This window comes from Streptomyces sp. NPDC053426 (assembly GCF_055585405.1).
In genome coordinates this window covers 226,844-342,186 of record NZ_JBVJKE010000005.1, presented here as the reverse complement: position 1 = coordinate 342,186, position 115,343 = coordinate 226,844, and the positions used below count along the sequence as shown (strand labels likewise).

The following is a 115,343-nucleotide window of genomic DNA, read 5'->3' as shown; positions in this document are numbered from 1 at the left end:
GCGCGGCGGGACCGTGCTGGCGACGTTCCTCTCCGGCCGCGTCGACGAGCACGACCGGGCCTTCCTCACCGACGTGCCCGGACCGCTCGCCCCGCTGATGGGCATCCGGATCGACGAATGGGACGCGCGCCAGGCAGAGATCGTCAACCCCGTCCACCTGGGCGACCTCACCGCCGACGCCCGACTGGTCTTCGAGATCGTGCGGCCGTGCGGCGCCGAACCGGTCGGCACGTACGGCGCCGACTTCTACGCCGGGACCCCGGCCGTCACCCGCCACCGCGTCGGCGAGGGCGAGGCCTGGTACGTCGCCACCGCCCTCGACCAGCCGGGCGTCGACCACGTGGTCCGCCGGATCCTCGCCCGCCACGACCTCGTCGGCCCCTACGCCGGCCACACCGCCGTCGAGACCGCGACCCGCGTCGCCCCCGACGGCACCCGTCTGCTCTTCCTCCTCAACCACGCACCGGAACCGGCCCGCTTGACGGCCCACGCCCCCGCCGTCGACCTGCTCACCGGCAAACACACCGAGCGGGACGAGCCGTTCACCCTCGACCCGCTCGGCGTGGCGGTCCTGCGCCTTCAGTGAATGGTCCGCCCCCGCTCGTCCGGCACCCCGGACTTGCGCAGGAAGTAGCTGTTGACCTGGTCGCGCCACTCACGGGCGCTGCGCAGCTGCTCCTCGAACCGCTCGGCCACCCGCGCGTGCCGGGCGGGCTCCACCAGGTCCGCGAGGCCCGCCCACACCCGGCGGGCCTCCTCGGCCTCCTCGACGCCCTCGAAGTGCGTGTCGTAGATGTGCTGGATCACCGTCTTCCCGCTGTGCAGCACATGGCCGTACGGCACGTGGTGGAAGAACAGCAGCAGTTCGTCGGGGCAGGTCTCCGGCGACTCGTACACCTCGGCCCACGGCTTGGCGTACTGACCGGCGTACCCGGTGCCGGTCGCCGTGGTGCGGTCCACGCCGATGCCGTCACGGTCGGCGAAGTGGTAGGTGCCCCAGGGGCTGTACTCGTAGCCGTCGACGCTCGGCCCGTAGTGGTGTCCCGGCTGCACCATGAAGCCCACCCCGAGCGGCGCGGTGTACTTCTCGTACGTCGACCAGGAACCGTCGAGCACCGCGTGCAGCCCGTCGGCCAGCCGCTCCTCCGCCCCCGGATGGGTCAGCGCGATCCACTCGCCGAGGACGGCCCGCGGATCAGCCGCCGGGTCCCAGGCCAGCCGCCCGAAGGCGTAGAGGTTGGCCTGCGCGAGGGGATGACCGGTCCAGAACGGGTCGTCGCCGGCGTTCGACACGGCCACGAGACCGTCCGCCAGCCGCCCGGCGCTCACCTCGCCGTCCGGCCGGAACCGCAGCGCCTCGCTCCACATCGGACCCAGCCAGCACGCGTGCCGCTGCTGCCCGGTGTACTCCTGCGTGACCTGGAGCTCCACCGCGAGCCGGGTGTCCGGCATGGCGCCGATCAGCGGGGAGACCGGCTCGCGCACCTGGAAGTCCATCGGCCCGTGCTTGACCTGGAGCACCGCGTTCGCCGCGAACTCCCCGTCCAGCGGGGTGAAATGGTCGTACGCGGCCCGCGCCCGGTCGGTGCTCCGGTCCCGCCAGTCCTGGTGGTGGTCGTAGACGAAGGCCCGCCAGTGCACCGTGCCGCCGTACGGCTCGAGGGCGGCGGCCAGCGTGTTCGCGCCGTCGGCGTGCGAGCGGCCGTACGCGAACGGGCCGGGCTGCCCCTCCGAGTCGGCCTTGACGACGTACCCGCCGAAGTCGCCGATCTGCTCGTACACTCGGCGGGTCGCCTCCGCCCACCAGCCGCGCACCGCCTCGTCCAGCGGGTCGGCGGTGGACAGCCCGCCCAGCACCATCGGCGCGGCGAAGGTGACCGACAGGTGGGTGCGGATGCCGTACGGCCGCAACACGTCGGCGATCGCGGCCACTTCACCGATCCGGTCGGTGAGCAGACGCGCCTCGGTCGCGTGCACGTTGACGTTGTTGACGGCGACGGCGTTGATCCCGCACGCCGCGAGCAGCCTGCCGTACGCCCGCACCCGGCCGAGGTCCCCGCGCGCCCGTCCGTCCGCCCAGAACAGCGAACCGCCCGCGTAGCCGCGCTCCACCTGGCCCATGACCGGGTGCACGGCCACGTTGTCCCAGTGGTCCAGCATGCGCGAGGCGTACGCCGGACGGTGCTCCTCGCGGGCCCGCTCACCGGCGAAGGCGTCCTCTCCGAGCCGTACCACGTGGAACAGGCCGTACAGCAGCCCGCGTCCGCCGGACGCGGTGACGGTCGTGGTGCCGTCCCGGCGCGTGAACGCGAAACCCTCGTCGCCGAGATCGTCGTCGGCCAGTTCGAGCACCAGCTCGGCGTCCTCGCCGCCGCCCCGCACCACCCGCCCGCCGAACCGCGCGCAGGCGTCGGCCAGTTCGCCGTACACCGTCTCCACCAAAGGCCCGGCGTCGGCGGCGCGTATCAGCGAACGCCGGCTGCCGACCGCCCGGAACGCGCCCGACGGCAGCCAGGCCGCGTCGAAGTCCCCCGAGTACGTCATGTCCGTGCTCTCCCCTTGCCGTGGAAGCGCCACCCGGAGAGCACCGGGGGCGGTCCCCATTCTGGTGCACCAGTGACCTGAGAGGTACCCGTTGGCCTGCGGAAATCCATGAAGAAGGCGGGCCCGGACAAGGTCCGGACCCGCCATGTGAGCGCCGGTCGGCTCAGCTCAGCAGTTCCACCTCCGTCAGCGTCGCCTCACCGGTCAGCACCAGCCGGTAGTGGCCGTAGGCCTTCGGCCGGTCGACCGAGAAGGCGCGGGTCTGGCGGTCCCAGCGGAAGGTCTCGCCCGTCCGCTGGTCGAGGTCCGTCCACGTCGTGCCGTCGGCCGAGCCCTGGAGCACCCAGCCCGTGGGCGCCTCGGCGTGGTCCGAGGAGGTCAGCGTGTACTGCACCGCCTCGGTGTCCCCGGTGACGGGCAGTTCCACGGTGGACACCGTGGCGCCGGTCGCCGACGTGTCGTCGAACAGGGCGCCCTCGCCCTTCAGCGCGTCCTTGCGGGGCGTGGGCACCTCGTCGTCCTCCGTGATCGACACGGGCGCCGCGTTCTCGCCCGTGCCCCACGACGACGGACGCGGGCCCATGCCGAACTCCAGGACGCCGCCCTTCGAGATCACCGAGTGCGGCAGCGAAGTGGAGTTCCAGCGCTTGCCGTTGACCTTCAGGCCCTGCACGTAGACGTTCCGCGCGCTGTTCCCCGGCGCCTTGACGACCAGCTCGCGGCCGTTCTCCAGGTGCACGGTGACCTTCTTGAACAGCGGGGAGCCGATGGCGTACTCGCCGCTGCCCATCACCAGCGGGTAGAAGCCGAGCGAGGAGAAGAGGTACCAGGCCGACTGCTCGCCGTTGTCCTCGTCGCCGTGGTAGCCCTGGCCGATCTCGCTGCCGGTGTAGAGGCGGGACAGCACCTCGCGCACGTTCTTCTGCGTCTTCCAGGGCTGCCCGGCCGCGTCGTACATGTACAGGGCGTGGTGGGCGACCTGGTTGGAGTGGCCGTACATGCCCATCCGGACGTCCCGCGCCTCGGTCATCTCGTGGATGACACCGCCGTAGGAGCCCTTGAACTCGGGGGAGGCCGTCTCGGGGGTGGAGAGGTACTCGTCGAGCTTGTCGCCGAGACCGTCCCGGCCGCCGTACAGGTTGGCCAGACCGCGGCTGTCCTGCGGGGCGGTGAAGGCGTAGCCCCAGCCGTTGGTCTCGGTGTAGTCGTGACCCCACACGCGCGGGTCGTACTTCGAGGACTCGACCCGCCAGTCGCCCCCGGCGTCGCGGCCCTGGAAGAAGCCGGCCTCGGAGTCGAACAGGTTGACGTAGTCCTGGGCGCGGTCGAGGAAGTACGCCGACTCCTCCTTGTAGCGCTTCTCGCCCGTCTTCTCGTAGAGCGCCTCGCCCATCTTCGCGATGCCGTAGTCGTTGAGGTAGCCCTCCAGCGCCCAGGACAGGCCCTCGTGGGTGTCGGTGCTGGTGTAGCCGAGGAACGGCGAGGTGGCCATGCCCTTGCGGCCCACACCGGAGGACGGCGGCACGACGGTGGCGTTCTTCACCGCCGCGTCGTACGCGGCCTCCGCGTCGAAGTCGACGCCCTTGACGTACGCGTCCGCGAACGCGACGTCCGAGGAGGTGCCGGTCATCAGGTCGGCGTAACCGGGGGAGGACCAGCGCGAGGTCCAGCCGCCGTCCTTGTAGTGCTGCACGAACCCGTCGACCAGCTCACCGGCCTTGGACGGGGTCAGGAAGGAGTACGCGGGCCAGGTGGTCCGGTAGGTGTCCCAGAAGCCGTTGTTGACGTACACCTTGCCGTCGACGATCCTCGCGCCGGTGTGCGTCGGGGTGTCGGGCCCTTCCGCCTTGGAGAAGGGAGAGGCGTACTTGTACGTGCCGTCCACCTTCTCGTGTCCCGAGTTCGGGTACAGGTACAGCCGGTAGAGGCTGGAGTACAGCGTGGTCAGCTGGTCCGGGGTGGCGCCCTCGACCTCGACCTTGCCGAGGATCCGGTCCCACTGGCGCTGGGCGTCCCGCTTGACCTTGTCGAAGGAGGCGCGCTTCGGCAGCTCCTGGCGCAGGTTGTCCTTCGCCTGGTCGATACTGATCAGCGAGGTGGCCAGGCGCAGCGTCACCGTGCGGTCCTTGCCGGCGTCGAAGCGCAGGTGGCCCTTGAGGCCGCTGGAGTCACCGCCGGTGACCTCGCTGTCGAACTCGCCGTAGACGAACAGCCGGGTCGCTCCCGTGGACCCGCCGGACTTGACGTCCGAGTAGCCGGTGAAGGTGCCGTTGTCCTTGTCGAGGGTCAGACCGCCCCGGTCCGGGACGTTCTCGTCGCCGGCGTTGTCGAACAGCACGCTCGCGTCGTCGCCCGGGAAGGTGAAGCGCATCATCGCCGCGTGGTCCGTCGGCGTCATCTCGGCCTTCAGGCCGTTCTCGAACCGCACCCCGTAGTAGTACGGCCGCGCGGTCTCGTTCTCGTGGCGGAAGGCCAGCTCGCGCGCCTCACGGCCGAGGTCCGGGGTGCCGGAGGCGGCCGAGGGCATCACCTGGAAGGTCTGCCGGTCGCCCATCCAGGGGCTGGGCTCGTGGCTCGCGCTGAACGCCTGGATCGTCGGGAGGTTGTCGTCGTTGTTGCCGCTCGCGTAGTCGTACAGCCAGCTCGTCGACCTGGCATTGGTGACCGGGGTCCAGAAGTTGAACCCGTGCGGCACGGCCGTCGCGGGGAAGTTGTTGCCGCGCGAGAAGCCGCCGCTGGAGTTGGTGCCCCGGGTGGTCAGCGCGTAGTCGGACAGATGGGCCTTGGGCCGCTCGGGCCGCACCTGCTTCAGCTCCACGTCGTCCAGCCAGCCGCGGAACTTCGCCGGGCCCTCGGGGGAGTCGTACGCCACCAGGATCCGGTCGACGGTCTTTCCGGCGGCGACCGAACCGATCGCCGAGCGCACGCTGTTCCACTGGTTGACGTACAGCACCTTGGAGTCGCCCTGGCCGCGCGGCGTCAGCGGGAAGCCGTGCTGGTCCGTCGCCCGGAGGTCGCTGAGATAGGTGCCGTCGGTGAAGGCCAGGTCGACGGAGACGTTCGTGGCGTCGTAGTCGAGGTCCCGGTCCGCCATCGACGGGAAGACCTTGTACGACAGCTCCGTGCGGCGGTCGACCCTCACATCGACGTCGAAGACCTTGTTGTACGAGTACGCCCGGCCCTCCGTGGTGTGCCGGCCGGCGTATCTGAGGGCCCGCTTCCCGGTGAAGCCGGCGTCCGCCTTGGCCGTCGGCGAGCCGGCCGGGCCGCTGTCGACGAGCGAGAGCATGTCCTTCGGTATCGGGTCGGCGATGCCGGTGGAGAGCTGGACCTCGGCGAGCTGGAGGGCGTCGTCCGCCCCCTTGTTCTTGGTGAACTCCAGCCGCCAGTGCGAGAATTCGGCCGCCTCGGCGAGGTCGTACGTCTTGGTCTGGAACCGCTCCTCGAAGGACTGTCCGGAGCGGGTGTCCAGGGTCTGCCAGTTCTCGCCGTCCGTCGAACCCTTCAGCGTCCAGTCCACGGGGTCGCGCTCGTCGTGGTCGTTGGCCGAGGTGAGGGCGTACTCGACGATCTTCTTCGGCTCGTTCAGGTCGAACTCGATCCAGCCGGTCGGCGCGAAGGTCAGCCACTTGGTGGCGGACTCGCCGTCGAAGAGGTTCCCCTTCACCTCCTTGCCGCCGGTGTTCTCCCCGCTGGCACGTACCTCCGTGACGTGCTCGGTGACATTGCCCGGGATGCCGGAGGTGAACCCGCCGTCCACACCCGAGGCGCGCTTCTCGCCGTCCCGTGTGGTGTCGACGGTGTTCTGCCAGTCCGGGGCGGGCTCCCCGGCCTCGAACGACGACGCGAACTCACGGTCCGCCTTCGGCGGCGCCTGGGGCAGCGCCACCGCGACGCCCTGTGAACCCGCGGCCAAAGCGAAGGCGGTCGCCGCGACGACCGCCGTTCCCCATCTGTGCCGAACCCTGCTGTGCATGCGTGAGTACCCTCCCTGCGCCGGACAACGTTGTCAATGAGATGCGCAAGGTCTAGTAGTGGGTCAAGTGGCCTGTGGTGTCAAGGGGGTTGAATGCGGCATTCCAGTCCAACGGCAGTGATTCTTCCGCCGGAGAACGTGTCGGAGGCCGATATTTCCGCGAGGTCTCAACTCGGAAAAGACCGGAGGTGAACCTTGCATTCGATCTTGATCCATCGGCGGGAAGTGGACTATACCTGTCGGCACTCCGGGGCGTCTTCACCGCACCCGACCCTGTACGGCCGCACTTCCTGCACGACCCAGCTTGACCCGAACGCGGTGCCGGGGAGGATCCGGTTCACCGCCTGAGTCCTGGAGAAGGCGAGGACTTGAGCATGGGATCCACTTCCGCCGAGAGCAACGGCACCGGTTCTGTCGGGAACAACGGCACCGGTTCCGCCGGGAACACCGGCAACGGTGACAACAGCACGTCCGGCGTGGGGCGCCGCGCACTGATCAAGCGGTCCGCCGCACTCGGCCTGGTTTCCGTACCGGCGATGAGCTTCCTGTCCGCGTGTGCCAGCGGAGGCGGAAGCGACAACTCCGGAGACAACAAGGGCGAGACGTCCGAATCCAACCCGTTCGGAGTCAAGAAAGGCAGCAAACTCGACGTCGTCATCTTCAAGGGCGGTTACGGCGACGACTACGCCAAGGCGTGGGAGGCAGCGTTCAAGAAGGAGTGGGGAGTCACCTCCGTCCACACCGGAACGCAGGAGATCACGGGCAAACTCCAGCCCCGGTTCAACGCGGGCAACCCGCCGGACATCGTCGACGACGCCGGCGCCCAGCAGATCCCGATCGACGTGCTGTACAAGAACGGCCAGCTCCTCGACCTCGCCGAAGTGCTGGACGCCCCCTCGGTCGACGACCCGGACAAGAAGGTCCGCGACACCCTCATCCCCGGCACGCTCGACGCCGGGATGCAGGAGGGCAAGGTCGTCGCCCTCAACTACATCTACACGGTGTGGGGTCTGTGGTACTCCGGCAAGCTCTTCCAGGAGAAGGGCTGGGAGGCGCCCAAGACCTGGGACGACTTCCTCGCCATCTGCAAGGACGCCAAGTCCCAGGGCATCGGCGGCCTCGCCCACCAGGGCAAGTACCCGTACTACATCAACGTCGCCATCATGGACCTGATCGCCAAGAAGGGCGGCCTGGACGCCATGAAGGCGATCGACAACCTCGACCCCGAGGCGTTCGTCGGCTCCGACGCCGCGCAGGAGGCCATCGAGGCGATCTACGAGGTCGTCGAGAAGGGCTATCTGATGCCCGGTACGAACGGCCTCACCCACAACGAGTCGCAGACCCGCTGGAACCAGTACAAGGCCGCCTTCATCACCAGCGGCTCCTGGCTCGAGAACGAGCAGCTCAAGACGACACCGGACGACTTCGACATGAAGTTCCTGCCGATGCCGCTGCTGCCGGACAGCGCGCTGCCGTTCGAGGCGATCCGGGCCGGCTCCGGTGAGCCCTTCATCATCCCCGCCAAGGCCAAGAACCTCCCCGCGGCCAAGGAGTTCATGCGCAGGATGCTCTCCAAGGAGTGGTCGACCCTGTTCGCCAAGGAGGCGAACTCGCTGACCATCCTCAAGGACGGCGTCGACCCGGGCGTCCAGCTCCGGCCGGGCACCCAGTCCACGGTCGAGGCGTCCAAGGCGGCCGGCGACAACACCTTCCGCTTCCTGTACACCGAGTGGTACAGCGAGATGGGCACCGCCATCGAGAACGCCTCCAACGAGCTGATGGCCAAGCGCATCCAGCCCAAGGAATGGCTCAAGCGCGCCCAGGCCGCGGTCGACAAGCAGGCCAAGGACCCTGCCTCGAAGCAGAACCGCCGCGACTGATCTCGCTCGACCGACCGCATTCCGGGCCGGGAACCCTCCCCGCCGCGTGCACGGCCGGTGAGAATGACCGACCGTTGCACGACCGGGGAGGATTCCCGGCCCGGAACGGCCACACCCAGGGGCAGGAACGCCATGCGCAAAGGGCAGCACCGGTTCGTCGCGGGATTTCTCCTCTTTCCCGTGGCGCTCTATCTGATCTTCGTGATCTGGCCGTACATCCAGACGATCGGTTATTCACTGACCGACTGGAAGGGCCAGTCGCAGACCTTCAGTTTCGTCGGACTGGACAACTACACGAAGTTGCTCCAGGACGACATCTTCATGGGAGCCATCTGGCACAACATCCTGTTCCTGGTGTTCATCCCGGTGATCACCATTCTGCTCGCGCTGTTCTTCGCCTTCATGGTGAACGCGGGCGGACGCGGACGTTCCGGAGGCGTATCGGGAGTCGCCGGATCCAAGTACTACCGGGTCATCTATTTCTTCCCGCAGGTGTTGTCCCTGGCCATCATGGCGGTGCTCTTCGGAGCGGTGTACCGCAGTGACGGCGGCGGCATGCTCAACGGCGTCCTGATCGAACTCGGACTGGTCGACAAGAACAATCCGGTGGAATGGCTCAACGAGCCGAACTTCGTGCTGTGGGCGCTCATCGCGGTGGTCGTCTGGCACGGCGTCGGCTTCTATCTGGTGCTGTTCTCCGCCGCCATGCAGTCCATTCCGCGGGACGTCTACGAGGCCGCGCTGATCGACGGCGCCGGCCGCGCCCAGTCCTTCTTCCGCATCACCCTGCCGCTGCTGTGGGACTCCGTGCAGACCGCCTGGGTCTACCTCGGCATCGCGGCGATGGACATGTTCATCCTGGTCTCCACGATGACCGCCGGGGACTACGGCGGCGGGCCCGACCACCACAGCGAGGTCATGTCGACCGTGATGATGCGGAACTTCCTGCTGTACGGCCGGAGCGGCTACGCCTGCGCCATGGGCGTGGTCATGCTGGTCCTCACCCTGATCGTGTCCGTGGTCATGCTGCGCGCCACCCGTCGCGAGCGCATCGAGTTCTGAGGCGGAGTAACGACGATGAGCGCACCCCTCAAGGAAACCGCCCCCACCGGGGGCCCCACCCCGCCCCCGCCGCCGGTGGGCAAGGGCACCGTCCGCCCCGGCGACCGGCGCGGCGAAGGCGTCGTGCTGAACGTCTTCTCGCACGGCTTCCTCGTCGTGTGGGCGGTGCTGATCGTGCTGCCGCTGCTGTGGCTGGTGCTGAGCTCCTTCAAGACCGACACGCAGATCGGCGGCTCCGCCTTCGGCTGGCCGCAGAACTGGGACCTCGGCGTGTTCTCCCGCGCCTGGGAGAAGGGCATCGGGGACTACTTCCTCAACACCGTCGTCGTGCTGGTCTTCTCCGTGCCGCTGACGATGCTGCTCGGCTCCATGGCCGCGTACGTGCTGGCCAGGTACGAGTTCTGGGGCAACCGGTTCCTGTACTACTTCTTCGTCGCGGGCGCGATGTTCCCCGTGTTCCTCGCCCTGGTGCCGCTGTTCTTCATGGTCAAACGGCTCGACATGCTGAACAGCTACCAGGGGCTGATCCTGGTGTACGTCGCCTACTCGATGCCGTTCACGGTGTTCTTCATGCACGCCTTCTTCCGGACGCTGCCCACGGCCGTCTTCGAGGCGGCGATCCTCGACGGCGCCTCGCACACCCGGACCTTCTTCCAGGTGATGCTGCCGATGGCCAAGCCCGGTCTGCTGAGCGTCGGCATCTTCAACACGCTGGGCCAGTGGAACCAGTACATCCTGCCGACGGTGCTGATGCAGCCGCAGAGCGGTGACGATCCGGAACGCTACGTGCTGACCCAGGGACTGATCCAGCTCCAGCAGCAGCAGGGCTACGCCTCGGACCTCCCCGTGCTCTTCGCGGGCGTGACGATCGCCATGGTGCCCATGCTGGTGGTCTACCTGTCCTTCCAGCGCCAGGTGCAGGCAGGGCTCACCTCCGCGACCCTGAAGTGACCCACTGGTACAGCCTTGAAGTGACGCACCGGAACGCCTCGTGCACGCGCCGCTCCCGCCCCTGGGAGCGGCGCGTGTCCTTGTGTCCGTGCACCCGGAAACGGTTCAACCTCTTGACGGGAGGCAACCCGAACGGCTCATCTTAGAGTTCACTAGTTGGACATGAGAGGGGCCTCACCGAAGCGGCCCCCGCGCGCAGGAGGTCGTCGTGGAGACTCCGGGGTCGCAGTCGTCGCTGCACCGAGCCAACCTGGAGCGGGTCGTCCGAGCAGTACGTCTTGCGGGATCCCTCACCCAGGCCGAGATCGCGAGGACGACCGGTTTGTCCGCGGCCACGGTCTCCAACATCGTCCGGGAGCTGAAGGACGGCGGAACGGTCGAGGTCACGCCCACCTCGGCGGGCGGGCGCCGGGCGCGCAGCGTCTCGCTGAGCGGGGACGCCGGCATCGTGATCGGGGTCGACTTCGGCCACACCCATTTGCGGGTCGCGGTCGGGAACCTCGCCCATCAGGTGCTGGCCGAGGAGTCCGAGCCGCTGGATGTGGACGCCTCCGCGACGCAGGGCCTCGACCGGGCGGAGCAACTGGTCAAACGGCTGATCGAGGCGACCGGGGTGGACCCGTCCAAGGTCGCGGGGGTGGGCCTCGGCGTGCCGGGGCCGATCGACGTGGAGTCCGGGACCCTGGGCTCGACCGCGATCCTGCCCGGCTGGACCGGTGCCAGGCCCGCCGAGGAGCTGCGGGGGCGGCTCGGCGTACCGGTGCACGTGGACAACGACGCCAACCTCGGCGCCCTCGGCGAGATGGTCTGGGGCAGCGGCCGGGGCGTGCGCGACCTGGCGTACATCAAGGTCGCCAGCGGTGTCGGCGCCGGTCTGGTGATCAACGGGAAGATCTATCGCGGCCCGGGCGGCACCGCGGGCGAAATCGGACATATTACACTCGATGAATCCGGACCCGTCTGCCGCTGCGGCAACCGCGGCTGCCTGGAGACCTTCACGGCCGCGCGCTATGTGCTCCCGCTGCTCCAGCCCAGTCACGGCACCGACCTCACGATGGAGGGCGTCGTGCGGCTGGCGCGGGACGGGGACCCTGGCTGCCGTCGGGTGATCGCCGACGTCGGCCGCCACATCGGCAGTGGAGTCGCCAATCTCTGCAACCTGCTGAACCCGAGCCGGGTGGTGCTCGGCGGTGATCTCGCCGAGGCCGGTGAGCTGGTGCTCGGGCCGATCCGGGAGTCCGTCGGCCGCTATGCGATCCCCAGTGCGGCACGTCAACTGTCCGTTCTCCCCGGGGCACTTGGAGGCCGTGCGGAGGTGCTCGGAGCGCTCGCCCTCGCACTGAGCGAGATGGGCGATTCGACCCTTTTGGACGGCACCGCGACCGGGTCGCTCGCCGCGGCCACCCCTGCCTTCACTTAGAGAACGGATGGCACCGTTGCCATCTCGTTAAGGATTTACTTCTTGACGTCGCACGTGTGGCCGAGTTGACTTCCAGCCACCTCGGCCGCAACGACGCGGCCTCGTCAGGGAGGTTTGTAGAAGTGAACACGCGTATGCGTCGTGCTGCCTTTGCCGTCGCCGCCGGTGCGATGGCCGTCTCGCTCGCCGCTTGTGGCAGCGCCGCCGAGTCCGGCGACAAGAGCGACTCCGGTGACTCCGCCGCCAAGGGCGACGACATCAAGGTCGCCCTGCTCCTGCCGGAGAACCAGACCGCGCGGTACGAGAAGCTCGACAGGCCCTTGATCGAGAAGAAGGTCAAGGAGCTCACGAACAACAAGGGCGAGGTTGTCTACAACAACGCCAAGCAGGACGCCAGCCTGCAGAACCAGCAGGTCGAGACGATGATCACCAACAAGGTGGACGTGATCATCCTCGACGCGGTGGACTCCAAGGCCATCGCCGGCTCGGTGAAGAAGGCCAAGGACGCCGGCATCCCGGTCGTGGCCTACGACCGCCTCGCCGAGGGTCCGATCGACGCCTACACCTCGTTCGACAACGTGACCGTCGGCAAGACCCAGGGCGAGGCCCTGCTGGAGGCGCTGGGCGACAAGGCCAAGGACGGCCAGATCGTCATGATGAACGGGTCCGCCACCGACCCGAACGCCGCCATGTTCAAGGAAGGCGCGCACTCCGTCCTCGACGGCAAGGTGAAGATCGGCCGCGAGTACGACACCAAGGAGTGGAAGCCGGAGAACGCCAACTCCAACATGCAGGCGGCCATCTCGGCCCTCGGCAAGGACAAGATCGTCGGCGTCTACTCCGCCAACGACGGCATGGCGGGCGGCATCATCACCGCCCTGAAGCGCGCCGGCATCGACAACCTCCCGGTCACCGGCCAGGACGCCGAGCTCGCGGGTGTGCAGCGCATCGTCACCGGTGAGCAGTACATGAGCGTCTACAAGCCGTACCCGCAGGAGGCCGACGTGGCCGCGGAGATGGCCGTGCTGCTGGCCCAGGGCAAGTCGCTCGACTCCATCGCCAAGGAGAAGGTCGACAGCCCCACCGCCAAGGGCATCCCGTCCGTGATCGTCCCGGTCGTCTCGCTGACCAAGGACAACATCAACGACACCGTGATCAAGGACGGCATCTACACCGTCCAGGAGATCTGCACGGACAAGTACAAGGCCGCCTGCGACAAGATCGGCCTCAAGTAAGCAGTCCCCAACTCCCGTGATGCCTCGGGGAGTCCGTGACCCGGACTCCCCGCACGGGACCGACTGCCACGCGCTCCGCCGGCGCCCCGCACACATCAGCCCCGCAAGCTACGCGGGGCGCCGGACGGAACACCCCCCTCAGAAACTTCTGCACAACCTCCCGCCGGGTCAGGCGGCGAAGGAGATGGTTCACGTGTCCGCTACGCCCGTGCTGGCGTTGCGCGGGGTCTCCAAGCGTTTCGGTGCCGTCCAGGCGCTCACCGACGTAGAGCTTGAGGTCCACGCCGGTGAGGTGGTCGCCCTGGTGGGCGACAACGGCGCCGGAAAGTCCACGCTGGTCAAGACGATCGCCGGCGTGCATCCCATCGATGAGGGATCCATCGAGTGGGACGGCAAGGCCGTCCAGATCAACAAGCCGCACGACGCCCAGAACCTGGGCATCGCGACGGTCTACCAGGACCTCGCGCTGTGCGACAACATCGATGTCGTCGGCAACCTCTACCTGGGCCGGGAGATCCGCAGGCGCGGAGTCCTGGACGAGGTGGAGATGGAGCGCCGCTCCCGCGAGCTCCTCGACACCCTGTCGATCCGCATCCCCAGTGTCCGCATCCCGATCGCCTCCCTCTCCGGCGGTCAGCGCCAGGTCGTGGCCATCGCCCGGTCCATGCTCGGCGAGCCCAAGCTGGTGATCCTGGACGAGCCCACCGCCGCCCTCGGCGTCGAGCAGACCGCGCAGGTCCTCGACCTCGTCGAGCGGCTGCGCGAGCGCGGCCACGCCGTCATCCTCATCAGCCACAACATGGCCGATGTGAAGGCCGTGGCGGACAAGGTCGCCGTCCTGCGCCTCGGGCGCAACAACGGCGTCTTCGAGGTCAAGTCGACCTCGCAGGAAGAGATCATCTCCGCCATCACGGGCGCCACGGACAACGCCGTGACCCGTCGTGCGGCGCGCACCAATGGGGAGATCAAGAAGTGAGCACCGAAAAGACCTCCACCCCCACCGAGGACCACGCCGTGGAGAACCCCGAGGCGGCGTCCGCGGCGGTCACCGCTGTCGACCCCCGGCTGCTGGTGCGCGAACAGGGCTTCGCGGGCTACCTCAACGAGTTCAAGCGGAAGATGAAGGCCGGTGACCTCGGCTCCATCCCCGTCGTGGTCGGCCTGCTGATCATCTGGGCCATCTTCACCAGCCTGAACTCCAACTTCCTCACCGCCGGCAACTTCTCCGACATGTCCGTCGCCATGGTCGGCACGGGCATGATCGCCGTCGGTATCGTCTTCGTCCTGCTGCTCGGCGAGATCGACCTGTCGGTCGGCTCGGTCAGCGGTGTCGCGGGCGCGGCGTTCGCGGTCATGAACGTCACCCACGGGATGAACGAGGTGCTGGCCCTGGTGCTGGCGATCCTCAGCGGCACGGCGGCCGGCGCCATCCACGGCTTCATCTTCGCCCGCATCGGCGTCCCGGCCTTCGCCGTGACACTGGCCGGACTGCTGTTCTGGCAGGGCTTCATGCTGCAGATCCTGGGCGCCAACGGCACGATCAACCTCGACTCCGACGGCCTCGTCGTCAAGCTGACCAGCTACTACTTCAGCGATGTGGCCGCCGCGTACGGCCTGGCGATCGTCGTGACCGTGGGCTACTTCCTCACCGCGTTCTTCGACAACCGCCGCCGCGAGGCCGCCGGTGTGCCGTCCCGCCCGCTGAACGAGCTCATCGTGCGGACCGTACTGCTCGCGATCCTGGCCTTCGCCGCCGCGATCGTCTTCAACCAGTACAAGGGCCTGCCGCTGGCCGTGGTGATCTTCCTGGCGTTCCTGGTGCTCACGGACTTCGTGCTGCGCCGCACCGCGTACGGCCGCAAGGTCTTCGCGCTCGGCGGCAGCGTCGAGGCGTCCCGCCGTGCCGGCATCAACGTCGAGATGGTCCGCATCTCGGTCTTCGCGATCGCCGGTACGTTCGCCGCGATCGGCGGCCTGTTCGTCGCGTCGAAGATCGCCTCCGCCAACCAGGGCGCGGGTACCGGTGAGTTCCTGATGAACGTCATCGCCGCGGCGGTCATCGGTGGTACGTCGCTCTTCGGCGGTCGTGGCCGCACGTGGGACGCGCTGCTCGGTGTGATGGTGATCATCTCGATCACGTACGGGCTGGCGCTCGAGGGTATCGCCTCGCCGGTCCAGTACATGATCACCGGCGGTGTGCTGCTCGCGACCGTCGTCATCGACGCGGTCACCCGTAAGACGCAGAAGACCGCGGGGCGCGCGTAGTGTTTCGACTGCCGGTCAGCTGTGGTTGACCGCGCCCCTGGGTGCGTTGCTGTGGCCCGGTGCCTCACAGGCGCCGGGCCACGGTCGTGTCGTAGGACTCGCACATCCGGGGTACTGCTGATCGGGTGACGTACGACGCACCGCCCGGAGTCGTTCCCGCCGGGCGGAACATTAGACTCGACCCGCCCGGCAACAGCTCGATCAGCTCTACTGCAAGGAGGCACGGGTGCCGCTGCTGACCCGCATCAGGGGACCGCGCGATCTGGACCGGCTCAGCCTGGAGGAGCTCGACCGGCTGGCCGGGGAGATCCGGACCTTCCTCGTCGACGCGGTCTCCAAGACCGGCGGCCACCTCGGCCCCAACCTCGGTGTGGTGGAGCTCACCATCGCCCTGCACCGGGTCTTCGAGTCGCCCAAGGACAAGGTGCTCTGGGACACCGGCCACCAGTCCTACGTCCACAAGCTGCTGACCGGCCGGCAGGACTTCTCCAGGCTGAAGATGAAGGGCGGCCTGTCCGGCTACCCCTCGCAGGCCGAGTCCGAGCACGACGTCATCGAGAACAGCCACGCCTCCACCGTGCTCGGCTGGGCCGACGGCATCGCCAAGGCCAACCAGATCAAGAAGCGCGACAGCCACGTCGTCGCGGTCATCGGTGACGGCGCGCTGACAGGCGGCATGGCCTGGGAGGCGCTGAACAACATCGCCGACGCCAAGGACCGCCCGCTGGTCATCGTCGTCAACGACAACGAGCGCTCCTACTCGCCCACCATCGGCGGCCTCGCCAACCACCTGGCGACCCTGCGCACCACCGACGGCTACGAGCGCTTCCTGACCCGCACCAAGGACCTCCTGGAGCGCACCCCGGTCGTCGGCAAGCCCCTCTTCGACACGCTGCACGGCGCCAAGAAGGGCCTGAAGGACTTCATCGCCCCGCAGGGCATGTTCGAGGACCTCGGCCTGAAGTACGTCGGACCCATCGACGGCCACGACATCGAGGCCCTGGAGTCCGCCCTGGCCCGCGCCAAGCGGTTCGGCGGCCCGGTGATCGTGCACTGCCTCACCGAGAAGGGCCGCGGCTACCAGCCCGCCCTCCAGGACGAGGCCGACCGCTTCCACGCCGTCGGCAAGATCCACCCCGACACGGGCCTGCCGATCGCCAGCTCCGGCGCCGACTGGACGAGTGTCTTCGGCGAGGAGATGGTCAAGCTCGGCGAGGAGCGCGAGGACGTCGTCGCCATCACCGCGGCCATGCTCCAGCCGGTCGGCCTCGACAAGTTCGCCAAGCGCTTCCCCGAGCGGGTCTACGACGTCGGCATCGCCGAGCAGCACGGCGCCGTCTCCGCGGCCGGCCTCGCCCACGCCGGGGTGCACCCCGTCTTCGCCGTGTACGCCACCTTCCTCAACCGCGCCTTCGACCAGGTGCTCATGGACGTGGCCCTGCACAAGTGCGGCGTGACGTTCGTGCTCGACCGGGCCGGTGTCACCGGCACCGACGGCGCCTCCCACAACGGCATGTGGGACATGTCGATCCTCCAGGTCGTCCCCGGGCTGCGGCTCGCCGCCCCGCGCGACGCCGACCAGGTGCGCGCCCAGCTGCGCGAGGCCGTCGCCGTGGAGGACGCCCCCACCGTGGTGCGCTTCTCCAAGGGCGCCGTCGGCCCCGCCGTACCCGCCGTGGGCCGCGTCGGCGGCATGGACGTCCTGCGCGAGCCCGGCACCGACGCCCCCGACGTGCTGCTGGTCTCCGTGGGCGCCCTCGCGCCGATGTGCCTGGAGATCGCCGCCCTGCTCGACCGGCAGGGCATCTCCGCCACCGTCGTCGACCCGCGCTGGGTCAAGCCCGTCGACGAGGCCATGGCCCCGCTCGCCGAGAAGCACCGCGTGGTCGTCACCGTCGAGGACAACTCGCGCGTCGGCGGCGTCGGCTCCGCGATCGCCCAGGCCCTGCGCGACGCCGGCGTGGACGTGCCGCTGCGCGACTTCGGCATCCCGCCGCGCTTCCTCGACCACGCCTCGCGCGCCGAGGTCATGGCCGAGATCGGACTGACCGCCCCCGACATCGCCCGCCAGGTCACCGGCCTGGTGGCGAAGCTCGACGGACGGTACGAGCGCTCCGCCGCCGACGCGGTCGACTCGGTGGAGCCGGCCCGCGACTGACCCGCCGCCAGGCGTCGCCCGGATGGGCCGCCCGTGCCCTTGTGAAAAGTGGCGCGGGCGGCCCGTTTGCGTGAGGGTGCCCGTACCGGGGCATACGACCTACGCCCCCTCTCGATCATGTCGAGGACGCCAAGCGTGGGAGGTACCCGTGACCAGCCCTCTCTTCCGGACGAAGAACGTCGAGCAGTCCATCCGGGACACCGAGGAACCCGAGCACGCGCTCAAGAAATCCCTGTCCGCGCTGGACCTGACCGTCTTCGGCGTCGGTGTCATCATCGGCACCGGCATCTTCGTCCTCACCGGTACGGTCGCCAAGAACAACGCCGGACCCGCGGTGGCCCTGGCCTTCACGGTGGCCGGTGTCGTCTGTGCGCTCGCCGCGCTCTGCTACGCCGAGTTCGCCTCCACCGTCCCGGTGGCGGGCTCCGCCTATACGTTCTCCTACGCCTCTCTGGGCGAGCTGCCGGCCTGGATCATCGGCTGGGACCTGGTCCTGGAGTTCGCGCTCGGCACGGCGGTGGTGGCCGTCGGCTGGTCCGGCTACATCCAGTCGCTCATGGGCAACGCGGGCTGGGAGATGCCCGCGGCGCTGGGCAGCCGCGAGGGCTCCGACGTCTTCGGGTTCGACATCCTCGCCGCCGTCCTGGTGCTGGTGCTCACCGGCATCCTCGTCCTCGGCATGAAGCTGTCCGCCCGCGTCACCTCGATCGTCGTCGCCGTCAAGGTGACCGTGGTCCTCGTGGTGATCATCGCGGGGGCCTTCTTCATCACCGCCGACAACTACGACCCGTTCATCCCGGACTCCAAGCCCGTGCCCCCCGGCGAGAGCCTCGAAGCCCCGCTCATCCAGCTCATGTTCGGCTGGGCCCCGGCCAACTTCGGTGTGATGGGCATCTTCACCGCCGCCTCGGTGGTGTTCTTCGCCTTCATCGGCTTCGACATCGTCGCCACGGCCGCCGAGGAGACCCGCAACCCCCAGCGCGACATGCCCCGCGGCATCCTCGGCTCCCTGTTCATCTGCACCGTGCTGTACGTCCTGGTGTCGATCGTCGTCACCGGTATGCAGCACTACAGCGAGCTGTCCGTGGACGCCCCGCTGGCGGACGCCTTCAAGGCCACCGGGCATCCCTGGTTCGCGGGCTTCATCAGCTTCGGCGCCGCCGTCGGCCTGACGACCGTCTGCATGATCCTGCTGCTCGGCCAGACCCGTGTCTTCTTCGCGATGAGCCGCGACGGACTGCTGCCCCGGTTCTTCTCCCGGGTCCACCCCCGGTTCAAGACCCCGCACCGGCCGACGATCCTGCTCGGCGTCGTCATCGCGGTCCTCGCCGGCTTCACCCCGCTGAACGAACTGGCCGCGCTGGTGAACATCGGCACCCTGTTCGCCTTCGTGATCGTCGCGATCAGCGTGATCATCCTCCGCAGGACCCGGCCCGACCTGCACCGGTCGTTCCGCACCCCCTGGGTGCCGGTCCTGCCGATCGTGTCGGTCGCCGCGTCCCTGTGGCTGATGCTGAACCTGCCCGCCGAGACCTGGGTCCGCTTCGGCGTCTGGATGGCGATCGGCATCGTCGTCTACTTCCTCTACAGCCGCACCCACAGCCGCATGGCCCCGGGCCACGACGAGGACCCGGCCGCCTCCGCCCCGCCCGCCCCACCGTCCCGCTGAACCGGCGGGGCCCGCCGTCATGCCTCGGCCAGGGCGAGGACGACGTCGTGCCCGCCGAAGCCGAAGGAGTGGCTGACGGCGATACGGACGTCCTGCCGACGGGGCTCCTCGGTCACGCAGTCGATGTCGAACCCCGGTGCCGGGGCGTCCAGGTCCAGTTGCCCCGGCGTGAGCTCGGGCCGGATCCCGTCCTCGGGGACGCGGAAGGAGCCGGTCAGGACGGAACGGACGGCGTCGTAGGTGTCCGGCACGGTGTCTCCTCGCCGTCGTTCGGGGCGGACGGGGTGAGCCGGGTGAGCTCCGCGATACCGGCGTCGAACCCGACCGGCGGCTCGAAGCCCAGGTCGCGGCGGGCGGCGGTGAGGTCGAACCAGTGCGGATGCAGCAGTTCCGCGACCAGGAAGCGGCTCAGGGCGTGGGTGCGGGAACTGCGGACCGCGCGCAGCAGCGCGTCGCCGGCCGCGGCACCGGCGGTGGCGAGCCGGGGCGGTACGGCGCACCAGCGGGCGTCGACGCCGGCGGCCCGCAGGAAGTGCCCGGTGAGCTCGCGCAGGGGACGCGGGTCGTCCTGGCCGACGAAGTAGGCGCGGCCGCCCACCGCCCGAGGCGACCGCCGCAGCCGGTCCAGGGCGAGCAGATGGGCGTGGGCGGCGGTACGGACGTGGGTGGTGTCGACGAGGTTGCCGCCGTCACCGGGCATCGGCAGCCGGCCGGCCCGCACGGCACGCGTGAGGGCGGGTGCGAAATGGGGGTCGCCCGGCCCCCAGATGATGTGCGGGCGCAGCGAGACGGTGGCCAGCTCCGGACCGTGCGCGGCCAGCACCAGGGCCTCGGCGCGGGCCTTGGTCGCGGGGTAGGCGGCCAGGTGACGGGGGACGGGGGGAAGGCTCTCGGTGACGCCTTCCACACCGCCGGGCCGGAAGACGACACTGGCGGTCGAGGTGTAGAGGAGCGTGCCCACCCCGTGGGCGCGGCACTGCTCGATCACATGGCGGGTGCCGACGACATTGGTGACCCAGTAGGGCCGCGGCGGGCCGCTGACACCGGCCAGGGCGGCGTTGTGGACGACGGCGTCGCACCCGGCGACGGCACGGGAGACCGCGGCGGCGTCGGCGAGGTCCCCCAGGTGCTGGTGGACGCCCAGCCGCTCCAGCGCGCCGCTGGGGCGGCGGCCCAGGGAGGAGACGGTGTCGCCGCGCGCTTTCAGCTGCCGGCAGATCTCCAGGCCGAGGAAGCCGCTCCCGCCGGTGACCAGTACCTTCATCGGACCCTCCCGCGCAGGCGCTTCGCGGCCCAGCCGGCCAGCCGCATGCGGTCGATCTTGGAGTTGTGCCGGGGGTCGGTGGGAAAGGCCGTACGGATCAGCAGGGCGCCGACGCGGTGCCCGTCCGGATGGTCCTTCAGGACGGTGCGTACGGCCGCCAGGGCGGCGGCGCGCGGGGTGGACGGCAGGGGCTCCACGCACAGCACGGGCAGTTGGCACACGGCCGTGCCGACGCCGACCAGGGCGGTGCGCCGGATGCCGGGGGCGGTGTCCGCCGCGGCCTCGATGTCCTCGGTGGTCAGGGTGAAGCCGGTGCCGGTGACCAGGTGGGCCTTGCGGCCGAGGAACCACAGCCGGCCCTCGTCGTCGAGCCGGCCGAGGTCCCCGGTGCGGTGCAGCACGCCGTGGCCGGTGTCGCTCTTGGTGGCGGCGTCGGCGTCGGGGCGCGCGTGGTAGGCGGGGCTGACGGTGGGACCGGTGACGGCGATCTCGCCGAGTCCGGTGGCGTCGGCGTCCAGGATCCGGGCGCGGATGCCGGGCAGCGGCCGGCCCAGGCAGGTGCCGGCGTGCCCGGCGGGCGGCGCGGTGCGCGAGGCCCGCAGGTCGTGGTCGGCGATCGCGGAGACGGGCAGGCACTCCGTGGCGCCGTAGACGCTGAGGATCTCGGCGTCGTCCGGCACGGCCTCGCGCAGGGCGTCGGCGAGGCGGACGCGCAGCGGGGCTCCGAAGGACAGGACCTGCCGGACCGAGGGCAGGGTGACGCCGTGGCGGGCGCAGTGACGGGCGATCAGGGTGAGCACGGCGGGGGAGGCCAGGACGATGCTCGCCCGGTGTTCCAGGATCGGCCCGACGAGTTCCTCCGGCGGTGTGCGGGCCGGGGCCAGGTGGTTCACCGCCGGGGCGACGGTGGTCACGCCGAGCAGCGGGCCGAGCAGCGCGACCGGCAGGAATCCGGCGAGCAGTACGTCGTCGGGCCGGGGGGCCATCAGCGCGGTCAGCGCGTCGAGCTGCCCGGCCAGGGTGGTGTGGCGGTACTCGGCGCCCTTGGGCCGTCCGGTGGAGCCGGACGTGAAGGCGATGAGGGCCGGCTCGTCGCCGTCGGGCTCCCGCACCCGCGAGGCCGGGACGTCACCGGCCGGCACGCGGGTGGCCAGCCGCCGTCCCAGGAGGAGCGGCGCGGGACCGGTGACCAGGGGGATCCGGACGTGGGGGCGGCCCCACCCCAGGGCCCGGCGCCCGAGGTGGGCCAGCGGCTCCCCGACGAAGACGTCCGGGGCGACGTCCCGCAGGCAGCGGCCGACCTCGGCGCGCGGTTCGATCAGGACGGGGACGGCGCCGACGAGGCCGAGGGCGTACGAGACGGCGGTGAGGTCGTGGGCGTCGCGGGTCATCACGACGGCCTTGTGACCGGGCCGTACGCCCGCCTCGCGCAGGGCCCGCGCGAGGTGGTGGCAGCGCCGCACCAGCTCGCCGCGGCCGGTCGTCCGGGAGGTCCCCCTACGGCATTCGACGAGGGCGACGGCGTCGGGCCCGTCGGTCAGGCGTGCGGCGATGCCGGGAACGGTGGCGGTCATGGTGCCCCCTGGAGGAAGTCACGGACGCGGTCGCCCAGTTCGGCGCCGGCGTCCTCCATCACGAAGTGCCCGGCGTCGGGGAAGCGGTGGACGGCGGCGTGGGGGTGGCGGCGGACCCACTCCTGAAGCAGGGCCGGGGTGAAGACGGGATCGCGCATGCCCCAGCCGACGAGCAGCGGCAGCTCCGACAGGCCGGCCCCGCCGCCGGGAGGTTCGAGCAGCCGCCACGCCGGGTCCGCGGGGTCGCGGGGGATCGCCCGGACGGCGTCGGTGACCGCCCGGCGCTCCGCGCGGCGGGCACAGGGCCGCAGATAGGCCCGTCGCTCGGCGGTGAGCAGCGGGCGGTGGACCCCGGCGCGCACGGCGACGCGGGCGAACGCGTTGGTGGCGTGGACGAGTTCGGCGACCGTCCGGTGGTCACGGATCCACCGCAGGTAGAACGGCAGCCGGAAGCCGTCCGGGAAGGGGAAGGCCACGGTGTTGCAGAAGACCAGCCGGGCCACCACGCCCGGGTTCCGCAGGGCCCAGGCGGCACCGAGCGGGCCGCCCCAGTCGTGCAGGACGAACGTCCAGCCCCGCTCGGGCAGCCCCGCGTCCCGCACCAGATGGCGGTAGAGGCCGTCCAGGCTTTCCAGTTGGGCCTCGTAGGGGTCGGGAACCCCGTCCGCGGGCCGCAGATGCCGGGACAGCCCGAAGCCCGGCAGGTCCGGTGCCAGGCAGCGGGCGTGCGGGGAGAGCCGGTGCAGCAGCCCCCGCCAGACGTAGCTCCACGACGGGTTGCCGTGCAGGAACAGCACCGGCTGCCCGGAGCCGAGATCGAGATAGTGCTGCCCGGTGACCGGCACGCGCCGCCAGTGCCGGGGCGCGGGGTAGCCCGGCATCAGCCGCTCCAGCGTGGCGGGATCCGGTACGGGGGCGGGGGCCGGGGTGTCCACGGCTCGGGCGGTCACCACCGTACGAGAGCCAGGCCGAAGCTGAAACCGCTGGCCAGGCCGATCATCGCCACCAGGTCCCCGCTCTCGATGCGGTCGGCCTCCCGCGCCTTGACCAGTTGCAGGGGGAGGGAGGCCGCCGCGCAGTTCCCGTGCTCGGCCACCGCGGGCAGGCAGCGGTCCTCGGGGAGGGAGAACAGGTCGATCACCTCGCGGTACTGCGGCATGGCGATCTGGTGGAAGGCGATGAAGGCGTAGGCGCCGGAACGTGCCGCCTCGAGTCCCTCCCCGGCGGTGTCCAGGATCCGGGGGAGCACGTCGAGCGCGGCCTGGCGCAGGTCCCCGTTCAGCCGCAGGGTGGTGTGGTCGTCGTGGACGGAGAGGTGGTGCATGCTCCCCCCGCCGGACACGGTGCAGGCGTTCCAGGCGGCGGAGTTGCTGACGAACCGCTGGACCAGGATGCCGGGATCGCCGTCACCCGCGGGGCCGGCGGTGAGCACCATCGCGGCGCCGGCGTCGGAGGTGGTGTAACCGGGCAGGGCCCTGAGCAGGTCCTCCCGGTCGGGGACGTGCCAGCGGGTGGCCAGGGTGGAGGGTTCGCCGCAGGCGATGAGGACCGTGCGGTAGCGGCCGGTCTCGATGAACGACGCGGCCACCTCCATGGCGTTGAGGAAGCTGTTGCAGGCGTTCTTGACGTCGAACACCGGGCACGAGGCGCCCAGTTTGGCGGCCACGAGGTGGGACGTGGCGGGTTCGACCAGGTCCTGCGAGGTCGAGGCGAACAGCAGCAGACCGATGTCGCCGATCTTCAGCCCCGACTCGTCGAGCGCCGCGCGGGCGGCCGTCACGGCGAGGTCGGAGGCGTCCTCGCCGGCCTCGTGCACATGGACCCCGCGCACCCCGGTGAGATCCTCCAGCAGGCCGGGCGGCGGAGCGTAGCCACCCGTCCCGGCGATCTTGACGCGGATCTCGTCCAAGGTCCGGTAGCGGGACGGAAGATGAGCGGAGACGGCGGCGATACGGGCACGGATGGCTTCGGGCACCGCGCCACCGTAGCCGCTGCCGGACCGGAATGACGTATACGCAGGCATGCCCACCCCAACGAGTGATATGTGGTGGATTTTCCCGCTCGTCGTCCCCCTCGATCCGCTTCAATCCGCACGAGGGCCAGTAATCGGCGTGAAGGGGCGGGGACTTGGCGATGCAGCAGCTTGAACGGGCCGTGGCGGTGGTGGGCGTGGGCTGCCGGCTCCCCGGAGGCATCACCGACCTGGACGGCCTGTGGTCCGTGCTGCGCGACGGACGGGACGTGGTCGGCGAGATGCCCGCCGACCGGCTGCCCCGCGACCGTACGGTCGACCCCGGGACCGTGCGCCCCGGCCGCAGCTACACCGCCGCCGGCGGCTTCCTCGACGACGTCGCCTCGTTCGACGCCGCCTACTTCGGCATGTCCCCCGCGGAGGCCCGGCACATCGACCCGCAGCAGCGGCTGCTGCTGGAGATGACCGCCGAGGCACTGGACGACGCCGCCATCCCCGCCGAATCGCTGGCCGGGTCGGACACCTGCGTGTACGTGGGCGTCTCGGACCCCGGCTACGGCGTGAACCTGTCGATGATGCAGGACCACACGAGTCCGCACACCATGCCCGGCGCCACCCTGTCCATCACGGCGAACCGGATGTCGTACGCCTTCGACCTGCGCGGGCCGAGCATGGCCGTCGACACGGCCTGCTCCTCCGCCCTGGTCGCCCTGGACCGGGCCTGCCGCACCCTGCGCGAGGGCACCGGCCGCGTCGCCCTGGCCGGCGGTGTCAACGTGCTGTCGAATCCCTACTCCTTCGCCGGGTTCTCCTACGCGGGCATGCTGTCGCGGCGCGGGCACTGCGCGGCGTTCTCCGCCGACGCCGACGGGTTCGTCCGCGCGGAGGGCGGCGCGGTGCTCGTCCTCAAGCGCCTCGCGGACGCGGTGGCGGACGGCGACCGCGTCCACGCCGTACTGGCCGCCACCGGCAACAACACCGACGGCCGCAGCACCGGCATGATCGTCCCCAGCGCCGAGACGCAGGAGGCGCTGCTGCACACGGTCTACGCGGAGGCCGGGATCGACGCCGACGACCTGGTCTACGTCGAGGCCCACGGCACCGGCACCCAGATCGGCGACCCGGCGGAGGCCGAGGCCATCGGCCGGGCGCTGGGCCGGAGCCGGCGCGGCGGCCCGCTGCCGATCGGCTCGGTGAAGTCGAACCTCGGCCACCTGGAGCCCGCCTCCGGGATGGCCGGCCTGCTCAAGGCGATCCTGGTGCTGCGCCACCGACTGGTGCCGGCGTCCCTGTACGCCCTTCCCCTCAACCCCCGGATCGACTTCGACGGCCTGGGACTGGCCCCCGCCGTCGAACCCGTCCCGCTGGAGGTGGGGGAGCGGGCCGCCGTGGGAGTGAGCGCCTTCGGCTTCGGCGGGGCCAACGCCCACGCCGTCGTCACCCCGCCGCCCCCCGCCCGCGAGCCCGGGCCGGACCCGGTGCCGGACGGGCGCCCGCTGCCGCTGGTCGTCTCCGCGCGGTCCCCCGAGGCGCTGAAGCGGATGACCGCCCGCATGGCGGAGCGGCTGCGGGACACGGAGCCCGGCGAGTTCTACGACCTGGCCCACACCAGCACCGTACGGCGCACCGCGCACCCGCACCGCGCCGCCGTACTGGCCACCGGCCCGCGGGACGCCGCCCGGCAGCTCGACCGGCTGACGGCCGCGGAGCCCGCCCGCGGGGCCGTCGTGCGCACGGGCGAGCGGGACGGGACCGCGTTCGTGTTCTCCGGCAACGCCTCCCAGTGGCCGGGCATGGCCGCCGACCTGCTGGAGGGCGAACCGGCCTTCCGCCGGGCCGTCGAGGAGGCCGACGCGGCCCTGGCCCCCCACCTCGGCTGGTCGGTGGCCAAGGAACTGGCCCACCCCTCCCCCCGGAAGTGGCAGCGCACGGAGGTCGCCCAGCCCGCCCTGTTCGCCGTCCAGACCGGCCTGACCGGACTGCTCGCCTCGCACGGCGTGCGACCGCGGGCCGTGGCGGGACACAGCGTCGGCGAGGTCGCCGCCGCCCACGCCGCCGGGATCCTCACCCTCGAACAGGCGGCACTGGTGATCGCCGTACGCAGCCGCACCCAGGGCGCCACGGCCGGCCGGGGCCGGATGGCCGCCGTCGGCCTGCCCGAGGAGCGGGCACGCGAGGAACTGCTCCGCCACGACGGCGCCCTGGAGATCGCGGGCATCAACAGCGAGAGCGACGTGACCGTCGCCGGGAACGCCGACGCACTCGCCGCCTGGGGCGCCGAACTGACCGGCCGCGGCGTCTTCTTCCGCGAACTGGACCTGGACTACGCCTTCCACAGCCGGGCCATGGACCCCATCAGGGAACCACTGCTCGACGCCCTCGACGGACTCGAACCCGCCCCCGCCCGCATCCCGTTCGTCTCCACCGTCACCGGCACCGGGCTGAACGGGCCGGAACTCGACGCCGCGTACTGGTGGCACAACGTCCGCGAGCCCGTCCGGTTCGCCGAGGCGGCCGGCCTGCTCGCCGCCGAACACGCGGGCGCCCTGGCCGAGATCGGCCCGCACCCGGTGCTGCGCCCCTACCTGCGCCGCACCGGCGCCACCTGCGTCGCCACCCTGCACCGCGACGGGGACGGCCCCCGCGAGACCGCGGCGGCCGTCGCCGCCCTGCTCGCCGCCGACACCTCCACCGACTGGCGGCACCACTTCCCCCGGCCGGGCCGGGTGGTCGACCTGCCCGCCTACGCCTGGCAGCACGAGAGGTACTGGCACGGCACCGCGCACGACCGGGTCGCGGGCACCAGCGGCAGCGGTCTGCTGGACCATCCGCTGGTGGGCGAGCGGATGCCCGCCCCGCACCCCGTGTGGCACGGCACCGTCGAACCGCAACTGGTGCCCTGGCTGGGCGACCACAGGATCGGGGACGACGTCCTCATGCCGGCCGCCGCCTACGTGGAGATGGCCCTGAGCGCCGGCCGCCGGGCCCTGGACCGCCCGGTCGAGGTACGGCACCTGGAGATCGGCCGCCCGCTGTCCGTGCCGTGGCCGGACCCGACACCGGTCGCCCTGCAGACCGCGGTCACCCCCGACGACGGCGCCGTCACCATCAGCGTCCGCGAGGAACACGGAGGGGAGTGCCGACCCGTCGTGCGCGCCCAGGTCCGCACCCTGCTCGGCACGGCGCCGGACCCGCTCGACCTCACCGCGCTCCGGGCCCGCTGCGACCGGAGCGTCGACGGCCCCGACTTCTACCGGACGTGCCACGGCATCGGCCTGAACTGCGGACCGGACTTCCAGCTCATCGACCGTGTCGACGTCGGCGACGAGGAGGTGCTGGTCACCTACCGGCTGGCGCACACCGCCGACGCCTACACCGCCCACCCGGTCCTGCTCGACGCGCCGCTGCAGGCCACCGTGGCCCTCGCCGGGACGGAGGCGGATTCCGCCGCGTTCCTGCCGACCGTCTTCGGATCCGTACGCGTGTGGCGCACCCCCGCGCCCACCGGCGTCGTCCACCTGCGCCGGCGCAGCCGCGGCGCCAACGAGATGTGCTGGGACATCACCTACGCCGACGCCGACGGCACGGTCACCGCCGAGATCGACGGCTGCCGCACCCGCCGCGGCCACCTGACCGAGCGCACCCCGCTGACCGTCCAGCGCACCGTGCTCCGGGCCGCCCCCCACCCGGGAACCCCCGCCCCGCCCTCCCCGCTCCCCGCGCCCGCCGAAATCGCGCGCGCGGCCGAGCCGCGGATCGCCGCCGCCCGCGCCGCCCTGGACGACAGCGGCCACCACCGGTTCACCGCCGCCGCCGAACGGGCCGGCGCCCACCGCTGGGCCGAGACACTGCACGGCCTCCTCGCCGACCCCGCGGCCCCGTTCTCGATGGGCGACCTGGTGGCCGGAGGCCTGCAACCCCGGCACCGGCGGGCGGTGCGGCTGATGCTGCCCCTGCTGGCCGAGCAGGGCCTCGCCCGGACGACCGGACGGACCTGGCAACTGACCGGCGCGGAGACCCGCGCCGAGGCGCTGCTGCGCGGCCTGGTGGAGGACCACCCCCCGTACGGCGCCGAGACGCTGCTCCTCAACCGGCAGCTGCGCCGGCTGCCCGACGTGGTGCGGGGACGCGTCGACGCACGCGAGCTCCTGCCGGCCGGGGACAGCGCGCACGAGCAGCTCCACGAGACCGGCCCGGCCCACCGCTTCGCCCACCGCGCCGTGCAGGCACTGCTCGGCGACATCGTCGGCCGCTGGCCCGCCGACCGTCCGCTGCGCGTCCTGGAAGTCGGCGCGGCCACCACCGCCCTGACCGCCGCGGCCCTGCCCGTGCTGCCCGCCGACCGGACCCGCTACACCTGCGCCGCCCCCACCGGCAGCGGCCTCACCCGCGCCGAACACCGCTTCGCCGCCTACGACTTCGTCGACCACCGCACCCTGGACCCGGACGCCGACCTGATCGGTCAGGGCCTGCCCCGGTCCGGTTTCGACCTCGTCCTCGCGGGCGACGCCCTGCACGCCACCACCGACCTGGCCGCGACCCTGCGCCGGCTGCACACCCTGCTGGCCCCCGGCGGACACCTGCTGGCCACCGAACCGCACCACGTCCGGCTCCAGGCCCTGCTCTCCGGCACGCTGGACGACTTCTGGGAGCGCGGCGACCACACCCTGCGCCCGGCGTCCCGCATCCTCCCCCGCGACCAGTGGGCACCGCTGCTGCGGCGGTGCGGCTTCTCCGGTGTGGCGCAGACCGGGCCCGAGGACCGGTCCGTCCTCCTCGCGGCGGCGGACCACGACGGCGGACCGGGCCAGGACGGGGGGCCAGGTCACGACCACGGACCGGCCCACGACCACGGACCGAACGCCGAGCCACCGCCGGCGGTTCCCGGTGCCGTCTGGGTGGTCGCCGTCGAGGACGACACCGAGACGGCGACCGCACGGGCACTGGCCGCCCTCCTCGGGAAGGCCACCGTCGTCGTCGCCCCCGACCGGGCGGCCGCCTGGAGCGAGGCCCTGCCCACGGACACCGATCCGCGCGTCGTCCTGCTGCTCGCCGAGCCGGGTCCGTATGACACCGTCGCACGGACCACCCGCCGGGCGGCCCTCCTGCGCTCCCTGGCCACCGCCTGCGACGGCCTGAAGGGCACCGCCGGCCCCCGGGTGTGGCTCGCCACCCGCCCGACCGGCCTCTTCCCGGCCCCGGAGCAGCCCTCCCACCCGGTCGACGCGGCCGTCTGGGCGGCCTGCCGCACCCTCGCCAACGAGCGCCCCGACCTGTCCCTGCGACGCCTCTCCTGCCACCGCACCGGTGACACCAACACCGACGCCCGCCGCCTGGCCGGCGAACTCCTCGCCCCCGTCGCCGACGACCCGAACGCCCAGGAGGACGAGATCGTCCTGACCGCCCGGGGCCGGTTCGTCCCCAGGCAGGTCCAGCACCCGGCGGACGAACCCCCCGGCGTCCCCGCCGGCGCGCCGTACATCCTGGAAGCCCGCGACCCCGGCCTGCGCCGGCGGCTGATCTGGCGGCAGACGGACCTCCCCGCACCCGGACCGGGCGAGGTGGCCCTCGAGATGCGGGCCGTGGCCCTCAACTACCGCGATCCCATGAGGGCCAACGGCCTGCTGCCGCCCGAGGCGGTGGAGAACAGCCCGATCGGCCGCGGACTGGGCACCGACGGCGCCGGCGTCGTACGCGCCGTGGGGGAGGGCGTACGGGACCTGAAGCCCGGCGACCGGGTCTGCGGCCTCGTGCCCGCCGCCCTCGCCTCCCACGCGACGACCCCCGCCTCCGCCGTCGTCCGCATCCCCGACGGACTGGGCTTCACGGAAGCGGCGACCTTCCCCGTCGCCTTCCTGACCGTCCACCAGACCCTCGTCAACCAGGCCCGTCTCGGCCCCGGGGAGACCGTGCTCGTCCACGGCGGAGCCGGGGCGGTGGGCCTGGCCGTCCTGCAGTGCGCCCGCCGTCAGGGCGCCCGCGTCATCGCCACCGCCGGCACGGAGACCAAACGGGACCTGCTGCGCACCCTCGGCGCCGAGCACGTACTCGACTCACGCAGCCTGGACTTCGTCCCCCGCGTACGGGAACTGACCGGCGGCCGGGGCGTGGACGTCGTGGTGAACTCCCTCAGCGGCGAGGCCATCGCCCAGGGCCTCGGCCTCCTGAGCCCCAACGGCCGCTTCGTCGAGCTCGGCAAGAAGGACATCTTCCTCAACAACCCGATCACACTGCGCCCCTTCGACCGCAGCCTCACCTTCATCGGCTTCAACCTCGACGCCGTCATCGACTCCCCGGAACTCGGCTCCCTGCTCCTCACGGACTTCGAGGCGGAGGCCACCTCCGGCACCTACCGCCCCCTGCCCCACACGGTCCACCCCGCCGCACGCGTCGAGGAGGCCTTCCACCTCCTGCAGCACTCCCGGCACACCGGCAAGGTCGTCGTCACCTTCGACCCCCTCGACGAACCCGTCCCCGTGGAACCCGCGCCCGGCACCCTCCGCCTCGACGGCGAGGGCACCTACCTGATCACCGGCGGACTGAGCGGACTCGGCGCCGCCACCGCCCGCCTGCTGGCCGACCGCGGGGCCCGGCACCTGGCCCTGCTCTCCCGCGGCGGACCCGACGCCCCCGACGCGCCCGCCCTCCTCCAGGAACTCGCCGACCGCGGCGCGCACGCCACCGCCCACGCCGCCGACGTCACCGACGAGACCGCGCTGCGCCGGGTCCTCGACGCCGTCGACGCCACCGGACACCCCCTGCGCGGCGTCGTCCACGCGGCGATGCACATGGACGACGCGGTGCTGGCCGACCTCACCGACGACCGGTTCGCCGCCGTACTGGCGCCCAAGGCGGGCGGCGCGGCCCTCCTGGACCGCCTCACCGCCGACCGCGACCTGGACCTGTTCCTCACCTACTCCTCCGTCTCCGCCGGCATCGGCAACCCGGGCCAGGCCGCCTACGCGGCGGCCAACGCCTACCTGGAGGCCCTCACCCGGGCCCGGCGCGGCGCCGGCCGGCCGGGTACGGCACTGGCCTGGGGGCCGGTCGGCGAGACCGGCTACGTCGCCCGCAGCGGCATGGGCCCCGCCATGACCGGACGCGGCCTCGAACTGCTCACCCCCGCCGAGGTCCTCGCCACCGCCGACCGCCTCCTGGCCGCCGGCACCGACGTCGCCGGAGCGGGCCGCTACCGCTGGGGAGCCGCACGCCACCTGCTGCCCGCCCTGGCCACCCCCCGCCTCGCCCCGCTGGCCCCGTCCTCCTCCACGGCCTCCCCGGACGCCCGCAACGAACTCCTGAGCACACTGGCGGACCTCCCGGCGGACGAGGCGGTGCGCAAGATCACCGAGACGATCACCCGGCTCCTCGCGGGCGTCCTGCAGACCGACCCGGCCGACCTGGACCCCACGCGCAACGTCACCGACTTCGGACTGGACTCGCTGCTGGGCATGCAGTTCCTGGTCCAGGCGAGGGACCTGTTCGACATCCGCCTCGGCCCGGCCGACCTGGCCACCGGGCGCACCCTGGCCCACTTCGCCCGCCTGATCCACCAGCGGCTGGAGCTGAACGCCGACGCGTAGCGGGCACCGGGCGTCGCCGGTCTCAGCGGGGCACGGACCGCGGACCGGCGACCTCCGCGCCCACGGCGGTCACCCTGCGGCGCAGCTCGCGGTCGGCCGTGACGACCAGGACCGGGCGGTCCCCCGCCCCGGCCGCCAGCGCGACCATGTGATCGTCACCACTGCCCGGAGCGGACTCCACCCGAACGCCCGACACCGACTCCACCCCGCGCGCCGCCCCCTCGACCACCAGCACGATCTCCACCGGACCGGAACGACCGGGCAGACCGTCCGCGGCCAGCCGGTCGCGCAGCCGCTCCGCGGCCCCCCGCCGGTCCCGCCACCACCCGTCGGGCACCGACCCGACGACGTTCGCGGCGTCGACGATCACGAGCAGGGCGGCGGTGTCATCCATACCGCCAGCCTCCCACGCGCGGCCCGCCCGCCCCGCCGCACGCGGGCGGAGCCGGTCGTGGGGATCCGGTGACCGACGACGACGCGGCAGACGGGTGTCGGGTCCGCCCACGCCGCACGAACCGGTTTGCGTAAGGTGAACCGGTGAACGGCGACTGGCTCCTCCGCGGCCGCGACGGCCGCCTCACCGTCTACCTGCCGTCGGACGACGCCGTCCTGTGCCGCGCGGAACTCGCCCCCGGCGGCCCCTGGGAGACACCCCGCAGGGTCGGCGGCGACCAGAGACTCCGTCCGGGACCCGCCGTCGGACAGGGCGCCGACGGCTACGCCCACCTGGTCGCCTGGCGGCCCACCGGGTCCGACGGGTCGGGCCTGGTGCACTCCACCCACTTCCGCCCCCGCCTCGCCCCGCTGGACTGGACCCCCGTCGGCCACCCCGACAAGAAGGGCGACCGCACCGGCACACCCGCCGTCGCCGTCGACGACCGGGGCCGCGCGCACGTCTTCGTCCGGAACGAGGGCGGCGGGGTGAGCCTGCTCGCGCAGAAGGAGAAGGGCGGCTGGAACCCGTGGCAGGACCTCGGGGGAGAGGGCGTCCAGGAGCGACTCGCGGCCGTGACGGGGGAGTCGGGCCTGGTCGAGCTGTACGCGGCCGTCCCGGGCGGGATCGCGCACTGGCGCCAGGAGGAGCCCGGCGGGCAGCCCGTGCGGTCGGAGGACACCGGCGCCTTCGCACGTCCGGGCACCCTCCGCGCGCTGGCCACCTCCGCGGAACACACCACCCTCTACTTCACCGGCGAACGCGGGGAGGTGTGCGCCTGGCGCCCCGGGTCCGAGCCGGTGCCCCTCGTCACCGCGGCCGGCCCCGGCCCCGTATCGGCCGTGCGCTGCGACGTCGAGGGCCACGACTGCACGGTGCTCGCCCAGCGCTCCGCGAGCGGCCGCGTCGCGTTCGCCGCCTACCCCACCGAGCGGGAGCGGGCCGGTGCCTGGTGGACCGAGTCCGGCCCCCGGCTTCCCCCCGACGCGGAGGTGGCCGTGGCCCTGGACGAACACGACGAGATCGTCGCGGCCACCCTCATCCCGTCCACCGGCACCCTCCTGCTCACCGGCCGCAAGGACGAGCCGGGGCTGGCGCTGCGGGCGTGGCGGGAGGTCTGAGGACGGCCCGGCATCCGAGCCGACGGGACGGAGCCCGGGGAACAGATGAACGATCGACATATGATGTGCCGAGTTTCAGGGTTCCCGTGTCTGCGATGCGGCGGGCTTCAGGAAGGTTCACCAGGCGATGCGGAGAAAGCCGGCAGGCCCCATGGGCGCCTCCGTCAAGGACGGGCGCACCGCTGAGCAGTACCGGGGGGTCGCGTCCGGAGCGGCCCGAGGAGACTGGCTCACCCGGGGCAAGGACGGCCGGCTGACGCTGTACGCCCCCACCGACGGCGGCCTGCTGCGCTGGACGGAGACCACCGTCGGCGGCCCGGAGTGGAGCGGTCCGCACTTCGTGCCGGTGGCCGGGCTGACACATCTGACGGTGGTCCAGGGAGCCAACACCTACGTCCACTTCCTCGGCCGCAGGGAGCGCACCGGCGCCGACGGCAAACGGAACGTGGACATCGTGCACGCCGTCCAGTACCAGACCGGACTCGCCTTCAGCGACTGGCGGTCCCTCGGCAACCCGCACAAGGAACCGGAACAGTCCGGTCCGCCCGCCGCGCCGGTCGGGGCGGTCGCCCAGGACGGCACCGTGCACGTGTTCCTGCGGGGTGCGCACGGCGGCCTCATGCTGCGGCGCGAGGCCCCGAACGGCAAGTGGCGGGCGTGGGAGGACCTGCGCGGCGGCGGTATCGACGCCCGGCCCGCGGCGGTCGCGCTCGCCGACGGACGGATCGAGGTCTGCGCCGCCGCCGAGACGGGCGCGCTCGTCTGGCGTCAGTCCGAGCCCGGCGGCGACTTCGCGGGTCCCCGTGGTTTCTCGCTGCGACCCGCACCGGGCACGGTCGCGGCCCTGGAGACCGGTCCCGGACGGGCCACGTTCTTCTGGACGGACGCCGAGAGCGGCGGCGCGGCGGCCTGGCGGGCGGGCGACTGGCCCGTGGCCCTGGGCGGCACTCCCGCCGAGCGGCCGTACGCGGTCCTCCGCACGTCGCTGGACGGCTACGACTGTGTCGTCCTCGCCTACCGTGACCAGGACGGCGCGGCCGTGCTCGGCATGGGCGGCACCGAGAACGAGGCCGCCGGATTCTGGTGGTACGCGCTGGCCGAGTCCTGCCAGGGCGCTCCGGCCCTGGGCCGGGACGGGCGGGGCCGCGTGGTGATGGCGCTGATCGGCACCGACGGCAGGCCCAGGGTCGCCCGTCAGGAGGACGGCGACGGTCTCGCTCTCACGCGGTGGGACACCCTCGGGAGCTGAGCGGCCGTCGCCGTCCCGGCGCCGTGCCGGGGGTCAGCCGCCCGTCGCCGGCGACTTCTTCGCGGACTCGGGGATCTCCGTGTCGGAGCGGATCGCCTCCCACAGCTGATCGACCTGGGGATGTGCGGCCACCACCCGGTTCGGGTCGATCTTGTCGTACGCCACCGGAAGCATGATCGTTTCCATGGATGCCGGATCGACCCCGTTCATGCTGCGCGCGAAGTCGGCCAGGCTGGTCAGTGAGGCCAGTTCGGAGTCGGTGGTCAGCGCCGAGGTCAGGGTGTCGGCGATCTTGTACGTCTTGGTGGGGCTGCCGAACAGGTCCTGCCGCTTCACCTCGCTCAGCAGGGCGATCATGAACTGCTGCTGGAGTCCTATGCGGCCCAGGTCGCTGCCGTCACCGACGCCGTGCCGGGTCCGCACGAACGCCAGGGAATCGGTGCCGTCCAGCTTGTGGGTTCCGGCGCTCAGGTCCAGGCCGCTGGAGGTGTCCTTGATGGGCTCGTCGATGGTGACGGTCACGCCGCCGATCGCGTCGACCAGCCCCTTGAAACCGGCGAAGTCGATCTCCATGTAGTGGTCCATGCGGACGCCGGACATCTTCTCCACGGTCTTGACCACACAGGCCGGGCCGGCCGTCGAGTACACGGAGTTGAACATGACGCGCTCGGCCTCCGGGAAGGTGGAGCCGTCCTCCTTGGCGCACTCCGGGCGGGTGACGAGCGTGTCGCGCGGGATGCTCACGGCGACGGCCTGCCGGCGCCCTTCGGGGATGTGCACCACCAGCGCGGTGTCCGACCGGGCGCCCGACACCTTGCCGGTGCCCAGCTCGGCGTTCGCGCCGGCGCGCGAGTCCGAGCCGAGGATCAGCAGGTTCTGTCCGGAGGTCGGCAGTTTCTCCGGACGGTCGTCGCCGAGGGCCTTGTCCAGGTCGACCCCGTCGATGTTGCCGTTCAGATCGCTGTAGAGCCAGTATCCCGTGCCTCCCGCCGCGAGCAGGACGGCCAGGAGCGACAGAAGGACGATGCGCCCCCAGCGGCGACGGGGACGCTGCGACCGGCGGCGTCCGCCGCCGGTCTCCGGCCGCGCACGCCGCGACTCCGTGGTGGCGCTGTGCGTCATGATGTTCGGTTCCTCTCCTCACGGGCTCCGCGTGGCGGAGTGGCAGGGCCCGGGTGGGGGGAGAACCGGTCCACTGAGGCGATCACGTCAGTGGGAGAACTATAGGCAGCGGTTCATGGCTCAGTCCCGTTCGGGTGGCGATAGCACGGCAGAGCGATGAATGCCACATGAATGAACCTTGACCACCTTTATGGGTGGCTTAAGATGTGTGGGACCTGTGGCCGGTGTGGAGGGGGGCTTTCGCGAGGCCGGGGGTGCTGATGGGGCATGGCGGCAGGGGGTCGCCGTGCGCCGCGTATGGGGGTGGAGCGTCCAGAGTGGACCGCTGATGTCCTGATGGGCGAAATGTCTTGGTAGGAGTACGAGTTGGTGGTTCATCCGCGCCTGAGCGTTGTCGTGCCCTTTCAGGACGTCGAGGCCTATCTCGCCGAATGCCTGGAGTCCATCGCGCGCCAGTCGTTCCGTGATTTCGAGGTCGTCCTCGTCGACGACGGCTCCACCGACGGATCGGTGCGGATCGCGGCCGACTTCTGCGCGGCCGACCGCCGCTTCCGCCTGGTCCGCCAGCACGCCCACGGGCCGGGGCACGCGCGCAACACCGGACTGCGCAACACCCACCCCGCGGCGGAGTTCCTCGCCTTCGTGGACGGCGACGACGTCATCCCCGAGTACGCCTACGAACTCCTGGTGCGCACCCTCGAGGAATCCGAGGCGGATTTCGTCTCGGGCAACGTGCAGATGATGAACTCCACCAAGAAGTGGCAGTCACCGCTGCACAAGGGCCCGATGCAGAAGAACCGGCGCGGCACGCACATCACGAAGTTCGAGGCGCTGATCTACGACCGCACCGTCTGGAACAAGCTCTTCCGGCGCTCCTTCTGGGACCACCACTCCATCAGGTTCCCCGAAGGCGTGATGTACGAGGACTCGTGGGTCAACATGTACGCCCACTTCAGCGCCGCCAAGGTCGACGTCATCACGGACGTCGTCTACTTCTGGCGCCGCCGGGAGGGCGGAGCGGCACCTTCCATCACCCAGCGCCACTCCGAACTGTCGAACCTGCGCGACCGCGTCGCGGCCGTGCAGTCCGTGAGCCGCTTCCTCGGCGACCAGGACTTCCAGGAGTACGCGGACAGCAAGCGGAAGTACGATCTCGCGTGCCTGAAGTCCGACCTCATGCTCCACCTGAAGGTGCTCCCGGACGCCGACGAGGAGTACCAGCACTCCTTCATGCAGTGGGCCAACGAGTTCCTCGACGAGACCGACCTCACCATCATCGACGAGCTGCCCGCGGACGCCCGCGTCAAGTGGCTGCTGGTGCGTGAGCGGCGCCTGGCCGAACTCCTCGAAGTCGTCGAGTTCGAGCGTCGTGGCGGTCCCATGCCCGTGCAGCGGCGGTTCCGGCGCTACCTCAACTACCCCTACCTCGGTGACCGGGAGGTGGGCCTCGACAAGAAGGCCTACCGGCTGGACAAGGAACTCTCCCTGCACGGCTCGCTGTCCGGTGCCCGGTGGGGCTCCCAGTCCGACATGCTCATCCTCACCGGAACCGCCTACGTCCGGTTCATCAACGTGCACAAGAAGCACATGTCGGTGAAGGCGATCGCCCTGCGGAACAAGAAGCAGGGCCGCATGACGATCACCACGGCGAAGACCGTCTATGCGCCGCAGGCCACCGAGGACTCGAAGCAGAATCGTTATTGCTATGACTGGGCCGGCTTCGAGGCGCGGATCGACACCACGCGCCTCAAGCGCAAGAACCAGTGGGTCGAGGGCACCTGGGACGTGGCCGCCGGTGTCCTCAGCCGCGGACTGTTCCGCTACCGGGGCATCGACCGGGGCGGCGCGGGCAGCGCAGCCAACCCGCCCTACCGGTACGTCGACAAGAACACACGTATCCTCCCGGTCTTCCTGCAGGGCAAGCTCAAGCTGCGCGTCGAGATCGTGCGCTGCCGTATCACCCGGCACCGTCTCGTCGGTGACCAGCTGGAGCTGCGCGGCGTCTACCTCGGCCCCAAGGTGCCGGAATGGGGCAAACTCCGCGTCACCAGCATGAGCGGAGCCGGGCGGCACGACGCGCGTGTCCACTTCACGCCCGGCGGCGACGGATGGTGCACGTTCTCCGCCAAACTGCCCCTGAGCAGCCTCGTGCCGAAGTCCCGCGCCCACGCCGGGACGGACGCGGACGTCCCGCAGTCCTGGGGCATGGGCAGCAACGGGTGGAAGACGACCTTCCACGTCGAGGGCCGCAAGATGACCATGTACCCCGTCATGGCGGAGGAGACGGCGGACGGGCACTACCGCATGCCGACGTCACTGCAGACCCGGGAGGGCGACCGCGAGGTCGTCGTCCACCGCAACGGATCCGGCTATCTCGTGCTCTTCGAACGCGCGACCCTCCCCACCGCGACCCGGTGCGCGTGGCGGGAGGACGGCTCGCTGGAGATCCAGGGACGGTACCTGGCCGCGGACCGGCTGACCCAGGAGGAGTACCGGTCCGCTCATCTGGTGGTCCGTTCGCGTGCGCACGGCGCGGAACGTTCCGTACCCCTGGTCTGGGACGGCTACGAGTTCCGCTGTGTACTGGCCCCCGCCGCCATGCGGACCCTGGCCGGGGACATCCCGCTCGCGGCCGGACGATGGGATTTCTTCCTGCGCCGCCAGGACCTCTCCGCCGTGGCGCGCGAGGACCGCCTCGAAGACCTGATGGTGAAGATCGAGCAGGACCACATCGAGGCGTTCCCGCAGGAGTACGAGAGGAACGAACGCCGCTACGAGATGCAGGCCGAGGCCTACGACCGGCTGTCGCTCCTCGTTCACTCGGCGATGCCCGATCACGCCCGCGGCCCCTACCGGCAGAAGCTGCTGCGCACCAAGGCCTACCCCGCGGCCCGCCGGGAGCCGGTGCGCGACGCCGTGCTCTTCGACGCTTTCAAGGGCACCCAGTACTCCGACAGCCCCCGCGCCCTGCACGAGGAACTCGTGCGCCGTCGTGTCGGCCTCGAACACCTGTGGGTGGTACGCGACGACCAGGTCCAGGTGCCGCCCACGGCGACGCCCGTCCGCATGTGGTCACCGGAGTGGTACGAGGCCCTCGCCACCAGCCGGTACGTCGTCGCCAACAACCACCTCCCGGACTGGTTCAAGAAACGGGACGGTCAGGTCGTCGTGCAGACGTGGCACGGCACACCGCTGAAGAAGATCGGCCACGACATCGAGTCCATCCACTTCGCCGACCAGCGCTATCTGGAACGCGTCGAGAAGGAGGTGCAGAACTGGGACATGCTGGTGTCCCCCAACAGTTTCTCCACCCCGATCCTCAAGCGTGCCTTCGGCTTCCCCGGCGAGATGGTGGAGAGCGGCTACCCGCGCAACGACATCCTGCGCCGGCCCGGCATGGAAGCCCGGGAGCAGCAGATCCGCCGCAGGATCGGACTGCCGGAGGGCAAGCGGGTGGTGCTGTACGCGCCGACCTGGCGCGACGACCAGTTCTACGCGCCCGGCAAGTACAAGCTGGACTTCCGTATCGACCTGGAGGCCGCGCGTGCGCGGCTCGGGTCCGACCACGTCCTCATGGTGCGCCGCCACCCCAATGTCGTGGACCCGGTGCCGGGCGCCGGCGACGGATTCGTCTTCGACGTCTCCGACTACCCGGACATGGCCGACCTCTCGCTGATCACCGACGTGATGATCACCGACTACTCCTCCCTGATGTTCGACTACGTCAACACCGGGCGGCCCATCCTGTTCTTCACGTACGACCTGGACCACTACCGCGACACCCTGCGCGGGTTCTACTTCGACTTCGAGGGCAGCGCCCCGGGCCCCCTTCTCTACACGTCCGAGGAGCTGGTGACGGCCATCCGCGACATCGACCGGATCCAGGACCTCTACGCCGAGCGGTACCAGTGGTTCCAGCGCGAGTTCTGCGACCTGGACGACGGTTACGCCGCCGCGCGGCTCGCCGACCGGATGCTGGTCGCGGGCGGAGACCTCGAGCCCGGACAGGCACACGCACCGGCCGTCGGAACCGTCGACACCCGGCACGCGGGAAGGCCGATGACCCCCGTCCAATGGGGCACGTCGCAGTGGTTCACCGGCCAACACGCGCCCGCGGGGCTGGTCGGCGCCGTACCCGCCCAGCCCTCTGCGGCACAGGCTTTCGAAGAAGTGATCATGTGATGACGATGGCTTCGCCGGGTGGCCGGCCGTCGGTGTGCCCGGCCGTGCCGGACGGCCCAGGCATCCGATGACCCGCCCCCCGCTCATTCCCCCCGGTACGGCCTCAGCCGGTGCGGGTGTCCACCCGGATCAGCAGGGCCAGGTGGTCGGAGACACCGGTGTCGCGCACCCGGCACTCGAGTACGGGCAATCCGGTGAAAAGGTAGTCCAGCTTGTGCCGCGAAACATGCGTCGCCCGCGCGGGTCCGGGCCTGTCGGACTCCTGGTCGCACTCCCGGTGCACGCGATAAGGCCGGTCCGGCCACACCCAGGAGTCGGGGTTGTCCTCCCCCGGCGGATCCACGTTCAGGTCTCCGCCGTAGACGGTCCGCCGCTCGGGCACCGCGCTCACCAACGCGTTCAGTTGGTCGTCGCGGAGCTCCTGGCCACGGTCGGCCCGGCCGCTCCGGGGCGGACTGAGATGGGCGGCGCACACCCTGATGTCCCGCGCTGCGACCGACACGCAGAGGATGCCGCGCCGCACGCCGGCCGAGGGCTGTCGCGAAGGCACCGTGCGCACGGCGGAGAGGGGATACGCCGAGAGTACGGCACGACCGGCGGGGCCCGCCGTGCCGCATCGCACCGTGCCCGTACGCCCGGCGCGGTCGCTCCATGTGTAGGGGCGAAACGCGATGTACCAGGACGGGCCCAGGTTTCCGCGTACCGCTTCCACATCCGTGGCGCAGGCTTCCTGCAGCAGGATCACCTCCGCCCCGGAACGGGTGGCGAGACGTTCCAGTTCCCGCTTCTTCGCGGCACGGCTCCCGGTGCCCGCGCAGTTCCACTCCCGTACACCACACATGTTCCAGGTCGCTGTGATCAGCGTCTGAGGCGAGGTGGAGGAGCGGGAAGGGCCCGCCGTCTGCACGACGGCCACCGTGCTCACGATCCCCAGCAGTGCCGCCGAGGCAGCCAGGTACCGGCCCTTACGACGCCTGCGTTCGGAGGACGGGGACGGGGAGACGGTGTGCGGCATCCCTACATGATCTCCGATCGGAAAGTGGCACCGCACCATGTCTGATGCAGCAGCGAAGGGACGACCGACGGTCCAGGGGATCGACACCTCCGGTCCCTGCCCCGTCGAGTATCGGTTCGCCCACGCGAGGAACGGCAATCGGCACCTGACCGTCGTCTTCGCCAATATCTTCGCGCCGGACGACTACGGGTGGGCCACCGGTGTCTTCAACAGCCTTCGGTCGAACATCCTCTGGATCCGTGACCTGTTCGACGGCCAGAACACCTACTACCTGTGCAAGGGGATGGACTTCTCCGTTGAGAGATCCGTCATCGGGCTCATCTCGAAGGTCATGACGTCCCTTGGACTGTCGCCTGGCGACGTCACACTGTGGGGGAGCTCGAAGGGCGGCAGCGCGGCCCTCTACTTCGGGTTGAGATACGGGTTCAGGAACATCGTGGCCAGTGTTCCCCAGCTCCGGATCGGCACGTTCGTGCGCGACGTCTATCCCCAGGTCGGCCGCCACATGCTGGGCGAGACGATGCCGGACGACAACGTCGGAGTACTCGACGCGGTTCTGCCCGACCTGCTCACGTCCGGGGTGAACCCCGAGGCCAACATCTACATGGTGTCCTCGCCGCAGGACGAGCAGTACAGCACCCAGGTGGAGCCGTTCCTGGGGCTGCTGCAGCGCTACCGCAACTTCAACTTCGTTTTCAGCGAATCCCCCTTCATCACCGGGCACGGAAAGGTGACCCAGCGCAACACGCCCCCTCTGCTGGGCATCGCCTACCTGCTCGTCGAGGGCATCGCCCCACGTCTGGGCCTCACCCGTCATGGGTACGAGGAGCCGGACGCCGACAAGTCGGGTATCGAGGCCTATCTCAAGTCGACGTCCGTGGTGCAGGAGTCGTTCGCCGCACCGGTCGTCACCCTGCCCGAAGCGCGGGCTGTGCTGCCGCCCGAAGCGGTCCGCTTCGCGGGCTACGCGCCCGGAGCGGTCCGCGTGAGCATCTGGCAGAACGGCAAGTACCTGGCGTCGGCTCCGGTCGGCGCCGACGGCGGCTGGGTGTGGGACCGGGGCAGCCAGTGGAACACGGGCGAGCACATGGTCAGGCTCTTCGCCGTCGACCCCAACGGCTACCAGTCCGAGCGCACCGACGTCCGGTTCACCGTCGCACGGTACGTCACGGTGCGGACGTGACCGGAGCCGAGCCGCCCGCGACGTCGTGTCCCTCCCGGTGACGAGTGCCATGGCCGACGCGGCACCCGCAGGGTACTGAGCACGCGACCTGCCACGGGAGGTACCTGCCGCCCGCCTTTCGAGACACAACAGAGAGTGGAGTCCCCATATGTCAAAAGCACCCCCGAAGGGGCGGCAGCTGCTCACGGGTATCGAAGCATCCGGGACCTTTCCGGTCGAGTACCGCTTCACCCACGCGCAGAAGGGCAACCGCCATCTGGTCGTCGTCTTCGCGAACTTCGCCGCGCCCGGCGACTACGGCTGGTCCAACGGCGTATTCGACAAGCTTCGGGCGAACATTCTCTGGATCCGCGACAAGTTCGAGGACAACCGGAGCTACTACCTGTGCAAGGAGATGGACTTCTCCTTGGAACAGTCCGTCGTCACCCTCATATCCAAGGTGATGAACGCTCTCGACCTGACCCCGGATTCCGTCACTCTGTGGGGCAGTTCGAAGGGCGGCAGCGCGGCCCTCTACTTCGGTCTGAAGTACGGCTTCCGCAACATCGTCGCCATCGCGCCGCAGTTCTCGGTCGGTACGTACGTCCGGGACCTGCATCCGGGCGTCGCCCGGTTCATGCTCGGTGAGGGCGTGCCCGAGCAGAACGTGCGGATCGTGGACGCGCTCATCCCGGACCTGCTGCGCGCGGGGGCGAACCGCGCAGCCAACATCTACCTAGTGTCCGCGGCTCAGGACGACCAGTATCCAACTCAGGTGGAACCCTTCCTGGGGCTCTTTCAGCACTACGAGAACTTCAACCTCATCTTCAGCGACTCCCCGCACATCGCCGACCACACCCAGGTGGCGGGGCGCAACGTTCCTGTCCTGATGGGCATCGCCAACTTCCTGATCGATGGGATCGCGCCGCGCCTGGGGCACGTGCGCAACGGGTATGAGGAACCCGACCGTGACCGGCAGGCCATCACGTCGTATCTCTCCTCCACATCGGTGGTGAGGGGCCCAGAGTTCCCACCGCCCGTGATCACCGCGCCGGCCTTCCAGGAGGAGGTGCGCAGGGACGCCGTACGGTTGACGGGCCACGCCCGCGGTGCCGTCCGTGTGATCGTCTGGGAGCACGGCAAGTACCTGGGACAGACGGACGTCGATGCCGACGGCAACTGGTCCTGGGAGCTGGGAAGGTCCTGGAGCACGGGCAGGCATCCGGTGAAGGTGTACGCGGTGGACGCGGCGGGCTATCAAACCGAGCGGACCGAGGTGAACTTCACGGCGGTCGAAGCACCCGCCGGGGGAACCGTTCCGCCCGTGTCCGGAATGGTGGGCACGGACTGGGGCTCCGGGATGTCGACGGTCGGGCAGAGCGCCGGAGCACCGGTGGTGCTGGAACCGGTGGCCCACGAGCAGGTGATGGACTCCAGGGTCGTGTTCACCGGGTCCGCCACGGACGCCGCTCAGGTCGGGTTCCGGGAGAACGGTGTGCTCCTGGGCGGCGTCGCGGTCGGCTCGAACGGCATCTGGTCGTGGGAGTCGGGCTGGCCCTGGAGTCCGGGCACGCACGTCATCGACGTCTTCGCCGTGCACGCCTCGGGAGCGGAGTCCCCGGTCACGCAGCTTCCCTTCACCGTTATGGACGTCGCGTCCATGGGGGCGAGAGACGCCTACTACGGTGGAACCCACTGAAGGAACGAAGGAGGGTCTCCGCCGACGGCGGAGACCCTCCTTCACATGGAGGTCCGGTCAGGCATCACGCCGGAACCGAGGCCACCCCGGCCTCCGGGAACCGCTTCCCGTTCACCCGCTCGGAGATGCCCTCGCGGTCCAGGTACGGTGTGATGCCGCCCAGGTGGAAGGGCCAGCCGGCGCCGGTGATCAGGCAGAGGTCGATGTCCTGGGCCTCGGCGACGACGCCCTCGTCGAGCATCAGGCCGATCTCCTGGGCCACCGCGTCCAGGACGCGGGCGCGGACCTGTTCCTCGGTGAGGACGGTGTCGCCCTGCTTCAGCAGCGCGGCGACCTCCGGGTCCAGTTCGGGCTTGCCGCTGTCGTAGACGTAGAAGCCGCGCTTGCCCGCCTCGACGACCGCCTTGAGGTTCGGGGAGACGGTGAAGCGGTCCGGGAACGCCTTGTTGAGCGTCTCGGAGACGTGCAGGCCGATCGCGGGGCCGACCAGCTCGAGGAGGACCAGCGGGGACATCGGCAGGCCGAGCGGCTCGACCGCCTTCTCGGCGACCTCGACCGGCGTGCCCTCGTCGATGACGTTCTGGATCTCGCCCATGAAGCGGGTCAGGATGCGGTTGACCACGAACGCCGGGGCGTCCTTGACCAGCACCGCGGTCTTCTTCAGCTTCTTGGCGACGCCGAACGCCGTGGCCAGCGCCGCGTCGTCGGTCCGCTCGCCGCGGACGATCTCCAGCAGCGGCAGGACCGCGACCGGGTCGAAGAAGTGGGCGGTCATGGTTCTGGAGCAGGGTAGGCGCATCGCCGAGGCACCCGTCCAGGAGGATGGGACCTGGCGGGCGACCCACGCTCTCGACTGGCGGCCCGGCACCTACGAGGTCGGGTCCGTCGCGGTGTTCAGCGCCGTCCACTCGGCCGCTGTCCCCTTGACCTTGCGCGTCCACGGCATCCCCGAGGGCAAGTGGCTGCACACGCCGCCGTCGTCCCGGGAACCCTGCTCCGACGCGTGCGACCGCTGCCCGGCGATGCCCGCCTGGTGACGTACGGCACGGGCCGACCTGGTGACCGGTGTAGGGATGTGAGGGATCATCACCAGGAAGATCTTCACCTGACAACCACGATCGGGGAGAACGCATGACAGTGGGACGAAGAGTGTTCCTCGGTGCCTTCACCGCGGGCGCCGTCACCGTCGCCACCGGATCGGAGGCGGCGGCCGCCGCCGAGGACGCGTACACGCCGTACACCTCGCCGGCCTCGTTCTGGGGCGACTCGCCGACCGAGCACGTGGTCACCATCAACTACAAGGCCACGACCGGCGACCGTGCGGCGCTGAACGTGACATCGGTCAACCCGGTGTCGTCCGCGATGTACATCACCGGCCGTGAGCAGGGCCAGCGCGGCACCCTGAAGATCGCGCACGTCGGTTATGCCGACGGGTCGGACCCCGGGGCCTCCGGCCTCTCGATCGACCTCAAGACCCAGGGCACCGCCGCCCAGGGCATCTTCGTCACCGCGACCGACGGACCGACCAAGGGCGCCCTGATCGTCCTGCGGAACAACCCGGGCGTGGACGACTTCGTCGTCAAGGGCAACGGTCTGACAGGTATCAACGTCAGTCGCGGAGACGCCCCCCAGTCCCAGCTCCACGTGGTCCAGGGGGCCAACGCCGAGTCGGCCATCCTCGCCGAGGGCGCGCTGCGGCTCGCGGACGTCGACTCGGTCCCCACCAACGCGCCCGCCTCCGCCGGCGGCGGCTCCCTCTACGCCCAGGACGGCAAGCTGTTCTGGAAGGGCGGCGACGGTACGCCCACCCGACTGGCGTGAGGAACGAGAACATGCAACTGACCCCCGAGCAACTCGTCTCCGAGTTCCACGACGCCGTCATGGAGCTGTACTTCGCCCGCAAGCGCATCGCCGCCCTGGAGGCGGAGAACGCCGAGCTGAGGGCGCGGCTCGAAGCGGCCGAGAAGACCGGCGCATGACGAAGGGGGCCTCCGCACATCGCGGAGGCCCCCTTCAGTCGCGTACGACCGTCACGCCGGAACCGAGGCCACGCCCGCCTCCAGGAACCGCTTCCCGTTCACCCGCTCGGAGATGCCCTCGCGGTCCAGGTACGGTGTGATGCCGCCCAGGTGGAAGGGCCAGCCGGCGCCGGTGATCAGGCAGAGGTCGATGTCCTGGGCCTCGGCGACGACGCCCTCGTCGAGCATCAGGCCGATCTCCTGGGCCACCGCGTCCAGGACGCGGGCGCGGACCTGTTCCTCGGTGAGGACGGTGTCGCCCTGCTTCAGCAGCGCGGCGACCTCCGGGTCCAGTTCGGGCTTGCCGCTGTCGTAGACGTAGAAGCCGCGCTTGCCCGCCTCGACGACCGCCTTGAGGTTCGGGGAGACGGTGAAGCGGTCCGGGAACGCCTTGTTGAGCGTCTCGGAGACGTGCAGGCCGATCGCGGGGCCGACCAGCTCGAGGAGGACCAGCGGGGACATCGGCAGGCCGAGCGGCTCGACCGCCTTCTCGGCGACCTCGACCGGCGTGCCCTCGTCGATGACGTTCTGGATCTCGCCCATGAAGCGGGTCAGGATGCGGTTGACCACGAACGCCGGGGCGTCCTTGACCAGCACCGCGGTCTTCTTCAGCTTCTTGGCGACGCCGAACGCCGTGGCCAGCGCCGCGTCGTCGGTCCGCTCGCCGCGGACGATCTCCAGCAGCGGCAGGATCGCGACCGGGTTGAAGAAGTGGAAGCCGACGACCCGCTCGGGGTGCTTCAGCTTCGACGCCATCTCCGTCACGGAGAGGGACGAGGTGTTCGTCGCGAGGATCGCGTGCGCCGGGGCGACCGCCTCGACCTCCGCGAAGACCGTCTGCTTGACGCCCATCTCCTCGAACACGGCCTCGATGATGAAGTCCGCGTCCGCGAAGCCCTCGGCCTTGTCCAGGACGCCGGAGACCAGGGCCTTCAGCCTGTTCGCCTTGTCCTGGTTGACACGGCCCTTGCCGAGCAGCTTGTCGATCTCGGCGTGGACGTAGCCCACACCCTTGTCGACGCGCTCCTGGTCGATGTCGGTCAGGACGACCGGCACCTCCAGGCGGCGCAGGAAGAGCAGCGCGAGCTGGGAGGCCATCAGACCGGCGCCGACGACGCCCACCTTGGTGACCGGGCGGGCCAGCGACTTGTCCGGGGCGCCCGCCGGGCGCTTGCCGCGCTTCTGCACCAGGTTGAAGGCGTAGATGCCGGAGCGCAGTTCGCCGCCCATGATGAGGTCGGCGAGTGCCTGGTCCTCGGCGTCGTAGCCCTTCTGGAGGTCGCCGTCCTTGGCGGCGGCGATGATGTCCAGGGCGCGGTAGGCGGCCGGGGCGGCGCCGTGCACCTTGGAGTCGGCGATGAACCGGCCGCGCGCGACGGCCTGGTCCCAGGCCTCACCGCGGTCGATCACCGGACGCTCGACGACGATCTCGCCCTTGAGGACGGCCGCCGTCCAGATCAGCGACTGCTCCAGGAAGTCCGCGCCCTCGAAGATCGCGTCCGCGATGCCGAGTTCGTGGACCTGCGCGCCCTTGAGCTGCTTGTTCTGGTTGAGGCTGTTCTCGATGATGACCGAGACGGCCTTGTCGGCGCCGATCAGGTTCGGCAGCAGGGCGCAGCCGCCCCAGCCGGGGACCAGGCCGAGGAAGACCTCGGGGAGCGAGAACGCCGGGATGGCCGCCGAGACCGTGCGGTAGGTGCAGTGCAGGCCGACCTCGACGCCGCCGCCCATCGCCGCGCCGTTGTAGTACGCGAACGTCGGCACGGCCAGCTTCGACAGCCGCTTGAAGACGTCGTGGCCGCCCTTGCCGATGGCGAGCGCGTCCTCGTGCCGCTTCAGCAGCTCGACGCCCTTGAGGTCGGCGCCGACCGCGAAGATGAACGGCTTGCCGGTGACACCGACGCCGACGATCTCGCCGTCCGCGGCCTCCTTCTCGACCTGGTCGACGGCGGCGTTGAGGTTCGCCAGCGACTGGGGGCCGAAGGTGGTCGGCTTGGTGTGGTCGAGCCCGTTGTCCAGGGTGATGAGCGCGAAGCGCCCGGCGCCCAGGGGGAGTTCGAAGTGGCGTACGTGGGCCGTGGTGACGACCTCGCCGGGGAACAGCTCGGCCGCGCCCTTCAACAGCTCTGCGGTGGTGCTCACTTGTCCCCCTCGAAGTGCGGGTTCTCCCAGATGACCGTCGCGCCCATGCCGAAGCCGACGCACATGGTGGTCAGGCCGTAGCGGACGTTCGGCTGTTCCTCGAACTGGCGGGCCAGCTGCGTCATCAGACGGACGCCGGAGGAGGCCAGCGGGTGGCCGAAGGCGATGGCGCCGCCGTACTGGTTGACGCGCTCGTCGTCGTCGGCGATGCCGTAGTGGTCCAGGAAGGCGAGGACCTGGACGGCGAAGGCCTCGTTGATCTCGAACAGGCCGATGTCGGAGATGGACAGGCCGGCCTGGGCCAGGGCCTTCTCCGTGGCCGGGATCGGGCCGTAGCCCATGACCTCGGGCTCCACACCCGCGAAGGAGTAGGAGACCAGGCGCATCTTGACCGGCAGGTCGTTCTCGCGGGCGAAGTCCTCGCTCGCGATGAGGGAGGCGGTGGCGCCGTCGTTGAGACCGGCCGCGTTGCCGGCGGTGACCCGGCCGTGGACGCGGAACGGGGTCTTCAGACCGGCCAGGTTCTCCAGGGTGGTGCCCGGGCGCATCGGCTCGTCGGCGGTGACCAGGCCCCAGCCGGTCTCGCCGGCCTCTGCGTTGGTGCGGCGCACCGAGACCGGGACCAGGTCGGCCTGGATCTTGCCGTCGGCGTACGCCTTGGCGGCCTTCTCCTGGGAGCGGACCGCGTACTCGTCGGCGCGCCGCTTGGTGATCTGCGGGTAGCGGTCGTGCAGGTTCTCCGCGGTCATGCCCATGAACAGGGCGGACTCGTCGACCAGCTTCTCGGAGACGAAGCGGGGGTTGGGGTCCACGCCCTCACCCATCGGGTGGCGGCCCATGTGCTCGACGCCGCCCGCGATGGCGACGTCGTACGCGCCGAAGGCGACGGAGCCGGCCACCGTGGTGACGGCGGTCAGGGCGCCGGCGCACATGCGGTCGATGGAGTAGCCCGGGACCGAGGTGGGCAGGCCCGCGAGGATGCCGGCCGTGCGGCCGATGGTCAGGCCCTGGTCGCCGATCTGCGTGGTCGCGGCGATGGCGACCTCGTCGATCTTCTTCGGGTCGAGGCCGGGGTTGCGGCGCAGCAGCTCCCGGATCGCCTTCACGACGAGGTCGTCGGCGCGGGTCTCGTGGTAGATGCCCTTCGGGCCCGCCTTGCCGAACGGGGTACGGACGCCGTCGACGAAGACGACGTCCCTGACGGTACGAGGCACGATGGCTCTCCTCCAGGGTGCGGGACGCTGAGCGCTTGCTTACGGGTCATGCTACTTGTGGGTAACGTGACTGCACAGTCCCGTCGGCTGGAGCGGTGAACATCACACGTCCGGCGGCGTCCGGTGAGGGGTTCTCGCCCCCGCCGCCCTTACCCGTCCCCTCCCGGGGGCGCTGCCCCCGGACCCCCGCTCCTCAAACGCCGGAGGGGCTGACATCCAGCCCCTCCGGCGTTTGAGGAGCGGGGTCTGGGGCGGAGCCCCAGGTTCGGGACGGGAAGGGGCGGCGGGGGCGAATCACGGTGGGGCCGTGGAGCCCCGAGGGGTCAGCACAGGGGTCGGCACGGGGTGAGACCCCGGCCCCTCCCCGCCGATGACGCCGAACAGGGTTCGAGCCACCTCCGCACCGAACCCGTGCACATCATGGCTCATCGCCGACAGCGTCGGATGCGTCAGCCGGCACAGCTGCGAGTCGTCCCACGCCAGCAGCGACACGTCGTCCGGCACCCGCAGCCCCATCTCCGCCGCCACCGACAGCCCCGCCACCGCCATGATGTCGTTGTCGTACACGATCGCCGTCGGCCTCTCCGCCGGCGCGGCGGTCAGCAGCGAGCGGGTCGCCCGCGCGCCCGCGTCCCCGGAGAAGTCCGTCGCCACCTGCCACGCCCGCGTGGCCGGCTCCAGCGCCCCGACCGCCTCGTCGAACGCCGTCGTGCGGATCGAGGTGTGCCCGAGTGCCGCCGCGCCGCCCACCCGGGCGATCCGCCGGTGCCCGAGCGCCGCCAGATACCGCACCGCCTCGGTCACGGCCGTGGCGTCGTCCGTCCATACGGAGGTCAGCCCGCCGGTCAGCGACGGGTGCCCGACGGCCACCGCCGGCAGCCCCAGCCGCTCGGCCACCGCCGGGCGCGGGTCGTCGGCGCGGAAGTCCACCAGGATCGACCCGCCGATCTGCCGGCCCCTCCACCACGACTCCATCAGCCCGACCTCCTCGTCCGGGCTGCGCACCAGCCGCAGCAGCAGCGAGCAGGACCGCTCGACCAGGATGCTCTCCACCCCGGAGATGAACTCCATGTAGAACGGCTCCAAGCCGAGCAGCCGGGCGGGCCGGCACACCGCGAGACCCACCACGTCCACCCGCGACCCGGCCAGGGTGCGCGCGGTCGAACTCGGCGCCCACCCCAGTTCCCGCGCCGCCCGGAAGATCCGGTCGCGGGTCGCCTCCGACAGGCCGGGTTTCTGGTTGAAGGCGAGGGACACGGCCCCCTTGGACACGCCGGCGCGCGCGGCGACGTCCTTGATGGTGACGCGGGGGAGCGGCGTTGCCGTCATCGAGTGGGCTCCACGCAGTACAGGGCGGAACGGGCGGTGTCCGGGTCCGGAGTCTTCCAGCCCCGCACCCCGATCGTCACCTCTTCCCCGGGCAGCAGGGTCACCAGCCCCCGGTCGGCCACCGCCTCCGGGTCCAGCCGGTCGGCCTGGAGCAGCAGGTCCCGTACGAGGGTGCGGGCCGTGACCGTGATCCCGTCCGGCGCGAGGGCGACCTCGAACTCCGGACGCGGGTACGGGATCTCCTGGTCCGGCACGGGGAAGTGCAGCGCCCTCACCGTGCCCGCGTCGGCGACCAGGAACTCCTCCGGACCGACCGGAACCAGACCGGCCGGGACCCCGGTCACCGCCACCGTCCGCCCCTCGGCGGCCAGCACCGGGACCGCCTCCCCGATCACCGTGCCGTCCACGGACATCCGGCGCAGCCGCAGCGTGCCGTGCCAGATCTCGGCGGACTGGTTGACCGCCGCCACCACCAGACCGCCACCGTCCCCGTCCGCCCGCACGGTCAGCAGCCGGTCCGCGTACAGCCGCCGCAGCTCGTGGTAGAGCGGTTTCTCCCGTCCGTCCCCGTCGATCGCGGCCCACGAGGTCACCGGCCAGCAGTCGTTGAGCTGCCACACCACCGTGCCCGCGCACACCGGCCAGTGCGAGCGCCAGTGCTCGATGCCGGCGGCGATCGCACGCGCCTGGTTGACCTGCGTCAGATAGTGCCAGCGGTCGAAGTCCCCCTCGGGCACGGCGAAATGGCGGGCCAGACCGCGCTCCAGCTTGCCGTTGCCGTCGTCCGCCTTCTGGTGGTGCAGCATGCCGGGGGAGTCCGGCGCGAGCTCCTCCCCGGGCAGCGCCCGCCGCAGCGTGGCGTACGCGGGCGGCGCCTGCCAGCCGAACTCGGCCACGAAGCGCGGCACGTGGAGGCGGTAGTCGGCGTAGTCGGTGCGGTTCCACACCTCCCAGGAGTGGTGCGTGCCGTGCGCCGGGTCGTTGGGGTGGTGCAGCCAGGAACCGGACCAGGGGCTGCCCGCCGTGTACGGCCGTGTCGGGTCCGACTCGGCCACCACGCGCGGCAGTACGCCCAGGTAGTAGCCCTCGCCCCAGGAGTCACCGGCCAGCCCCGGCTCCCAGTCCCAGTCCCTGAACCCCCACAGGTTCTCGTTGTTGCCGTTCCACAGCACCAGCGAGGGGTGCGGCATCAGCCGTACGACGTTCTCCCGCGCCTCCGCCTCCACCTCCCCGCGCAGCGGCTGCTCCTCGGGGTAGGCCGCGCACGCGAACGGGAAGTCCTGCCAGACCAGCAGCCCCAGCTCGTCGCAGGCGTCGTAGAAGTCCTCGCTCTCGTAGATCCCGCCGCCCCAGACGCGGACCAGGTCGACGCCCGCGCCGGCCGCCTGCTCCAGCCGCCGCCGGTAGCGCTCACGGGTGATCCGGGACGGGAAGACGTCGTCCGGGATCCAGTTGACGCCCCGCGCGAACAGCCGCTCCCCGTTGACGACCAGGGTGAACCCGGTGCCGTGGGCGTCGGCCGAGGTGTCCAGCCCCACCGTCCGGAACCCGATCCGGCGCCGCCACGAGTCCAGCGCGCCCTCGCCGTGCAACAGTGTCAACTCGACGTCGTACAGCGGCTGTTCGCCGTACCCGCGAGGCCACCACAGTCGTGCGTCCGGCACCCGCAGCCGTACGGTCCCCCGCGTCCCGTCGATCTCCGCGCGGGCGCGTACGCCGCCGACGCTCGCCTCCACGGTGAGCGGTGCCCCGGTCCGGGAGCGCTCCACGTCGACCGCCAGCTCGACCTGCCCCGTGCCGTCCTCGACGGTCACCAGCGGGCGCACCCGGGCGATCCGGGCCGTCGACCAGTGCTCCAGCCGCACCGGCCGCCAGATCCCGGCCGTCACCAGCGTCGGCCCCCAGTCCCAGCCGAACGAGCAGGCCATCTTGCGCAGGTACTGGTAGGGCTCGGCGTACGCTCCCGGCCGCTCGCCCAGCGCGCCGCGCACCGCCTCGGCCTCGGCGTACGCGGAGGCGAACCGCACCGTCAGCCGCCCGCTCAGCCCCGTCACGTCGAAACGGTACGAGCGGTGCATGTTCCGCGTCCGGCCCAGCGGCCGGCCGTCGAGCAGGACCTCGGCGACGGTGTCGAGACCGTCGAAGACCAGGTCCGTCCGCTCGTGCGCGCCCGTCCCGGCGGTCAGCTCCGTCTCGTACGTCCACTCCCGCCGGCCCACCCACGCCACCTCGGCCTCGTTCCGGCCGAGGAACGGGTCGGGTATCAGCCCGGCCGCCAGCAGATCGGTGTGCACACACCCCGGCACCGAGGCGGGGAGGCCGTCCCCCGTGCCGTCCGGGTGCCGCAGGATCCATCCGTCGGTGAGCGGGGCGACCTGACGCATGCACACTCCTAAATCGGTCTACGCAAGCTCAGCGAAATGTTTCGTCGTTGATGGCGCAATCGTGACTTTACCGGTTCAGTGAGTGGCTGCCAGAGTGCCGAATCAGCCAACCCACTCGTGCTCGTCCGCCCCGTGAACGGAGCTGGTGCACATGAACCGCCGCAAGGTATTCGCCGGATCGATCGCCGTCCTCGCCCTCCTGGCCTCAGCCTGTACGGGCACGGGGGGCTCCTCCGAGGGCGCGGACGCCAAGGCTCCCGACGACCCGTCCGAGGTCGAGGGCTCCATCACGGTCCTCACCCACCGGACCGACCTGGTGCAGGACGGGACGATGAAGAAGTACGCGGCCGAGTTCAACAAGACCTACCCCGGTGTGAAGGTCGAGTTCGACGGCCTCACCGACTACGAGGGCGAGGTCAAGATCCGTATGAACACGGAGAACTACGGCGACGTCCTCATGATCCCGGCGGTCATCGAGAAGAAGGACTACCCGAAGTTCTTCGCCTCCCTCGGCACCAAGGCCGAACGCAGCGCCAAGTACCGCTTCACCGACTACTCCACCGTCGACGGCAAGGTCTACGGCCAGAGCCCCGTCGGTGTCGTCCCCGGCTTCATCTACAACAAGAAGGTGTGGAGCGAGGCCGGCGTCACCGACTGGCCCACCACCCCCGCCGAGTTCCTCGACGACCTGAAGGCGATCAGGTCGAAGACCGACGCGGTGCCGTACTACACCAACTTCAAGGACATGTGGCCGCTGACCCAGTGGACCAACGTCAACGGCTCCGTCGGCTGCGACACGAACGCCACCACGAAGCTCGCCGAGGGCGACCCGTGGGCCGAGGGCGCCGACCTGCGCGTGGGCGACACCCTGCTCCACGACATCGTCAGCGGCGGACTCGCGGAGAAGGACCCGACCACCACCAACTGGGAAGGGTCCAAGCCCAAGCTGGCCAAGGGCGAGATCGCCACCATGTGGCTCGGCTCCTGGGCCGTCGTCCAGATGCAGGACGCCGCGAAGCAGGCCGGCACCGACCCCGCCGACATCGGCTTCATGCCCTTCCCCGCCCAGCGGGACGGCGCCTTCTGCGCGGTGACCTCCCCGGACTACCAGCAGGCCGTCAACGTCAACTCCGACCACAAGGAAGCCGCCCGCGCCTGGATCGACTGGTTCACCGACGAGTCCGGCTACGCGGCGGCCAACTTCGCCCTGTCCCCGCTGAAGGACGCCCCGCTGCCCGACATCCTCCAGCCGTACGAGGAGAAGGGCGTCAAGATCATCGACCTCGACGACAGCAAGGGCGGTGAGGTGAAGACCATCGACAACCAGTCCGAGGTCGGCATCTACAAGCCCGACTACCGCCAGGAACTCGTCGACCTCGCCCGCGGCGCCCGCGAGGGCGACCTCGACGACTTCCTCGGCGACCTCGGCGAGCGGTGGGCCGAGGCGCGGAACTCACTGGGGTCCTGATGACGGACACCACCCGCAAGGCGGCGCGGCCGGACGTCCCGGCCGCGCCCGCCGGGCCGAAGCGGGCCGCGCCGGCCCCGCGCCGCACCCGGCTGTCGCGCCGCCTCACCCCGTGGCTCTTCCTGATCGTCCCGCTGGCCCTGCTGCTGACCTTCACCTACGCGCCGATCGCCAACATGCTCGCGTACAGCTTCACCGACTGGGACGGCGTCAGCCCGGAGCTGAACTGGACCGGCACCGAGAACTACACCGAACTCCTCACCCGCTCCGAGCTGTTCGAGGTCTTCTTCGTCAGCGGCTACTACCTCGTCGCCTCCGTGGTGCAGATCGTCCTCGCCCTCTACTTCGCCACGGTCCTCAGCTTCGACGTCCGCTTCCGGAACTTCTTCAAGGGCGTGCTGTTCTTCCCGTACCTGATCAACGGGGTGGCGATCGGCTTCGTCTTCCTCTACTTCTTCCAGGACGGCGGCACCCTCGACTCCGTACTGAGTCTGTTCGGCGTCGGGACCGACCACGCCTGGCTGGGCACGCCGTTCTCCGCGAACACCTCGCTCGCCGGCGTCTCCGTCTGGCGCTACCTGGGCCTGAACTTCGTGCTCTTCCTCGGCGCCATCCAGTCCATCCCGGGCGAGCTGTACGAGGCGGCCGAGATCGACGGAGCCAGTCGCTGGCACCAGTTCCGGTACATCATCGCGCCCGGCATCAAGCCCATCCTGGGCCTCAGCGTGATCCTCTCCGTCTCCGGCTCGCTCTCGGTCTTCGAGATCCCGTACATCATGACCGGCGGCGCCACCGGCACCGAGACCTTCGTGATCCAGACCGTGAAGCTGGCCTTCCAGTTCAACAAGACGGGCCTCGCCTCGGCCGCCGCCGTCGTCCTGCTGCTGATCGTCCTGGCGGTCACCTGGGTGCAGCGGCGCATCGTCCCCGACGAGAAGGTGGACCTGGTATGACCCGCCGCACCGTGGCCCGCGCCCTCGTGTACCTGTCCCTGATCCTCGCCACGCTCGTCGTGCTGCTGCCGCTCACCGTGGTCTTCCTGACCTCGCTGAAGTCCTCGAAGGAGATGGCGAACGGCAGCGGAGCGCTGGCCCTGCCCGACGACCCGCTGAATTTCGACAACTACGTGACGGCGTTCCGGGACGGCCAGATGCTGTCCGCGTTCGGCAACACGGCGATCATCCTGGTCGTCGCCGTCGGCGGCACGATCCTCATCGGCTCGATGACGGCGTACGCGATCGACCGCTTCCACTTCCGCTTCAGGAAGCTGGTCGTCGCCCTGTTCCTGCTCGCCGCGCTGGTACCCGGGGTGACCACCCAGGTGGCGACCTTCCAGATCGTCAACAGCATCGGCATGTTCGACAGCCTGTGGGCGCCGATCGCGCTCTACATGGGCACGGACATCGTGTCGATCTACATCTTCCTGCAGTTCATCCGCTCCATCCCGGTCTCCCTGGACGAGGCGGCCCGCCTGGACGGCGCCAACGCCTTCGCGATCTACCGCAAGGTGATCTTCCCGCTGCTCAAACCGGCGATCGCGACGGTCGTGATCGTGAAGGGGATCAACGTCTACAACGACTTCTACATCCCCTTCCTCTACATGCCCTCCGAAGATCTTGGCGTGATCTCGACGTCCCTGTTCCGCTTCAAGGGCCCCTTCGGCGCCCACTGGGAAACCATCTCGGCGGGCACGGTCCTGGTCATCCTCCCCACCCTGCTGGTCTTCCTCTTCCTCCAGCGCTTCATCTACAACGGCTTCATGAGGGGGGCGACGAAGTAGACATACCTGAGCCGTACGACGAAACCCGCCGTACGGCGACTAGGCACCCGCCGAAGCCAGCGCGGCCACCAGCACAGGCGTGACCTGCTCGACCTGCCACGCGCGCGCCCCGTAACCCGCCAGCGCCGAGGCGACGGACTGCCCATCGGCAGGCTTCGGCGGCTCCCAGCAAACCCTCCGCACCGTATCCGGCGTGATCAGGTTCTCGGGCGGCATCCCCAGCCGCTCGGCCAGCGCGCTGACCCCCGCCCGCGCCGCGGACAGCCGTGCCGCCGCCGCCGGGTCCTTGTCGGCCCAGGCGCGCGGCGGCGGGGGGCCGGTCACCGGCTGGCCGGGCTGGGGCAGCCGGTCCTCGCCCAGCGCCTTCGCCCGGTCGACGGCCGCCTGCCACTGCTCCAGCTGGCGCCGCCCCACGCGCTGCCCGAACCCGTTGAGCGCGGCGAGGGCGTGGAGGTTGGCCGGGAGGGCGAGCGCGGCCTCCACGATCGCCGCGTCCGAGAGCACCTTGCCGGGGGAGACGTCCCGGCGCTGTGCGATCCGGTCGCGGGTCTGCCACAGTTCCCGTACGACGGCCATCTGCCGGCGCCGGCGCACCTTGTGCATGCCGGAGGTGCGCCGCCAGGGGTCCTTGCGGGGCTCGGGCGGCGGTGCCGAGGCGATCGCGTCGAACTCCTGCCGGGCCCAGTCCAGCTTGCCCTGCCGGTCCAGCTCCTTCTCCAGCGCGTCGCGCAGGTCGACCAGGAGCTCGACGTCGAGGGCGGCGTAGCGCAGCCAGGGTTCGGGGAGCGGGCGGGTGGACCAGTCGACGGCGGAGTGGCCCTTCTCCAGGACGAAACCGAGCACGTTCTCGACCATCGCGCCCAGCCCGACGCGGGGGAACCCGGCGAGGCGGCCGGCCAGCTCGGTGTCGAAGAGGCGGGTGGGCACCATGCCTATCTCGCGGAGGCAGGGCAGGTCCTGGGTGGCGGCGTGCAGCACCCACTCGACGCCGGACAGCGCCTCGCCGAGCCCGGACAGGTCGGGGCAGGCGACGGGGTCGATCAGCGCGGTGCCGGCGCCCTCGCGGCGCAGCTGGACGAGGTAGGCGCGCTGGCCGTAGCGGTAGCCGGAGGCGCGCTCGGCGTCCACGGCGACGGGGCCGCTGCCCGCGGCGAAGGCGGCGATCACCTCGGCGAGGGCGGCCTCGTCCGCGATCACGGGCGGAATGCCCTCGCGCGGTTCGAGCAAGGGGATCGGCGCCTCCGTAGCAGAAGATCCGCCGTCGTCCGGAGGGGCGCCTCCGGTGGTGCGCAGTGAACGGTCTGCTGCGGTGTCGTGGGCGTCGGTCACCTGTCAAGGGTATCCGTGCCGTGAAGGCGCCCGTCGACGGTCGTGTTCCGTGACGGGCGCCGGTGGGTCGTATTCCGGTCAGGTGGGTGAAAGATCGTGTTCGTGTGCCCGTGGGCGGGGCGGGTGGGGCGGGGACGGTCAGTGGATGATGCCGGTGCGCAGGGCCACCGCCACCATGCCGGCGCGGTCGCCCGTGCCGAGCTTGCGGGCGATGCGGGCGAGGTGGCTCTTGACGGTCAGTGCGGACAGGCCCATGGAGACGCCGATCGCCTTGTTCGACTGGCCCTCCGCCACCAGCCGCAGCACCTCGACCTCGCGGCCGGACAGTTCCCGGTAGCCGCCCGGGTGGCTCGGGGCACCCGGGGGGCGGCGGTGCAGGCGGGCGGCGGCGGCGCCGATGGGGGCGGCACCGGGGCGGGTGGGGAGCCCGAGGTTGGTGCGGGTGCCGGTGACGACGTAACCCTTCACTCCGCCGGCCAGCGCGTTGCGTACGGCGCCGATGTCGTCGGCGGCGGAGAGGGCGAGGCCGTTGGGCCAGCCGGCGGCGCGGGTCTCGGAGAGGAGGGTGAGGCCGGAACCGTCCGGCAGATGGACTTCGGCGACGCAGATGTCGCGGGGGTTGCCGATGCGGGGACGAGCCTCCGCGACGGACGAGGCCTCGATGACATCGCGCACACCGAGCGCCCACAGATGGCGGGTGACGGTGGAACGGACGCGCGGGTCGGCCACGACCACCATGGCGGTCGGCTTGTTCGGGCGGTAGGCGACCAGGCTTGCGGGCTGCTCGAGGAGAACGGACACCAGGCCTCCTGGGTGCGGGACGGGGCCGGCTCGTGGGGGTGCAGTGGGGACGAACCGTGCTTTCAAGGTCACAGTCGTCTTCGGCAATAAACCTGGTGTCCTTTAACGAATGATCACGAAGTGATGAGTAACAATCCGAGCAATTCGGACGCACGAGCGATCATTCGAAGACCGAACGGTTTCGATCCGCGTCGCAACGCTTCCGAAAGTGGTCGTGTCGACAAAGAGATGGGCGATGGTGGGCGCCGGGAGCCCCGAGCGGGAGGTTCAGCGCGACTGCGGCCCCCTCCGCTGCGGCAGCGTCACCACGGACGCGTCCCCGGCGGCGGCCGGCGGCAGCCCCGCGACCTGCGCCAGCAGATCGGACCACGCCACCAGATGGGCGGCCGTGTCCGGGGCCCCGCCCAGGCCCTCACGGGGCGTCCAGGAGGCCCGGATCTCGATCTGCGAGGCGGCGGGCCGCGCGGACAGCCCGCCGAAGTAGTGGGAACTCGCCCGCGTCACCGTGCCGCTCGGCTCGCCGTACGTCAGTCCGCGCGCCGCCAGCGCACCGGTCAGCCAGGACCAGCACACGTCCGGCAGCAGCGGGTCCGCCGCCATCTCCGGCTCCAGTTCCGCGCGCACCAGCGTCACCAGACGGAAGGTGCCCCGCCAGGCGTCGTGCCCGGCCGGATCGTGCAGCAGCACCAGCCGGCCGTCGGCCAGATCCTCCTCGCCGTCGACGACCGCCGCCTCCAGCGCGTACGCGTACGGGGCGAGCCGCTTCGGGGCGGGCACGGGATCCACCTCGATCTGGGCCCGCAGCCGCGCGCCGCGCAGCGCCTCGACAGCGGCCCGGAAGGGCAGCGGGGGCGCACCCCCCGTACCCCCCGCACCCCCCTGTCCGGAGTCCCCTCCGGTCTCCTTCCGTCCGTCCATTCCGCCAGCGCCGTCCGACAGTCGTCCCTGAGCCGCAGCCATGCGGGGAAGATTAAGCGGAACGGGCCCCCGGCGCAGGGAGGGACACCCGCGCCGCCCGGCGGTGTCCGGATCCCGCCGGGCGGGCCCTGGGGTCAGGGCGCGCCGGCGGGGCGTGCGAGACTGGCCGGTGTGAGTGCCAACGCAGGCCCGACGGGCCAGACGCCGACCGCGACCCCCGATCCCGTCAGGAACGACGCGGTCCAGGAATCCGCCTTCCTCAAGGCGTGCCGGCGCGAGCCCGTGCCGCACACGCCGGTGTGGTTCATGCGGCAGGCCGGGCGCTCACTGCCGGAGTACCGCAAGGTCCGCGAGGGCATCGGGATGCTCGACTCCTGCATGCGCCCCGACCTGGTCACCGAGATCACGCTCCAGCCGGTGCGCCGCCACCACGTCGACGCGGCGATCTACTTCAGCGACATCGTCGTACCCCTCAAGGCCATCGGCCTCGACCTCGACATCAAGCCCGGCATCGGCCCGGTCGTCGAGCAGCCCGTGCGCACCCGCGCCGACCTCGCCCGGCTGCGCGACCTCACCCCCGAGGACGTCTCCTACGTCACCGAGGCGATCGGCATGCTGACCCGCGAGCTCGGGTCCACCCCGCTCATCGGCTTCGCGGGCGCCCCGTTCACCCTCGCGAGCTACCTCGTCGAGGGCGGCCCGTCCCGTACGTACGAGAACGCCAAGGCGATGATGTACGGCGACCCGGAGCTCTGGGCCGACCTGCTCGACCGCCTCGCCGACATCACGGCCGCGTTCCTGAAGGTCCAGATCGCGGCCGGCGCCTCGGCCGTCCAGCTCTTCGACTCCTGGGCCGGCGCGCTCGCCCCCGCCGACTACCGGCGCTCGGTGCTGCCCGCCTCGGCGAAGGTGTTCGACGCGGTGGCCGGCCACGGCGTCCCGCGCATCCACTTCGGCGTGGGCACCGGCGAGCTGCTGGGGCTCATGGGCGAGGCCGGCGCGGACGTCGTCGGCGTCGACTGGCGCGTCCCGATGGACGAGGCCGCCCGCCGCGTCGGCCCCGGCAAGGCACTCCAGGGCAACCTGGACCCGACCGTGCTGTTCGCCGGCCGGGAGGCCGTCGAGACGAAGGCGCGGGAGGTCCTGGACACGGCCACCGGCCTGGAGGGCCACATCTTCAACCTCGGCCACGGCGTCATGCCGTCCACCGACCCGGACGCCCTGACCCGCCTCGTGGAGTACGTCCACACGCAGACCGCGCGCTGAACCCACCGCGTACGCGCCGCACGCGCGTCGGAACCCGGGGGCGGGGTACTGGGCACACGATGCCCGCCACGTTCGCTCCCGGGTACCGGCAGGTGGAGGCCCCATGAGGCTCGACATGTTCGACCCCGCCCCGATCGGCGTGGTCGCCACCCAGGGGCCGGAGCACCGGCTCGCGTACATGAACGCCGTCTACCGGGACACCTTCGGCGACCGTCCGCTGGGCCGGACGATCCGCGACGCCTTCCCCGACCTCGCGCAGTCCGGCTACTTCGACATCTTCGACCGGGTCTTCGCCACGGGCACGGCCGAGGTGCTCACCGCCGTACCCGTCGACCTGGCCTACCCGGGATCGGCGGACGGCGCAACCCGCTACTTCTCGTTCAGCATCTCCCGCGCCACGATGAGCGACGGCCGGCTCGGCGTGCTCGGCGTGATCGTCGAGGTCACCGAGCAGGTGACCGGCGAGGAACGGATCCGCGTCCTGTCCGAGGAGCGCCGCCGCGCGCTGCAGCGCTACCGCAGCCTGGTGAACGCGAGCTCCCAGATCGTGTGGGTGACCGGCCCCAAGGGCGGGGTGACCGAGCCGAGTCCCGGCTGGCAGCGGGTGACCGGGCAGAGCTGGGAGGAGTTCCGCGGCGACGGATGGATCGACGCCCTCCACCCCGACGACCGCGCCGCCACCGTCGAGTCGTGGCAACGGGCGCTGGACGAGCAGGCGCCCCGCTGGACCCACACCTACCGGCTGCGGCTGGCCGCCGGCGGCTACCGTCACTTCGCCGTCGACGCCGCACCGGTGTGCGACGGGGACACGGTGATCGAGTGGATGGGCACCTGCGCGGACGTCGAGCAGGAGTGGCAGGAGTCCCGCCGTGAGGAACTGCTGGCGCGGGCCGCCACCGCCACGGCCGGCATCGTACGGCTGGACGAGATGTTCACCGCCCTCGCCGAGGTGATCGTGCCGGACATCGCCGACGGCTGCACCGTCCACCTCCTCCCGCACGCCCTGCACCGGCTGCCCGGCACCCCGCTGACCGCGCAGCGCATCACCGCGACCACCTGCGAGGGCCTGCCCGACCTGCCCCCGCACCGCGAGGAACACCTGCGGCCCGGCAGCCCGCTCGCCCGCGCCGCCGACCGGCGCAGCCCGCTCCACGCCGTCTTCCCGCCCGGCGAACCCCCGCCGGAGATCGCCCCGCCCGACGGCGAACCCTGGCTGGCCGAGGGGGTCAACAGCGTCGTGGTGTTCCCCGTCGTCGTCGGCGGCACCACCGCCGCCCTGGTCACCGTCTCCACCAGCGGCGACCGCCCTCCCCTCGGCCGGACCGAGATCGGCCTGCTGCAGACCCTCCTGGAACGCGCCCACACCCCCCTCAGCAACGCCCTGGAGTACCAGCGCACCCGGCAGGTGGCGCTGGCCCTCCAGCGCAGCCTGCTCACCGATCCGCCGGACGTGCCCGGCCTCGACATTGCCGTCCGCTACCGGCCCAGCACCGCGGCCGCCGAGGTCGGCGGCGACTGGTACGACTCGTTCGTGCTGCGCGACGGCGCCACCGTCCTCACCATCGGCGACGTCTCCGGCCACGACCTGCCCGCCGCCGTCACCATGAGCCAGCTGCGCAACATGCTCCGCGGACTCACCCTGGACCGCCAGGAACCGACCGGCACGATCCTGCGCCGGCTGGACATCGCCGTGCAGACCCTCTCCCTGGAGTTCACCGCCACCTGCGTCCTGGCCCGCGTCGAACGCCCGGCCCCCGGCCGTTTCCAGCTCAACTACTCCGTGGCGGGACACCCGCCGCCCCTGCTGGTCGGGGCGGACGGCACCGCGCGCTTCCTGACCGGCGCCCGCTCCCCGATGCTCGGACTCGACCCCCGGCCCGAGTACGCCAGCGCCGTGGAGCCGCTGCTGCCCGGCTCGACCCTGCTGCTGTACACCGACGGACTGGTGGAGCGCCGCGAGGAGGACCTGACCGTCGGCCTGGAGCGGCTGCGGCTGCACGCCTCGACCGCCGTCGGACACCCGCTGGAGGCCTTCTGCGACGCACTGCTCGCCGACCAGCTCACCGTGGACAACGACGACGACGTGGCCCTGCTGGCCCTGCGCCTGCCCCCGGCCCCCGCGGACGACCGCGGGACAGCCGGCCGGTAGGGGCGGGCTACCGGCCCGGCCGCGCCCGCCGCCCGAAGACGACGCCGCGTGGCTCGGGCGGCGGGGGAGTGCCCCGGCGCAGCGGCCAGGCGAGCAGCATGCCGGCCACGAAGCCGACGACGTGCGCCACGTACGCCACCGTCCCGGCGTCGGTGACGCCCCGGCCGGACGAGTACACCGCCTGGAGCACGAACCACATGCCCAGCACGGTCCAGGCGGGCAGCCGCAGCGGCAGGAAGATCAGGAACGGTACGAGCACCCACACGCGCGCCTTCGGATACAGCACCAGGTAGGCGCCCAGCACCCCGGCGACGGCCCCGGAGGCGCCGATCAGGGGCTCGCCCGAGTCGGCGTTCAGCAGGGCGAAACCGTACGAGGCCGCGTAACCGCAGACGGCGTAGAAGAGCAGGAAGCGGACGTGGCCCATGCGGTCCTCGACGTTGTTGCCGAAGATCCACAGGAACAGCATGTTGCCCAGCAGGTGCAGCCAGCCGCCGTGCAGGAACATCGCCGTCAGGACGCTCAGCTCCGGTGACTTGTCGTAGCCCGGCGCACCGATCACGCATCCCGGACCCTGCGGGCCCACCCCGGTGTCGCCCGTGGGCACCAGGTTCGGCATCCGGTGGTGGATCAGCTCCCGCGGCACCACCGCGTACCGGTCCAGGAACGCCTGGAGGTGACACAGGTCGGCCAGGTCGCTCCCGCCGGCCAGGGAACCGGCGACACCGGGCGTGAGGACGACGAAGACGACGAAGTTGGCGGCGAGCAGCGCGTACGTCACCCAGGGGGTGCGCCGCGCGGGGTTCACGTCATGGACGGGGATGACCACATCCCCCTTGTGCCCGGGCGGCGGCCGGTGAACCCGCGGCGCCGCTGAACACCGCCGTCCGGTCGTACGTATGACTCGTCAACCGTCCGCGGCGCGGGGAAGGGGCCGCTGGGCCGACGTGAGGAAACTGGCGATGAACGACCGAGTGACTCCCGCGATGCACGCGCTGCCCGACGGCGAGGCCGAGCTCACGCTCGTGGTGCGCCTTCCGTGGGAGGACGTCGCCCGGCTGGGTCAGGAGGCGGGGCGGCTCGCCTCGCAGATGCGGCGGCCGGTCACACTGGACGAGGCGGTGAGCCACCGGTTGCGTTCCGCGAAGGCTGCTGCGCATGCGAGGCCGGCGGGGGAGCCGGCGCCGTCGGTGCCGTCGAGTGCCTCGGTGTCCTCATTGCCGTCCCGGCCGCCGGCCGAGCAGGCGCGGCAGGCGATCGAGAGGATCAATGGGACGGGGTGAGGCCTGGTGGAAGGCGCCGTAAGGGGTGCGGTTGCGTTGCGAAGTGCCGGCCGTGTGGCTTGTCGCGCAGTTCCCCGCGCCCCTGGAGGGGCGCTCACCGTACCCCCTCTACACAGTTGCCCTGATTTTCGCCGACGCCTTTCTGGCCGCCACCAGGATCGGGTCCCAGACCGGGGAGAACGGTGGGGCGTAGCCCAGGTCCAGGGCTGTCATCTGGTCGACCGTCATGCCGGCCGTCAGGGCCACCGCCGCGATGTCCACGCGTTTGCCCGCGCCCTCGTGGCCGACGATCTGGACGCCCAGGAGGCGGCCGGTGCGCAGTTCGGCGAGCATCTTCACCGTCATGGGGGAGGCGTTCGGGTAGTAGCCCGCGCGGCTGGTCGACTCGATGGTGACCGCCTCGAAGCGCAGGCCCGCGCGGTGGGCGTCCTTCTCCCGCAGCCCGGTGCGCGCGATCTCCAGGTCGCACACCTTGCTGACCGCCGTACCGACCACGCCGGGGAAGGTGGCGTAGCCGCCGCCGACGTTGGCGCCGATGATCTGGCCGTGCTTGTTGGCGTGCGTGCCCAGCGGGATGTGCCGCTGCTGTCCGGAGACCAGGTCGAGGACCTCCACGCAGTCGCCGCCGGCCCAGACGTTCTCGTGCCCGCGCACCCGCATCGACCGGTCGGTGAGCAGTCCGCCGTGTTCCCCCAGGGGGAGTCCGGCGGCCCGTGCCAGGGTGGTCTCCGGGCGTACCCCGATGCCGAGCACGACGACGTCCGCCGGGTACTCGGCGTCCTCGGTGGCGACCGCGCGCACCCTGCCGTCGTCCCCGGTGAGCAGCTTGGTGACCGCGGCGTCGTTCACCATGGTGATGCCCAGGCCCTCCATGGCCCGGTGCACCAGGCGCCCCATGTCGGGGTCGAGGGTCGCCATGGGCTCCCTGCCGCGGTTGACGACCGTCACCTCGTAGCCACGGTTGATCATCGCCTCGGCCATTTCCACGCCGATGTAACCCGCCCCGACGACCACCGCGCGCCCGTGCCGGAGGAGCGCGCCGGTGTCGAGACCGCGAACGCGCGGAGGCCCGAAGGGCTGAGCACGATCGGGGTCTCGACGCCGGCTTTGGCGCTCCGGAGGCACGGAATCAATGGGTCCGCGCGTGCGGGACAGCGTGTCGAGGAGGGCCTGTCCGTCGTCGAGGGTCTGCACGCCGTGCACCCCGGGGGCGTCCATGCCGGGCAGCTCCGGACGGATCGGCCGCGCGCCGGTCGCGATCACCAGTTTGTCGTACGACGTCCAGGACTCGGCGCCGGAGTCGACGTCCCGCGCGCGTACCCGCCCCCGGTCGAGGTCGAGTTCCGTGACCTCGGTGCGCAGCCGCAGATCGATGTCCCGCGCGCGGTGCTCCTCGGCGGTGCGCGCGATCAGCCGGTCCCGGTCGGGGACGTCACCGCCCACCCAGTAGGGGATGCCGCACGCCGAGAAGGAGGTGAAGTGGCCGCGTTCGAACGCCACGATCTCCAGCTCGTCCGGCCCCTTCAGCCGGCGGGCCTGTGACGCCGCGGACATCCCCGCGGCGTCACCGCCGATCACCACCAGGCGTTCCCTCGCACCGCGCGCATCGCTCATGTTCATGTGAACACGCTACGGGGGCAGGGGATTTCAGGCCCGTTCGAGGGGGTGTCAGTCCTTCCCCTCCTCGTCCGGCACCGGCCGGGCCGCCGGCAGCGGGCCGAGGGCGGTCGGCACGGGTGCCGGCTCCGGCCGCCGCGGCAGCCGGGGGCGTACGACCTTCCGCCACAGCAGGACCAGCAGCACCGCCACCGCCGCGAACGGCAGTACCGCGCCGATCGCCACCGCCAGCCAGCGCAGCATCGTCACGAACGCGTCCCAGCCGCCCGCGAGGGCGTCCACGAACCCCGGGTCGTCGTCCTTCTTCTCCGCCTCCTCCACCGGCGTCTCGGACAGGGACAGGGTGATGGTGGCCAGGCTCGTACGGTCCTTCAGGGACGCCTGCTGGGCGAGCAGGGCCTCCAGGTCGGCCTGGCGGCTGCTCAGCTCGCCCTCCAGGGTGACCACGTCACTGAGCTTTGTGGCCCGGTCCATCAGCTCGCGGATACGGGCCACGCTGGCCCGCTGGGTCGTGATCCGGCTCTCCACGTCGACGACCTGGTCGGTGACGTCCTGCGCCTTCGCGCTGCGTTCGAGGAGCTTGCCGGTGCCCTCCAGGTCGGCGAGGACCTCGTCGTACTCCCCGACGGGCACGCGCAGCACCACGCGTGTGTGCTCGTGGCCCTCCTCGTCCCGGTCGGTGGTCTCGTCGCCGATGTAGCCGCCCGCGTTCTCGGTCGTCGTCCGGGCCTCGTCCAGCGCCTTCGGGACGTCCTCGACCCGCACGGTCAGGGAGGCGGTGCGGATGATGTGGTTCGCGGTGGTCTTCGGCGGCGCGGTCGCCCGCGCGCCGTCCGCCGAGCCGCCGGGGGCGCCCTGCTTCGCGTCCTCCTGCGCGGCCTGGCCTTCCGCCCGCCCTTCCGCCGGCGCGGCGGCGGCCTTGTCGGCGGCCCCGGCCGCGCCGGAGTCGTCGCCCGCGCCGCTGCACCCGCTGACGGCGAGGGCAGCCGCCAGCAGGACCCCGGCCAGGGCGTGGGCGGGGCGTAGGGATCGTCGTGTGCGCATATGGGGCTCCCCCGGTGTCGTGACGACTGACGTTCCTTCGACGCGGGAGGGGCGCGGAACGTTGGCGCCGGACGGTCCCGATGCGGTCACGGTAGGGACTCGACAGGGCCACATGGCCCTGGTGGGAGTGCCGGTGGCGTTTGAGAGGGTGGAGCCATGAGCGGATCACATGCGGGCTCCGGGCGGCACGTCGTCGTCGTCGGAGCCGGAATCGCCGGGCTGGCCGCCGCCCACCGGCTGCGGGAGCACGGGGCGCGGGTCACCGTGCTGGAGGCCTCGGAGCGGGTCGGCGGCAAGCTGCTGCCGGGGGAGATCGCGGGCGTGCGCGTCGACCTCGGCGCCGAGTCGTTGCTGGCCCGCCGCCCCGAGGCGGTGGGTCTCGCCCGCGCGGTGGGCCTCGCCGACCGGCTCCAGCCGCCGGCCACCGCCACCGCCTCGCTGTGGACCCGGGACGCCCTGCGCCCCATGCCCAAGGGCCACGTCATGGGCGTGCCCGGCACCGCCGAGGCCCTCGCCGGCGTCCTGTCCGACGAGGGGCTGGCCCGGATCGGGCGCGACGCCGACCTGCCCCGCACCGAGGTCGGCGACGACGTGGCCGTCGGCGAGTACGTGGCGGCGCGCGTCGGCCGCGAGGTCGTCGACCGCCTGGTGGAGCCCCTGCTCGGCGGGGTGTACGCCGGTGACGCGTACCGCATCTCGATGCGCTCGGCGGTCCCGCAGCTCTTCGAGGCCGCCCGGACCCACACCTCCCTCACCGAGGCGGTCCGCGGGATCCAGGCGAAGTCCGCCGCCTCGGCGGGGACCGGCCCCGTCTTCATGGGCATCGCGGGCGGGGTGGGCACCCTCCCGCTCGCGGTCGCCGACGCGCTGCGGGCGGACGGCGTGGAGATCCTCACCGGCACGCCGGTCACGGAGCTGCGCCGCGAACCGGAGGACGGCTGGCGGGTCGTCGCCGGGGACCGGGCGCTGCACGCCGACGCGGTCGTCGTCGCCGTCCCCGCCCCGGCCGCCGCCGGCCTGCTGCGCGCCGAGGCGCCCGGCGCCGCCGCCGAACTCGCCGGCGTCGAGTACGCCTCCATGGCGCTGATCACCCTCGCCTACCGCCGCGCGGAGACCGGTCTGCCCGAGGGCAGCGGATTCCTGGTGCCGCCGGTCGACGGCCGCACCATCAAGGCGTCCACCTTCGCCTCCGCCAAATGGGGCTGGATCGCCGAGGAGAACCCGGACCTGGTCGTCCTGCGCACCTCCGTGGGCCGCCACGGCGAGACGGAGATCCTCCGCCGTGACGACGCCGGCCTCGTGGAGGTCTCCCGGCACGACCTGAAGGCCGCCGTCGGCCTGGACGCCGCCCCGGTCGCCACCCGCGTCACCCGTTGGGACGACGGCCTGCCCCAGTACCCTGTCGGGCACCACGCGCGCGTGGCCCGCGTCCGCGAGCACCTCGCCGGGCTCGCCGGCCTCGCCGTGTGCGGCGCGGCCTACGACGGCGTCGGCGTCCCCGCGTGCATCGCGAGCGCGTACGCCGCCGCCGACCAGATCCACGGTGACCTGCACGGTGTGCAGGAGCTCACCGCCCACCCGGTGCAGAGCCTCCACGGAGGAGCAGGAGAATAAGGGACATGAGTGACGACGCCACCACCCCCGCCCCCGACCGGATCCCGAACAAGGGCAAGCTGGCCAAGGACCTCAACGAGGTCATCCGCTACACCCTCTGGTCCGTCTTCAAGCTGAAGGACGTCCTGCCGGAGGACCGCGCCGGGTACGCCGACGAGGTCCAGGAGCTGTTCGACCAGCTCGCCGCCAAGGACGTCACGATCCGCGGCACCTACGACCTGTCGGGCCTGCGCGCGGACGCCGACCTCATGATCTGGTGGCACGCCGAGACCGCCGACCGGCTCCAGGAGGCGTACAACCTGTTCCGCCGCACCAGGCTGGGCCGCGCCCTCGAGCCGGTCTGGTCGAACATGGCGCTGCACCGGCCCGCCGAGTTCAACCGGTCGCACATCCCGGCGTTCCTCGCCGACGAGACGCCCCGCGACTACGTGAGCGTCTACCCCTTCGTGCGCTCCTACGACTGGTACCTGCTGCCCGACGAGGACCGCCGGCGCATGCTCGCCGACCACGGCAAGATGGCCCGCGGCTACCCCGACGTGCGCGCCAACACGGTCGCCTCGTTCTCCCTGGGCGACTACGAGTGGATCCTCGCCTTCGAGGCCGACGAGCTGGACCGGATCGTCGACCTCATGCGCCACCTGCGCGGCTCGGAGGCCCGGATGCACGTCCGCGAGGAGGTCCCGTTCTTCACGGGCCGCCGCAAGGACGTCGCGGAACTGGTCGCGGGCCTGGCCTGATCAGACGGCGGGCCGGGCCGCTGCGGCCTCCCGGTCCGCCGACGCCGGCGCCGGTTTCGGTTCCGGGTGCGGTGCGCAGGAGGCGCGCCGCCCCGGCACCCGGCCGGTGAGCAGATACGCCTCCAGGTGGCCGTGCACGCAGGCGTTGGCCCCGCCCGCGAGGCCGTGGCTGCCGGCGTCCCGCTCGGTCACCAGCGCCGACCCCGCCAGCCGCCGGTGCAGCTCCAGGGCCCCGTCGTACGGGGTGGCCGCGTCCCGCTCCGCCGCCAGGATCAGCGTCGGCGGCAGCTCACCGCTCCCCGCGCGCACGTCCAGCGGCCGCTGCCGGGGCGCCCGCCAGTAGGCGCACGGCAGGTTGGTCCACACATTGCCCCAGGTCTCGAAGGGCGCCCGGCGCGCGAGCCGGGTGTTGTCCCGGTCCCACACCGCCCAGTCCGTGGGCCAGGGCGCGTCGTTGCACTCCACGGCGAGGTACACCGCCCGCGCGTTCTCCGCCTCCGCCGCCGCCTCCGGATACTCCTGCGCCTGCTCGACCAGCGGCCCGGGATCGCCCTTCAGATACGCCGACAGCGCCTGCGCCCGGTGCGGCCAGTGGTCGTCGTAGTAGCCGGCCTTCAGGAACGCCGCCTGCAACTGTCCGGGCCCGACCTTCCCGCCCGCCGGTTCCTTCGCCAGCCGCGCGCGGGCCTTGTCGTAACTGCCCTGCACCTCGCGCGCCGTGTCCCCCAGCCCGTACACGTCGTCGTGCCGGGCGGCCCAGGCCCGGAAGTCCGCCCAGCGGTCCTCGAACGCCGCCGACTGGTCGAGGTTGTTGCGGTACCAGATCCGCTCCGGGTCCGGGTTCACCGCCGAGTCGAACACCATCCGCCGTACGTGCGAGGGGAACAGCGTGGCGTACAGCGCCCCGAGGTACGTGCCGTACGACGAGCCCAGGAACGTCAGCCGGTTCTCGCCGAGCGCGGCGCGCAGGACGTCCAGGTCGCGGGCGTTGTTGAGCGAGTTGTAGTACCGCAGGGAGTCGCCGTTCCGTTCGGCGCACCCCTTCGCGTACGCCTTGGCCCGCGCGACGCGCTCCCGTTTGTACGCCGCCGTGGGGTGGACGGGCGCCTTCGAGGGGCCCTCGAAGAACGTCCCCGGGTCCGTGCAGGACAGCGGGGCCGAACGGCCCACCCCGCGCGGGGCGTAGCCGACGAGGTCGTACGCCGCCGCGAGGCGCTTCCACTCGGGCAGCGCGCCCATCATCGGGAAGTACACGCCGGTGGCGCCCGGCCCGCCCGGGTTGTGGACCAGGGACCCCTGCCTGCGCACCTCGCGCTTGCCGTCGCCGGGGTCCTTCCCGGTGGCCCGGGCGCGGCTGACGGTGAGTTCGATCTGCTTCCCGTCCGGGTGGGCGTAGTCGAGCGGGACGCGGACCGTACCGCACCGGACGGTGCCGGGGAGCCCCTGTTCGGCGGGGCAGGCGCCGAAGTCGATGCCCTCCGCCGCGGCCCGCGCGGCGGCCGTCGCGGTGCCGCGCAGTCCGGCGTCGGTGGTTCCCGCGCCGGCCGGGGCGGCGGCCAGGGTGGTGAGCAGCAAGGACCCGGCGGCCACATGGACGGCGGCGGCGGTTCTCATCGACGAACGATCCCTTCGGTGTACAACAGCGACAAAAGGGATGTTTCGCTCGGTGTTGGCGTGAGGCAAGCACCGCCCGCCGGGGTGTCGGCGTCAATGCCCTTCGCGGGGCCCCCGGTGCGCGAAGGCCGCGCGCAGTTCCGGCTCGCCCACCGCGCGGATGCCGTGCACCGCGACGGACGTGAGATACGTACGGTCGTCGTCGGCGCCGCGGGACAGCTCGCCCAGCAGACGCCGACCGGCCGGGGAGGCCCAGGGCGAGTACGGGTGGACCTCGAACCGCGCGACGGCCAGACAGCCCAGCGTGAAGACCAGCGGCAGCGCGAACCACAGCGCCACCAGGTGGCGCGGCATGTCCGACGGGACGGGCATGAGCAGGGCGGCCACCCCCAGCCCCGCCACGGCCGGCACGGCGAGCCGCACCTGCCGTACCCCCTCCGCGACGGTCGTGCCGGCGCCGTCGGGCACCGCCAGCCCGGCGCCGACCAGCCGCTCGGCGATCTTGCGCACGGCGTCCGCGGTCGCCGCGGCGGCCCGCACCGGCGCGAGGGGCGACTGTCCTTGAGGCCCTATCGCCCCTATCACCGACCGCTCCATCTCGTCCCGCCCGCGCGGATCGACCACCGTCGCCCAGCCGGTGTGCGCGAGCAGCAGCCGCCGCTGACGGGCCATCGCGACGAGCGTGACGTCGGCGACCCGCCCGGGACCACCGGACAGGAACGCGGCCTCGTACAGCGTCAGATCGCGTCCCGCCCCCGCGCCGGAGTCGGCCACGGCGGCGCCGCGCACGGCGGCCAGACACAGCCGCAGGCACGCCACACCGGCGACGGCCCAGGCCAGGAGCAGAAGAGGGACCCAGAACATGAGTCGTTTGTAAGCGCGCGGTCGCGACAACACCATGCCTTGTTCACGATCCGGGACGGAGCGTTGTCGGTATGTGACGTTCCGCTTGGATTGTCGGGCGCCGGCGGTCAGCGCCGCAGCAGCACCCGCCGGGTGGCCCGCGCCAGCCGCACCGCCGGCCTGCGCGAACGCGGCCTCGACCCCGACCGCTCCAGCCACCACTCCAGCAACTCGCGCCGCGCCGACGCGTCCTCGGGCCGCCCGGCCAGCACATGCTCGGCGAAGTCCAGCGCGTCCCGCCGGTAGCCGTCGGTCATCGGCCGCGTCCGCGCGTACGCGAGGAAGGCGGCCCGGTACCCGTCCCCGAGGATCACCGGCAGCTCGGGCGCGACCTTGGCGACGACATCGGCCCGCTTGGCGGCGAGCGCCCGCGCCTGCACCCCCATCCGCACCCGGTCGAACCCCTCCGGCACGGGCGCCTGGGCGACCAGCGCGGACAGCACCGCGGTCTGGGCGAGCGCGAGCCGCTCCCGGGCGGCCCCGAGGGAGCCCTGCCGCGGCCCGGGCCGGACACCCACGACCGCCGCCGCGCCCACGCCCGCGTCCCGGCGCTCCGCCCCCTCCTCGACCGCCCGCCGGATCGCGCCCAACTCCCGCTCCATCTCCTCCGCTTCCGGGAAGTTCTCGTCCCGCTCCAGCAGCACACCGGGAGGGGCGACCCGGGAGGCGAGGTCGGTGAGCACGTCGAGCACCGGCTGCGGCACGGGATGGGCGTGGCTGTCGTGCCACACGCCGTCCCGCTCGAACCCGCCCGCGACATGGACGTACGCGATGGCCTCCAGGGGCAGTTCGGCGAGCGCCTTGGCCGGGTCCTCGCCCCGGTTGACGTGGTTGGTGTGCAGGTTGGCGACGTCGATGAGGAGCCGTACGCCGGTCCGGTCGGCCAGCTCGTACAGGAACTGCCCCTCGGTCATCTCCTCGCCGGGCCAGGAGATCAGCGCGGCGATGTTCTCCACGGCGAGCGGCACGGGCAGCGCGTCCTGGGCGATACGGACGTTCTCGCACAGCACGTCGAGGGCGTCACGGGTGCGCGGCACGGGCAGCAGGTGCCCGGCCTCGATCGGCGACGACGCGGTCAGCGCCCCGCCCGCCCGGACGAACGCGATGTGCTCGGTGACGAGCGGCGACCGCAGCGTCCCGGCCCGCTCGGCGAGGGCGGCCAGCCGCCCCTCGTCGGGCCGCTCGGCCCCGCCCAGCCCCAGCGAGACCCCGTGCGGTACGACGGTCACCCCCCGCTCACGCAACCGCGTCAGCGACTCGGGCAGATGCCCGGGACACACGTTCTCGGCCACGACCTCGACCCAGTCGATCCCCGGCATGCCCTCGACGGCCTCCGCGATCTCCGGCCGCCACCCGATCCCCGTCCCCAGTCGCACCATCGTCCCCTCCTCCACCGGCGTGTCCGGCCCCCCGTAGGTGAGAGGGATATGGCCCCTCGCCGCACCTCCGAACCGTGCCCCGGCGCCTTTCAGAGCAATATTTGAGCTTCGGAGGGGTGAGCGAAGGGCGGACGCATGGCTTCGTCGCCGTTTCATCTGAGTCCTTTCGTTTCCCCCCTCGCTTTCAGGCGGAGAGGAAACGAGACCCCTGTGAGTCAGGGCATTGAGCGGGTTTACGCCGTCAGGGCGGAAAATCGTGCCCTGATCGGCAGTTTTGGTCATCACTGGTAGCTGCGCTAGTTTGTAAGCGTGACCACGACGTGCGTGAGGCGGGCGTTCAAGTACCGCTTCCATCCGACCGATGCGCAGGCGGCCGAGCTGTCGCGCACGTTCGGCTGCGTCCGCAAGGTCTACAACCTGGCACTGGCTGCCCGCACCGAGGCGTGGGCGCGGCGGGAGCGGGTCAACTACAACCAGACGTCGGCGATGCTGACGGCCTGGAAGAAAACCGAGGAACTCGCCTACCTGAACGAGGTGTCCTCGGTGCCGCTCCAGCAGTGCCTGCGCCACTTGCAGGCGGCGTTCACCCACTTCTTCGGCAAACAAGCGAAGTACCCGCGGTTCAAGTCGAGGAAGAAGTCCCGCAAGTCGGCCGAGTACACCACCAGCGGCTTCCGTTACCGGAACGGGCATCTGACGCTGGCGAAGATGGCGCAGCCGCTGGACATCGTGTGGTCCCGGCCGCTGCCGCAGGGGGTGCAGCCGTCCACGGTGACCGTCTCACAGGACCCGGCCGGGCGCTGGTTCGTGTCCCTGCTGTGCGACGACCCCACCGTCCAGCCCCTCCCGGCCACCGATACGGCGGTCGGCATCGACGTCGGCCTGGACCACCTGCTGACCCTCTCCACCGGGGAGAAGATCACCAACCCCCGGCACGAGCGCAAGGACCGTGCCCGCCTCGCAAAGGCCCAACGGGAGCTGTCGCGGAAGGCGAAAGGCTCGGCGAACCGGGCCAAGGCCCGACGCAAGGTCGTCCGCATTCATGCCCGCATCGCCGACCGCAGGCGCGACCTGCTGCACAAGCTGACCACCCGACTCGTGCGTGAAAACCAAACGCTCGTGATCGAGGACCTGACCGTGCGCAGCATGGTCAAGAACCGGAACCTGGCCCGCGCCATCAGCGATGCCGCGTGGTTCCAGTTCCGCAGCATGCTGGAGTACAAGGCCGCCTGGTACGGGCGGGAAGTGATCGCGGTCGACCGCTTCTTCCCCTCCTCCAGGCTCTGCTCCGCCTGCGGCGCCCTGCAAGGCAGGATGCCGCTGCAGGTCCGCACCTGGGCCTGTTGCTGCGGCGCGACCCACGACCGGGACGTGAACGCAGCCGAGAACCTGCTGGCCGTCGGACTGACGGTGTCAGCCTGTGGAGCCGGTGTAAGACCCCAACGGAGAACTCCGGGCGGGCAGTCGGCAGTGAAGCAGGAAACCCCACGGCGCGAGCCGTAGGAATCCCCCTTCAACAGGAGGAGGAAGAGGTCAACCCGTCCAGCAGGCCCCAGGCCGCGTCCTGCATTCCGATGACCGGGCGGAGGAAGTGCGAGGAGACGATGGTGCCTTCGCACTCGTCGGGGGCGAAGTCGTAGTTGCGCAGCAGGGTGCCGCCCGCGCCGACCTGGGTGCAGCCCGAGAAGAACGGTCGCAGGGAGGCGAGGGTGAGGAAGGTCTCCCCGCCCGGCCGGTCGAGTCGACGGGCGAGCCGCTCCAGGACCGGGACCAGCTCCGGCATGTGTGTCCCGAACAGCTCCCGGGCACGTTCCGCGCCCTCCGCCGTCCGGCTCTCCTCGGTCATCCACCCCTCCGCACGCGGCCACATGGCCTGCACGTGGCCGGCCCAGCGGTCGTCGCCGCCGTCGCCGACGTCGATGGCGCGGAAGGTCTTGTGCGGCCGGCTCATTCCAGTGGCTCCCTTGCGGACCTCGGGCGAAGTAGTGGCAACTTACCTAATTTCACCGGCAGTTCCCTGCTCCGTAGTGCGGACGCCGCCTCCGCCCCCTCCACCTGCTCGACTCTGTCCCGGGCCGGACCCGCCGGGTGGCTCGGCATGTGTCAGGATGCGGTGAACTGACGTTCGGGGGATGCGTTCAGCGGGGGACGACGTGAAACAAGGGGAGCGGACGGTGTCCGGGCCGGTGGTCGCCGCCGGGGTCGTCGGGGCGCTGGCCGTCGCCGCCCTCGTGCTGCGGCCCGCCGAAGGGCTGCTGCACCCCGGCAGGGGGCCGCTCGGCCACTGGGGCTTCGTCGCGATCGTGGCGTCCGTCGCCTGGACGGCCGGAGCCATGCTGGCCGTCGATCGCCTTCGCCACCGGATCGGCGCCGGCCGCACCGTGCTGCCACCGGGCGAGGAGCGGCTGCGGGAGGCGGCCGTGCCGCTGCTGTTCACCGGGGCCGGTGTCATCGGCGTCCTGGCCCTGGTCCTGCACCGGTTCGACCACGACAGCGCACCGCCCGGCACCACCACCCCGCCGGAGCACCTCCCGCCGCCCTCCCCGCCACCGGGCCTCGACAGGCCGCAGTCCGAGGGGGATCCGGGACACGGCCTGTCCCTGCCGCCGTACCTCCTGCTCGGCCTGCTGGCCGCGGTCGTCGTCGTGGTCGTCACGGTGGCCGTCGTACGGCGACTGCGACGGCACGGGCTGACGGTGCCGCGGCGCCCCGGCCCCGCGGGCGCCCCGGCGGAGGACGACGACGCGCGGCTGCTGCTGTCCGCCGTGCACTCGGGCCGCCGCGCCCTGGCCGACACCGGTGACGCCCGGGCGGCCGTCATCGCCTGCTACGCCGCGATGGAGGACGCCCTCGTCGCGTCCGGCGTGCAGCGGCGCGCCTCCGACAGTCCCTCCGACCTGCTCACCCGCGCCGCCGGCGCCGGCCTCGCCCCGACTCCGGCCGCACCGCGTCTCACCGCGCTGTTCCGCGAGGCCCGTTACTCCTCGCACCCGATGGACGGCTCGCACCGTGAGGCCGCGGCCGACGCCCTGGAGGAGATCGCCTCGCTGCTCCAGGACCGGGAGGCCGGACGGTGAGCCGGCCCGTGGAGAGGACTTCGGGGCGGGACGTGCTCACACCGCGCCGGCTCGGGCTGCTCGGCGGCGCGGTCGCCGGCTCCGGTGTCCTGCTCGTCCTGCTCCTCGACGGACTCCGGGCGGCCGGCGCCGTGGTGACCGTGCTCGTCGTCACGGCGCTGCTCCTCGCCCGGTACGTCGCCGGGGCGGGCGCCTTCGACTCCGGACGGCGGGACGAGGTGCGGCTGTTGGGGACACGGGCGCCGGGCATGGGGGAGTGGCGACGGAACGTGGGGACCGCCACGGGACCCGACGGCGCCCTCTACTACCGCGCGGTGCTCCGGCCCGAACTGCGCCGCCTGTACGCCGCCGTACTCGCCGAGCACCACCATGTCTCGCTCGACCACCAGCCCCGGCGCGCCGCCGAGTTGATCGGGCCCGAGCTGTGGCCGTGGCTGGGGCACGAGACGCCCCGGACCGGGCCCGACGGCGATGTCCCCCTGGACGTGCTGCGCCGTCTCGTCGACCGGCTCGAGGCGCTGGGCGCACCCCGCACACGTACCCCCCGTACTCGTAAGGAAGAGACCACGTGACGAGTTCCTCCACGCCTCGGCCCCGCACCGCCGGGGAGGTCGGCGAGCAGGCCGGTGCCGTACTGCGCGAGATCGGGCGTGCCGTCGTCGGCAAGTCGGACGCCCTCGAACTGGTGATGCTGGCCGTGCTGGCCGGCGGGCACGTCCTCGTCGAGGACCTGCCGGGGCTCGGCAAGACACTCCTCGCGCGGTCCTTCGCCACCACGCTCGGCCTGGACTTCCGCCGGATCCAGTTCACGCCCGACCTGCTGCCGTCGGACGTCACCGGAACGCCGCTGTACGACCGGCGCACCGGCGAGATGGCGTTCCACCCCGGCCCGGTCTTCACCCACCTCCTGCTCGCCGACGAGATCAACCGGACGCCGCCCAAGACACAGGCCGCGCTGCTGGAGGCGATGGCCGAGTCGCAGGTGACGGTGGACGGCGAGACCCGGCCGCTCGCCGACCCGTTCCTGGTGATCGCCACCGCCAACCCGGTGGAGTACGAGGGCACTTACTCGCTGCCCGAGGCCCAGCTCGACCGGTTCCAGCTGCGCGTGCGGATGGGGTACCTGGCCGCCTCGGAGGAGCTGGCGATGCTGCGGGCCCGGATCGACCGGGCCGCGCCCGAGGCCGTGCTCGAAAGGCTCGCGGGGCCGGACGACGTCGTGGCGTGGCGGGCCGTCGTGGAGCGCGTGGAGATCGACGACGACCTGCTGGAGTACGCCGTCGCACTCGTCGGCGCGACCCGCGACCACCCCCAGATCAGCATCGGAGCCTCGCCGCGCGGCGGTCTCGCCCTGGTGCAGCTCGCGCGCGCACGCGCCGTGCTGGACGGACGGGACTACGTCGTCCCGGAGGACGTCAAGAACCTCGCGGTGCCCGCGCTGGCCCACCGGGTGTCGTTGCGGCCGGAGTTGTGGGTGCGCGAGATGTCCACGGACGACGTGCTGCGGGAGATCGTCGACAGCGTCGGCACGCCGTCCACGCGGCGTACGGCCGCCCTGCCGTCGTGATTCCGCCCGCGCCCGTGACCCCGCCGGCGTCCTCGCCCGCGCCGCGGCCGAGCGCCGCGGTGGTCCGCGCCCTGGAGGGGCGCAGCGGTCCGGCGCAGCCACCGCCCCCGCCGCCCGGCGGGCCGCGCCCCGGCGAGCGGACCCTGCGCCTGCTGACCGTCGCCGTCGTCGCCCTGTCCGCCGCCCTGCTCACCGGCCGGGCGTGGCTGTTCGCGCTCGCGGCGGCACCGCTGGTACTGCTCGCGCTCGCGCTGCCACGCGCGTACGTCCGTCGTATCGAGACGTCGGCCACCGTCGAACCGGAACGCTGCTTCGAGGGCGACACCGTCACTCTCCGCGTCTCGGTGGCTCACGACGGCGGCGCCGTACGCCTCGACCCCGGCGTCACCCTCGGCCCGGGCCTGCGGCTCGACGAGGTCGTGATCGGCCCGTCCACGGTGACGCTGCGCCACACCGCGCTGCGCTGGGGACGCTGGTCGCTCGGCCCGGTGGACCTCGACGTGTACGACGCCGGGGGCACCGTGCGCCGCACCGTGCGGGTCGGGGCGGCCGAGGTGTCCGTGTTCCCGCACGCCGCGCGGGCCCGGTTCACCCCGATCCCGGTACGGCTGCCGCAGCGACTCGGCGAGCACGCCTCCCCGCAGGCCGGAGAGGGCGTCGAGGTCATCGGGGTGGGACCGTGGGTGCCCGGGGAACGGCAGCGGCGCATCCACTGGCCGTCGACGACCCGGCGCGGGTCCGTGCAACTGCACCGGTTCGCGGCCGAGCGGGCCGCCGACACGGTGATGCTGCTCGACGCGTTCGGGGACGTCGTCGACCCGGTGACCGGGGTGTCGTCCCTGGACGAGACGGTGCGGGCCGCCGCCGGACTCGCCCGCGCCTATCTGCGCACCCACGACCGGGTGGGGGTCGTCTCGACCGGGGGCACCACGCGGTGGCTGGCGCCGGGGACCGGGGACGCGGCGTTCTACCGCATCGTCGAGAGCGTCCTCGACGTCCGCAAGGACCGGCGGTTCGACGGACCCGGGCTCGAGCGGGTGCCGCCGCCCGCGCTGCCGCAGGGGGCTCTGGTGTACGTGTTCACTCCGCTGAGCGACGCGCGGGTGCTGAAGGTGCTGCGGGATCTCCAGGGGCGGGGGCGCCGACCGGTCGTCGTGGAGATCCCGAGCGGGGACCCGCAGGTCGAACCCGGTGACGCGGCGGGCGAGTTGGGGCTGCGGTTGTGGCACGCGGACCGGGACGCGATGCGGTTCGCCCTGCGGGACAGCGGGGTGCCGGTGCTGCGGCACGTCGTGGGCGAGCCGTTGGACCTGGCGTTGGCGCCGTTGCTGTCGGGGCGGATCGGGGGACGGGGGTGAGCGCGCCGACGCCGCCCGACGCGCGGGTGGCCTTGTGGGAGTACGCGCGGTACTGGGCCGGGACCGTGCCGGTGCGGGTGCTCGGGGTGGCGGCCGTCGTGATGGCGTGGCGGCCGTGGGTGACGGTGGGCGGGGCGCGCGGGGCGGTGCTGTTCGGATGCGCGGTCGCCTTCGCGGTGTGGGCGGCACCGGCGGTGGACCGGCGGCCGTCGCTGGAGTCGGTGCTCTGGACCCACGTTCTGCTGCGGCACCGGACGACCGTGCTGGCGAGCGGGGTCGTGGTGATCGCGGCGTCCGGGGATCCGGCGTGGTGGGAGGCGGCCGGTGTGGTGGGGCTGTCGGTCGCGTACCTGGTGACGAGCGAGACCTGGCCGTGGAGACGGGGGCGCGGGGCCGCACGGGTGTGGGGGGAAGCCGCCGCGGCGTGTGCGGGGGCCGGGATCGTGCTGGCCGCCGCGGCGGCTCCGGTGGCCGGGCCGGAGTCCGGGGCGGGACGGGTGGTCGCGGCCGCCGTGGTGGTGGGGACGCTGGTGGTCGGCGGTGGGGTGATGGGTGCCCGGTGGTGGGGCGGGAGAGACCAGGCGGGCAGGTGAGGCCGGAGGCGGGCGCGCGGTCCCGCCCACGGGTTCGCCACAGCCCGGGACGCGCCTTCCCGACCGCTGCCGCCACCACTACCGCACGGAGCGGTACGACCGGCCTCCCCGGCCCGCGGGGGCGCCGGCCAGGGATGTCGGTCCGGCCGGACGGCGGGGACCCCGCGCGTGCGCGCTGACACCTCGGCGCGACAGGCCGGCCCCGCTCATCCCCACCGTGTCACCGCAACGCCGGATGGTCCGCCACCACCGTGCAGGATCCCGGGGCGATCTCCGTGAAGCCCGCGTCGCGGACCGTGGGGAGGCCGCCGGCCGTCAGGGCGGGCCAGCGGGACGGGTCGGCGGTGCGCACCGCCAGGGGGAAGCCGGTGGCCTGCCAGGCGGCGCGGGCCTCGTCGGTGAGTTCCCACCAGGCCAGTTGGGCGGCGTGGCCCGCCTGGGCCATGGCCTTGCCGGCCGACATGCCGAGGGTGGGGTTCAGCCAGAGGACGGGGGTCGCCGGGTCCGCCGGGGGCACGGGGTCGTGGTCGTCGAGGTCGGTGCCGGAGACCTGGAGGCGGGCCAGGTCCTTGGGCCAGCCGTCCAGGGGGACGGGCGGGAAGACGCGGACCTCCGCCGACTTGCCGGTGACCGTGATCCCCGGGAGGGCCTCCGCGCGGCGCCACTCCGCGCCGCGCGCCCGGCGCACCACCTTGCGGATGCGGGCGTCCTGCCAGTCGCGCATCGCCCGCGCCCACTCGCCCTCGCCGGCCGAGCGCTCGTCGGTCAGCATCACCAGCACCGCGCGGGCCGCCGTCTCCAGGGCGTCCGTACGGGCCGGGGGCGCCGCCCGCTCGATGCGGACCACCAGGGGCAGGACGAACTGGGGTGCCTCGTCGCGGGCGCCCGGGTCGGGGCGGAAGGGGCTGTCGGCGGCAGGGGTTCGGTTATCGCTCACGGGGCCAGTGTGCCAACCCGCGCGGGAGTGCCGTCAGCCCGAGCAGGACGTGCGTTCCGCCTCGCGCCATTCGCAGACCGGGCAGAGCGTGATGCCCTTGTACGACTCCGGGTACTCCGTCGGCTCCTGGCACAGCACGCATGCCGCGTACGGCGGGCCGTCGGCCCTGGGCGGCCGGGTGACGTCGATCAGGCAGTAGTCGTTGTCGGTGTCACTCATGGTTCAAGGGTAGGCCGCCCGGCCCGGCCGTTCGCCGCCGCGATCAGTTCGGAGACCTTCACGAAGCGGTAGCCCTGGCGGCGCAGCTCCGGGACGATCCTCCGTACCGCCCGTTCCGTCGTCGGGGCCGCGCTGCGGGTGCAGTGCAGGACGACCACCGAGCCGGGGCGTACGCCCTCCAGCACCTGCTCGGCCACCGCCTCCGCGTCCGTGGCGAACGCGTCGCCGCCGACCACGTCCCACTGCACGGCCGTCACCCCGGCCGGGGTCAGCTCCTTGAGCGCCGTACGGTCGTAGCAGCCGCCGGGAAAGCGGAAGTACGGCTTCGGATCGGGCACGCCCACCTTCCGGAACACCGCGTACGCCCGTTCCACGTCCGTCCGCATCCGGTCGGCGGAGACGGTCGGCAGGCCGTAGCAGTCACCGGTGAACGCGTAGTGGCTGTAGGAGTGGTTGGCGACCTCGAAGAGCGGGTCCCGGCCGATGGAGCGGGCCTGGGCCGGGTACTCCTCGGCCCAGCGGCCCGTCATGAACACCGTGGCCGGCACCTTCAGCGCGCGCAGGGTGGCGATGAGCCGGGGGTGGTCGAAGTGCTCGCCCGCCGCCGCCCTCGGCCCCTGGTCGGCGGTCATGTCGGCGTCGAAGGTGAGGGCGACCGTCCGGTCACCGGTGCGCGGGCCGTTGCGGAAGACCGGGGTCACGCCGGACGGGCCCGGGGCGAGCGTGGGAGGGGCCGACGGGGACGGGGAGGGGGACGCGGAGGGTGCGGGGCGGGGCGCCTGCTGCGGGGCGGGGCGGGCGGTGGCGCAGGCGGCGAGCGCGGTGGCCAGGACGCATACGGCGGCTGCTCGACGTACGAGAGTGATCACCATATGACAATATGAGCAGCTTTACGGCATTCCTTTCGTCATGCCTGAAAGTCCGCCCGGTGTCACCCAGTCGGGCGCGATACGTCCCCCCGGCTCCCCGCGCTCCCCGCGCTCCCCCCGCTCCCCGCGTCACCGCGGGCAGTCGTGCCTCCCCCAGTGCCTCAAGGGCCTGGGAGGTGCCCCCAGCGGCACGGGTGGGCGGTGGGGGTACCTCCCGCTCATGGGGGTCCCTCCCGCTCGAGCGAAGCCGAGAGTGGGGGGAGGAGCCGAGAGTGGGGGAGGCACCCCGCAAGCGCCGGGCAGCGCGAACACCCCCCGCCCCGCACCAGCACCCCTCAGATGTCGCGCCGCTCCAGCGGCCGCGTCGCCGGCCCCTGGACGACCTTGCCGTCGGTGTCGAAGCGGGACCCGTGACAGGGGCACTCCCAGGCGCGCTCGGCGGCGTTGAAGTCCACCAGGCAGCCCAGGTGGGTGCACCGCGCGGAGACGGCGTGCAGGGCGCCGTCGTCGTCACGGTAGACCGCGAGCCGGCCGCCCCCCGCACGGACCACGGCACCCTCGCCCGGCGGCAGCGCCTCCGCCGGCGGGGCCGGGCGCAGCCGGTCGCCGACGAAGTGCTTGGCCACCTGCGCCTGGTGCTTGAGGAAGGACGGCGCCTCCCGCACGGCGGAGGCCAGCCGGCGCGGGTCGTACAGCTCGCTCCACGCGCACTCCTCGCCGGTGATCCGCGCGGTGAGCAGCAGGCCCGCCATCATGCCGCCGCTCAGGCCCCAGCCGCCGAAACCGGTGGCGACGTAGGTGTGCCGGGCGCCCGGGTGCAGCGGGCCGACGAGCGGCACGGTGTCGGTGGGATCGTTGTCCTGCGTGGCCCAGGAGTGGGTGAGCTCCACGCCGGGGAAGTGCGTGCGGGCCCACGCGGAGAGGCGGTCGAAGAGGGCCCGCGGGTCGCCCGTGCCCGGCGTGAAGTGCTCACCGGTGACCACCAGGAAGCGGCGGGTGCCGTCCTCCCCGTAGGGAGCGGTGCGCACCGAGCGGGTGTTCTCCTCCGGGGTGATGTACATCCCGCCCGGGTCCTGACCGGCCGGGAGCGGCCCGGCGACGACCAGTTCGCGGCGCGGGGAGAGGCGGGTGAACAGCAGCGCCCGGTCGAAGACCGGGTAGTGGGTGGCGACCACGACGTCCCGGGCCGTCACCGTCGCCCCGGTCGCCGTCGACAGCCGGCACGGCGTGCCCTCCTCCAGGCCGAGGACGGTGGTCTCCTCGTGGATGCGCCCGCCGTGCGCGACGATGTCGTCCGCGAGGGCCAGCAGGTACTTGCGCGGATGGAACTGCACCTGGTCCGTCACCTCGACGGCGCCCGCCACCGGGAACGGCAGACCGGTCTCCGTCACGAAGGAGGCCGGCAGGCCCGCCTCCCGCGCCGCCTCGGCCTCCGCGCGCAGCTCCTCCACCCGGCCCGCGTCACGGACGTAGGTGTACGCGCTGCGGCGCTCCCACTCGCAGTCGATGCCGAGTTCCTCCACGACCCGGGCGGTGTGCTCGATCGCCTCGGACTGCGAACGGGCGTACAGCCGCGCGCCCTCGCTGCCCCGGGTGCGGCGCAGCTTGTCGTAGACCAGCGTGTGCAGGGCGGTGACCTTGGCCGTGGTGTGCCCGGTGACGCCGGCCGCGACCCGCCCGGCCTCCAGCACCGCGACGCTCTTCCCCGCCCGCGCCAGCTCCCGGGCCGTGCACAGGCCGGCGACGCCCGCGCCGATCACGGCCACGTCGACGTCGAGGTCCCCGGTCAGTGCGGGGTGCCGGCCGCCCGGTGCGGTCTGGAGCCAGTACGAGCCGCCTGCCTGCTGTTTCTCCGTCATGCGGCGCCGGGTACCCCGGCGCGGCCGGTTCACTGTCGGGCCGGTTCTCTTGCGGGGCGGCCGGCACGGGACTAACGTACAACCAAATGGTTGTAGATGGGATCGACGAGACCGGCGGGGCCGACGAAACCGTGGACCGGCTGTTCCACGCCCTGGCCGACGCGACGCGGCGCGACATACTCCGTCGCTGTGTCCGGGGTGAGCTGTCCGTGTCACGTCTGGCCGCGGCGTACCCGATGAGCTTCGCCGCGGTGCAGAAACACGTCACGGTGCTGGAGAGGGCCGGTCTGGTCACCAAGGAGCGACGCGGACGGGAGCAGCTCGTGCGCACCGATCCCGATGCGGTGGGCCGGGCGCGGCAGGCCCTGGACGAACTGGAGTCGGCCTGGCGGGCGCGGGTGGACCGGATGTCCGGTCTGCTGACGGAGGACGCTGCCGGGACCAGTGGCTCCGGGACCCCGGCCCACGACGAGAACACGGACGAGAACACGACGGAAGGACCGGACAGATGACTGTCACCAGCGTGGACAAGGACGTCGACCGTCTGACGCTCACCCTCACCGCCGACTTCACCGCTCCCGTGGAGCGGGTGTGGCGGCTGTGGGCCGACCCGCGGCTGCTGGAGCGCTGGTGGGGCCCGCCGAGCTACCCGGCGACCTTCGAGGAGCACGACCTGACGCCCGGCGGCGGCATGAGGTACTACATGACCGGCCCGGAGGGCGAGAAGTACGGCGGCTGGTGGCGGGTCTCCTCGGTCACGCCGCCGACCGCCCTCGAGTTCACCGACGGCTTCTCCGACCAGGAGGGCAAGCCGAACCCCGAGATGCCGACCACCTCGGTACGGATGACGCTCACCGCGCTCGAGGGCGGCACCCGGATGGAACTGCGGTCCGTCTTCGACACCCGTGAGCAGATGGAGCAACTGGCCGAGATGGGCATGGTGGAGGGGATGAGCCAGGCCGTCGGCCAGATGGACGCGCTCGTCGCGGGCTGAACCCCGCGCCGGGGCGGAGGGCGGACCGCCCTCCGCCCCGGTCGTGAGCGGCTACCCGCGCCACGGCCCCGTCACGGCGAACGTCGTGCCGGGCGTGTAGCAGTTGACGTACATCGTGCGGCCGTCCGGGGAGAAGGCGACCCCGGCGAACTCGCCCCACTCCGGATCCTCGGCCGTCCCGATGTTCTGGCGTCCGCGCGCCATCGCGTAGACCTCGCCGCGCCGCGTGACGCCGTAGACGTGCTGGGCGCCTCCGCCGTCCTCGCACACCATCAGGCCGCCGCTGGGCGCGAGGCAGATGTTGTCCGGCGACTCGCCGGGGAGCCGCACGTCGGTGTCCGGGCCGAAGACGATCACCAGGGTGAGGCGGCGCCGGTCCGGGTCGTAGCGCCAGATCTGGCCGTAGTGGTCGGCCGCCGACCCCTCGGCGCTGCGGGCGAAGGATGACACGAAGTAGACCGAGCGCCCGCCCCAGTAGCAGCCCTCCAGCTTCTGCGCGTGGGTGATGCCCCGCGGACCGAAGTCCTGGTGACGGATGGGGGTTTCGGCGGCCCCCGGGTCCGGTACGTCCACCCACTCGATGTGGTCGAAGCGGGCACCGATGTCCTGGATCGAGGACAGGTCGGGCACCCCGGGCACCCGCATCGCCTGGAGCCGGCCGCCCGCGCGCAGCGAACCGGTGCCGCCGAGGGGCTTCTCCGGCAGGAAGCGGTAGAAGAGGCCGAAGGGCCGTTCGAAGGCGTCCTCGGTCTCGTAGACCACGCCCCGCCTCGGGTCCACGGCGACCGCCTCGTGCTGGAAGCGGCCCATCGCGGTCAGCGGTACGGCGCCCGTGCGGCGCGGGTCGGCGCCGTCGACCTCGAAGATGTAGCCGTGGTCCTTGGTGTAGCCGCCCGTGCCGGCCTTGTCCTCGGTCTCCTCGCAGGTCAGCCAGGTGTTCCAGGGGGTCGGTCCGCCCGCGCAGTTCACCGCCGTACCGGCGATCGCGACCCGTTCCGACAGCACCCGGCCGTGGCGGTCCAGGGTGAGCGCCGTGCAGCCGCCCTTGCCCTCCGGGTCGTAGGTCAGGCCGTCGATCACCGGGACGGGGACCCTGCCGTTGGCGCGGTTCTCGTGGTTGCGGACCAGGTGGGTGCGGCCGTGGCGGCCGGCGAAGGCGGCCATGCCGTCGTGGTTGGAGGGGACCGGGCCCTCGCCGGAGCGCAGCGGGTCGCCCTCGCGGGAGAGGACCTCGTAGCGGAAGCCCTCCGGCAGGTCGAGCAGCCCGTCGGGGTCGGGGACCAGGGGGCCGTAGCCGTTGTGACCGAGGTTCTGAGCGGCGGCGGTGCCGGTGAAGAGTTCGGAGAGGGCGCCGGTGAAGGCGATGCCGATGCCGAGGGCGCCGGAACGGGCGAGCATCTGACGTCGTGTCGCGGGGGAGCCGGTGGTGGACCCGGTTTCTGGCATGGGGAAACCTTCCTGCTGGCGGACAGGAACTGTGACCCAGCCGTGTCTATCACCTGGCGCGGGTCACGGGAACCACGCGCGTAGCACGTGTCACGGCGCGGGGCGGGGACCGTCGGGCTCCGGGCGGGTCACCGCCGGGCGGTCCGGTGCGGGCCGGGGCTGTTGGGCGCGTTCGAGGAAGCGGAGGAGTTCGACCGGGAAGGGCAGGACGAGGGTGGAGTTCTTCTCGGCGGCGACGGCGACGACGGTCTGCAGCAGACGGAGCTGGAGGGCGGAGGGGGTCTCCGCCATCTCCTGGGCGGCCTCGGCGAGTTTCCTGGACGCCTGGAGTTCGGCGTCGGCGTTGATGACGCGGGCCCGGCGTTCGCGGTCGGCCTCGGCCTGGCGGGCCATGGAGCGCTTCATCGTGTCGGGCAGGGAGACGTCCTTGATCTCGACGCGGTCGATCTGCACGCCCCAGCCGATCGCGGGGCTGTCGATCATCAGCTCCAGGCCCTGGTTCAGCTTCTCGCGGTTGGACAGCAGGTCGTCGAGGTCGCTCTTGCCGATGATCGACCGCAGTGAGGTCTGGGCCATCTGGGAGACGGCGAAGCGGTAGTCCTCGACGTTGATGACGGCCGCCGGCGCGTCGACGACCTTGAAGTAGACGACCGCGTCGACCCGGACGGTGACGTTGTCGCGGGTGATGCCCTCCTGGGCGGGGATGGGCATCGTGACGATCTGGAGGTTGACCTTGCGCAGGCGGTCCACGCCGGGGACGACGAGGGTGAAGCCGGGTGGGCGTGTGGTGCCGTGCAGGCGGCCCAGGCGGAAGACGACTCCGCGTTCGTACTGTTTGACCACTCGGGCTGCCGCGAGGAGGTAGGCGGTGGCGGCTGCGGCGGTGCCCGCGGCTGCGGTGAGCAGTTCCTCGACCATGGTGACCTCCCGTTCAGAGGTCTGGTGTGCTTGCTTTCGTCCGCTGCTGCAACGATATGCCCGGTGGTCGGTGCGGGGCCATGCCGGGGGTCCGGGGCGGGCGGCAGGGTTTTCGCCCCCGCCGCCCCTTCCCTCCCCCACTCTCGGCTTCGCTCGAGCGGGAGGTACCCCCATCGTCCTCGGGGGCTCCGCCCCCGGACCCCCGTTCGCGCGGTTCCCCGCGCCCCTAGGCCGGGGTGGTGGTCGGGTTGCGGCGGCCGGTCCAGTGTTGGAGGGCCGTGTGGCAGGCGTGGTCCATGTGGTGGAGGGCGGTGAGGTCCAGTTCCACGGGGCGGTCCTGGGGGAGGGACTCCAGGGTGTCCAGGATCTTCGGGAGGCGCAGGAAGGTCGCGTTGCCCGACAGGTGCACCTGGATGGGGCCCGCCCCCTTGTCCACGACCTCCAGCTTCGCCTGCGAGGCCTCCCAGGCCGTCTTGACGACCGACAGGGCCAGACCGATCAGCACGCCCTCGAACATGTTCACCGTGACGATCGACACGGCGGTGACCACCAGGATCAGCGCCTCGCCCCGGTGGCCCCGCCAGAGTGCGACCAGGGCGCGGAACGGGATCAGCTTCCAGCCGGCGTGGACCAGGATGCCGGCCAGCGCGGGCAGCGGGATCAGTGCCAGCGCGGACGGCAGCAGCGCGGCGAACAGCAGCAGCCATACGCCGTGCAGCACCCGGGACGCCTTGGTCCTGGCGCCCGCCTGGACGTTGGCCGAGCTGCGCACGATGACCGCGGTCATCGGCAGCGCGCCGAGGACCCCGCAGACCGCGTTGCCCGCGCCCTGCGCCATCAGCTCCTTGTTGTACCGGGTGCGCGGACCGTCGTGCAGCCGGTCCACCGCGGCGGCGCTGAACAGGCTCTCGGCGGAGGCGATCAGGGTGAACGCGACGATCGTGCCGAGGACGCCGACGCCCAGTGAGCCGAAGGCGTCCGCGCCGGGCGGCTGGACGGCGTCGATCAGGCCCCGCACCTCGACCGTCGCGACGGGCACGCCGAACGCCAGGGTGACCGCCGTCGCCAGCAGGACCGCCGTGAGCGCGCCCGGTACGACCCCGGCCGGCCCCGGCATCCGGCGCCACAGCACCATCACGGCGACGGTGCCCGCGCCGACCGCGAGCGAGGCGAGCGCCTCGGTGCTGCCGAGCGCGTCCACGGCCGCTCCGGGCAGTCCGAGGATCTTGTCGATGCCGGAGGCGGGCGCCGTCAGCCCGGCCGCCGCGTACAGCTGGCCCGCGATGAGTACGAGACCGATGCCGGCCAGCATGCCCTCGACCACCGAGATCGATATCGCGCGGAACCAGCGCCCGAGCCGCAGCGCGCCCATGGCGAGCTGGAGCAGTCCGGCGGCCAGCACGATCACGCCGAGCGCGGGCAGCCCGTAGGTGTCGACGGCCTCGAAGACCAGTACGGTCAGCCCTGCGGCCGGACCGGACACCTGCAGGCTGCTGCCCGGCAGCAGACCGGTGACCAGTCCGCCCACGATGCCGGTGACCAGGCCGAGTTCGGCCGGTACACCGGAGGCGACGGCGACGCCCACGCACAGCGGGAGCGCGACGAGGAACACGACGAGCGAGGCGGCGAAGTCCTGCCGCAGATGAGGGAACCTGGACCCGGCCGTGTTCACAGCGCCTCGAAGGCGTCGGTGTCCGCGCGGTGTTCGCGTACGGCTCCGGTGTGCACCTCGTAGTACCAGCCGCGCAGCCGGAGCCGGCCCGAGGCCAGCCGCCGCTCGACGCACGGGTACGAGCGCAGCCGCAGCAACTGGGCCAGGACGTGGTGCTGGACCGCTTCCGCGCAGGCCGGGTCCGCGGTGTCGGACGGCGCCGGCTCGTCGGCGGCGTGCGCCAGCCAGTCGCGTACGGCGGGCACGGCGTCCAGGTCGTCGCCGCGCACCAGCGCGCCGATGGCCCCGCAGTGGGAGTGGCCGCAGACCACGATGTCCGTGACGCCGAGGACTCCCACGGCGTACTCGACGGTGGCCGCCTCGGCGGTGGGGCGTCCGGGGGCGTACGGCGGGACGATGTTGCCCGCGGTGCGCAGCTCGAAGAGCTCGCCGGGCCGGGCGCCCGTGATCAGGGCCGGTACGACCCTGGAGTCGGAGCAGGTGATGAACAGGACGTCGGGGGATTGACCCTCGGCGAGGCGGGCGAACTCCTCAGGGCGCTGTCCGAACGTGCGGGCGTTGTCGATGAGGGGCTGCATCTGGCGATTCCTCCTGGCGCGCGTGGGGGCGCGTCGGACGGGCATGACAAAGGTCGGGTTCACTGACCCGTGGCCCTTGCTTCGCGGGTTGTATACGCGGATGCGAAGGCCGCGGTGAACGCGGGGAAATGAAGCGCGGGTAAAGCGACGGCAAGGGGCCGGGGTGTGGCCGCGGTCGCCGGACCTCGGAACACGCGTGCGCGGAAGGGCGGTTCACACCTCTTCCGCGCACCAACGCTTGGTCAATGGTTGGTCAAGAAACACGTTAACCCCGCAAAGCCGTTTGCAGGGTTAACTCGATGTTTCGTGGCGAAGAGAGCCTGAAAAGGAAGGGTGTGTTGGCGTGAACCCGCCCTTGGCCGGAGGGATCCCGTGGTCGGAGGGATCCCGTGGTCAGAGGGATCCCGCGTCGCGGGCCAGCGCGGTGAGCCGCGAGATCGCCCGGAAGTACTTCTTGCGGTAGCCGCCCTTCAGCATCTCCTCGCTGAACAGCCGGTCGAACGGCAGCCCCGAGGCGAGTACGGGCACCTCACGGTCGTAGAGCCGGTCCGCGAGGACGACGAGCCGGAGCGCGGTCGACTGGTCCGGCACCGGACGCACACCGGTGAGGCACACCGCGCGGAGCCCGTCGGTCAGGGCGCCGTAGCGGCTGGGGTGGACCCGCGCGAGATGCTCCAGCAGGTCGGGGAAGGCGTCGAGCGAGGCGCCCTCGGTGGCGTGCGCCGTCCGTGTCACCCGCTCGTCGGAGTACGGCTTCGGCGCCTCGGGCAGACCCCGGTGGCGGTAGTCCTCGCCGTCGATGCGCAGGGCGCGGAAGTGGGCCGACAGGCCCTGGATCTCGCGCAGGAAGTCGGCGGCGGCGAACCGGCCCTCGCCGAGCTTGCCCGGCAGCGTGTTCGAGGTGGCGGCGAGCGCGACACCGGCCTCGACCAGCTTGCCGAGCAGGGTGGAGACGAGCACGGTGTCGCCCGGGTCGTCCAGCTCGAACTCGTCGATGCACAGCAGACGGTGCCCGGAGAGGGTCTTCACGGTCTGCTGGAAACCGAGGGCGCCGACCAGGTTGGTCAGCTCCACGAAGGTGCCGAACGCCTTGAGCGCGGGCTCGGCCGGGGTGGCGTGCCACAGGGAGGCCAGCAGGTGGGTCTTGCCGACGCCGTAACCGCCGTCGAGGTAGACGCCGCGCGGCCCGGCCGGGGTCTTCTTCGGCGCCTTGCCGAAGCCGAACAGCCTGCGCCGGCCCGAGTCACCGGCCGTCGCCCCGTCGAGGCCGGCCGCGAAACCCTCGAGGACGCGCACGGCCTCGGTCTGGCTCGGCTGGTTCGGGTCCGGGACGTAGGTGTCGAAGCGGACCGAGTCGAACCGCGGCGGCGGCACCATCTCGGCGACGAGCCGGTCCGCGGGCACGTGCGGCTCACGGGCGCACAGCGACAACGGGGCCACGTCGGCTGTCGGACCGGGACGGGGGGCGGGGGAGGAGGACGACACGGTCCCCCATGCTACGGGGCGTGGAACACTGCCTGACATGCGACGCCTGTTCCCTGTGACCGACGTGACCGATGAGACAGCGGCCCGCGAGTGGAGCCTCGCCGAGATCGCCGCCGCGTACGCCTACCCCGAGCCGGGGCCCGGCGGGCGGGAGCCGTGGCTGCGGGCCAACATGGTGTCCACCCTCGACGGGGCCGCCCAGCACGACGGCCGCTCGCAGCCCATCTCCTGCCCGGCCGACATGCGGATCTTCGGCACGCTGCGGGCGCTCGCCGACGTCGTGGTCGTCGGCGCGCAGACGGTACGGCAGGAGGGCTACCGTCCGGCACGCGCGCGCGACGAGTTCGCGGCCGCGCGGGAGGCCGCCGGACAGGGGCCCGCGCCCGTGATCGCGGTGGTGACGGCGAGCCTGGACCTGGACTTCTCGCTGCCGCTGTTCACCTCCCCCCTGGCGCCCACGCTGCTGCTGACCGGCTCCGGGGCCGCCCCGGACCGCGTGGCCGCCGCCGAGGAGGCGGGCGCCCGGGTGATCACCGCCGGGGAGGGGGGAGCGGTGGACCCCGCGCGGGCGGTGCGGGCCCTCGCGGACCTCGGACACACCCGGCTGCTGACCGAGGGCGGGCCGAGACTGCTGGGCCAGCTGGTGGCGGCCGGGGTGCTGGACGAGCTCTGTCTGACCGTCTCGCCGATGCTCACCGCCGGTGACGCGCAGCGCATCGCCGGTGGACCGTCCGTAACACTTCCGCGGCGTTTCGCGCTGAAGTCGATGTTGGAGGAGGACGGTTTCCTGTTCACGCGATACCAGCGGTCCTGACGTCCGCGACCGTGGCCGGGTCCGCGGGGGCGCCCGATGGTGGCCGCCTGTCCGGTGATCGGCGGAACGCATCCGGCCGGCCGGTGCGGGAAGGGGCGACACTGAATCCGGCAGTACCCGTGCGCACACGGGGCAGAAGGGTTTCCGCAGGGCCTGGCCGGGCCCACGGAGCAGAGAGGGGGCCCTAGGGTCCTCCGAGGAGAAGGGGCGCCTGGTGTTCACAAGCGTACTGATGATCGAGAAGGCCCTGACGTCCGCCGACGTGGAGTTCGTCACCACCTTGCACGGCGACGAGCCGGTCTCCTTCCACGTGCTGCTCCAGCCGCGCGGCGAACAGGCCGACCGGCTGCTGAGAGCCATCGACGACGTCGCGCTCGGCGAGCTCGACGAGGCCGCCCGCGAGGGCGAGACCCCCGAGGGCGAGGAGGCCCAGGACATGGGGGAGCAGGCCCTGGAGGTGTCCCTGCGGGCCCTGCGCGCCACCGGCGACACGGCGGACGGCCGCCTCATCGCGGACCACCCCCTGGACGCGCTGAAGACCATGGTGGAGGAGGTCGGGGCGGACGAGGTGATCGTCCTGACCGACCCGCACTACGTGGAGGAGTTCTTCCACCGCGACTGGGCCTCCCGCGCCCGCCACAAGGTCGGGGTGCCGGTGCTGAAACTCTTCTCGCACAGCAAGGCATAGGCTGGGGCGGCGCTCTCCCGGCTCTCCCGGCTCTCCCGGCTCTCCGGCGAGAGCGCGAAGACCGCCGTCCCGCTTCGTCGCACCACTGGGAGAACACGCATGGCACCCGGCCTTCCTACCGCCATGGACCGACCGCACTTCATCGGCATCGGCGGCGCCGGGATGTCGGGCATCGCCAAGATCCTCGCCCAGCGCGGCGCCGAGGTGGCCGGCAGCGACGCCAAGGACTCCGCCACCGCCGACGCCCTGCGCGCCCTCGGCGCCACCGTCCACGTCGGACACGCCGCCGCGCACCTCGCCGACGACGCCAGCTGCGTCGTCGTCTCCTCCGCGATCCGCGAGGACAACCCCGAACTGGTCCGCGCGGCCGAACTGGGCATCCCGGTGGTGCACCGCTCCGACGCCCTCGCCGCCCTGATGGACGGGCTGCGCCCCATCGCGGTGGCCGGCACCCACGGCAAGACCACCACCACCTCCATGCTGGCCGTCTCCCTCACCGCGCTGGGCCGCGAGCCGTCGTACGCGATCGGCGGCGACCTGGACGCCCCCGGCTCCAACGCGCTGCACGGCGCGGGCGAGATCTTCGTCGCCGAGGCGGACGAATCGGACCGCAGCTTCCACAAGTACGCGCCCGAGGTCGCGATCATCCTCAACGTGGAGCTGGACCACCACGCCAACTACGCCTCCATGGAGGAGATCCACGAGTCCTTCGAGACGTTCGTCGGCCGGATCGTGCCCGGCGGCACCCTGGTGATCTCCGCCGACCACGAGGGCGCCCGCGAGCTGACCCGGCGGCTGGACGGCTCGGTGCGGACCGTGACGTACGGCGAGTCCGCGGACGCCGACGTGCGGGTGCTGTCGGTCGTCCCGCAGGGACTGAGGAGCGAGGTGACCGTCGAGCTCGACGGCGCCCCGCTCACCTTCACCGTCTCGGTCCCCGGCCGGCACTACGCGCACAACGCGGTCGCCGCGCTCGCCGCCGGCGTGGCGCTCGGCGTCCCGGCCGCCGAGCTGGCCCCGGCGCTCGCCGCGTACACCGGCGTCAAGCGGCGCCTCCAGCTCAAGGGCGAGGCGGCCGGCGTCCAGGTCATCGACTCCTACGCGCACCACCCGACCGAGATGACCGCCGACCTGGAGGCGATGCGCGCCGCCGCCGGGGACGCCCGCATCCTCGTCGTCTTCCAGCCGCACCTCTTCTCCCGCACCCGCGAGCTGGGCAAGGAGATGGGCCAGTCCCTGTCCCTGGCCGACGCCTCGGTGGTGCTGGACATCTACCCGGCCCGCGAGGACCCGATCCCCGGCGTCACCAGCGAGCTGATCATCGAGGCGGCCCGTGCGGCCGGCGCGGACGTCACCGCCGTCCACGACAAGGCGGAGATCCCCGAGGTGATCGCGGGAATGGCGAAGCCCGGTGATCTCGTTCTCACCATGGGAGCGGGCGACGTCACCGACCTCGGCCCGCGCATCCTGGACCGTCTGCCGAAGTAAGGGGCTGGAAGCTCATGCCGTACGACGTGGAGAAGCCGGACGAGCAGTGGCGCGCGGAACTGTCCCCGTCCGAGTACGCCGTCCTGCGCCAGGCGGGGACGGAACCCGCCTTCACCGGCGAGTACACCGACACCAAGACCGAGGGCGTCTACTCCTGTCGCGCCTGCGGCGCCGAGCTGTTCACCTCGACCACCAAGTTCGAGTCGCACTGCGGCTGGCCGTCCTTCTACGACCCGAAGGACACCGACGCCGTGGAGCTGATCGAGGACCGGTCGCACGGCATGGTGCGCACCGAGGTGCGGTGCGCGCGGTGCGGTTCGCACCTGGGGCACGTGTTCGAGGGCGAGGGGTACCCGACGCCCACGGACCAGCGGTACTGCATCAACAGCATCTCGCTGACGCTGCAGCCCGCCGACGGCTGACCCGTACTCGCCTGCTGCTCACCAGCCGGTGAGCAGCAGGTGGTTGAGGAGCAGCGCGAGGACGGCCTGCGCGGCCAGCCAGGCGCGCGGGCCGGGCAGGAGGGCGGCGGCGGGGAGCAGCCAGAACGCGAAGGGCAGCCAGATGCGTTCCGTCTCCGCCTTGCTCATCCCGGACAGATCGGCGATCAGCAGCGCGAGGAGGGCGGACGCCACGAGCACCGCCAGACGGGCGGCGGCGCCCCGGCCCCCGATGAGCGCGCCCCCGCCCCTGCGCAGCCCGGCCACCGTCGCCGGACCGGTGATCAGCACCGTGCACGCGAGGTTGGCCCACACCCAGTACCCGTACGGCCGCACCCCGCCCGCCCCCTGGTGGTAGCGGGTGACCAGCAGCCGGTACGCCTCCCACCAGTCGAACCCCAGCACGGCGAACACCACCGGCACCACCAGGAACCCGGCGGTCACGTACGGCAGTACCCGCAGCCGCCGCGTCCCCAGCAGCAGGACGGCCGCGCCGATCACCGCGAACAGGGTGAGCCCGTACGACAGGTACACGGTGAGCCCGAACAGCAGTCCCGAGCCGAGGCCCGTCCAGGCCGGGCGGTGTCCGGTCACGGCGAGGGCGAGCAGGGCGACGGCCCAGGCGGCGACCGCCGTGAAGTAGCCGTCGGCGGACGTGCCCACCCACACCGCCGCCGGGGCCAGGACCAGGAAAGGCGCCGCGCGGCGGGCGAGTGACTCGTCGGCGAGCCGGCGTACGGCGATCAGGATCGCGACCGCCGCCGTGGTGCCGGTGACGATGACGAAGGCGCCCGCCCACCCTCCGCCGCCCAGCCCGATCCGGTCGAGGAGGACGAAGGTGAGGGTGGCGCCCGGCGGATGCCCGGCGACATGGGCGGGCCAGTTGTCGGGGGTGCCGAGCAGGATGTGCGCGTCGAAGTCCCGCAGGGCGGCGGGGACGTCCCGGAAGCGGTCGACGGCCCGCAGATACTCGTGGGTGGTGGTCAGCTGCTCGGCGACGCCCCGGAACCAGCCGTCGACGAGGGCGAGCGACCAGGTCCACGCCAGGGACGCCGCCCACGTGGCCGGCAGCAGGCGCCGCCAGGACAGCCCGGCGGCCAGGGCGGGGCCGTACACCACCACGGCGGCGGCGACGACCAGCGCGGCCGGAGTGCCCGGGCCGGCGTGCGGCGCCCAGTCGGCCAGCAGCGGCGGCCAGTCCACCCGGAGCGTGCCGTAGCGGTCCTCGAGCCGGGCGCCGGTCAGCACGGCGGCCAGGACGAGCAGTGCGGCGGCCAGGACCGCCGAGAGGTCACGGGCCGTGGCACGGGAAAGATCGCGGTTCACGCCGTCACGCTAGGCCGGGGGAGCGGTGGTGAGCGGCCGGCCAGGGCGGATGTCAGCGTTTCGTCATCGCTTCCGCACCCTTTCGAGGGGTGGTGCGGACCTACGGTCGGCACATGCCTCGGTCCTTCCTCCCCGCCCGCCCCGCGCGCGGCCCGTTCGCGCCGGACTTCTGGCGCAGCCCGCTGCGCGGCCCCCGGTTCACCTCGGTGCTCGGGGTCGTCCTCCTCGCCGGCGTCACGATCCTGTTCGTGACGGGACTGTTGTCGTACGCCGCGTACAACCCGGATCTCGCGCCGGTGAACGACAAGACCCCCGGCAAGGGGATCCTCGGCTTCTACCTCTTCTCCTGGCCCACCGACCCGCCGTGGCTGTACCGGCTCACGCAGGGCGTCCACGTCACGCTCGGCCTCGTGCTGGTGCCGGTGCTGCTGGCCAAGCTCTGGTCGGTGGTGCCCAGGCTGTTCACCCTGCCGCCGGCCCGCTCGCTCACCCACGCCCTGGAGCGGATCTCGCTGCTGCTCCTGGTCGGCGGGGCGCTGTTCGAGTTCACCACGGGCATCCTCAACGTCCAGCTCGACTACGTCTTCCCCGGCTCCTTCTACCCGCTGCACTTCTACGGCGCCTGGGTGTTCTTCGGCGCGTTCGTCGCCCACGTGGTGCTGAAGGCGCCGGTGGCGGTCCGGAACCTGCGGAGGATGAGGGAAGGGGGCGATGAGGACGCGGACGAGCTGGTGGCGCCGCGTCCCGATCCGCCGACCGTCTCGCGGCGCGGGGCGTTCGGGCTGGTCGGCGGTGGTTCACTGCTGTTGTTCGTCACCTCCGCCGGGCGCAGCTTCGACGGGCCGCTGCGCGAGACCGCCGTCCTCACCCCGCACGGCGGTCCCGAACCGGGCAGCGGGCCCAACGCGTTCCAGATCAACAAGACGGCCGCGTACGCCGGGATCCGTCCCGCCGAGACGAGCGAGGAGGCGTGGCGGCTGGTCGTCACCGGGCGGTCCGGCACCGTACGGCTCGACCGGGCCGGGCTGCTCGGGATGCCGTTGCACAGCGCGGATCTGCCCATCGCCTGCGTGGAGGGCTGGTCCACTTCCGACCAGTGGTGGCGGGGCGTACGGCTGCGGGACCTCGCGGCGCTCGTCGGTCATGAGGAGCCGGTGGACGTGTTCGTGGAGTCGCTGCAGCGTCGGGGTGCGTTCCGGCGGGGCGCGCTGCGGGCCAATCAGGTCGCCGACCCGCGTTCTCTGCTGGCCCTGTTCGTCAACGGTGAGGAACTGACCGCCGATCACGGCTATCCGGCCCGGATCATCGTGCCCGCGGCGCCCGGTGTGCTCGACACCAAGTGGGTCGCCCGGCTGACCTTCGGTGAACTGTGAGGCGACCTGTGAAGCTGTTCGTGCTGCTCTGTTCGTTCGTCCTCTGCTCGTACGCGGGGGTGCGGTTGCTCGACGGTGACTGGGTCATGGTCGCGCTGTGGTTCGTGGGGGTGGCGGTGATCCATGACCTGGTGCTGCTGCCGTCGTACGGGGTGGCCGACCGGGTGCTGGTGAAGGGTGCGGGGCGGCGGAGGGGGTGGGTCAACTACGTGCGGGTGCCGGCCGCGCTGTCCGGGCTGCTGCTGTTGGTGTGGTTTCCGCTGATCAGCGGGCGGGTGTCGGAGCGGTACGCCGGTGTCGCGGGGCTGTCCGCGGACGGGTACGCGGTGCGGTGGCTGATTGTCACGGCCGTGCTGTTCGGTGGGGCGGCGGTGGTGTTCGCGGTGCGGGTGAGGAGGGGGCGGCGGGTGCCGGGCGGCGGCTGACGGGTGCGCCGGCCGAGGGTTTTCGCCCCCGCCGCCCCGTCCCCTGAGTTTCAGCCTCTCCGGCGTTTGAGGAGCGGGGTCCGGGGCGGCGCCCCGGGTTCGGGACGGGAAGGGGCGGCGGGGGCGAAGAACTCGTCCCTACTTCGCCCGGAGTGCCACGAAGGTGCGCCCGTTCGTCGACCACCGGTCGTCTGCCCGCCAGTCGGTGGAGCGTGCGTGGTGCAGCAGGGCGGTGGTCCCGAGGCGGGCCCACGGGAAGGGGACGCCGGGCGTGCGGTGGGCGTCGGTGATCTGGACCAGGGCGCGTTCGTCGACGTCCGGGTGCGGATCCGTCTCCGCGATCAACCGGCCGCCCGGCGAAAGCAGTTGAGCGAGCCGGCGGAGCAAGGCGTCCGGATCTCCGCCGATGCCGAGGTTGCCGTCCACGAGCAGGGCGGTGTCCCAGCGGCCGGTGCCGGGGAGCGGGTCGAAGACGGAGCGGAGCAGCGCCTGCCCGCCGCGCCGGACGGTGTGCGCCACCGCCGCCGCGCTGACGTCGATGCCGAGGACGCGACGCCCCTCGGCGCCGAGCGCCGCGACCAGCCGCCCCGGCCCGCAGCCCACGTCCAGCACCGCGCCCTCGCAGCGCCGCAGCACCTCCAGGTCCGCCGCGTCGGCCTCCGCGCACCAGCGCTCCACGTCCAGGGGGAGCAGCCGGCCGTCGGCGCGGCGCAGGAACAGCGGTCCCCGGCCGGCGCGCAGGGCGTCGGCGTAGGGGTCGGCGGACCAGGCGCGTTCGGCGGCGGGGGCCGTCCGCCGGCGTCCCACGCGCGTTGCCGCACGCACGCCGCTCACCGGTGGGCCGCCGTCAGCCGGGCCAGCCGTGCGGCGAACCGGCCCCCTGGTGCCTCACGGGCGACCAGCTCGGCGTCGTAGGCCGTGTCCACGTCCCGCAGCAACGGCAGTTCCCGCACCCGCAGACGCGCGAGCCGCCGCCGTTGCACGGCCCCGGTCTCCGGTGTCGACATGGGGACCCCGCGCAGCAGTCCGGGGTCGGGCTCGGCCAGGCCCAGCGCCCAGAAGCCGCCGTCCTCGGCGGGACCGAAGTACGCGTCGCAGTCACCGAAGTCCACGGTGAGCAGCTCCGGTGTCACCTGGGGCGTGTCCATGCCGATGAGGAGGGCGGGTCCGTCGCACCCGGCGAACGCGCCGGCCAGCCGTTCGTCGAGCCCGCCCGCGCACTGCGGTACGACCTCGACACCGGCCGGCAGCCAGCGCCCAGGAGCCCCGTCCAGCACCAGCACCCGGCGCCGCGCGGGCGTACGCGCCACCACGTCCAGCGTGTCCGCGAGCGCGGCCTCGGCGAGCGCCGCCGCCTCCTCGGGGGTGAACGGCGGGGTCAGCCGGGTCTTCACCCGGCCGGGGCGGGGCTCCTTGGCGATCACCAGCAGCGTGACGGGCGACGACGTCATGACGCCGCCCCTTCCCGCACCGGCGCCTCCTGGAGGACGCGGCTCATGTCCCGTACCGCCTGGAAGGTGCCGCGCCAGGTGCCGGTCACCTTGGAGGTGCCGGTGCGCGGCGTGTACGGGACGTCGTGCTCGGTGACGCGCCAGCCGGCGTCGGCGGCGCGCACCACCATCTGGAGCGGATAGCCGCTGCGCCGGTCGGTGAGGTCCAGGGCGAGCAGTTCCTCGCGCCGGGCCGCCCGCAGCGGGCCGAGGTCGCGCAGCCGCAGTCCGGTACGGCGGCGCAGCAGCCGGGACAGCGCGAGGTTGCCCACGCGGGCGTGCAGCGGCCAGGCCCCGCGCGCCCGCGGCCGGCGCCGGCCCAGTACCAGGTCGGCCTCGCCGGCCCGCACCTCGCGCACGAACGGCACCAGATCCGCCGGGTCGAGGGAGGCGTCGCAGTCGCAGAAGCAGACGATGTCGGCCGTGGCGGCGGTCAGCCCGGCGTGGCAGGCGGCACCGAAACCGCGCCGCTCCTCGTGCACGACGGTCGCGCCGAGCTCGCGGGCGACGCGGTCGGAGCCGTCGGTGGAACCGTTGTCCACGACGAGGGCGCGCCAGCCGGGTGGGACGCGCTCCAGCACCCACGGCAGCGCCGCGGCCTCGTCGAGACAGGGGAGGACGACGTCCACGGACGGCGGGCCCGGATCCGGGGCGGGGGAGGAAGAGGTCACGGCTCTCACCCTACGAATGCGAAACGGGCATAACGGGCATCGGCTCCTTACGGAACGCGGACGTCGGCGGCCCGGCCGCACCGTTCGCGCGCGCGGGGTGCGAGGCTGGCCGCATGGAGCAGCGACCACCGAACGCCGAGGCCGGGGCCCGGGTCCTCGTCGTGGACGACGACCCCACCGTCGCCGAGATCGTCACCGGCTACCTCGACCGCGCCGGGTACGTCGTCGACCGGGCCGGGGACGGCCCCGACGCGCTCGCCCGCGCGGCGGCCCACTGGCCGGACCTCGTCGTCCTCGACCTGATGCTGCCCGGCATGGACGGCCTGGAGGTGTGCCGCAGGATGCGCGGGCGCGGGCCCGTGCCGGTCATCATGCTCACCGCGCGCGGCGACGAGGACGACCGCATCCTCGGCCTGGAGGTCGGCGCCGACGACTACGTCACCAAGCCGTTCAGCCCGCGCGAACTCGTCCTGCGCGTCGAGTCCGTACTGCGCCGCACCCGCCCCGCCCCGGCCCCCGCGTCCGGGCTGCTGCGGGCGGCCGGCCTCTCCGTCGACCCCGCCGCCCGCCGGGCCACCAAGAACGGCACCGAACTCGCCCTCACCATCCGCGAGTTCGACCTGCTCGCCTTCTTCCTGCGCCACCCCGGGCGGGCCTTCGCGCGGGAGGAGCTGATGCGGGAGGTGTGGGGCTGGGACTTCGGCGACCTGTCCACCGTGACCGTCCACGTGCGGCGGCTGCGCGGCAAGGTCGAGGACGATCCGGCGCGGCCCCGGATCGTCCAGACCGTGTGGGGCGTCGGCTACCGCTTCGACGGGGAGGGGTGAGCGATGCGCGACATGCTGCTCATCGCCCTGTTCGCCTTCCTCGGCGCCGCCGCGGCCGGTGTGCTCGGCGCGGGCGTGCTGCTGCTGATCCGGCGCCGGTCGCTCATCGCGCACCTCGCGGTGGTCGCCGGGGTCGCGGTGGCGGCGATGCTCGCGGGCACCCTCGCCGTCGCCCAGGCGATGTTCCTGTCGGCGCACGACCTGAGCGTGGTGACCACGGTCGTCGCCATGGCCGCCGTCGTCTCCACGGTCACCGCGCTGCTGCTGGGCCGCTGGGTCGTCGCCCGCAGCCGCGAACTGGCGCTCGCCGCCCGCTCGTTCGGCGACGGCGGGGACTTCGCCGCGCCCGAGCGCCCGTCCACCGCCGAACTCGCCGCGCTCAGCCGCGAACTGGAGGCGACCAGCGTCAGACTGGCCGAGTCACGGGACCGCGAGCGCGCCCTGGAGTCCTCCCGGCGCGAACTCGTCGCCTGGATCTCCCACGACCTGCGCACCCCGCTCGCCGGACTGCGCGCGATGGCCGAGGCGCTGGAGGACGGCGTCGCCGCCGAACCCGACCGCTACCTCAGGCAGATACGCACCGAGGTGGAACGCCTCAACGACATGGTCGGCGACCTCTTCGAACTCTCCCGCATCCACGCCGGCGCGCTGACCCTCTCGCTCTCCCGGATCTCCCTGTACGACCTGATCGGCGACGCCCTCGCCGGCGCGGACCCGCTCGCCCGCGAGCACGGCGTACGGCTCGTCGGGGACCGGGTGGAGCCGCTGCCGGTGGAGGTGGACGGGCGGGAGATGAGCCGCGTACTGGGCAATCTGCTGGTCAACGCGATTCGCCGGACCCCGGCCGACGGCACGGTCGCCGTCGCCGCGCGGCGCTCGGACGAGGGCGTGGTGCTGTCCGTGACGGACGGCTGCGGCGGCATCCCCGAGGAGGACCTGCCCCGCGTCTTCGACACCGGCTGGCGCGGCACCCACGCCCGCACCCCGCCGGCTGGCGCGGGCCTCGGCCTCGCCATCGTCCGCGGCATCGTCGAGGCCCACCGCGGCAGCACCACCGTCCGCAACGTCACCGGCGGCTGCCGCTTCGAGGTGACCCTCCCGGCGACGGAGGGCTGACTCACTCGCCCCGCAGCCCCGCAGCCGCGAACTCCCGCATGCCGTCCGCGAAGCCGACCTCCGGTTTCCAGCCCAGCTCGGCCCGCAGGCGGGAGGAGTCCGCCGTGATGTGGCGGACGTCGCCCAGGCGGTACTCCCCGGTGACGACCGGGTCCGGGCCGCCGTACGCGACGGCCAGGGCGCGGGCCATCTCGCCGACCGTGTGCGGGGTGCCGCTGCCGGTGTTGTACGCGGTGAGCGCCCCGGCGGCCGGGTCCGCGGTCAGCGCGGCGACGTTCGCCGCCGCCACGTCCCGTACGTGCACGAAGTCCCGCCGCTGACCACCGTCCTCGAAGACGCGCGGGGCCTCGCCACGGGCCAGCGCCGAGCGGAAGAAGGAGGCGACGCCCGCGTACGGGGTGTCGCGGGGCATGCCGGGGCCGTAGACGTTGTGGTAGCGCAGCGACACCGCCGAACCGCCCGTCGACCGGGCCCAGGCGGCGGCCAGGTGCTCCTGGGCCAGCTTGGTCGTGGCGTACACGTTGCGCGGGTCGACCGGGGCGTCCTCGCCGACCAGCCCCGGTTCGAGGTCCGTCCCGCACACCGGGCAGGCGGGCTCGAAGCGGCCGGCCGTCAGGTCGGTGACGGCCCGTGGGCCGGGGCGCACGACCCCGTGCCGGACGCAGGTGTAGCGGCCCTCGCCGTACACCACCATCGACCCGGCCAGCACCAGCCGCTCCACCCCCGCCTGCGCCATCGCGGCCAGCAGCACCGCCGTACCCAGGTCGTTGCGGGAGACGTACTCCGGGGCGTCGGCGAAGGAGGTGCCGAGGCCCACCATCGCCGCCTGGTGGCAGACGGCGTCCACCCCGGACAGGGCCTCGCGCACCGCGCCGGGGGAGCGCACGTCCGCCGTCGGATCGGCGCGCACGTCGAAGACGACGGGCTCGTGCCCGCGCGCCTCCAGCGCCTCGACGACATGGGACCCGATGAACCCGGCACCGCCGGTGACCAGTACGCGCATGTGCCCACGCTAGGGGCGCACGCCGCCCGGCAGCGGTGCCGCGCCCGCGACGTCACGGGTCCGTAAGACCGGTGAGCGGAGTTCGCGTGGGCCGGGGGTGGGTTGCGCGGCCCGGCGCGTTACGGGGTGCCTCCCCCCACTCTCGGCTCCGCTCGAGCGGGAGGTACCCCCATCGCCCACCCGTGCCGCCCTGGGGGTACCTCCCAGGCCTTCAAGGCACTGGGGGAGGCACGACTGCCCGCGGGGGCCCGGGGGCGCGGAGACGCCTGGTCAGTGAGCGTCGTTCAGCGGTAGCCGTACCGTGAACACCGTCGCCCCCGGCTCGCTGCTCAGCTCGATGTCGCCACCGTGCGCCCGCACCAGGGACCGGGCGACCGCGAGGCCCAGGCCGCTGCCGCCGCGGTCGCGGCTGCGGGCCTTGTCGACGCGGTAGAAGCGGTCGAAGACCCGCTCCCGGTCCTCCGCCGGGACACCGGGCCCCGCGTCGGTCACCCGCACCAGGGCCGAGTCACCGGTGACGGACACCGCCACGGACACCCGGGTGCCGGCGGGAGTGTGCACGGCCGCGTTGGTGAGCAGGTTGTCCAGGACCTGCCGCACGCGCTGCGGATCGAGCCGGAGCCTCAGCGGCCCGGAGCCCGCCGTCACCGCCAGCGGATGGCCCGGGTGGCTCGCCCGGAACGCGTCGGCGGCCTGCTGGACCAGCTCTCCCAGGTCCGTGTCCGCCGTCCGCAGCGGCGCCTCCACCTCCGCCGCGTCCAGCCGGGCGAGCAGCAGCAGGTCGTCCAGGAGCACGCCCATCCGGGCCGCCTCCGCGCGCAGCCGGGCCAGATGCCGCTCGCGTTCGGCGGGTTCGTTGGCGGCGGCGTACTGGAACAGGTCCGCGTAGCCGCGTACCGACATCAGCGGGGTGCGCAGCTCGTGCGAGGCGTCCGCGACGAACCGGCGCAGCCGCGATTCCGCCTCCGCGCGCACCGCGAGGGAGTCGTCGATGTGCTCCAGCATCGTGTTGAACGCGGTGCGCAGCTCCGCCACCTCCAGGCCGCCGTCCCGCCCGTCGGCGCGCAGCGGCAGCCGGGCCGCCGACTCGGTCAGGTCGTGCGAGGCGATGCCGTGCGCGGTGTGCGCCATGTCGCTCAGCGGCTTCAGCCCGCGCCGCAGCATCCGCCGCCCGAGCACCACCAGCGCCAGCAGCGCGAGCGCGAACACCACCACCTGCACGGTGATCAGCTGCGCGACGGTCTCCTCGATGTCCTCCACAGGCGCGGCGCTCACCAGCACCACCCCCGGTTCGACCTCGCAGCCGCGCAGCCGGTAGGTGCCCTCCCCGTCGATGCGCGCGGTGCGCGTCAGCTCGGTGTCGGAGTGCGCCATCGCCCGCGCCAGGTCGGCCATCGCGCGGGTGTCCTCGGGCACGTCGGAGGGCCGGCGCAGGGTGACCGCGTCGTCGGAGACGTCGTACACCGCCGTGTACCAGCCGTAGTACGGCTTCCGCCGGACCGTGCCGTGCGCCGCCGCGTCCTTGGCCTGGACGGCCTGGATCAGCTTGAGCTGGTCGCCGAGCTGCCGCTCCAGATAGTCGTGCATGTACGTGGTGAGCGCGGTGCCGACGACCGCGAACACCGCCAGCGACAGCACCCCGAGACCCAGCGCCAGCCGGGTGCCCAGGCGCATCCTCCGGTACGTCTCCCGCAGCCGCCGGAGACACGCCGTCACTCGGCGGCCTGCCGGATCACGTACCCGAAGCCCCGCACGGTCTGGATCAGCGGCTCACCGGCGTCGTCCAGCTTGCGCCGCAGCCGGCTCACCACCAGCTCCACCACATTGGAGCGGCCCCCGAAGCCGTACTCCCACACGTGGTCCAGGATCTGCGCCTTCGTGAGCACGGTCGGCGACCGGCGCATCAGATAGCGCAGCACCTCGTACTCGGTCGGCGTCAGCGACAGCAGCCGCTCACCGCGCCGCACCTCGCGGGTGTCCTCGTCCATCGTCAGGTCCGCCACCCGCAGCACCGACCGCTGGTACCCCGGCCCCGTGCTGCGCCGCAGCACCGTCCGCAGCCGGGCCATCAGCTCCTCCACGGCGAACGGCTTGACCAGGTAGTCGTCCCCGCCCCGGGTCAGCCCCGCCACCCGGTCGGCGACCCCGTCCCGCGCGGTGAGGAACACCACCGGCACCATCGTCCCGGAGCGCCGCAGCCGGTCCAGTACGCCGAAGCCGTCGACGTCCGGCAGCATCAGATCGAGCACCACGATGTCCGGGCGGAAGTCGGCGGCGCGGCGCAGCGCCTCCTCACCCGAGTTGGCGGTGACCGCCTCCCAGCCCTCGTAGCGGGCGACCGTCGCCACCAGGTCGGCTATCGGCGGATCGTCGTCCACGACGAGGAGTCGTACTTTTTCCACCCGCCCATACTGCGGCACACCGCTCCCGGCGCCAGAGGCGGTGCGCGATCGCGTCTCGATCGATAAAAACTTGAAAGTCGACCGACAGGAGATCGACAGCGCCCGTGACCAAGCTCGGAGTCCCAGGACCCGATCAAGGAGTTTCCGGCGTGACAGCTGTCCAATCGCCTCCCGCACCCCCCACCGCGAGGCGACGCCCCGGGGCGGTGGCGCGCATCGGCCTGTACGGCCTGCTCGCCGCGAACGCGGCGGTGGTGGCCGTCTTCTTCGTCCAGGCGGGCTTCGGCGCGAACGCCCTCGTCGTACTCGGCCGTCTCACCGGCCTGTACGCCGCCCTGCTGATGGCGGTCCAGCTCCTGCTGGTGGCCCGGCTGCCCTGGCTGGACCGCAGGATCGGCATGGACCGGCTGACCCTGTGGCACCGCTGGACCGGCTTCGGACTGCTGTGGACGCTCCTCGGCCACGCCGTCTTCATCACCTTCGGCTACGCCGAGATGTCCTCCATGGACCCGGTGAACCAGCTCGTCGACCTCGCGGAGACCGTCGAGGGCGTGCTGCGCGCGGTCGTCGCGCTGGCGCTGATCCTGGTCGTCGGCGCGGTCTCGGCCCGCCGCGCCCGGCGCCGACTCGCCTACGAGACCTGGCACTTCGTCCACCTCTACACGTACGTCGCCGTGGTGCTGGCCTTCACCCACCAGGTCGCCGTCGGCTCCACCTTCACCGCGTCGACCGCCGCCACCGCCTACTGGTACGGACTGTGGGGCGCCGCCCTCACCGCCGTGCTCGCCGGCCGGCTGGTGCTGCCGCTGTGGCGGAACCGGCGCCACCGGCTGCGGGTCACGGCCGTCGTCCCCGAGAGCGACAACGTGGTGTCCGTCCACATCACCGGCCGCGATCTGGACCGGCTGCCCGCCCGCGCCGGCCAGTTCTTCCTGTGGCGGTTCCTGACGAAGGACCGCTGGTGGCAGGCGAACCCGTTCTCCCTGTCCGCCGCGCCCGACGGCCGCACCCTGCGGCTCACCGCGAAGGCGGCCGGCGACGGCAGCGCGGCCCTGCGCCATCTCAAGCCCGGCACCCGGGTCTTCGCGGAGGGCCCCTACGGCGCCTTCACCACCCTGCACCGCACCCGCCCCGACGCCCTGCTCATCGCCGGCGGCGTCGGCGTCACCCCGATCCGGGCCCTGCTGGAGGAGCTGGACGGCCACGCCGTCGTCCTCTACCGCGTGAACACGAAGTCCGACGCCGTGCTCCACGACGAACTGCGCGAACTCGCCCTCGCCAAGGGCGCCGGACTGCACCTCGTCACCGGCCCGCCCGTGCCCGACCGGCTCGCCCCCGGCGAACTGTCCCGCCTGGTGCCCGACCTCACCGACCGGGACGTCTACGTCTGCGGCCCGCCCGGCATGACCACCGCGGTCCTGCGCGGCCTGCGCGAACTGGGCGTACCGAAGCGGCAGATCCACTACGAGCGCTTCAGCCTGGCCGGATGACGGACGCGCGGAGAACGAGGAGAACACCGTGAAACGAGCACTGCCCGTCCTGGTCCTGACCGTCGCCGGACTGATCCCGGTCTGGCGCTACACCCCGTCCGCCCCAAAGCCGGCGGTCGCCGAACCCGCGCCCGCCCCCTCGGTGTCCACCTCCCCGGGCGGCACCGTCCGGGTGGTGGCCGGCCCCACCGTCGACACGGAGAAGGGCCCCGTGCAGGTCGAGGTCACCCTCGACGGCGACCGCATCAGCGCGGTGCGGATGCTCCGGCAGCCGGACCACCCGCAGACCACGGCCGCCGTACCGGTGCTGATCGAGGAGACGCTGCAGGCCCAGAGCGCCGACGTCGACACGGTCTCCGGCGCCACCGTCACCAGCGACGGCTACCGGGAGTCCCTGCAGGCCGCCCTCGACGCGCAGGGCTCCTGACGTGCGGCGCGTCGAACACGTCATGGGGTTCCCGGTGTCGCTGCGCGTCGACGACGAGGGGTTCGGGGAATCCGCGGTGGACGACCTCTTCGCCTGGCTGCGCGAAGCCGACGCCCGCTTCAGCCCGTTCCGCGAGGACAGCGAGGTCTCCCGCCTGGACCGGGGCGATGTGGGCCCGGACCGGCTCAGCCCCGAGCTCACCGAGATCCTCGCCCTCTGCGAGCGGTACCGGACCGCCACCGGGGGCGCGTTCGACGTACGGCTGCCGGGCCGGCGCCTCGATCCGTGCGCGGTGGTGAAGGGCTGGTCGGTGCAGAAGGGCGCCGAGCTGCTGCGGGCGGCGGGGGCGCGGCGGTTCTGCCTCAACGCCGGCGGTGACGTGGTCGCCGCCGGCGGGCCGTGGCGCGTGGGCGTACGGCACCCCGAACACGCCGACCGGCTCTGCGCCGTCCTGGACCTCACCGACGGCGCGGTCGCGACCTCCGCGCGCTACGAACGCGGCGACCACATCATCGACGGCCGCACCGGCCGCCCGGCGACGGGCCTGCTCGGCCTCACCGTGGTCGCCCCCACCCTGACGGAGGCGGACGCGGTCGCCACGGCGGCCTACGCGCTGGGCGCGGAGGGGATCGCGTGGGCCGCCGCACGCCCCGGCTGCGAGGTGTTCGCCGTGACGGCGGACCGGCGGGTGGTGCGGACCGCGGGGTTTCCCTCGGCGGAATCGGGGCAGGTGGCGGCGTAGTCCGGGTCGCCGCGACCCGGGTCGTTGAGTTCCAGGGTTCTGTCAGAGGTGCCGTTTACACTCGACCGGCGACAGAGCGTGCGACCTCGGTCAAAAGCTTTCGGCACCCGAAGGGCAATCGGCGTCTTGATACGGATCGATTCAGTCACGAAGCGGTACCCGGACGGCACGGTGGCGGTCGACCGGCTGTCGCTGGAGATCCCCGACCGCTCGATCACCGTCCTCGTCGGACCCTCCGGGTGCGGCAAGACGACCACGCTCCGCATGATCAACCGGATGGTCGAACCCACCGGGGGAACGATCCTCCTCGACGGCGAGGACATCCAACGGCAGCCGGTCACCACCCTGCGCCGGTCCATGGGGTACGTCATCCAGAACGCCGGGCTCTTCCAGCACCGTACGATCGTCGACAACATCGCCACCGTGCCCCGCATGCTCGGCTGGGGCAGGCAGCGGGCCCGGGAGCGGGCGGCGGAGCTGATGGAGCGGGTGGGCCTCGACCCCTCGCTGGCCAAGCGGTACCCGTACCAGCTCTCCGGCGGTCAGCAGCAGCGCGTCGGCGTGGCGCGGGCGCTCGCCGCGGACCCGCCGGTGCTGCTGATGGACGAGCCGTTCTCCGCCGTCGACCCCGTGGTGCGCAAGGGACTGCAGGACGAACTCCTGCGCATCCAGGACGAGCTGGGCAAGACCATCGTCTTCGTCACGCACGACATCGACGAGGCGATCAAACTCGGCACCATGGTCGCCGTCCTGCGCGAGGGCGGCCGGCTCGCCCAGTACGCGCCGCCCGCCGAGCTGCTGTCGAGCCCCGCGGACGGCTTCGTCGAGGACTTCCTCGGCGCCGACCGCGGCATCCGGCGGCTGTCCTTCTTCCCCTCCGCCGCACTGGAGCTGACCACCGACGCCGTGATCCCCGCCGACGCCGGCGCCGGCCGGATCGCCGCCGCCAAGGCCCCCCACCTCCTCGTCACCGACCCCGACGGCCGCCCGCTCGGCTGGGCCGGGCGCGACGAGCTGACCGCCGGTGACATCCGCACGGACCGACTGCTGCCGTACGGACGGCCGTTCGTGCCCGGCGCCGACTCCCTGCGGGTCGCCCTCGACTGCGCCGTGCTCTCGCCCGTCGGCTGGGCGGTCGCCGTGGACGACGGCGGCCGGGTGGCCGGCGTCGTCTCCCAGCAGACCATCGGCGAGGCCATCCGCGCCGCCCACACCGCCGGCCGCGCCGACGAGGAGAAGGTCGCGGGATGACCGGCTTCTTCGACATCCCCAGCGACCTCCAGCACAGCTGGACCGGGCTGATCGGCCTGCACATGAGGGAGGCCCTGCTGCCGGTGGCCGCCGGGCTGCTCCTCGCGCTGCCGATCGCGCAGCTGTGCGGGCGCTTCCGCTGGCTCTACCCGCCCGTGCTCGGCATGACGACCGTGCTGTACGCCGTCCCCTCCCTGGCGTTCTTCGTCGTCCTCATCGACTACACCGGCCAGACCGAACTCACCGTGATGATCCCGCTGGCCCTGTACAGCCTGGTCGTCCTGGTCCCGGCCATCGTCGACGGCGTGCGCTCCGTGCCGGACGAGACCCTCGCCGCGGCCACCGCCATGGGCTTCGGCCCCGTACGCCGTTACCTCCAGGTGCAGTTGCCCATCGCCGCGCCCGCCATCATCGCCGGGCTCCGGGTGGCCACCGCCTCCAGCATCTCCCTGGTCAGCGTCGGCGCCCTGATCGGCAACCAGGGCGCCCTCGGCAACCTGCTCGCCGCCGCGCAGAAGTACGACCGGCCCGAACTCGCGGTGAACGCCGTGGTCACGATGGCCGTCCTGGCGATCCTGTGCGACGCCCTGCTGGTCGGGCTGCGGATGCTGCTGACCCCGTGGATGCCGCGCGGCGGCACCCGTCCGAAACCCGCCGCGCGGCGGGCGGAGATCACCCCGGAGGGCGCGGTCCGGTGAACGTCATCGATTTCGCCAACGCCTTCTTCAGCGACAGCGCCCACTGGCACGGCTACGACGGCATCCCGCAGCGCTTCCTCGAACACCTCCAGTACTCCCTGCTGGCCCTCACCGTCGCCGCCGCGGTCGGGCTGCCCGTCGGCCTGCTGACCGGCCACACCGGACGCGGCGGCAACGCGCTCGCCTTCGTCGCCAACGCCGCCCGCGCGCTGCCCAGTTTCGGCCTGCTGGTCCTCGCCGTCCTGCTGATCGGGTTCGGTCTGCTGCCCGTGATGATCCCGCTGGTCGTGCTGGCCGTCCCGCCGATCCTGGTGACCACCTACGAGGCGGTCCGCTCCGTCGACCCCGCCCCGGTGGACGCCGCCAGGGGCATGGGCATGCACGAGTCGCGGATCCTCTTCCAGGTCGAGGTGCCGGTGGCGCTCCCGCTGATCCTCAGCGGCCTGCGCTCCGCCGCCATCCAGATCGTGTCGACGGCCACCATCGCCGCGTACGTCAGTCTCGGCGGACTCGGCCGGTACATCATCGACGGGCTCTACCAGCGCGACTACGAGAAGGTGGTCGGCGGCGCCACCCTGGTGGCGGTCCTGGCGCTGCTCACCCTCGCCGTGTTCTGGGCGGCGGGACGGCTGGCCGTGTCGCCCGGAGTGCGCAGGCGCTGACGTTCGATCACCTGTGCGACAAACCGTAATGGGCATGTTCTTGACTCACCATGAATGGCTGGATTGGATCGGCGAATGACTTCCACCGCGAAAAGCAGCAGGTCCAGGACGAGGCACACCGGCGCGGCGACCGCCGCGCTCACCGCCGCGGCGGCGCTGCTCGCGGGCTGTTCCTCCTCCGGCGACACCTCCGACAACCCCCTCGACGGGGAGAAGGCCGAGGCCGGCACCGTCGTCGTCGGCTCGAACAACTTCGCCGAGTCCACCCTGCTCGCCGACATCTACGGCGAGGCGCTCCGCGCCAAGGGCCTCAAGGTCGCCTACAAGCACAACATCGGCAGCCGCGAGACGACGTACGGCCTGATGAAGAACGGCTCCATCACGGTCCTGCCGGAGTACAACGGCTCCCTCCTCGCCTACCTCGACCCCAAGGCCGGGCAGGAGTCCGCCGAGGCCGTGAACGAGGCCGTCGAGGCGAAGCTGGACAAGTCCCTGACGCTGCTGGAGTCCTCGCCCGCCGAGGACAAGGACTCCGTCAGCGTCAACGCCGAGACGGCGGAGAAGTACGGCCTCACCGCGGAGTCGACCCTCGCCGACCTCAAGGACGTCGCGCCGGAGATGGTGATCGGCGGCTCGCCCGAGTTCCAGACCCGGCAGCAGGGGCTGAAGGGCCTGGAGACCGTCTACGGGCTGAAGTTCAAGTCCTTCAAGGCGCTCGACGCGGGCGGCCCGCTCACCCAGGCGGCCCTCGCCCAGAACGAGGTCCAGGCCGCGGACGTCTTCACCACCGACCCGACCATCGTCAAGGAGAAGTTCGTCGTCCTGAAGGACCCCGAGAACCTCTTCGGCTTCGCCAACGTCACCCCGCTGGTCAGCAAGGAGGGGCTGCCGCAGGAGGGCGTGGAGGCGCTGAACGCCGTGTCCGCGAAGCTGGACACCGAGACCCTCCTCGACCTCGACGCCCAGGTGCAGCTGGAGAAGAAGGACCCGCTGGACGTGGCGAAGGCCTGGCTGAAGTCGGCCGGCCTGGACTGACCCCGCCCGGGGTGCGGCGAACGGGCCGCACCCCACGGGCCGCACCCCACGGGCCGTTCACCGCGCCGGGGCCGCCTGCGCGATCAGCCGGTCGATCAGCGCGATCAGCACGTCCCGGCACGACTCCCGCTCCCGCGCGTCGCACAGCAGCACGGGCACGCCGTCCGGCAGCGTCAGCGCCTCCCGGATGTCCTCCACCGGGTAGGGGTGCTCCCCGTGGAAGCCGTTGACGGCGATCACGAACGGGATGCCCCGGCGCTCGAAGAAGTCGATCGCGGCGAAACTGGTCTTGGGCCTGCGCACGTCCACCAGGACCACCGCGCCCAGCGCGCCGACGGCCAGGTCGTTCCACATGAACCAGAACCGCTGCTGCCCCGGCGTGCCGAAGAGGTACAGCACGAGATCGTCCGAGACGCTGATCCGGCCGAAGTCCAGGGCGACCGTGGTGGCACGTTTCTCCTCGACGCCGTTCAGGTCGTCGACGTCCAGGCCCGCCATGGTCAGCGGCTCCTCGGTGCGCAACGGGGCGATCTCGCTGACCGAGCCGACCATGGTCGTCTTGCCCACGCCGAAACCACCGGCGATCAGGATCTTGACCGTGTCGGGTGCCGGACGCCCGGCGGACGCCCGCGCGGTGGTGTCAGAGCCGGCCAAGGCCCTCCCTCACTTTCTGCAGCAGATCCAGGTCCACGGTGGTGCGGTCGACGGGGTGCGGCGGGCGGACGGTGATCCGGCCCGCCTCCAGCAGGTCGCACAGCATGATGACGACCACGCTCATGGGCAGGTCGAGACGCGCGGCGAGCTCGGCGACCGCCACCGGCTCGGCGCACAGCCGCAGGATCCGGGAGTGCTCGGGCTGCGGCCGGGCCGCCCCCTCGGGCTGCGGATCCACCGCCGTCACCGTCGTGATGAGCGTGAAGTCGGCGCGGCTGGGCCGGGTCCGGCCACCGGTCAGGGTGAACGGCCGTACGAGCCGGCCCGCCGAGTCGCTTCCGCCCACCTCACGCGCCGGAGTCGGAGGCCGGCCCCGCGATGTCCCGCGGGGCCGCGCTGAGATGCTCGCCGATCTTCTTCACCAGCATGTTCATCTGGTACGCCACCACGCCGACGTCCGCGCCCGGACCGGTCAGCACCACCAGATGGGCGCCGGGACCGGCCGAGGTGAGGATCAGGTAGCTGTGCGCCATCTCGATGAGCGCCTGGCGCACCGGGCCGCCGCGGAAGTCCATGCTGACGCCCTTGCTGAGGCTCATCAGACCGGACGCGGTCGCCGCCAGGCGCTCCGCGTCGTCCCGCAGGAAGCCGGTGGACTTGCTCACCACCAGTCCGTCCTCGGAGAGCACCACGGCCTGGTTCACGTCGGCGACCCGTTCGACGAGTCCGGTCAGCAGCTGGTCGAGCTGGGTGTGAGTGGCGGGGATGGGGCGTGTCATGACGGTGTTCCTTCGTGAACGGTCGGCGGTCAGCGGTCGGCGGGCGGAGTCGGGGGCTCGGCGTGAGCGGCGGGCACGTGCGCCGGCGCGGCCGTACCGTCCGCGTCGTCCGGCGGCCCGGCCTCGTCGGGGCCGTCGTCCCGCGCCTGGGACGTGCCGCGCTGGAAGCCGGCGAGGGAGGAGGCGGCGTGCTCCGCGGTGAAGTCGCCGGAGTCGTCCCCGGCGTCCGGGACGGACTCCTCGCGGAGCTCGGCGGCCAGGCTGGTCTGCGGCACCCGGCGGGGGAGCGGGGTGAGCCCGTCCCGGCGGGGCGCGGACACCGGCGCGGCCGGTGCGGGGGCGGTCCGCACGGCGGTCACCGGCCGGGACGCCGCGGCCCGCTTCGCGCCGGCGGCCACGGGCTCCTCGCGCCGGTCGTCCGTCCGGTCCCGTACGGCCTCGGTGCGGACCTCCTGCCGGCCGCCGCCGGACGGCACGTCCCGCACCACGATCTCGTGCGGGATCAGCACGATCGCCGTCGTCCCGCCGTACGGCGAGGGACGCAGGGTCACGGAGATGCCGTGCCGGTGCGCGAGCTGGGAGATCACGAACATGCCGAGCCGGAGGTCGTCGGCGAGCGCCACCACGTCGAACTGCGGCGCCTTGGCCAACTGGGCGTTCAGGGAGGCGTAGTCGTCGTCCGACAGGCCCAGGCCCCGGTCCTCGACCTCCACGGCGAGACCCTTGGCCACCATCGCCGCCCGCACCGTGACGGGGCTCGGCGCCGGCGAGTACACCGTCGCGTTGTCGATCAGCTCGGCCAGCAGATGGATGACGTCGGCCACCGCGGGCGGGGCGAGCGACACCTCCTCCTCGGTGAGCACCTCCACCCGCTGGTACTCGGCGACCTCCCCGACGGCACTGCGCACGATGTCGATCAGCGCGACCGGCTCGCTCCAGGTACGGCCGGGGCGCTCACCGCTGACGATGACCAGGTTCTCCTCGTACCGGCGCAACTGACTGGCCGTGGAGTCCAGTTCGTACAGGCCCTTGAGGACCTCGGGGTCGGTGTGCCGGCGCTCCAGCGCGTCGAGCTTGCTGAGCTGGAGGTTGACCAGGTTCTGGCTCTGCCGCGCGATGCCGAGGATGACCTTCTGGAAACCGCGCCGGGTGTCGGCGAGTTCGACCGCGGTGTGCACGGCGGTGCGCTGTGCGGTGTTGAACGCCTGGGCCACCTGCCCCAGTTCGTCGTGGCCGTAGTCCAGCGGGGTCGTCGCCGACTCCGCGTCGACCTTCTCGCCCCGCTCCAGCCGGGCCACCACATCGGGCAGCCGCTCCTCGGCCAGACCGAGGGTGGCCACCCGCAGCCCGCGCAGCCGGCGGGACAGCGAGCGGGTGATGCGCCAGGACAGGCCGACGCACAGCAGCAGCGCGAGCAGTCCGGCGGCGCTCAGGGAGGCGGCCGTGATCAGCAGACTGCGGGCCTCGTCGGCGCTGCGGGTGAGCAGCGCGTCGGTCTGCTGCCGGATCATGGCGGCGTACTGCGGGGAGACCCGGTCCATGGCCTCGTCCCACCGCTCCCGCAGGTCCGGCAGTTCGACGGTGCGCTTCTCGCCGGTGGGCGCGGTCGCCAGCACCTGGTCCTCGACCGCCTTCAGGGCGCGCCACTCGGGGCTCTGCAGGATCCGCTCGGTCTGGGTCTTGGTCTCGCCGCGCAGGGAGGGCACGATCTGGTCCTCGATCAGCCAGCGGCGGGTGTGCACCAGCTCCGCGAACTCGCCCCAGCCCTCCGCGTCCATGTGTCCGGCGGACCAGGCGAGGGTGAGCCGCGCGTCCTCCTCGGAGACCAGCTCCGCCGCGTGCTCCAGCGCGATCAGCGGCTCGGCCTCCGAGGTCAGGTCCCCGTCGTCGACCTGGGAGAGTTCCTGGAAGGCGTGGATCTGGTCGTCGATGATCGAGGTGTACTGCTCGAGCGCCTGCTCGGCGGTGATGTCGCCGGGGTTGTCTATCTGGTCCCGGTAGTACTCCAGGCTGCCCACCGAGCCGAGCACCCCGTACATCCGGTCCGAGATGCGGGCCGGCGCCTCGGCGATCGCGTCCGCCTGACCGACCAGCTTCGCCACCGCCTCGTCGGTCTTCTCACGCTGTGCGTCCAGGGCGGTCCGGGGGCTCTCCGGATCGGCCAGCCACGCGGCGGTCAGCCCGCGCTCCCGCTGCAGCGCGAGCGAGGCGTGCGTGCCCATCGCGCCGGTCGACCGGCTCAGCTCCGTCTGGGAACGCAGTTGCAGCCCCTCGGAGAACATCTGGATCGTCGTCAGGCCCCACATGCCGGCGAGGGTGACACTGGGCACCAGGGCGAGGAGGAACAGCGAGAGACGTATGGAGCCGAGACGGCGCCGGGCACCTGTCCGTGGAGACATCGTGGTCCTAGAGCGGTCGGATGGTGGGAGAAGTACGCACGGGCCGGCCCGTCAGCGGGTTCCGTCGGCGGCGAACCCGGCGACCGAGGCGGCGTTGGCCTTCGTGACGAACGCGGGCCCGGTGAGCACGGGCGTGACCCCGCCGCCGCTGATGTTGCCGTTGGTCCGGTACAGCCACAGCGCGTCCACGGCGAGATAGCCCTGAAGGTAGGGCTGCTGGTCGACGGCGAACTGGACGTTGCCGCCGCGCACGGCCTCCACCAGGTCGTCGTTGAGGTCGAAGGTGGCGACGTCGGCGTCGCTGTCCGCCTCCGCGGCGGCGTCGACCGCGGTGAGCGCGAAGTCCGCCCCGTTGGTGACGACCTGGTCGATGGTCGGGTCCTGCCGCAGCCGGGCGGCGATGACGCCGGAGACGGCGCGCATGTCGGTGCCGTCCACGTAGAGGTTCTCGATGATCCCGCCGAACGTCTTCTTCACGCCGGCGCAGCGGGCCTCCAGGGCAACGTTGCCACGCTCGTGGACGACGCACAGGGCGTGCTCGGCCTTCAGCTCGTCCAGCTTGTCGCCGACGGCCCGGCCCGCCACGCTCTCGTCCTGGCCGAAGAACTCCAGCAGTCCCGCCGACTTCCAGGCGTCGATGCCGGAGTTGAGCCCGACCACGGGGATGTCCGCGGCCCGTGCCTCGTTGACCGGGCCCTTCATGGCCGCCGGCTTGGCCAGCGTCAGCGCGATGCCGTCGACACCGTCGCGGACCGCCTTGCGGATCAGCTCGGCCTGCCCCGCCGGGTCCGGGTCGCTCACGTACGTCAGCTCGATGCCGTCCTTGGCGGCCGCCGCCTCGGCCCCCCTCCTCACCCGGTCCCAGAACGCGTCGCCCTCGCTGCCGTGGGTGACCATCGCGACCTTGATCCGTCCGCCCCCGGAGGCGCCCGCACCGTCCGGGTCCGAGGAGTCGTCGGCCGAGCAGCCGGTCGCCAGCAGACCGACGGCGGCTGCCAGGGCGGCCAGACGACGTCTCGTGAGGCGGTGGGACGGGGGACGAGTGT

Annotated in this window: 94 protein-coding genes and 2 pseudogenes (2 of these 96 running past the window's edge); 50 read left to right on the top strand and 46 right to left on the bottom strand. The window is 72.1% G+C overall.

The features are described 5' to 3' along the window. Positions 1-586, top strand: the 3' portion of a protein-coding gene (locus ACZ62B_RS13280) for a beta-galactosidase (protein ID WP_469690294.1). 1,433 nt of this gene lie to the left of the window's left edge; the window shows 586 of its 2,019 coding nt (coding positions 1,434-2,019); its start codon lies beyond the left edge, outside the window; its stop codon occupies positions 584-586. Here the strand turns inward: ACZ62B_RS13280 and ACZ62B_RS13275 are convergent. After that, positions 580-2,544, bottom strand: coding sequence for an alpha-glucuronidase (locus ACZ62B_RS13275; protein WP_469690292.1), 1,965 nt, complete (start codon positions 2,542-2,544; stop codon positions 580-582). The genes ACZ62B_RS13280 and ACZ62B_RS13275 overlap by 7 nt on opposite strands. A 163-nt stretch (positions 2,545-2,707) precedes the next feature. After that, complete coding sequence (locus ACZ62B_RS13270; protein ID WP_469690290.1) at positions 2,708-6,520, bottom strand: GH92 family glycosyl hydrolase; 3,813 nt, start codon at positions 6,518-6,520, stop codon at positions 2,708-2,710. A gap of 374 nt (positions 6,521-6,894) precedes the next feature. Between ACZ62B_RS13270 and ngcE the strand changes: the two genes are divergently transcribed. The 9 genes from ngcE to ACZ62B_RS13225 all read left to right on the top strand — a co-directional run bounded on the left by ngcE (position 6,895) and on the right by ACZ62B_RS13225 (position 19,160). Then, positions 6,895-8,400, top strand: coding sequence for an N-acetylglucosamine/diacetylchitobiose ABC transporter substrate-binding protein (ngcE, locus tag ACZ62B_RS13265; RefSeq protein ID WP_344564433.1), 1,506 nt, complete (start codon positions 6,895-6,897; stop codon positions 8,398-8,400). Between the two features lie 132 nt (positions 8,401-8,532). Then, on the top strand, positions 8,533-9,462 hold the full coding sequence (locus ACZ62B_RS13260) for a carbohydrate ABC transporter permease (RefSeq protein WP_344564435.1): 930 nt from the start codon (positions 8,533-8,535) through the stop codon (positions 9,460-9,462). Positions 9,463-9,477: 15 nt separating this feature from the next. Continuing rightward, positions 9,478-10,413, top strand: coding sequence for a carbohydrate ABC transporter permease (locus ACZ62B_RS13255; protein ID WP_344564437.1), 936 nt, complete (start codon positions 9,478-9,480; stop codon positions 10,411-10,413). Between the two features lie 208 nt (positions 10,414-10,621). Then, the gene (locus tag ACZ62B_RS13250; RefSeq protein WP_344564439.1) at positions 10,622-11,833 is read left to right on the top strand and encodes an ROK family transcriptional regulator; all 1,212 of its coding nucleotides are present in this window, start codon (positions 10,622-10,624) and stop codon (positions 11,831-11,833) included. Between the two features lie 134 nt (positions 11,834-11,967). After that, entirely contained in the window at positions 11,968-13,068 is a 1,101-nt protein-coding gene (locus ACZ62B_RS13245; protein ID WP_344564481.1) for an ABC transporter substrate-binding protein, read from the top strand. 184 nt (positions 13,069-13,252) lie between these two features. Beyond that, complete coding sequence (locus ACZ62B_RS13240) at positions 13,253-14,044, top strand: ATP-binding cassette domain-containing protein (RefSeq protein WP_344564441.1); 792 nt, start codon at positions 13,253-13,255, stop codon at positions 14,042-14,044. Beyond that, positions 14,041-15,333 (top strand): sugar ABC transporter permease, encoded by a 1,293-nt coding sequence (locus tag ACZ62B_RS13235; RefSeq protein WP_344564443.1) that lies wholly within the window; start codon positions 14,041-14,043, stop codon positions 15,331-15,333. Before ACZ62B_RS13240 ends, ACZ62B_RS13235 begins: the two co-directional genes overlap by 4 nt. A 226-nt stretch (positions 15,334-15,559) precedes the next feature. Then, positions 15,560-17,491: a 1-deoxy-D-xylulose-5-phosphate synthase gene (gene dxs / locus ACZ62B_RS13230; RefSeq protein WP_344564445.1), complete on the top strand. Its 1,932-nt coding sequence runs from the start codon at positions 15,560-15,562 to the stop codon at positions 17,489-17,491. A 148-nt stretch (positions 17,492-17,639) separates the two neighbouring features. Continuing rightward, the gene (locus ACZ62B_RS13225) at positions 17,640-19,160 is read left to right on the top strand and encodes an amino acid permease (protein WP_468720203.1); all 1,521 of its coding nucleotides are present in this window, start codon (positions 17,640-17,642) and stop codon (positions 19,158-19,160) included. 17 nt (positions 19,161-19,177) lie between these two features. Here the strand turns inward: ACZ62B_RS13225 and ACZ62B_RS13220 are convergent. From ACZ62B_RS13220 to ACZ62B_RS13200, 5 genes and pseudogenes are all read right to left on the bottom strand, one after another. Then, positions 19,178-19,318, bottom strand: a pseudogene (locus ACZ62B_RS13220) (3-oxoacyl-ACP synthase); the annotation flags it as partial. 56 nt (positions 19,319-19,374) lie between these two features. Next, positions 19,375-20,424, bottom strand: a complete 1,050-nt coding sequence (locus ACZ62B_RS13215) for an NAD-dependent epimerase/dehydratase family protein (RefSeq protein WP_469690285.1) — start codon at positions 20,422-20,424, stop codon at positions 19,375-19,377. After that, positions 20,421-21,998 (bottom strand): AMP-binding protein, encoded by a 1,578-nt coding sequence (locus ACZ62B_RS13210; protein WP_344564451.1) that lies wholly within the window; start codon positions 21,996-21,998, stop codon positions 20,421-20,423. The genes ACZ62B_RS13215 and ACZ62B_RS13210 overlap by 4 nt, the downstream gene beginning before the upstream one ends. Beyond that, positions 21,995-22,948, bottom strand: a complete 954-nt coding sequence (locus tag ACZ62B_RS13205; RefSeq protein ID WP_469690283.1) for an alpha/beta fold hydrolase — start codon at positions 22,946-22,948, stop codon at positions 21,995-21,997. Before ACZ62B_RS13205 ends, ACZ62B_RS13210 begins: the two co-directional genes overlap by 4 nt. Further along, positions 22,945-23,973: a 3-oxoacyl-ACP synthase III family protein gene (locus tag ACZ62B_RS13200; protein WP_344564455.1), complete on the bottom strand. Its 1,029-nt coding sequence runs from the start codon at positions 23,971-23,973 to the stop codon at positions 22,945-22,947. The genes ACZ62B_RS13205 and ACZ62B_RS13200 overlap by 4 nt, the downstream gene beginning before the upstream one ends. 158 nt (positions 23,974-24,131) lie before the next feature. Between ACZ62B_RS13200 and ACZ62B_RS13195 the strand changes: the two genes are divergently transcribed. Next, the gene (locus ACZ62B_RS13195; protein WP_469690281.1) at positions 24,132-31,553 is read left to right on the top strand and encodes an SDR family NAD(P)-dependent oxidoreductase; all 7,422 of its coding nucleotides are present in this window, start codon (positions 24,132-24,134) and stop codon (positions 31,551-31,553) included. 22 nt (positions 31,554-31,575) lie between these two features. Here the strand turns inward: ACZ62B_RS13195 and ACZ62B_RS13190 are convergent, their stop codons facing one another. After that, positions 31,576-31,947, bottom strand: a complete 372-nt coding sequence (locus tag ACZ62B_RS13190; RefSeq protein ID WP_073930905.1) for a PIN domain-containing protein — start codon at positions 31,945-31,947, stop codon at positions 31,576-31,578. Between the two features lie 143 nt (positions 31,948-32,090). Here ACZ62B_RS13190 and ACZ62B_RS13185 point away from each other — a divergent pair, with 143 nt between their 5' ends. Then, the gene (locus tag ACZ62B_RS13185; RefSeq protein ID WP_469690279.1) at positions 32,091-33,107 is read left to right on the top strand and encodes a PLL family lectin; all 1,017 of its coding nucleotides are present in this window, start codon (positions 32,091-32,093) and stop codon (positions 33,105-33,107) included. Between the two features lie 127 nt (positions 33,108-33,234). Then, positions 33,235-34,356, top strand: a complete 1,122-nt coding sequence (locus ACZ62B_RS13180) for a DUF8189 domain-containing protein (RefSeq protein ID WP_344564470.1) — start codon at positions 33,235-33,237, stop codon at positions 34,354-34,356. Positions 34,357-34,389: 33 nt separating this feature from the next. On the opposite strand, the gene ACZ62B_RS13175 is transcribed toward ACZ62B_RS13180, so the two are convergent. Next, on the bottom strand, positions 34,390-35,478 hold the full coding sequence (locus ACZ62B_RS13175; RefSeq protein ID WP_344564472.1) for an LCP family protein: 1,089 nt from the start codon (positions 35,476-35,478) through the stop codon (positions 34,390-34,392). A gap of 396 nt (positions 35,479-35,874) precedes the next feature. On the opposite strand from ACZ62B_RS13175, the gene ACZ62B_RS13170 reads away from it, so the two are divergent. Further along, a complete protein-coding gene (locus tag ACZ62B_RS13170) occupies positions 35,875-39,660 on the top strand; it encodes a bifunctional glycosyltransferase/CDP-glycerol:glycerophosphate glycerophosphotransferase (protein ID WP_382051667.1) in 3,786 nt (1,261 codons plus the stop codon). A gap of 103 nt (positions 39,661-39,763) precedes the next feature. On the opposite strand, the gene ACZ62B_RS13165 is transcribed toward ACZ62B_RS13170, so the two are convergent. After that, on the bottom strand, positions 39,764-40,675 hold the full coding sequence (locus ACZ62B_RS13165) for an endonuclease/exonuclease/phosphatase family protein (RefSeq protein ID WP_344564476.1): 912 nt from the start codon (positions 40,673-40,675) through the stop codon (positions 39,764-39,766). A gap of 37 nt (positions 40,676-40,712) precedes the next feature. Between ACZ62B_RS13165 and ACZ62B_RS13160 the strand changes: the two genes are divergently transcribed. Both ACZ62B_RS13160 and ACZ62B_RS13155 read left to right on the top strand, forming a co-directional pair. Continuing rightward, positions 40,713-41,858 (top strand): hypothetical protein, encoded by a 1,146-nt coding sequence (locus ACZ62B_RS13160; RefSeq protein ID WP_344564478.1) that lies wholly within the window; start codon positions 40,713-40,715, stop codon positions 41,856-41,858. Positions 41,859-42,006: 148 nt separating this feature from the next. After that, entirely contained in the window at positions 42,007-43,536 is a 1,530-nt protein-coding gene (locus tag ACZ62B_RS13155; RefSeq protein ID WP_344564479.1) for an Ig-like domain-containing protein, read from the top strand. Between the two features lie 64 nt (positions 43,537-43,600). On the opposite strand, the pseudogene ACZ62B_RS13150 reads toward ACZ62B_RS13155, so the two are convergent. After that, positions 43,601-44,308: pseudogene (locus tag ACZ62B_RS13150) on the bottom strand (3-hydroxyacyl-CoA dehydrogenase family protein); the annotation flags it as partial. Position 44,309: 1 nt separating this feature from the next. Between ACZ62B_RS13150 and ACZ62B_RS13145 the strand changes: the two are divergent. From ACZ62B_RS13145 to ACZ62B_RS13135, 3 genes are all read left to right on the top strand, one after another. Continuing rightward, positions 44,310-44,573 (top strand): hypothetical protein, encoded by a 264-nt coding sequence (locus ACZ62B_RS13145; RefSeq protein ID WP_468720298.1) that lies wholly within the window; start codon positions 44,310-44,312, stop codon positions 44,571-44,573. A gap of 94 nt (positions 44,574-44,667) precedes the next feature. Continuing rightward, positions 44,668-45,357: a hyaluronoglucosaminidase gene (locus ACZ62B_RS13140; protein ID WP_344564144.1), complete on the top strand. Its 690-nt coding sequence runs from the start codon at positions 44,668-44,670 to the stop codon at positions 45,355-45,357. Positions 45,358-45,368: 11 nt separating this feature from the next. Continuing rightward, on the top strand, positions 45,369-45,515 hold the full coding sequence (locus tag ACZ62B_RS13135) for a hypothetical protein (RefSeq protein ID WP_344564146.1): 147 nt from the start codon (positions 45,369-45,371) through the stop codon (positions 45,513-45,515). Positions 45,516-45,566: 51 nt separating this feature from the next. Here the strand turns inward: ACZ62B_RS13135 and ACZ62B_RS13130 are convergent, their stop codons facing one another. The 4 genes from ACZ62B_RS13130 to ACZ62B_RS13115 all read right to left on the bottom strand — a co-directional run bounded on the left by ACZ62B_RS13130 (position 45,567) and on the right by ACZ62B_RS13115 (position 52,623). After that, positions 45,567-47,696 carry a 3-hydroxyacyl-CoA dehydrogenase NAD-binding domain-containing protein gene (locus ACZ62B_RS13130; protein ID WP_469690276.1) on the bottom strand — a complete coding sequence of 710 codons (2,130 nt, stop codon included), beginning with the start codon at positions 47,694-47,696 and terminating at the stop codon, positions 45,567-45,569. Further along, entirely contained in the window at positions 47,693-48,910 is a 1,218-nt protein-coding gene (locus ACZ62B_RS13125) for a thiolase family protein (RefSeq protein ID WP_468890087.1), read from the bottom strand. Before ACZ62B_RS13125 ends, ACZ62B_RS13130 begins: the two co-directional genes overlap by 4 nt. A 294-nt stretch (positions 48,911-49,204) precedes the next feature. Beyond that, positions 49,205-50,239 (bottom strand): LacI family DNA-binding transcriptional regulator, encoded by a 1,035-nt coding sequence (locus ACZ62B_RS13120; RefSeq protein ID WP_469690272.1) that lies wholly within the window; start codon positions 50,237-50,239, stop codon positions 49,205-49,207. After that, positions 50,236-52,623, bottom strand: a complete 2,388-nt coding sequence (locus ACZ62B_RS13115) for a glycoside hydrolase family 2 protein (protein WP_469690270.1) — start codon at positions 52,621-52,623, stop codon at positions 50,236-50,238. The genes ACZ62B_RS13120 and ACZ62B_RS13115 overlap by 4 nt, the downstream gene beginning before the upstream one ends. 151 nt (positions 52,624-52,774) lie before the next feature. Between ACZ62B_RS13115 and ACZ62B_RS13110 the strand changes: the two genes are divergently transcribed. The 3 genes from ACZ62B_RS13110 to ACZ62B_RS13100 are packed head-to-tail and all read left to right on the top strand — an operon-like array spanning position 52,775 to position 55,871. After that, positions 52,775-54,091, top strand: a complete 1,317-nt coding sequence (locus tag ACZ62B_RS13110; RefSeq protein WP_344556631.1) for an ABC transporter substrate-binding protein — start codon at positions 52,775-52,777, stop codon at positions 54,089-54,091. Beyond that, the gene (locus ACZ62B_RS13105; RefSeq protein WP_469690267.1) at positions 54,091-55,044 is read left to right on the top strand and encodes a carbohydrate ABC transporter permease; all 954 of its coding nucleotides are present in this window, start codon (positions 54,091-54,093) and stop codon (positions 55,042-55,044) included. Before ACZ62B_RS13110 ends, ACZ62B_RS13105 begins: the two co-directional genes overlap by 1 nt. Then, entirely contained in the window at positions 55,041-55,871 is an 831-nt protein-coding gene (locus tag ACZ62B_RS13100; protein WP_344556618.1) for a carbohydrate ABC transporter permease, read from the top strand. The genes ACZ62B_RS13105 and ACZ62B_RS13100 overlap by 4 nt, the downstream gene beginning before the upstream one ends. Positions 55,872-55,910: 39 nt before the next feature. Here ACZ62B_RS13100 and ACZ62B_RS13095 read toward each other — a convergent pair whose 3' ends face one another. From ACZ62B_RS13095 to ACZ62B_RS13085, 3 genes are all read right to left on the bottom strand, one after another. Next, positions 55,911-57,200 (bottom strand): ribonuclease D, encoded by a 1,290-nt coding sequence (locus tag ACZ62B_RS13095; protein ID WP_344556616.1) that lies wholly within the window; start codon positions 57,198-57,200, stop codon positions 55,911-55,913. A gap of 138 nt (positions 57,201-57,338) precedes the next feature. Next, positions 57,339-58,001 (bottom strand): helix-turn-helix transcriptional regulator, encoded by a 663-nt coding sequence (locus ACZ62B_RS13090; RefSeq protein ID WP_004923664.1) that lies wholly within the window; start codon positions 57,999-58,001, stop codon positions 57,339-57,341. Between the two features lie 267 nt (positions 58,002-58,268). Then, positions 58,269-58,961 (bottom strand): DUF3000 domain-containing protein, encoded by a 693-nt coding sequence (locus tag ACZ62B_RS13085; protein WP_344556615.1) that lies wholly within the window; start codon positions 58,959-58,961, stop codon positions 58,269-58,271. A gap of 129 nt (positions 58,962-59,090) precedes the next feature. Here ACZ62B_RS13085 and hemE point away from each other — a divergent pair, with 129 nt between their 5' ends. Both hemE and ACZ62B_RS13075 read left to right on the top strand, forming a co-directional pair. Next, positions 59,091-60,185 (top strand): uroporphyrinogen decarboxylase, encoded by a 1,095-nt coding sequence (gene hemE, locus ACZ62B_RS13080; protein ID WP_344556614.1) that lies wholly within the window; start codon positions 59,091-59,093, stop codon positions 60,183-60,185. A gap of 103 nt (positions 60,186-60,288) precedes the next feature. Further along, a complete protein-coding gene (locus tag ACZ62B_RS13075; protein WP_469690264.1) occupies positions 60,289-62,334 on the top strand; it encodes a SpoIIE family protein phosphatase in 2,046 nt (681 codons plus the stop codon). Between the two features lie 7 nt (positions 62,335-62,341). Here ACZ62B_RS13075 and ACZ62B_RS13070 read toward each other — a convergent pair whose 3' ends face one another. Then, entirely contained in the window at positions 62,342-63,163 is an 822-nt protein-coding gene (locus tag ACZ62B_RS13070; protein ID WP_468890081.1) for a rhomboid family intramembrane serine protease, read from the bottom strand. A 133-nt stretch (positions 63,164-63,296) separates the two neighbouring features. Here ACZ62B_RS13070 and ACZ62B_RS13065 point away from each other — a divergent pair, with 133 nt between their 5' ends. Further along, positions 63,297-63,617: a hypothetical protein gene (locus ACZ62B_RS13065; RefSeq protein ID WP_468720241.1), complete on the top strand. Its 321-nt coding sequence runs from the start codon at positions 63,297-63,299 to the stop codon at positions 63,615-63,617. Positions 63,618-63,725: 108 nt separating this feature from the next. Here ACZ62B_RS13065 and ACZ62B_RS13060 read toward each other — a convergent pair whose 3' ends face one another. Continuing rightward, entirely contained in the window at positions 63,726-65,237 is a 1,512-nt protein-coding gene (locus ACZ62B_RS13060) for an FAD-dependent oxidoreductase (protein WP_468720243.1), read from the bottom strand. A gap of 48 nt (positions 65,238-65,285) precedes the next feature. Then, positions 65,286-66,278, bottom strand: coding sequence for a DUF4349 domain-containing protein (locus tag ACZ62B_RS13055; RefSeq protein ID WP_469690261.1), 993 nt, complete (start codon positions 66,276-66,278; stop codon positions 65,286-65,288). 156 nt (positions 66,279-66,434) lie between these two features. Here ACZ62B_RS13055 and hemG point away from each other — a divergent pair, with 156 nt between their 5' ends. Together hemG and hemQ are read left to right on the top strand one after the other, a co-directional pair. Next, entirely contained in the window at positions 66,435-67,892 is a 1,458-nt protein-coding gene (gene hemG, locus ACZ62B_RS13050) for a protoporphyrinogen oxidase (RefSeq protein ID WP_469690259.1), read from the top strand. A 5-nt stretch (positions 67,893-67,897) separates the two neighbouring features. Further along, positions 67,898-68,629: a hydrogen peroxide-dependent heme synthase gene (gene hemQ / locus ACZ62B_RS13045; RefSeq protein WP_469690257.1), complete on the top strand. Its 732-nt coding sequence runs from the start codon at positions 67,898-67,900 to the stop codon at positions 68,627-68,629. Here the strand turns inward: hemQ and ACZ62B_RS13040 are convergent, their stop codons facing one another. The 3 genes from ACZ62B_RS13040 to ACZ62B_RS13030 all read right to left on the bottom strand — a co-directional run bounded on the left by ACZ62B_RS13040 (position 68,630) and on the right by ACZ62B_RS13030 (position 72,525). After that, positions 68,630-70,243 carry an alpha/beta hydrolase gene (locus ACZ62B_RS13040; RefSeq protein ID WP_469690255.1) on the bottom strand — a complete coding sequence of 538 codons (1,614 nt, stop codon included), beginning with the start codon at positions 70,241-70,243 and terminating at the stop codon, positions 68,630-68,632. 93 nt (positions 70,244-70,336) lie between these two features. Next, complete coding sequence (locus ACZ62B_RS13035; RefSeq protein ID WP_344556598.1) at positions 70,337-71,107, bottom strand: TIGR04222 domain-containing membrane protein; 771 nt, start codon at positions 71,105-71,107, stop codon at positions 70,337-70,339. A gap of 107 nt (positions 71,108-71,214) precedes the next feature. Then, the gene (locus ACZ62B_RS13030; RefSeq protein WP_468720248.1) at positions 71,215-72,525 is read right to left on the bottom strand and encodes an MbnB/TglH/ChrH family RiPP precursor modification enzyme; all 1,311 of its coding nucleotides are present in this window, start codon (positions 72,523-72,525) and stop codon (positions 71,215-71,217) included. A gap of 309 nt (positions 72,526-72,834) precedes the next feature. Here ACZ62B_RS13030 and ACZ62B_RS13025 point away from each other — a divergent pair, with 309 nt between their 5' ends. After that, on the top strand, positions 72,835-74,028 hold the full coding sequence (locus tag ACZ62B_RS13025; protein WP_469690254.1) for an RNA-guided endonuclease InsQ/TnpB family protein: 1,194 nt from the start codon (positions 72,835-72,837) through the stop codon (positions 74,026-74,028). Between the two features lie 10 nt (positions 74,029-74,038). Here ACZ62B_RS13025 and ACZ62B_RS13020 read toward each other — a convergent pair whose 3' ends face one another. Beyond that, the gene (locus ACZ62B_RS13020; RefSeq protein ID WP_469690252.1) at positions 74,039-74,476 is read right to left on the bottom strand and encodes a hypothetical protein; all 438 of its coding nucleotides are present in this window, start codon (positions 74,474-74,476) and stop codon (positions 74,039-74,041) included. Between the two features lie 223 nt (positions 74,477-74,699). Here ACZ62B_RS13020 and ACZ62B_RS13015 point away from each other — a divergent pair, with 223 nt between their 5' ends. From ACZ62B_RS13015 to ACZ62B_RS12995, 5 genes are read left to right on the top strand one after another with little or no spacing between them, the layout of a single operon-like run. Then, on the top strand, positions 74,700-75,602 hold the full coding sequence (locus ACZ62B_RS13015; protein WP_469690250.1) for a DUF4129 domain-containing protein: 903 nt from the start codon (positions 74,700-74,702) through the stop codon (positions 75,600-75,602). A gap of 8 nt (positions 75,603-75,610) precedes the next feature. Next, entirely contained in the window at positions 75,611-76,174 is a 564-nt protein-coding gene (locus ACZ62B_RS13010) for a hypothetical protein (RefSeq protein WP_344556586.1), read from the top strand. Continuing rightward, positions 76,171-77,169, top strand: a complete 999-nt coding sequence (locus ACZ62B_RS13005) for an AAA family ATPase (RefSeq protein WP_344556584.1) — start codon at positions 76,171-76,173, stop codon at positions 77,167-77,169. Before ACZ62B_RS13010 ends, ACZ62B_RS13005 begins: the two co-directional genes overlap by 4 nt. 14 nt (positions 77,170-77,183) lie before the next feature. Then, the gene (locus ACZ62B_RS13000) at positions 77,184-78,527 is read left to right on the top strand and encodes a DUF58 domain-containing protein (RefSeq protein WP_344556582.1); all 1,344 of its coding nucleotides are present in this window, start codon (positions 77,184-77,186) and stop codon (positions 78,525-78,527) included. After that, positions 78,524-79,120: a hypothetical protein gene (locus ACZ62B_RS12995; RefSeq protein WP_344556580.1), complete on the top strand. Its 597-nt coding sequence runs from the start codon at positions 78,524-78,526 to the stop codon at positions 79,118-79,120. The genes ACZ62B_RS13000 and ACZ62B_RS12995 overlap by 4 nt, the downstream gene beginning before the upstream one ends. 220 nt (positions 79,121-79,340) lie before the next feature. On the opposite strand, the gene ACZ62B_RS12990 is transcribed toward ACZ62B_RS12995, so the two are convergent. The 4 genes from ACZ62B_RS12990 to ACZ62B_RS12975 form a co-directional block, all read right to left on the bottom strand. Further along, positions 79,341-80,057, bottom strand: a complete 717-nt coding sequence (locus ACZ62B_RS12990; protein ID WP_344556578.1) for an aminoacyl-tRNA hydrolase — start codon at positions 80,055-80,057, stop codon at positions 79,341-79,343. 33 nt (positions 80,058-80,090) lie between these two features. After that, positions 80,091-80,276 carry a hypothetical protein gene (locus ACZ62B_RS12985; protein ID WP_344556576.1) on the bottom strand — a complete coding sequence of 62 codons (186 nt, stop codon included), beginning with the start codon at positions 80,274-80,276 and terminating at the stop codon, positions 80,091-80,093. Further along, positions 80,273-81,145 carry a polysaccharide deacetylase family protein gene (locus ACZ62B_RS12980; RefSeq protein WP_344556574.1) on the bottom strand — a complete coding sequence of 291 codons (873 nt, stop codon included), beginning with the start codon at positions 81,143-81,145 and terminating at the stop codon, positions 80,273-80,275. The genes ACZ62B_RS12985 and ACZ62B_RS12980 overlap by 4 nt, the downstream gene beginning before the upstream one ends. 335 nt (positions 81,146-81,480) lie before the next feature. Then, positions 81,481-83,004: an FAD-dependent oxidoreductase gene (locus ACZ62B_RS12975; protein ID WP_344556572.1), complete on the bottom strand. Its 1,524-nt coding sequence runs from the start codon at positions 83,002-83,004 to the stop codon at positions 81,481-81,483. Positions 83,005-83,090: 86 nt separating this feature from the next. Here ACZ62B_RS12975 and ACZ62B_RS12970 point away from each other — a divergent pair, with 86 nt between their 5' ends. Continuing rightward, positions 83,091-83,516: an ArsR/SmtB family transcription factor gene (locus ACZ62B_RS12970; RefSeq protein ID WP_344556570.1), complete on the top strand. Its 426-nt coding sequence runs from the start codon at positions 83,091-83,093 to the stop codon at positions 83,514-83,516. Further along, on the top strand, positions 83,513-83,998 hold the full coding sequence (locus ACZ62B_RS12965; protein WP_344556568.1) for an SRPBCC family protein: 486 nt from the start codon (positions 83,513-83,515) through the stop codon (positions 83,996-83,998). The genes ACZ62B_RS12970 and ACZ62B_RS12965 overlap by 4 nt, the downstream gene beginning before the upstream one ends. A 51-nt stretch (positions 83,999-84,049) precedes the next feature. Here ACZ62B_RS12965 and ACZ62B_RS12960 read toward each other — a convergent pair whose 3' ends face one another. From ACZ62B_RS12960 to zapE, 5 genes are all read right to left on the bottom strand, one after another. Continuing rightward, positions 84,050-85,444: a PhoX family protein gene (locus ACZ62B_RS12960; RefSeq protein WP_344556566.1), complete on the bottom strand. Its 1,395-nt coding sequence runs from the start codon at positions 85,442-85,444 to the stop codon at positions 84,050-84,052. A gap of 90 nt (positions 85,445-85,534) precedes the next feature. Beyond that, positions 85,535-86,362 (bottom strand): slipin family protein, encoded by an 828-nt coding sequence (locus ACZ62B_RS12955; RefSeq protein ID WP_344556564.1) that lies wholly within the window; start codon positions 86,360-86,362, stop codon positions 85,535-85,537. Between the two features lie 226 nt (positions 86,363-86,588). Then, positions 86,589-88,034: a SulP family inorganic anion transporter gene (locus tag ACZ62B_RS12950; RefSeq protein WP_344556562.1), complete on the bottom strand. Its 1,446-nt coding sequence runs from the start codon at positions 88,032-88,034 to the stop codon at positions 86,589-86,591. Beyond that, positions 88,031-88,612: a carbonic anhydrase gene (locus ACZ62B_RS12945; protein ID WP_344556560.1), complete on the bottom strand. Its 582-nt coding sequence runs from the start codon at positions 88,610-88,612 to the stop codon at positions 88,031-88,033. Before ACZ62B_RS12945 ends, ACZ62B_RS12950 begins: the two co-directional genes overlap by 4 nt. A 393-nt stretch (positions 88,613-89,005) precedes the next feature. Next, complete coding sequence (gene zapE, locus ACZ62B_RS12940; protein WP_468890754.1) at positions 89,006-90,097, bottom strand: cell division protein ZapE; 1,092 nt, start codon at positions 90,095-90,097, stop codon at positions 89,006-89,008. A 37-nt stretch (positions 90,098-90,134) separates the two neighbouring features. Between zapE and ACZ62B_RS12935 the strand changes: the two genes are divergently transcribed. The 4 genes from ACZ62B_RS12935 (at position 90,135) to msrB (ending at position 93,509) form a co-directional block, all read left to right on the top strand. Beyond that, positions 90,135-90,911: a pyrimidine reductase family protein gene (locus ACZ62B_RS12935; RefSeq protein ID WP_344556556.1), complete on the top strand. Its 777-nt coding sequence runs from the start codon at positions 90,135-90,137 to the stop codon at positions 90,909-90,911. Between the two features lie 214 nt (positions 90,912-91,125). Then, positions 91,126-91,599: an indole-3-glycerol phosphate synthase gene (locus ACZ62B_RS12930; RefSeq protein WP_201262946.1), complete on the top strand. Its 474-nt coding sequence runs from the start codon at positions 91,126-91,128 to the stop codon at positions 91,597-91,599. Positions 91,600-91,698: 99 nt separating this feature from the next. Continuing rightward, positions 91,699-93,087 carry a UDP-N-acetylmuramate--L-alanine ligase gene (murC, locus tag ACZ62B_RS12925; RefSeq protein ID WP_344556552.1) on the top strand — a complete coding sequence of 463 codons (1,389 nt, stop codon included), beginning with the start codon at positions 91,699-91,701 and terminating at the stop codon, positions 93,085-93,087. A gap of 14 nt (positions 93,088-93,101) precedes the next feature. After that, entirely contained in the window at positions 93,102-93,509 is a 408-nt protein-coding gene (gene msrB / locus ACZ62B_RS12920; protein WP_344556550.1) for a peptide-methionine (R)-S-oxide reductase MsrB, read from the top strand. 18 nt (positions 93,510-93,527) lie between these two features. Here the strand turns inward: msrB and ACZ62B_RS12915 are convergent, their stop codons facing one another. Beyond that, a complete protein-coding gene (locus tag ACZ62B_RS12915; RefSeq protein WP_468720280.1) occupies positions 93,528-94,853 on the bottom strand; it encodes a hypothetical protein in 1,326 nt (441 codons plus the stop codon). A gap of 113 nt (positions 94,854-94,966) precedes the next feature. Between ACZ62B_RS12915 and ACZ62B_RS12910 the strand changes: the two genes are divergently transcribed. Next, positions 94,967-96,226: a molybdopterin-dependent oxidoreductase gene (locus tag ACZ62B_RS12910; protein WP_344556546.1), complete on the top strand. Its 1,260-nt coding sequence runs from the start codon at positions 94,967-94,969 to the stop codon at positions 96,224-96,226. Further along, the gene (locus ACZ62B_RS12905) at positions 96,223-96,651 is read left to right on the top strand and encodes a hypothetical protein (protein ID WP_469690241.1); all 429 of its coding nucleotides are present in this window, start codon (positions 96,223-96,225) and stop codon (positions 96,649-96,651) included. The genes ACZ62B_RS12910 and ACZ62B_RS12905 overlap by 4 nt, the downstream gene beginning before the upstream one ends. A 138-nt stretch (positions 96,652-96,789) precedes the next feature. On the opposite strand, the gene ACZ62B_RS12900 is transcribed toward ACZ62B_RS12905, so the two are convergent. From ACZ62B_RS12900 to ACZ62B_RS12890, 3 genes are read right to left on the bottom strand one after another with little or no spacing between them, the layout of a single operon-like run. Beyond that, positions 96,790-97,476, bottom strand: coding sequence for a methyltransferase domain-containing protein (locus ACZ62B_RS12900; protein WP_468720284.1), 687 nt, complete (start codon positions 97,474-97,476; stop codon positions 96,790-96,792). A 5-nt stretch (positions 97,477-97,481) separates the two neighbouring features. Continuing rightward, on the bottom strand, positions 97,482-98,102 hold the full coding sequence (locus ACZ62B_RS12895) for a TIGR04282 family arsenosugar biosynthesis glycosyltransferase (RefSeq protein WP_468879206.1): 621 nt from the start codon (positions 98,100-98,102) through the stop codon (positions 97,482-97,484). Then, positions 98,099-98,821, bottom strand: a complete 723-nt coding sequence (locus ACZ62B_RS12890; protein ID WP_468720288.1) for a glycosyltransferase family 2 protein — start codon at positions 98,819-98,821, stop codon at positions 98,099-98,101. The genes ACZ62B_RS12895 and ACZ62B_RS12890 overlap by 4 nt, the downstream gene beginning before the upstream one ends. A gap of 104 nt (positions 98,822-98,925) precedes the next feature. Between ACZ62B_RS12890 and ACZ62B_RS12885 the strand changes: the two genes are divergently transcribed. Next, on the top strand, positions 98,926-99,639 hold the full coding sequence (locus ACZ62B_RS12885) for a response regulator transcription factor (RefSeq protein WP_344556536.1): 714 nt from the start codon (positions 98,926-98,928) through the stop codon (positions 99,637-99,639). 3 nt (positions 99,640-99,642) lie between these two features. Next, the gene (locus tag ACZ62B_RS12880; RefSeq protein ID WP_344556534.1) at positions 99,643-100,755 is read left to right on the top strand and encodes a sensor histidine kinase; all 1,113 of its coding nucleotides are present in this window, start codon (positions 99,643-99,645) and stop codon (positions 100,753-100,755) included. A 1-nt stretch (position 100,756) separates the two neighbouring features. Here ACZ62B_RS12880 and ACZ62B_RS12875 read toward each other — a convergent pair whose 3' ends face one another. The 3 genes from ACZ62B_RS12875 to ACZ62B_RS12865 all read right to left on the bottom strand — a co-directional run bounded on the left by ACZ62B_RS12875 (position 100,757) and on the right by ACZ62B_RS12865 (position 104,160). Next, positions 100,757-101,758, bottom strand: coding sequence for an NAD-dependent epimerase/dehydratase family protein (locus tag ACZ62B_RS12875; protein ID WP_344556532.1), 1,002 nt, complete (start codon positions 101,756-101,758; stop codon positions 100,757-100,759). Between the two features lie 270 nt (positions 101,759-102,028). Beyond that, positions 102,029-103,432 (bottom strand): sensor histidine kinase, encoded by a 1,404-nt coding sequence (locus ACZ62B_RS12870; protein WP_469690234.1) that lies wholly within the window; start codon positions 103,430-103,432, stop codon positions 102,029-102,031. A 38-nt stretch (positions 103,433-103,470) separates the two neighbouring features. Continuing rightward, on the bottom strand, positions 103,471-104,160 hold the full coding sequence (locus ACZ62B_RS12865) for a response regulator transcription factor (protein ID WP_344556528.1): 690 nt from the start codon (positions 104,158-104,160) through the stop codon (positions 103,471-103,473). 149 nt (positions 104,161-104,309) lie between these two features. Here ACZ62B_RS12865 and ACZ62B_RS12860 point away from each other — a divergent pair, with 149 nt between their 5' ends. The 7 genes from ACZ62B_RS12860 to ACZ62B_RS12830 all read left to right on the top strand — a co-directional run bounded on the left by ACZ62B_RS12860 (position 104,310) and on the right by ACZ62B_RS12830 (position 110,465). Beyond that, positions 104,310-105,650: a ferredoxin reductase family protein gene (locus ACZ62B_RS12860; RefSeq protein ID WP_469690231.1), complete on the top strand. Its 1,341-nt coding sequence runs from the start codon at positions 104,310-104,312 to the stop codon at positions 105,648-105,650. Positions 105,651-105,678: 28 nt separating this feature from the next. Further along, positions 105,679-106,077, top strand: coding sequence for an FMN-binding protein (locus tag ACZ62B_RS12855; protein ID WP_344556525.1), 399 nt, complete (start codon positions 105,679-105,681; stop codon positions 106,075-106,077). 1 nt (position 106,078) lies between these two features. Then, on the top strand, positions 106,079-106,819 hold the full coding sequence (locus ACZ62B_RS12850) for an FAD:protein FMN transferase (protein WP_469690230.1): 741 nt from the start codon (positions 106,079-106,081) through the stop codon (positions 106,817-106,819). Between the two features lie 126 nt (positions 106,820-106,945). Beyond that, the gene (locus ACZ62B_RS12845; RefSeq protein WP_344556521.1) at positions 106,946-108,070 is read left to right on the top strand and encodes an ABC transporter ATP-binding protein; all 1,125 of its coding nucleotides are present in this window, start codon (positions 106,946-106,948) and stop codon (positions 108,068-108,070) included. After that, entirely contained in the window at positions 108,067-108,768 is a 702-nt protein-coding gene (locus tag ACZ62B_RS12840) for an ABC transporter permease (RefSeq protein ID WP_344556519.1), read from the top strand. The genes ACZ62B_RS12845 and ACZ62B_RS12840 overlap by 4 nt, the downstream gene beginning before the upstream one ends. Beyond that, positions 108,765-109,430, top strand: coding sequence for an ABC transporter permease (locus tag ACZ62B_RS12835; protein ID WP_344556517.1), 666 nt, complete (start codon positions 108,765-108,767; stop codon positions 109,428-109,430). The genes ACZ62B_RS12840 and ACZ62B_RS12835 overlap by 4 nt, the downstream gene beginning before the upstream one ends. A gap of 75 nt (positions 109,431-109,505) precedes the next feature. Beyond that, positions 109,506-110,465 (top strand): ABC transporter substrate-binding protein, encoded by a 960-nt coding sequence (locus ACZ62B_RS12830; protein WP_469690227.1) that lies wholly within the window; start codon positions 109,506-109,508, stop codon positions 110,463-110,465. A gap of 57 nt (positions 110,466-110,522) precedes the next feature. Here the strand turns inward: ACZ62B_RS12830 and ACZ62B_RS12825 are convergent, their stop codons facing one another. The 5 genes in view from ACZ62B_RS12825 to ACZ62B_RS12805 are tightly spaced (at most 51 nt apart) and all read right to left on the bottom strand, a layout consistent with a single transcriptional unit that may run on beyond the window. Further along, the gene (locus ACZ62B_RS12825; RefSeq protein WP_344556513.1) at positions 110,523-111,119 is read right to left on the bottom strand and encodes a GTP-binding protein; all 597 of its coding nucleotides are present in this window, start codon (positions 111,117-111,119) and stop codon (positions 110,523-110,525) included. After that, positions 111,106-111,465: a DUF742 domain-containing protein gene (locus ACZ62B_RS12820; RefSeq protein ID WP_030861379.1), complete on the bottom strand. Its 360-nt coding sequence runs from the start codon at positions 111,463-111,465 to the stop codon at positions 111,106-111,108. The genes ACZ62B_RS12825 and ACZ62B_RS12820 overlap by 14 nt, the downstream gene beginning before the upstream one ends. Before the next feature lies 1 nt (position 111,466). After that, complete coding sequence (locus tag ACZ62B_RS12815; protein WP_344556510.1) at positions 111,467-111,898, bottom strand: roadblock/LC7 domain-containing protein; 432 nt, start codon at positions 111,896-111,898, stop codon at positions 111,467-111,469. Positions 111,899-111,927: 29 nt separating this feature from the next. After that, positions 111,928-114,297 (bottom strand): sensor histidine kinase, encoded by a 2,370-nt coding sequence (locus ACZ62B_RS12810; protein WP_344556508.1) that lies wholly within the window; start codon positions 114,295-114,297, stop codon positions 111,928-111,930. A 51-nt stretch (positions 114,298-114,348) separates the two neighbouring features. After that, on the bottom strand, positions 114,349-115,343 hold the 3' portion of the coding sequence (locus tag ACZ62B_RS12805) for a substrate-binding domain-containing protein (RefSeq protein ID WP_469690224.1). It continues 4 nt past the right edge of the window; the window shows 995 of its 999 coding nt (coding positions 5-999); the start codon falls outside the window, past its right edge; it ends in the stop codon at positions 114,349-114,351.

Coding starts and splice junctions, on each gene's coding strand:
- ACZ62B_RS12830 (WP_469690227.1), top strand. CDS start 109,506: ATGACTTCCACCGCGAAAAGCAGCAGGTCCAGGACGAGGCACACCGGC.
- ACZ62B_RS13035 (WP_344556598.1), bottom strand. CDS start 71,107: ATGTTCTGGGTCCCTCTTCTGCTCCTGGCCTGGGCCGTCGCCGGTGTG.
- ACZ62B_RS12875 (WP_344556532.1), bottom strand. CDS start 101,758: ATGCGCGTACTGGTCACCGGCGGTGCCGGGTTCATCGGGTCCCATGTC.
- hemG (WP_469690259.1), top strand. CDS start 66,435: ATGAGCGGATCACATGCGGGCTCCGGGCGGCACGTCGTCGTCGTCGGA.
- ACZ62B_RS13100 (WP_344556618.1), top strand. CDS start 55,041: ATGACCCGCCGCACCGTGGCCCGCGCCCTCGTGTACCTGTCCCTGATC.
- ACZ62B_RS13240 (WP_344564441.1), top strand. CDS start 13,253: ATGGTTCACGTGTCCGCTACGCCCGTGCTGGCGTTGCGCGGGGTCTCC.
- ACZ62B_RS12810 (WP_344556508.1), bottom strand. CDS start 114,297: ATGTCTCCACGGACAGGTGCCCGGCGCCGTCTCGGCTCCATACGTCTC.
- ACZ62B_RS13030 (WP_468720248.1), bottom strand. CDS start 72,525: ATGGTGCGACTGGGGACGGGGATCGGGTGGCGGCCGGAGATCGCGGAG.
- ngcE (WP_344564433.1), top strand. CDS start 6,895: ATGGGATCCACTTCCGCCGAGAGCAACGGCACCGGTTCTGTCGGGAAC.
- ACZ62B_RS13255 (WP_344564437.1), top strand. CDS start 9,478: ATGAGCGCACCCCTCAAGGAAACCGCCCCCACCGGGGGCCCCACCCCG.
- ACZ62B_RS12985 (WP_344556576.1), bottom strand. CDS start 80,276: ATGAGTGACACCGACAACGACTACTGCCTGATCGACGTCACCCGGCCG.
- ACZ62B_RS13020 (WP_469690252.1), bottom strand. CDS start 74,476: ATGAGCCGGCCGCACAAGACCTTCCGCGCCATCGACGTCGGCGACGGC.
- ACZ62B_RS13190 (WP_073930905.1), bottom strand. CDS start 31,947: ATGGATGACACCGCCGCCCTGCTCGTGATCGTCGACGCCGCGAACGTC.
- hemQ (WP_469690257.1), top strand. CDS start 67,898: ATGAGTGACGACGCCACCACCCCCGCCCCCGACCGGATCCCGAACAAG.
- ACZ62B_RS13040 (WP_469690255.1), bottom strand. CDS start 70,243: ATGAGAACCGCCGCCGCCGTCCATGTGGCCGCCGGGTCCTTGCTGCTC.
- ACZ62B_RS13215 (WP_469690285.1), bottom strand. CDS start 20,424: ATGAAGGTACTGGTCACCGGCGGGAGCGGCTTCCTCGGCCTGGAGATC.
- ACZ62B_RS13115 (WP_469690270.1), bottom strand. CDS start 52,623: ATGCGTCAGGTCGCCCCGCTCACCGACGGATGGATCCTGCGGCACCCG.
- ACZ62B_RS12885 (WP_344556536.1), top strand. CDS start 98,926: ATGGAGCAGCGACCACCGAACGCCGAGGCCGGGGCCCGGGTCCTCGTC.
- ACZ62B_RS13105 (WP_469690267.1), top strand. CDS start 54,091: ATGACGGACACCACCCGCAAGGCGGCGCGGCCGGACGTCCCGGCCGCG.
- ACZ62B_RS13160 (WP_344564478.1), top strand. CDS start 40,713: ATGTCTGATGCAGCAGCGAAGGGACGACCGACGGTCCAGGGGATCGAC.
- ACZ62B_RS13155 (WP_344564479.1), top strand. CDS start 42,007: ATGTCAAAAGCACCCCCGAAGGGGCGGCAGCTGCTCACGGGTATCGAA.
- ACZ62B_RS13270 (WP_469690290.1), bottom strand. CDS start 6,520: ATGCACAGCAGGGTTCGGCACAGATGGGGAACGGCGGTCGTCGCGGCG.
- ACZ62B_RS12955 (WP_344556564.1), bottom strand. CDS start 86,362: ATGGTCGAGGAACTGCTCACCGCAGCCGCGGGCACCGCCGCAGCCGCC.
- ACZ62B_RS12880 (WP_344556534.1), top strand. CDS start 99,643: ATGCGCGACATGCTGCTCATCGCCCTGTTCGCCTTCCTCGGCGCCGCC.
- ACZ62B_RS13120 (WP_469690272.1), bottom strand. CDS start 50,239: ATGACGGCAACGCCGCTCCCCCGCGTCACCATCAAGGACGTCGCCGCG.
- ACZ62B_RS13175 (WP_344564472.1), bottom strand. CDS start 35,478: ATGACGCACAGCGCCACCACGGAGTCGCGGCGTGCGCGGCCGGAGACC.
- ACZ62B_RS13110 (WP_344556631.1), top strand. CDS start 52,775: ATGAACCGCCGCAAGGTATTCGCCGGATCGATCGCCGTCCTCGCCCTC.
- ACZ62B_RS13055 (WP_469690261.1), bottom strand. CDS start 66,278: ATGCGCACACGACGATCCCTACGCCCCGCCCACGCCCTGGCCGGGGTC.
- ACZ62B_RS13210 (WP_344564451.1), bottom strand. CDS start 21,998: ATGACCGCCACCGTTCCCGGCATCGCCGCACGCCTGACCGACGGGCCC.
- msrB (WP_344556550.1), top strand. CDS start 93,102: ATGCCGTACGACGTGGAGAAGCCGGACGAGCAGTGGCGCGCGGAACTG.
- ACZ62B_RS13060 (WP_468720243.1), bottom strand. CDS start 65,237: ATGAACATGAGCGATGCGCGCGGTGCGAGGGAACGCCTGGTGGTGATC.
- ACZ62B_RS13180 (WP_344564470.1), top strand. CDS start 33,235: ATGCGGAGAAAGCCGGCAGGCCCCATGGGCGCCTCCGTCAAGGACGGG.
- murC (WP_344556552.1), top strand. CDS start 91,699: ATGGCACCCGGCCTTCCTACCGCCATGGACCGACCGCACTTCATCGGC.
- ACZ62B_RS12870 (WP_469690234.1), bottom strand. CDS start 103,432: ATGCGCCTGGGCACCCGGCTGGCGCTGGGTCTCGGGGTGCTGTCGCTG.
- ACZ62B_RS13195 (WP_469690281.1), top strand. CDS start 24,132: ATGCAGCAGCTTGAACGGGCCGTGGCGGTGGTGGGCGTGGGCTGCCGG.
- ACZ62B_RS13065 (WP_468720241.1), top strand. CDS start 63,297: ATGAACGACCGAGTGACTCCCGCGATGCACGCGCTGCCCGACGGCGAG.
- ACZ62B_RS13145 (WP_468720298.1), top strand. CDS start 44,310: ATGGTTCTGGAGCAGGGTAGGCGCATCGCCGAGGCACCCGTCCAGGAG.
- ACZ62B_RS12965 (WP_344556568.1), top strand. CDS start 83,513: ATGACTGTCACCAGCGTGGACAAGGACGTCGACCGTCTGACGCTCACC.
- ACZ62B_RS12895 (WP_468879206.1), bottom strand. CDS start 98,102: ATGACGTCGTCGCCCGTCACGCTGCTGGTGATCGCCAAGGAGCCCCGC.
- ACZ62B_RS13135 (WP_344564146.1), top strand. CDS start 45,369: ATGCAACTGACCCCCGAGCAACTCGTCTCCGAGTTCCACGACGCCGTC.
- ACZ62B_RS12975 (WP_344556572.1), bottom strand. CDS start 83,004: ATGACGGAGAAACAGCAGGCAGGCGGCTCGTACTGGCTCCAGACCGCA.
- ACZ62B_RS13165 (WP_344564476.1), bottom strand. CDS start 40,675: ATGCCGCACACCGTCTCCCCGTCCCCGTCCTCCGAACGCAGGCGTCGT.
- ACZ62B_RS13245 (WP_344564481.1), top strand. CDS start 11,968: ATGCGTCGTGCTGCCTTTGCCGTCGCCGCCGGTGCGATGGCCGTCTCG.
- ACZ62B_RS12935 (WP_344556556.1), top strand. CDS start 90,135: ATGCGACGCCTGTTCCCTGTGACCGACGTGACCGATGAGACAGCGGCC.
- ACZ62B_RS12960 (WP_344556566.1), bottom strand. CDS start 85,444: ATGCCAGAAACCGGGTCCACCACCGGCTCCCCCGCGACACGACGTCAG.
- ACZ62B_RS12910 (WP_344556546.1), top strand. CDS start 94,967: ATGCCTCGGTCCTTCCTCCCCGCCCGCCCCGCGCGCGGCCCGTTCGCG.
- ACZ62B_RS13140 (WP_344564144.1), top strand. CDS start 44,668: ATGACAGTGGGACGAAGAGTGTTCCTCGGTGCCTTCACCGCGGGCGCC.
- ACZ62B_RS12815 (WP_344556510.1), bottom strand. CDS start 111,898: ATGACACGCCCCATCCCCGCCACTCACACCCAGCTCGACCAGCTGCTG.
- ACZ62B_RS13275 (WP_469690292.1), bottom strand. CDS start 2,544: ATGACGTACTCGGGGGACTTCGACGCGGCCTGGCTGCCGTCGGGCGCG.
- ACZ62B_RS12970 (WP_344556570.1), top strand. CDS start 83,091: ATGGTTGTAGATGGGATCGACGAGACCGGCGGGGCCGACGAAACCGTG.
- ACZ62B_RS12840 (WP_344556519.1), top strand. CDS start 108,067: ATGACCGGCTTCTTCGACATCCCCAGCGACCTCCAGCACAGCTGGACC.
- ACZ62B_RS12945 (WP_344556560.1), bottom strand. CDS start 88,612: ATGCAGCCCCTCATCGACAACGCCCGCACGTTCGGACAGCGCCCTGAG.
- ACZ62B_RS13085 (WP_344556615.1), bottom strand. CDS start 58,961: ATGGCTGCGGCTCAGGGACGACTGTCGGACGGCGCTGGCGGAATGGAC.
- ACZ62B_RS13260 (WP_344564435.1), top strand. CDS start 8,533: ATGCGCAAAGGGCAGCACCGGTTCGTCGCGGGATTTCTCCTCTTTCCC.
- ACZ62B_RS13075 (WP_469690264.1), top strand. CDS start 60,289: ATGAGGCTCGACATGTTCGACCCCGCCCCGATCGGCGTGGTCGCCACC.